Annotated in this window: 100 protein-coding genes, 1 tRNA gene and 1 other RNA gene (1 of these 102 running past the window's edge); 65 read left to right on the top strand and 37 right to left on the bottom strand. The window is 50.5% G+C overall.

Annotated features, from left to right (window positions below; translation table 11 throughout):
- The 8 genes from FIM25_RS09525 to FIM25_RS09490 form a co-directional block, all read right to left on the bottom strand.
- Positions 1-89, bottom strand: the 5' portion of a protein-coding gene (locus tag FIM25_RS09525; protein ID WP_179953287.1) for a F0F1 ATP synthase subunit B family protein. 340 nt of this gene lie to the left of the window's left edge; 89 of the gene's 429 nt are visible here — the first part of the coding sequence; its start codon is at positions 87-89; its stop codon lies beyond the left edge, outside the window.
- 275 nt (positions 90-364) lie between these two features.
- On the bottom strand, positions 365-1,468 hold the full coding sequence (rodA, locus tag FIM25_RS09520; RefSeq protein WP_139448640.1) for a rod shape-determining protein RodA: 1,104 nt from the start codon (positions 1,466-1,468) through the stop codon (positions 365-367).
- A gap of 109 nt (positions 1,469-1,577) precedes the next feature.
- Positions 1,578-3,407, bottom strand: coding sequence for a penicillin-binding protein 2 (gene mrdA, locus FIM25_RS09515; RefSeq protein WP_139448638.1), 1,830 nt, complete (start codon positions 3,405-3,407; stop codon positions 1,578-1,580).
- Between the two features lie 49 nt (positions 3,408-3,456).
- Positions 3,457-3,981 carry a rod shape-determining protein MreD gene (locus FIM25_RS09510; RefSeq protein WP_139448636.1) on the bottom strand — a complete coding sequence of 175 codons (525 nt, stop codon included), beginning with the start codon at positions 3,979-3,981 and terminating at the stop codon, positions 3,457-3,459.
- Positions 3,978-4,838 carry a rod shape-determining protein MreC gene (gene mreC, locus FIM25_RS09505; protein ID WP_139448634.1) on the bottom strand — a complete coding sequence of 287 codons (861 nt, stop codon included), beginning with the start codon at positions 4,836-4,838 and terminating at the stop codon, positions 3,978-3,980. Before mreC ends, FIM25_RS09510 begins: the two co-directional genes overlap by 4 nt.
- 4 nt (positions 4,839-4,842) lie before the next feature.
- On the bottom strand, positions 4,843-5,886 hold the full coding sequence (locus FIM25_RS09500) for a rod shape-determining protein (RefSeq protein ID WP_139448632.1): 1,044 nt from the start codon (positions 5,884-5,886) through the stop codon (positions 4,843-4,845).
- 277 nt (positions 5,887-6,163) lie between these two features.
- The gene (locus FIM25_RS09495) at positions 6,164-7,228 is read right to left on the bottom strand and encodes a serine hydrolase domain-containing protein (protein WP_139448630.1); all 1,065 of its coding nucleotides are present in this window, start codon (positions 7,226-7,228) and stop codon (positions 6,164-6,166) included.
- Positions 7,215-8,174, bottom strand: a complete 960-nt coding sequence (locus FIM25_RS09490) for a S66 peptidase family protein (protein ID WP_139448628.1) — start codon at positions 8,172-8,174, stop codon at positions 7,215-7,217. Before FIM25_RS09490 ends, FIM25_RS09495 begins: the two co-directional genes overlap by 14 nt.
- A 62-nt stretch (positions 8,175-8,236) precedes the next feature.
- On the opposite strand from FIM25_RS09490, the gene FIM25_RS09485 reads away from it, so the two are divergent.
- Positions 8,237-8,313: transfer RNA gene (locus FIM25_RS09485), tRNA-Pro, on the top strand.
- Positions 8,314-8,363: 50 nt separating this feature from the next.
- On the opposite strand, the gene FIM25_RS09480 is transcribed toward FIM25_RS09485, so the two are convergent.
- A complete protein-coding gene (locus FIM25_RS09480) occupies positions 8,364-9,122 on the bottom strand; it encodes an SDR family oxidoreductase (protein WP_139448626.1) in 759 nt (252 codons plus the stop codon).
- Between the two features lie 205 nt (positions 9,123-9,327).
- Here FIM25_RS09480 and FIM25_RS09475 point away from each other — a divergent pair, with 205 nt between their 5' ends.
- On the top strand, positions 9,328-9,651 hold the full coding sequence (locus FIM25_RS09475; protein WP_139448624.1) for a PilZ domain-containing protein: 324 nt from the start codon (positions 9,328-9,330) through the stop codon (positions 9,649-9,651).
- A gap of 43 nt (positions 9,652-9,694) precedes the next feature.
- On the opposite strand, the gene FIM25_RS09470 is transcribed toward FIM25_RS09475, so the two are convergent.
- Positions 9,695-11,401, bottom strand: coding sequence for an FAD-dependent oxidoreductase (locus tag FIM25_RS09470; RefSeq protein ID WP_139448621.1), 1,707 nt, complete (start codon positions 11,399-11,401; stop codon positions 9,695-9,697).
- Positions 11,402-11,834: 433 nt separating this feature from the next.
- Here FIM25_RS09470 and FIM25_RS09465 point away from each other — a divergent pair, with 433 nt between their 5' ends.
- A complete protein-coding gene (locus FIM25_RS09465; protein ID WP_139448619.1) occupies positions 11,835-12,494 on the top strand; it encodes a hypothetical protein in 660 nt (219 codons plus the stop codon).
- A 397-nt stretch (positions 12,495-12,891) separates the two neighbouring features.
- On the opposite strand, the gene FIM25_RS09460 is transcribed toward FIM25_RS09465, so the two are convergent.
- From FIM25_RS09460 to galU, 3 genes are all read right to left on the bottom strand, one after another.
- The gene (locus FIM25_RS09460) at positions 12,892-13,848 is read right to left on the bottom strand and encodes a hypothetical protein (protein WP_139448617.1); all 957 of its coding nucleotides are present in this window, start codon (positions 13,846-13,848) and stop codon (positions 12,892-12,894) included.
- A 215-nt stretch (positions 13,849-14,063) separates the two neighbouring features.
- Positions 14,064-16,046, bottom strand: a complete 1,983-nt coding sequence (locus FIM25_RS09455) for a peptidase U32 family protein (RefSeq protein ID WP_139448615.1) — start codon at positions 16,044-16,046, stop codon at positions 14,064-14,066.
- Between the two features lie 145 nt (positions 16,047-16,191).
- The gene (gene galU, locus FIM25_RS09450) at positions 16,192-17,019 is read right to left on the bottom strand and encodes a UTP--glucose-1-phosphate uridylyltransferase GalU (protein ID WP_139448612.1); all 828 of its coding nucleotides are present in this window, start codon (positions 17,017-17,019) and stop codon (positions 16,192-16,194) included.
- A gap of 235 nt (positions 17,020-17,254) precedes the next feature.
- On the opposite strand from galU, the gene FIM25_RS09445 reads away from it, so the two are divergent.
- The gene (locus tag FIM25_RS09445; protein ID WP_139448610.1) at positions 17,255-17,635 is read left to right on the top strand and encodes a PilZ domain-containing protein; all 381 of its coding nucleotides are present in this window, start codon (positions 17,255-17,257) and stop codon (positions 17,633-17,635) included.
- Positions 17,636-17,645: 10 nt separating this feature from the next.
- Here the strand turns inward: FIM25_RS09445 and tviB are convergent, their stop codons facing one another.
- From tviB to rfbB, 4 genes are all read right to left on the bottom strand, one after another.
- Positions 17,646-18,923, bottom strand: coding sequence for a Vi polysaccharide biosynthesis UDP-N-acetylglucosamine C-6 dehydrogenase TviB (tviB, locus tag FIM25_RS09440; RefSeq protein WP_139448608.1), 1,278 nt, complete (start codon positions 18,921-18,923; stop codon positions 17,646-17,648).
- A 121-nt stretch (positions 18,924-19,044) separates the two neighbouring features.
- Positions 19,045-20,067 carry an NAD-dependent epimerase/dehydratase family protein gene (locus tag FIM25_RS09435; protein ID WP_139448606.1) on the bottom strand — a complete coding sequence of 341 codons (1,023 nt, stop codon included), beginning with the start codon at positions 20,065-20,067 and terminating at the stop codon, positions 19,045-19,047.
- 16 nt (positions 20,068-20,083) lie between these two features.
- Entirely contained in the window at positions 20,084-20,218 is a 135-nt protein-coding gene (locus tag FIM25_RS17680) for a hypothetical protein (RefSeq protein WP_281279317.1), read from the bottom strand.
- Positions 20,219-20,297: 79 nt separating this feature from the next.
- Positions 20,298-21,368 carry a dTDP-glucose 4,6-dehydratase gene (gene rfbB, locus FIM25_RS09430; protein ID WP_139448604.1) on the bottom strand — a complete coding sequence of 357 codons (1,071 nt, stop codon included), beginning with the start codon at positions 21,366-21,368 and terminating at the stop codon, positions 20,298-20,300.
- Between the two features lie 291 nt (positions 21,369-21,659).
- Here rfbB and FIM25_RS09425 point away from each other — a divergent pair, with 291 nt between their 5' ends.
- Positions 21,660-22,058 (top strand): VanZ family protein, encoded by a 399-nt coding sequence (locus FIM25_RS09425; protein WP_139448602.1) that lies wholly within the window; start codon positions 21,660-21,662, stop codon positions 22,056-22,058.
- Positions 22,059-22,268: 210 nt separating this feature from the next.
- Here FIM25_RS09425 and FIM25_RS09420 read toward each other — a convergent pair whose 3' ends face one another.
- From FIM25_RS09420 to FIM25_RS09410, 3 genes are read right to left on the bottom strand one after another with little or no spacing between them, the layout of a single operon-like run.
- Positions 22,269-23,519, bottom strand: a complete 1,251-nt coding sequence (locus FIM25_RS09420; protein WP_139448600.1) for an IMP cyclohydrolase — start codon at positions 23,517-23,519, stop codon at positions 22,269-22,271.
- Positions 23,520-23,521: 2 nt separating this feature from the next.
- Positions 23,522-24,205, bottom strand: coding sequence for a hypothetical protein (locus tag FIM25_RS09415; RefSeq protein WP_139448598.1), 684 nt, complete (start codon positions 24,203-24,205; stop codon positions 23,522-23,524).
- 41 nt (positions 24,206-24,246) lie between these two features.
- A complete protein-coding gene (locus FIM25_RS09410; protein ID WP_139448596.1) occupies positions 24,247-24,945 on the bottom strand; it encodes a hydroxyacylglutathione hydrolase family protein in 699 nt (232 codons plus the stop codon).
- 263 nt (positions 24,946-25,208) lie between these two features.
- Here FIM25_RS09410 and mraZ point away from each other — a divergent pair, with 263 nt between their 5' ends.
- The 17 genes from mraZ to FIM25_RS09325 all read left to right on the top strand — a co-directional run bounded on the left by mraZ (position 25,209) and on the right by FIM25_RS09325 (position 45,966).
- A complete protein-coding gene (gene mraZ / locus FIM25_RS09405; RefSeq protein WP_139448594.1) occupies positions 25,209-25,658 on the top strand; it encodes a division/cell wall cluster transcriptional repressor MraZ in 450 nt (149 codons plus the stop codon).
- A 3-nt stretch (positions 25,659-25,661) separates the two neighbouring features.
- A complete protein-coding gene (rsmH, locus tag FIM25_RS09400) occupies positions 25,662-26,600 on the top strand; it encodes a 16S rRNA (cytosine(1402)-N(4))-methyltransferase RsmH (protein ID WP_139448592.1) in 939 nt (312 codons plus the stop codon).
- Positions 26,601-26,644: 44 nt separating this feature from the next.
- Complete coding sequence (locus tag FIM25_RS09395; RefSeq protein ID WP_179953286.1) at positions 26,645-26,902, top strand: FtsB/FtsL family cell division protein; 258 nt, start codon at positions 26,645-26,647, stop codon at positions 26,900-26,902.
- Entirely contained in the window at positions 26,886-28,649 is a 1,764-nt protein-coding gene (locus FIM25_RS09390; RefSeq protein WP_139448588.1) for a peptidoglycan D,D-transpeptidase FtsI family protein, read from the top strand. The genes FIM25_RS09395 and FIM25_RS09390 overlap by 17 nt, the downstream gene beginning before the upstream one ends.
- Positions 28,646-30,151 carry a UDP-N-acetylmuramoyl-L-alanyl-D-glutamate--2,6-diaminopimelate ligase gene (locus FIM25_RS09385; protein WP_139448587.1) on the top strand — a complete coding sequence of 502 codons (1,506 nt, stop codon included), beginning with the start codon at positions 28,646-28,648 and terminating at the stop codon, positions 30,149-30,151. Before FIM25_RS09390 ends, FIM25_RS09385 begins: the two co-directional genes overlap by 4 nt.
- Complete coding sequence (locus tag FIM25_RS09380; RefSeq protein ID WP_179953285.1) at positions 30,144-31,565, top strand: UDP-N-acetylmuramoyl-tripeptide--D-alanyl-D-alanine ligase; 1,422 nt, start codon at positions 30,144-30,146, stop codon at positions 31,563-31,565. Before FIM25_RS09385 ends, FIM25_RS09380 begins: the two co-directional genes overlap by 8 nt.
- Before the next feature lie 6 nt (positions 31,566-31,571).
- Positions 31,572-32,651: a phospho-N-acetylmuramoyl-pentapeptide-transferase gene (gene mraY, locus FIM25_RS09375; protein ID WP_139448583.1), complete on the top strand. Its 1,080-nt coding sequence runs from the start codon at positions 31,572-31,574 to the stop codon at positions 32,649-32,651.
- A gap of 9 nt (positions 32,652-32,660) precedes the next feature.
- Entirely contained in the window at positions 32,661-33,989 is a 1,329-nt protein-coding gene (gene murD, locus FIM25_RS09370; RefSeq protein ID WP_139448580.1) for a UDP-N-acetylmuramoyl-L-alanine--D-glutamate ligase, read from the top strand.
- Complete coding sequence (gene ftsW, locus FIM25_RS09365; protein ID WP_139448578.1) at positions 33,986-35,104, top strand: putative lipid II flippase FtsW; 1,119 nt, start codon at positions 33,986-33,988, stop codon at positions 35,102-35,104. The genes murD and ftsW overlap by 4 nt, the downstream gene beginning before the upstream one ends.
- A complete protein-coding gene (gene murG / locus FIM25_RS09360) occupies positions 35,101-36,198 on the top strand; it encodes an undecaprenyldiphospho-muramoylpentapeptide beta-N-acetylglucosaminyltransferase (RefSeq protein WP_139448576.1) in 1,098 nt (365 codons plus the stop codon). The genes ftsW and murG overlap by 4 nt, the downstream gene beginning before the upstream one ends.
- 4 nt (positions 36,199-36,202) lie before the next feature.
- Positions 36,203-37,588 (top strand): UDP-N-acetylmuramate--L-alanine ligase, encoded by a 1,386-nt coding sequence (gene murC, locus FIM25_RS09355; protein ID WP_139448574.1) that lies wholly within the window; start codon positions 36,203-36,205, stop codon positions 37,586-37,588.
- Complete coding sequence (gene murB / locus FIM25_RS09350) at positions 37,572-38,507, top strand: UDP-N-acetylmuramate dehydrogenase (RefSeq protein ID WP_179953284.1); 936 nt, start codon at positions 37,572-37,574, stop codon at positions 38,505-38,507. The genes murC and murB overlap by 17 nt, the downstream gene beginning before the upstream one ends.
- The gene (locus FIM25_RS09345; protein ID WP_246052119.1) at positions 38,488-39,342 is read left to right on the top strand and encodes a cell division protein FtsQ/DivIB; all 855 of its coding nucleotides are present in this window, start codon (positions 38,488-38,490) and stop codon (positions 39,340-39,342) included. Before murB ends, FIM25_RS09345 begins: the two co-directional genes overlap by 20 nt.
- A 30-nt stretch (positions 39,343-39,372) precedes the next feature.
- A complete protein-coding gene (ftsA, locus tag FIM25_RS09340) occupies positions 39,373-40,599 on the top strand; it encodes a cell division protein FtsA (protein WP_139448568.1) in 1,227 nt (408 codons plus the stop codon).
- A gap of 174 nt (positions 40,600-40,773) precedes the next feature.
- The gene (ftsZ, locus tag FIM25_RS09335; RefSeq protein ID WP_139448566.1) at positions 40,774-42,000 is read left to right on the top strand and encodes a cell division protein FtsZ; all 1,227 of its coding nucleotides are present in this window, start codon (positions 40,774-40,776) and stop codon (positions 41,998-42,000) included.
- 57 nt (positions 42,001-42,057) lie between these two features.
- Positions 42,058-43,854, top strand: coding sequence for a radical SAM protein (locus FIM25_RS09330; protein WP_246052116.1), 1,797 nt, complete (start codon positions 42,058-42,060; stop codon positions 43,852-43,854).
- A gap of 153 nt (positions 43,855-44,007) precedes the next feature.
- Positions 44,008-45,966: a sensor domain-containing diguanylate cyclase gene (locus tag FIM25_RS09325; protein WP_139448562.1), complete on the top strand. Its 1,959-nt coding sequence runs from the start codon at positions 44,008-44,010 to the stop codon at positions 45,964-45,966.
- A 6-nt stretch (positions 45,967-45,972) separates the two neighbouring features.
- Here FIM25_RS09325 and FIM25_RS09320 read toward each other — a convergent pair whose 3' ends face one another.
- Positions 45,973-47,355, bottom strand: a complete 1,383-nt coding sequence (locus tag FIM25_RS09320; RefSeq protein ID WP_218961370.1) for an NYN domain-containing protein — start codon at positions 47,353-47,355, stop codon at positions 45,973-45,975.
- 909 nt (positions 47,356-48,264) lie between these two features.
- On the opposite strand from FIM25_RS09320, the gene FIM25_RS09315 reads away from it, so the two are divergent.
- From FIM25_RS09315 to FIM25_RS09285, 7 genes are all read left to right on the top strand, one after another.
- On the top strand, positions 48,265-49,056 hold the full coding sequence (locus FIM25_RS09315; protein ID WP_246052114.1) for a metal ABC transporter ATP-binding protein: 792 nt from the start codon (positions 48,265-48,267) through the stop codon (positions 49,054-49,056).
- Positions 49,028-49,897 carry a metal ABC transporter permease gene (locus tag FIM25_RS09310; RefSeq protein ID WP_139448558.1) on the top strand — a complete coding sequence of 290 codons (870 nt, stop codon included), beginning with the start codon at positions 49,028-49,030 and terminating at the stop codon, positions 49,895-49,897. Before FIM25_RS09315 ends, FIM25_RS09310 begins: the two co-directional genes overlap by 29 nt.
- A gap of 71 nt (positions 49,898-49,968) precedes the next feature.
- The gene (gene speA / locus FIM25_RS09305; protein ID WP_139448556.1) at positions 49,969-51,888 is read left to right on the top strand and encodes a biosynthetic arginine decarboxylase; all 1,920 of its coding nucleotides are present in this window, start codon (positions 49,969-49,971) and stop codon (positions 51,886-51,888) included.
- 39 nt (positions 51,889-51,927) lie between these two features.
- The gene (locus FIM25_RS09300; protein ID WP_139448553.1) at positions 51,928-53,106 is read left to right on the top strand and encodes a saccharopine dehydrogenase family protein; all 1,179 of its coding nucleotides are present in this window, start codon (positions 51,928-51,930) and stop codon (positions 53,104-53,106) included.
- Positions 53,106-54,275, top strand: coding sequence for a carboxynorspermidine decarboxylase (gene nspC / locus FIM25_RS09295; protein WP_139448551.1), 1,170 nt, complete (start codon positions 53,106-53,108; stop codon positions 54,273-54,275). The genes FIM25_RS09300 and nspC overlap by 1 nt, the downstream gene beginning before the upstream one ends.
- Before the next feature lie 155 nt (positions 54,276-54,430).
- Positions 54,431-55,309 carry an agmatinase gene (gene speB, locus FIM25_RS09290; protein WP_139448549.1) on the top strand — a complete coding sequence of 293 codons (879 nt, stop codon included), beginning with the start codon at positions 54,431-54,433 and terminating at the stop codon, positions 55,307-55,309.
- Positions 55,310-55,993: 684 nt separating this feature from the next.
- Positions 55,994-57,061, top strand: a complete 1,068-nt coding sequence (locus FIM25_RS09285) for a sensor domain-containing diguanylate cyclase (protein ID WP_139448547.1) — start codon at positions 55,994-55,996, stop codon at positions 57,059-57,061.
- 44 nt (positions 57,062-57,105) lie between these two features.
- Here the strand turns inward: FIM25_RS09285 and ffs are convergent.
- An RNA gene (gene ffs / locus FIM25_RS09280) (signal recognition particle sRNA small type) lies at positions 57,106-57,204 on the bottom strand.
- 102 nt (positions 57,205-57,306) lie between these two features.
- Here ffs and tilS point away from each other — a divergent pair.
- From tilS to FIM25_RS09260, 4 genes are all read left to right on the top strand, one after another.
- On the top strand, positions 57,307-58,719 hold the full coding sequence (gene tilS, locus FIM25_RS09275) for a tRNA lysidine(34) synthetase TilS (RefSeq protein ID WP_179953282.1): 1,413 nt from the start codon (positions 57,307-57,309) through the stop codon (positions 58,717-58,719).
- A gap of 374 nt (positions 58,720-59,093) precedes the next feature.
- Entirely contained in the window at positions 59,094-61,118 is a 2,025-nt protein-coding gene (ftsH, locus tag FIM25_RS09270; RefSeq protein WP_139448543.1) for an ATP-dependent zinc metalloprotease FtsH, read from the top strand.
- A 95-nt stretch (positions 61,119-61,213) separates the two neighbouring features.
- A complete protein-coding gene (folP, locus tag FIM25_RS09265) occupies positions 61,214-62,095 on the top strand; it encodes a dihydropteroate synthase (RefSeq protein WP_218961366.1) in 882 nt (293 codons plus the stop codon).
- A gap of 94 nt (positions 62,096-62,189) precedes the next feature.
- A complete protein-coding gene (locus FIM25_RS09260; RefSeq protein ID WP_139448541.1) occupies positions 62,190-62,963 on the top strand; it encodes a type III pantothenate kinase in 774 nt (257 codons plus the stop codon).
- 69 nt (positions 62,964-63,032) lie between these two features.
- Here the strand turns inward: FIM25_RS09260 and FIM25_RS09255 are convergent, their stop codons facing one another.
- The 4 genes from FIM25_RS09255 to FIM25_RS09240 all read right to left on the bottom strand — a co-directional run bounded on the left by FIM25_RS09255 (position 63,033) and on the right by FIM25_RS09240 (position 66,382).
- On the bottom strand, positions 63,033-63,713 hold the full coding sequence (locus FIM25_RS09255; protein WP_139448539.1) for a zinc-ribbon domain-containing protein: 681 nt from the start codon (positions 63,711-63,713) through the stop codon (positions 63,033-63,035).
- A 2-nt stretch (positions 63,714-63,715) separates the two neighbouring features.
- Positions 63,716-64,891, bottom strand: a complete 1,176-nt coding sequence (locus FIM25_RS09250; RefSeq protein ID WP_139448537.1) for a type IV pilus twitching motility protein PilT — start codon at positions 64,889-64,891, stop codon at positions 63,716-63,718.
- Positions 64,892-64,930: 39 nt separating this feature from the next.
- Complete coding sequence (locus FIM25_RS09245; protein ID WP_139448535.1) at positions 64,931-66,013, bottom strand: type IV pilus twitching motility protein PilT; 1,083 nt, start codon at positions 66,011-66,013, stop codon at positions 64,931-64,933.
- A 66-nt stretch (positions 66,014-66,079) separates the two neighbouring features.
- Positions 66,080-66,382, bottom strand: a complete 303-nt coding sequence (locus FIM25_RS09240; RefSeq protein WP_139448533.1) for a YggT family protein — start codon at positions 66,380-66,382, stop codon at positions 66,080-66,082.
- Between the two features lie 369 nt (positions 66,383-66,751).
- On the opposite strand from FIM25_RS09240, the gene proC reads away from it, so the two are divergent.
- From proC to FIM25_RS09220, 4 genes are all read left to right on the top strand, one after another.
- Entirely contained in the window at positions 66,752-67,615 is an 864-nt protein-coding gene (proC, locus tag FIM25_RS09235) for a pyrroline-5-carboxylate reductase (RefSeq protein WP_139448531.1), read from the top strand.
- Positions 67,616-67,754: 139 nt separating this feature from the next.
- Positions 67,755-68,462 carry a cytochrome c biogenesis CcdA family protein gene (locus tag FIM25_RS09230; RefSeq protein WP_246052112.1) on the top strand — a complete coding sequence of 236 codons (708 nt, stop codon included), beginning with the start codon at positions 67,755-67,757 and terminating at the stop codon, positions 68,460-68,462.
- Between the two features lie 60 nt (positions 68,463-68,522).
- Entirely contained in the window at positions 68,523-68,942 is a 420-nt protein-coding gene (locus tag FIM25_RS09225; protein WP_139448529.1) for a thioredoxin family protein, read from the top strand.
- Positions 68,939-69,526: an NUDIX hydrolase gene (locus FIM25_RS09220; protein ID WP_139448527.1), complete on the top strand. Its 588-nt coding sequence runs from the start codon at positions 68,939-68,941 to the stop codon at positions 69,524-69,526. Before FIM25_RS09225 ends, FIM25_RS09220 begins: the two co-directional genes overlap by 4 nt.
- Here FIM25_RS09220 and FIM25_RS09215 read toward each other — a convergent pair.
- On the bottom strand, positions 69,492-69,749 hold the full coding sequence (locus FIM25_RS09215) for a hypothetical protein (RefSeq protein ID WP_139448525.1): 258 nt from the start codon (positions 69,747-69,749) through the stop codon (positions 69,492-69,494). The genes FIM25_RS09220 and FIM25_RS09215 overlap by 35 nt on opposite strands.
- 361 nt (positions 69,750-70,110) lie before the next feature.
- Between FIM25_RS09215 and FIM25_RS09210 the strand changes: the two genes are divergently transcribed.
- Complete coding sequence (locus FIM25_RS09210; protein ID WP_139448523.1) at positions 70,111-72,204, top strand: ribonucleoside triphosphate reductase; 2,094 nt, start codon at positions 70,111-70,113, stop codon at positions 72,202-72,204.
- A 201-nt stretch (positions 72,205-72,405) separates the two neighbouring features.
- Here FIM25_RS09210 and FIM25_RS17080 read toward each other — a convergent pair whose 3' ends face one another.
- Entirely contained in the window at positions 72,406-72,810 is a 405-nt protein-coding gene (locus FIM25_RS17080; RefSeq protein WP_179953281.1) for a polyribonucleotide nucleotidyltransferase, read from the bottom strand.
- 287 nt (positions 72,811-73,097) lie between these two features.
- Between FIM25_RS17080 and FIM25_RS09200 the strand changes: the two genes are divergently transcribed.
- The 7 genes from FIM25_RS09200 (at position 73,098) to minE (ending at position 80,525) form a co-directional block, all read left to right on the top strand.
- Positions 73,098-73,790, top strand: a complete 693-nt coding sequence (locus FIM25_RS09200; protein WP_139448521.1) for an anaerobic ribonucleoside-triphosphate reductase activating protein — start codon at positions 73,098-73,100, stop codon at positions 73,788-73,790.
- A 122-nt stretch (positions 73,791-73,912) separates the two neighbouring features.
- A complete protein-coding gene (locus tag FIM25_RS09195) occupies positions 73,913-75,118 on the top strand; it encodes a thiolase family protein (RefSeq protein WP_139448519.1) in 1,206 nt (401 codons plus the stop codon).
- A 597-nt stretch (positions 75,119-75,715) separates the two neighbouring features.
- Positions 75,716-76,849 (top strand): alanine racemase, encoded by a 1,134-nt coding sequence (gene alr / locus FIM25_RS09190; protein ID WP_139448516.1) that lies wholly within the window; start codon positions 75,716-75,718, stop codon positions 76,847-76,849.
- An 18-nt stretch (positions 76,850-76,867) separates the two neighbouring features.
- Complete coding sequence (locus FIM25_RS09185) at positions 76,868-78,466, top strand: hybrid sensor histidine kinase/response regulator (RefSeq protein ID WP_139448514.1); 1,599 nt, start codon at positions 76,868-76,870, stop codon at positions 78,464-78,466.
- Between the two features lie 167 nt (positions 78,467-78,633).
- The gene (locus FIM25_RS09180; protein WP_139448513.1) at positions 78,634-79,308 is read left to right on the top strand and encodes a septum site-determining protein MinC; all 675 of its coding nucleotides are present in this window, start codon (positions 78,634-78,636) and stop codon (positions 79,306-79,308) included.
- A gap of 83 nt (positions 79,309-79,391) precedes the next feature.
- Positions 79,392-80,198, top strand: a complete 807-nt coding sequence (gene minD, locus FIM25_RS09175) for a septum site-determining protein MinD (protein ID WP_139448511.1) — start codon at positions 79,392-79,394, stop codon at positions 80,196-80,198.
- 45 nt (positions 80,199-80,243) lie between these two features.
- A complete protein-coding gene (gene minE, locus FIM25_RS09170) occupies positions 80,244-80,525 on the top strand; it encodes a cell division topological specificity factor MinE (RefSeq protein WP_139448509.1) in 282 nt (93 codons plus the stop codon).
- A 15-nt stretch (positions 80,526-80,540) separates the two neighbouring features.
- Here the strand turns inward: minE and FIM25_RS09165 are convergent, their stop codons facing one another.
- On the bottom strand, positions 80,541-81,311 hold the full coding sequence (locus FIM25_RS09165) for an HD domain-containing protein (protein ID WP_139448507.1): 771 nt from the start codon (positions 81,309-81,311) through the stop codon (positions 80,541-80,543).
- Positions 81,312-81,911: 600 nt separating this feature from the next.
- On the opposite strand from FIM25_RS09165, the gene FIM25_RS09160 reads away from it, so the two are divergent.
- From FIM25_RS09160 to FIM25_RS09135, 6 genes are all read left to right on the top strand, one after another.
- A complete protein-coding gene (locus FIM25_RS09160; RefSeq protein WP_139448505.1) occupies positions 81,912-82,322 on the top strand; it encodes a DUF134 domain-containing protein in 411 nt (136 codons plus the stop codon).
- A 43-nt stretch (positions 82,323-82,365) separates the two neighbouring features.
- Positions 82,366-83,226, top strand: a complete 861-nt coding sequence (locus FIM25_RS09155) for a nucleotide-binding protein (protein ID WP_139448503.1) — start codon at positions 82,366-82,368, stop codon at positions 83,224-83,226.
- Positions 83,223-84,155, top strand: a complete 933-nt coding sequence (locus FIM25_RS09150) for an ATP-binding protein (protein WP_139448501.1) — start codon at positions 83,223-83,225, stop codon at positions 84,153-84,155. Before FIM25_RS09155 ends, FIM25_RS09150 begins: the two co-directional genes overlap by 4 nt.
- Entirely contained in the window at positions 84,152-84,514 is a 363-nt protein-coding gene (locus FIM25_RS09145) for a NifB/NifX family molybdenum-iron cluster-binding protein (RefSeq protein WP_139448499.1), read from the top strand. Before FIM25_RS09150 ends, FIM25_RS09145 begins: the two co-directional genes overlap by 4 nt.
- Positions 84,515-84,554: 40 nt before the next feature.
- On the top strand, positions 84,555-84,887 hold the full coding sequence (locus FIM25_RS09140) for a NifB/NifX family molybdenum-iron cluster-binding protein (protein ID WP_139448497.1): 333 nt from the start codon (positions 84,555-84,557) through the stop codon (positions 84,885-84,887).
- Positions 84,888-84,988: 101 nt separating this feature from the next.
- On the top strand, positions 84,989-85,825 hold the full coding sequence (locus FIM25_RS09135) for an MBL fold metallo-hydrolase (RefSeq protein WP_139448495.1): 837 nt from the start codon (positions 84,989-84,991) through the stop codon (positions 85,823-85,825).
- Between the two features lie 585 nt (positions 85,826-86,410).
- Here FIM25_RS09135 and yjgA read toward each other — a convergent pair.
- Entirely contained in the window at positions 86,411-86,989 is a 579-nt protein-coding gene (gene yjgA / locus FIM25_RS09130; protein ID WP_139448493.1) for a ribosome biogenesis factor YjgA, read from the bottom strand.
- A 10-nt stretch (positions 86,990-86,999) separates the two neighbouring features.
- The gene (gene metF / locus FIM25_RS09125; RefSeq protein WP_139448491.1) at positions 87,000-87,887 is read right to left on the bottom strand and encodes a methylenetetrahydrofolate reductase [NAD(P)H]; all 888 of its coding nucleotides are present in this window, start codon (positions 87,885-87,887) and stop codon (positions 87,000-87,002) included.
- Between the two features lie 118 nt (positions 87,888-88,005).
- Between metF and FIM25_RS09120 the strand changes: the two genes are divergently transcribed.
- The 3 genes from FIM25_RS09120 to dusB are packed head-to-tail and all read left to right on the top strand — an operon-like array spanning position 88,006 to position 90,230.
- The gene (locus FIM25_RS09120; protein ID WP_139448489.1) at positions 88,006-88,350 is read left to right on the top strand and encodes a hypothetical protein; all 345 of its coding nucleotides are present in this window, start codon (positions 88,006-88,008) and stop codon (positions 88,348-88,350) included.
- A 9-nt stretch (positions 88,351-88,359) separates the two neighbouring features.
- Positions 88,360-89,202 (top strand): DUF1848 family protein, encoded by an 843-nt coding sequence (locus FIM25_RS09115; protein WP_139448487.1) that lies wholly within the window; start codon positions 88,360-88,362, stop codon positions 89,200-89,202.
- Positions 89,203-89,246: 44 nt separating this feature from the next.
- Positions 89,247-90,230, top strand: coding sequence for a tRNA dihydrouridine synthase DusB (gene dusB, locus FIM25_RS09110; RefSeq protein WP_139448485.1), 984 nt, complete (start codon positions 89,247-89,249; stop codon positions 90,228-90,230).
- Between the two features lie 15 nt (positions 90,231-90,245).
- Here dusB and FIM25_RS09105 read toward each other — a convergent pair whose 3' ends face one another.
- Entirely contained in the window at positions 90,246-90,443 is a 198-nt protein-coding gene (locus FIM25_RS09105; RefSeq protein WP_139448483.1) for a hypothetical protein, read from the bottom strand.
- Between the two features lie 456 nt (positions 90,444-90,899).
- On the opposite strand from FIM25_RS09105, the gene FIM25_RS09100 reads away from it, so the two are divergent.
- On the top strand, positions 90,900-92,465 hold the full coding sequence (locus tag FIM25_RS09100) for an OmpP1/FadL family transporter (protein WP_139448481.1): 1,566 nt from the start codon (positions 90,900-90,902) through the stop codon (positions 92,463-92,465).
- A gap of 253 nt (positions 92,466-92,718) precedes the next feature.
- Here FIM25_RS09100 and FIM25_RS09095 read toward each other — a convergent pair whose 3' ends face one another.
- The 3 genes from FIM25_RS09095 to FIM25_RS09085 are packed head-to-tail and all read right to left on the bottom strand — an operon-like array spanning position 92,719 to position 98,429.
- On the bottom strand, positions 92,719-95,952 hold the full coding sequence (locus FIM25_RS09095) for an efflux RND transporter permease subunit (protein ID WP_139448479.1): 3,234 nt from the start codon (positions 95,950-95,952) through the stop codon (positions 92,719-92,721).
- Positions 95,949-97,154 carry an efflux RND transporter periplasmic adaptor subunit gene (locus FIM25_RS09090; RefSeq protein ID WP_139448477.1) on the bottom strand — a complete coding sequence of 402 codons (1,206 nt, stop codon included), beginning with the start codon at positions 97,152-97,154 and terminating at the stop codon, positions 95,949-95,951. Before FIM25_RS09090 ends, FIM25_RS09095 begins: the two co-directional genes overlap by 4 nt.
- Before the next feature lie 3 nt (positions 97,155-97,157).
- The gene (locus tag FIM25_RS09085; protein ID WP_179953280.1) at positions 97,158-98,429 is read right to left on the bottom strand and encodes a TolC family protein; all 1,272 of its coding nucleotides are present in this window, start codon (positions 98,427-98,429) and stop codon (positions 97,158-97,160) included.
- Positions 98,430-98,508: 79 nt separating this feature from the next.
- Here FIM25_RS09085 and FIM25_RS17075 point away from each other — a divergent pair, with 79 nt between their 5' ends.
- The 10 genes from FIM25_RS17075 (at position 98,509) to FIM25_RS09040 (ending at position 113,759) form a co-directional block, all read left to right on the top strand.
- On the top strand, positions 98,509-98,658 hold the full coding sequence (locus FIM25_RS17075) for a hypothetical protein (protein ID WP_179953279.1): 150 nt from the start codon (positions 98,509-98,511) through the stop codon (positions 98,656-98,658).
- A gap of 243 nt (positions 98,659-98,901) precedes the next feature.
- Positions 98,902-101,058: a DEAD/DEAH box helicase gene (locus FIM25_RS09080; RefSeq protein WP_246052110.1), complete on the top strand. Its 2,157-nt coding sequence runs from the start codon at positions 98,902-98,904 to the stop codon at positions 101,056-101,058.
- Between the two features lie 23 nt (positions 101,059-101,081).
- On the top strand, positions 101,082-102,875 hold the full coding sequence (locus FIM25_RS09075; protein WP_139448473.1) for an autotransporter assembly complex protein TamA: 1,794 nt from the start codon (positions 101,082-101,084) through the stop codon (positions 102,873-102,875).
- Positions 102,876-102,919: 44 nt separating this feature from the next.
- On the top strand, positions 102,920-107,260 hold the full coding sequence (locus FIM25_RS09070) for a translocation/assembly module TamB domain-containing protein (protein WP_179953278.1): 4,341 nt from the start codon (positions 102,920-102,922) through the stop codon (positions 107,258-107,260).
- Positions 107,261-107,318: 58 nt separating this feature from the next.
- Positions 107,319-107,903, top strand: a complete 585-nt coding sequence (locus tag FIM25_RS09065) for a peptidylprolyl isomerase (RefSeq protein ID WP_218961364.1) — start codon at positions 107,319-107,321, stop codon at positions 107,901-107,903.
- 204 nt (positions 107,904-108,107) lie between these two features.
- Positions 108,108-109,793 carry an energy-dependent translational throttle protein EttA gene (gene ettA, locus FIM25_RS09060; protein WP_139448469.1) on the top strand — a complete coding sequence of 562 codons (1,686 nt, stop codon included), beginning with the start codon at positions 108,108-108,110 and terminating at the stop codon, positions 109,791-109,793.
- A gap of 219 nt (positions 109,794-110,012) precedes the next feature.
- On the top strand, positions 110,013-111,608 hold the full coding sequence (locus FIM25_RS09055) for a peptide chain release factor 3 (RefSeq protein WP_139448467.1): 1,596 nt from the start codon (positions 110,013-110,015) through the stop codon (positions 111,606-111,608).
- Positions 111,609-111,679: 71 nt separating this feature from the next.
- On the top strand, positions 111,680-112,528 hold the full coding sequence (locus tag FIM25_RS09050) for a GNAT family N-acetyltransferase (RefSeq protein WP_179953277.1): 849 nt from the start codon (positions 111,680-111,682) through the stop codon (positions 112,526-112,528).
- Positions 112,529-112,569: 41 nt separating this feature from the next.
- Complete coding sequence (locus FIM25_RS09045) at positions 112,570-113,151, top strand: hypothetical protein (protein WP_139448462.1); 582 nt, start codon at positions 112,570-112,572, stop codon at positions 113,149-113,151.
- A complete protein-coding gene (locus tag FIM25_RS09040; protein ID WP_139448460.1) occupies positions 113,070-113,759 on the top strand; it encodes an aminotransferase class I/II-fold pyridoxal phosphate-dependent enzyme in 690 nt (229 codons plus the stop codon). The genes FIM25_RS09045 and FIM25_RS09040 overlap by 82 nt, the downstream gene beginning before the upstream one ends.
- Positions 113,760-113,795: 36 nt before the next feature.
- Here FIM25_RS09040 and FIM25_RS09035 read toward each other — a convergent pair whose 3' ends face one another.
- Together FIM25_RS09035 and FIM25_RS17315 are read right to left on the bottom strand one after the other, a co-directional pair.
- Positions 113,796-114,956 (bottom strand): hypothetical protein, encoded by a 1,161-nt coding sequence (locus FIM25_RS09035; RefSeq protein WP_139448458.1) that lies wholly within the window; start codon positions 114,954-114,956, stop codon positions 113,796-113,798.
- A gap of 160 nt (positions 114,957-115,116) precedes the next feature.
- The coding region (locus FIM25_RS17315) for a hypothetical protein (protein ID WP_218961362.1) at positions 115,117-115,343 on the bottom strand (227 nt) is incomplete at its 5' end.

Here is a 115,343-nt window from a genome sequence, read left to right as displayed (position 1 = left end):
GGTTTGTACAGCACTGCGTTCAGCACAACGATCAGCACAACAAAGTTGAGGATCTGGACTCCTAAGGATCCGTCCACGCTGATGTTCATAAATGCCCTCCAGAATTCGTGCGTTCCAGACCTTTTGCGTATCTGTGCCTTCACCGGACGGATATACGGATCACCGGACATCTGTCGAATCGCACAGCCATAAACTTAATCGAGGCTTCCTACCACTGAAAAGCCAAAAAAGTCAAAGATTTTTTCAAAAATTCCTGATATTTTAAGCATATTTTAGCATCAAACCTCCTTTTTCAATGTTTTTTAAAAAACTTGCACTTACTCTTCAAAAACATCCGTTTCATCTGCTTTGCAGAAAAAAAGCATCAATCCGAAAGAAACCTGCGCATGCTGATATTCAGCAGAATACCAATACCCAGCAATGTGGTTACAACAGAAGATCCTCCGTAACTCACCATGGGCAAAGGAACCCCCACAACGGGCAGAAGGCCCATAACCATGCCCATGTTTATAAATATATGCCAGAAATTCATGGCCGTAATTCCCACAGCCAGAAATGTTCCAAAGGAATCCCGACAGCGATAGGCAACATTAAGGCTCCATGCCAGAAAAAGCAGGTAGAGGAAAAGCAGCACGCTGCACCCCACAAAGCCCCACTCCTCCGCCAGTACAGATAGAATAAAGTCTGTATGCTGTTCCGGAAGAAAATCCAGGGCATTCTGAGTACCCCCCAGAAACCCCTTACCAAACAACTGACCTGATCCAATGGCAATTTTTGATTGAATAATGTGATACCCGGTACCCAGCGGATCCCTACCAGGATCAAGAAAAGTCAGAATTCTGTTTTTCTGATAATCCTTTAAAAAAAGCCAGACCATAGGAGCTGCTGCCATTGTAGCAGCCAGAAGACCCCAGAAAGTACTTCGCTTCAATCCCACAAAAAGCGTCAGGCTTCCGCCAATAACAAAAAGAAGCAGGGCTGTGCCCAGATCCGGTTGCTGAACAATAAGTAAAAAAGGAATAAGAATCAATAAAAATGGCTGAATCAGATCCTTAAAACCCAGGCCTCCATCCATAAAAATTTTTGCAAAATATCTTGCAAGAACGATACATATGGCGATTTTCATCAGCTCAGAAGGCTGAATACTGACCGGTCCCAGAATCAACCAGCGTCTGGCCCCCCCACCGTAACGACCAAAAACCATAACAGCAATCAGAAGAAGAATACAGCCTGCATAAATAACAAGGCCCCACTGGTCAAAACGCTTATAGTTCACCAACATGGAGACAACCATAAGCCCGCCACCGATGGCAAACCATAAAAGCTGCCTCAACAGAAGACCTTCCTGCGAGGTATTCCCTCCCGCATTCACGGCACTGTAAAGAATACCGATCCCCATGGCGCCCAGAATCAGGGTCAGGATCAGAAGCCCCCAGTCAAAATGAGTAATCAGTCTTCTGTCGAACATCACCCTTCCTTCAGCACTTTCAGCCCGTTCATTACCCCCATGAACATCAGTACATCCGCCAGAGGACAAAAAAACAGATCAGCTAAAATACACCCCGCATCATGCAAACTCATTTTTCTCCTGACCCAACAAGGTAACTCCGCATCACTTCCGCAGCAATGGGAGCCGCCACTCTGGCTCCCCCTTCACCATGCTCCACAATCACAGCCACAGCTATCCTGGGATCATCATAGGGTGCAAAGGCAACAAACCAGGCATGAGGCTCAAAACCCGGCCTTGAAGAAGTCTCCTCCTCTTCTGTTCTGCGGCTGAGAACCTGAGCCGTACCTGTTTTTCCACCCATATCAAACTCGGAGGTCCGGATACCCCGGGCTGTCCCCTGCGGGGCATGCACAACATCCCTCATGGATAGTCTCACCAGCTCCAGATTCTCAGGACTTACGGGCAGGCGGCCGGTCACCTCCGGTGTAAAAGGCCGCACAACCTCTCCCCCCGCCTTCCGGATTTCAAGGGCAACCTGAGGCCGGTACAAAATCCCTCCGTTACCCAGAGCAGCTGCCATCAAAGCTGCCTGCATGCAGGTAGCCAAATTGTAGCCCTGTCCGATGATGACAGAAAGGGTTTCGCCTGCCTGCCATGAAACGCCAGTTCTGCGTCGTTTCCAGGCAGCCGTCGGCACCAGTCCCGCCTCTTCATGGTCAAGATCCACGCCAGTTCTCCGGCCAAACCCCGCAGCCCTTGCATACCAGGCAAGCCTGTCAACCCCCAGACGCTGGGCAACATTATAAAAATATACGTCGCAGGAGCGCTCCAGGGCTTCCCGCAAATTCAAATTTCCATGACCGGTTCTCCTCCAGCAACGAAAATCCCGGTCTCCGAAACGTAAGGAACCGGAACAGAAAAAACGGGTTTCACTGTCCACAACTCCTTCTTCAAGGGCTGCAATGGCAGAAATCATCTTATAAGTTGATGCAGGCGGATATAAGCCCTGAATTGCTTTATTTTCCATGGGACGATGGGGATTTTGTGCAAGGGATCGCCATTCATCCGTGCGGATACCTCTGGCAAAAAGGTTCTGATCAAAGGAAGGGCTGGATACCATTGCAAGCACCTGACCATTGGTGGGATCCAGTGCAACAACAGCCCCGACCCGGTCTTTCATGAGATCTTCCGTACGGCCCTGCAGATCCCTGTCCAAAGCAAGATAGAGACTTCCACCAGGTTTCGCAGGTACGGTCTGCAGAATACGTATCACCTGCCCACGGGCATTCACTTCCACCTGACGCCCGCCCCGTTCCCCCCGGAGTACTGCATCATACACCCTTTCAGCCCCTGTTTTACCAATAAAGTCACCACCCCTGAGATCCTTGTTCTCAGGCCGCTGGAGTTCATTCGAACTGACCTCTCCAAGATAACCTATGAGGTGAGCTGCAAGGCCCGGATACATATACTGACGCCTGGGTTTGGCTTCTATGCGTACACCCGGCAGATCATAACGCCTGGCACTGATAAGCCCAACAGCATCCCTGTCCAGATCCTGACGAAGAAGAACAGCCCTGAAACCCGGCCCCCGCTGGCTTTCAAGGCGACTTTGAAAATCAGAAACGGCAATTCCGGTAAGATCAGAAAGCCGTTCCAGCACCTCGATGATATTTCCGGCGTCACCAGGAACAATCATAAGATCATAAGCGGGCCTGTTATCCACCAGAAGGGTCCCGTGGCGGTCATAGATAAGTCCCCTGTGGGGAGGAATACTCTGAAGGCGGATACAGTTATTTTCGGAAAGGCGGGCATACTCATGGCCCTGAAAAATCTGGAGATAAAAGAGGCGCATCAGCAGCAGCAGAAAAAACCCAGCTGCAATGGCAAATAAAATCATGAGCCTGCGACGGTATCCGTCCGTCTCCTTGCTTTTTAAATATTCAAGATCGGATACCATTTTCTTCCTTTTCCACCAAAACACCTGCCCTCATCCTAAAACCAGCCCCCTACAGGGGCCTGCCCGAGAAAAAATCCGACAGTGTAGAATTTTTTCCACGCTGCCGGAACAAAAATCCCTGCATTTTTCGAAATAAGGTCAGAAACAGAGGGCAAACAATAAAGGCTGTAATTATCTGTAAAGCAGTAAACCGGAAAGCATCGGCAAAAAGCCCCTCTCCATGGACTCTGAAGGCAAGGGAAAGTACCGTAAACAAATTTTCAAGGAGGATACCAGCCAAAACAGCAAGAAAAGGGAAAAAAGGGCTAGTAGTCCGCAGAAACCCCCCTAGCCATCGAACCATGCAGAAGATCCAGAGGAAAGAAAAAAGATAAATACCAAAAACCCCTCCGGACAAACCATCGAGAACAAAACCTGCTATAAAGATAAGAACAAGACCCGGAGCAAAATCCGCATCCAGCCCAAGATACACCACATACACCAGCATGGGACTGCAGATGGGATAGCCTGTAAAAAAAACCGTCATGCCAAGGGTAAAAAAAGAAAGAACAGCATAATGCAGGACCAGAGTCATGACAGAGGCTCTTCCTGAGACTCCATATCATCTGCCTCTTCTTCATCGGGGAGCAGAAGAATCATCACTTCCTCAATACGTTCAAAATCCACAAAAGGCTGTATCATCACATCCTGAAAAATCCCCTCATCACCACGGACAACACCATCAACCCATCCGATGCGCAAACCCTTGGGATAAATACCGTCCAGACCGGAACTTACCACCACATCCCCTTCTGCAATATCATAGCGCCGCAGGGCATAGGAAAAAGAACAGAATGAGGCTCCGGAACCTTTAACCACACCTCTGGCACGGGTTCGCTGCACCAGGGAATCCACACCACTCATACGGTCTGTAACCAGAAGAACCTTTGAATATTTTCCTGCAACCTCAATAACCTGTCCCACGATGCCATCGGGAACTACCACAGGAAGCCCTGTACGCACTCCATCCCTCCATCCCCTGTTAACAATGAAGGTCTTAAACCAGGGTGAAGGGTCCTTACCGACGATTTCTGCCACAAGTACTTCTCTGTCTTCACCTTCCCTGAAATTGAGAAAGCTGCGGAGGCGCTCATTGGCCATGGCCAGTTCAAGGTATTCATTTTCCTTTTCCCGTGCCAGAGCAAGCTCCTTTCGAAGCAGCTCATTTTCACGGGCCTGACGTACAGAGTCAAAATAAATACGCCACAGGGAACCAGCACCCTGAATCAGCTTTGTGGCCCCATACTGAAGGGGGCCCACCAGGGTCAGGGTAAGCGAACCCGCTCCCTGCGCCACCGGGCGGGGATGTTTCCCGCTCAACACCAGAGAAATAAGGGTGGCAGCCAGCAGGACAAAAAATACACTGAAGAAAACAAACCTGCGAGAGAACATAGTTTCAGGGAAGCATAACCTGCCGGAGGATTTCAATACTGTCCAGGGATAATCCTGCCCCCTGAGCAACGGTAGACAGGGGATCTTCGGTCACCGTAATGGGCAGACCGGTTTTTTCCCGAAGCAGTTTATCCAGATTTTTAAGAAGAGCCCCACCACCGGTCAGCACAATGCCCCTATCCACGATATCTGCGGCAAGCTCCGGGGGCGTCTGTTCCAGAGCAATCTTTACGGTTTCCACGATTGCCTCAATCTGCTCGGAAATGGCCACCCGAATTTCTTCCGAATCAATGGCAAGGATTTTCGGTATACCCGAAACAAGATCCCGACCCTTAACTTCTATGGTTTCCAGATTATCAGGGTCCGGATAGGCATTGCCAATGGTGGTTTTAATAATCTCTGAAGTCCGCTCACCAATCAGCAGATTATATTTACGTTTAATATACTGCATGATGGCATCATCCATCTTATCACCGGCCACACGCAAAGAACGGCTGTACACAATGCCAGCAAGGGAGATGACCGCTACTTCCGTTGTACCTCCGCCAATATCCACCACCATGTTACAGGTAGGTTCCGTGATGGGGAGGCCTGCTCCAATGGCTGCAGCCATGGGTTCTTCAATCAAAAAGACCTCTCTGGCACCGGCGGATTCCGCAGACTCCTTCACGGCACGCTTTTCCACAGGCGTAATTCCCGAAGGCACGGCAATAACAATTCTCGGACGCACAAAGGTTCTGCGGTTATGCACCTTGTGGATAAAATGGCGCAGCATGGCTTCGGTGACTTCAAAATCAGCAATCACCCCATCCCGCATAGGACGTATGGCCACAATATTACCGGGCGTACGACCCAGCATATTTTTAGCTTCCTGCCCTACGGCCAGCACCTTGTTCTTATGACGGTTATCAGTACGTACGGCAACCACGGAAGGCTCACTGAGAACAATCCCTTTGCCTTTTACATAAACCAAAGTATTGGCCGTTCCAAGATCAATGGCAAGATCGCTGGAAAAAACACCCAGAATGGAATCCAGAAAAAGATTCATTACTCCTCTTTTCTACAAAAATATGGCTTTTCATCCCCGGACAATGCTGGGAAAAGACCTTGACAGATAACTGATTGGATCTGAAAAACAGGATTTTCCGACACTCAGCCCCTCTAAATAAACAGCAAAGGGACACCCTGCATGAGGTAAAAAGCCGGAAATGACTAAATTGAAGGAACATTCATAAAACAAGAGTAAGGCACCTTAAAAAAACACCTTGGCCCCTGTCTTGATTCATGCTTTCGCTACCAAAAATAACGAATGTTTACAAGAAAAATTAAGCCAGCCCAAAGGTTCTCATCACGCAATCATGGAAACAGGGGCGGAAAGATCGTATCTTCCAGTTAAGCTCGCCATAATAAACACGGTTGCTTAAAAGTACCACAATAATTTTATTTTTCATATCCATCCACAAGGATGTACCGGTAAAACCCAGATGCCCTGCCGTACTTTTGGAAAAAAAACTGCCACAGGAAGACTTCATACCGGATGGACGGTCAAATCCCAAAGGACGCTTCCCGTCTTCCGGCCAGTAAATAAAGCGGTGCAAAACAGAAGCAGGCAGCCAGGAAGACAAGCCATACCAGGCTTCCATCAGAGCATGTCCCACCTCTCCCACACCGGCAGCGGTTCCGAAAAGTCCGGCCTGACCGTCCACGCCTCCCATAAAAGCAGCGTTTTCATCGTGTACTTCACCCGTAAGTAAACGTTTCCGTACCTGGCTCTCTCCGGTACATACACAATCCGGTCCGGCCCCACCCGTCAGGGCAGGGAAAAAGATTTTTTTCTCCGCTCCAGATGGAAGTGCGGCCATCACTCTGGGCCCGAAAGCCTCTCCCGTCACCTTTTCCACCACCTCTTTCAACAGCATAAATCCAAGATCACTATACAGGGTCTGCTCTCCCGGACAGAACTCAAGGGGAGTATTCCGTATCAGGCTAAGCCTTTCTTTCCTTCGCAGAGATTCAGGAACATCTTTCAGCTCCTGATAAAAGGCTCTGTGGGCAGGAAGCCCGGAGCTATGCTGCAAAAGATGATGGAGACGAATTCCTTCCCGCTCCTTACCATCCCGCCACTCCGGCAGGTAATACCACAAAAAGTCTTCCGGAGAGATGCTGCCCTCTGACACCAGATGCATCAAAACCGGAGTTGTGCCAAGAACCTTGGTCAGGGAGGCCAGATCAAAAATACTTCCCCCAGTTACCGGCACACCGGCTTCAGGATCAAGGGAACCGGCATTTCCCTCATAAACACACTGCCCATCCACGCCCACCCAGGCCGAAACGGCAGAAAAAACCTTTTCATCAACACCTTCCTTTAAAAGATTATCAAGGGACTCCATGGTTCCACTCCCAGCTAAGATGGGCTGCCCCGGTATCCAGACAGGCCCTGGTACCCAGCATCAGAGGCTGGTTTCTGTCACCATGCCCCAGGGGAAGGCCGTATACCACAGGCATTCCTTCGGGAAGAAAGGTAAGGATACGCTCATAAATCTGTGCTTCATTCCCGCAACCGGTAAAATTTCCCAGAAGCAGGCCGGAAACCGCCTTCAGCACACCTGCCATGGCAAGATGACAGAACATACGATCAATACGGTAAGGAGCCTCATTCACATCCTCAAGAAAAAGAAGGCTCCCGGTAAAATCAGGACACCATGGGGTTCCCATGAGATGGCAGATCATGGAAAGATTTCCGCCCATTAGTCTGCCCACAGCCCTTCCCGGCTGCAACACCCTTTTCCAGCCCATGAACATGGGCTGCCCCCCTTCCCATTCAAGGGCCCCAAAGGCAGCATCCCTGTCCATGGATGGGAGTTTTCCAAGCTGGGTAAGAACCGGGCCGTGAAGGGCAGCCATACCACATTGTCCCATCAGAAAAAAAAGAAGTGCCGTCCCGTCACTAAACCCCATCACCCTTTTGGGGAAAGATGCAATGATCCCTGCATCAAGCTTAGGAAAAAGCCGGGTACAGCCATACCCTCCACGGGCCATCCAGATGGCATGAATATCAGGGGCCTCAAAAAAATCCATCAGGGTCTGCGCCCGGAGAGTATCCGAACCCGCAAACCCCAGAGCGTCTTTAATATACACCTGATCCGCCACTTTAACGGCATAGCCTCTGGACCGTATTTCCGCCAGCCCGACCTCCAGAGCTTCGGGGTCCGGAGCTCCGGCAGGAGCAATCACACCGATACAGTCTCCGGGAAAAATGGGTGACGGAAGAATGCATGGCTCAGTAAAAACAGGACCTATGCCATCTTCTGTATTTTTTTTTACAGGGAGGGACATTTTTTATTCCTTATTGCTTGACAGTCTCAGAGGCCAGTGGTAGACATGCTCTCGTTTTGTGTCGGGGCGTAGCGCAGCCTGGTAGCGCACTAGCATGGGGTGCTAGGGGTCGGAGGTTCAAATCCTCTCGCCCCGACCAAACAATTTAAAATAAAAAGCCAATCCTTAAAAGGGTTGGCTTTTTTGTTTTCACAATCCTTCCCTTGCCACAGCAAAGGCAGACCATGCCTGCTGAGTGGGCATAACCTCCAGATGATTGATATTCACATGCTCAGGCTGCAATGTCACCCATCCCACAATATCTGCTATGTCAGCAGCGGTAAGGGCTTTCACCCCGTCATAGGTGGCTGAGGCTTTTTCCGATGCACCCTTGAAACGCACAAGGGAGAACTCCGTCTCTGCCATGCCCGGCGCAATATTGGTTACCCGCACACCTGTTCCCTGAACATCGCAGCGAAGATTCCTTGAAAACTGTTCCACAAAAGCCTTGGTGGCACCGTAGGCATTTCCTCCGGGATAGGGCCAGCTGCCTGCCACTGAACCCATATTAACAATATGCCCCCGTCTGCGTGCAGTCATCCCCGGAAGTATCTTCCTTGTCATGTATAAAAGACCTTTAATATTGGTATCCACCATAACTTCCCAGTCATCCATATCCGCTTCATGAGCCGGTAAAAGCCCCAGAGCCAGACCCGCATTGTTCACAAGGATATCCACAGAGGAAAAATCCTCGGGAATCCCGTCAAGGGCCTTTTCCACAGCCTTTCTGTCCCGGACATCCAGTTGCATGATATGAACAGGAACACCCAGCTCCTCCGCCAGCCTTTCCAGACGGTCCCGCCTGCGTGCAGACAGAATCAGGGAAAATCCCCTTACTGCATACCATCGGGCACAGGCTTCACCAAATCCAGATGAAGCACCTGTAATTAAAACCGTTTTCTTGTCCATCTTCTGCCTTCCTTTCCTCCATACTTCTGCTCCCGGGATTTTTTCCCGGACAAATGAATCAAATCACCCATTGCAGAACAAAACATGGTTTTGTATGGTTTATGAAAATTCTTTCTCTTCTTCTTTCTTCCCTCCCGTTGTGCGGGGCGATTTCATCAGCGGATCGCCCCTTTTTCTTTTCCCCCTTTATTATAAGGACTGAAAAATGGACGACTTCAGAGAAAAAAGAAAAGATGTACGTCAGAATTATTTCAGCCCTGTCGTGTACACAACCCAGGATCAGGAATACAGAGAATACATTCTGGATATCAGCGGTGGTGGCGTTTTTATCAAAACCCGCAACATTCTCCCCCCGGACACGGAAGTCAATCTCTTCCTGCCCTTTCCCGGCGGAAATTACATCAGCCTCCTCGGAGTCGTGGTCCGATCCGGAGAAAAGGGCATTGCGGTTCAGTTCCACAATGAGGATCTGGAACTTATCCACTCCCTGCAATCAATGGTGGAAAGCCTCCACCTCCTTGAGGGATAACAGCAGAGGGGGGCCATGCACCTGCACATAGCCCCCCCTTTTTTCAGATATCCATTCCCCAGTGCTTCAGCATAGCAACACCGCCAAACACCGTTACATTATCCTTATGTCCCTTGGCCCTCAAATTCAGCTGAGCTTCATAGGATCTCACACCCGTATTACAGATCAGCACAAGGGGCTTGCCTTCGGGGAGCTCATCCAGCCTTCCGAGAAGCTCATCCTGGGGAATTCCTTTCCAGATACCGGGATACTTTTCCTCATAGACCTTTGCATCAGCCTTTGCCCGACAGTCAATGAGACAAACATCCCCCCTTTTTATTTCTTCCCACCGTTCAGCAAATTCTTCACAGCCAATGGGATGCATACGATCGTCCAGAATATTATCCGCCACATTGGCAAGGGCATTTACAATATCCATTGCTGAAGAAAAAGGCGGTGAATAGGCAAATTCAAGGTTGGAAATATCCTCCACCTTTGGTTTCCGGGCGAGCAGGGCTGCAACGGCATTGATGCGCCCCACCGTAGCATCGCCCTTGCTTCCTGAACCCTGAATACCCAGAACCTGGCGGGTACTGCGATCCACCACCAGCTCCAGATACATCAATTCCTTTGTGGGATAAAAATGTGCCCTGTCCAGCTGGCACATCCGCACACTGATGGCGTCAAAACCTTCTTCCAAGGCCCTTTTGAGGGTCAGCCCCGCACCACAGAGGCAGGTTTCAAAAAGCTTGACCACAAAACTGCCCACCACAGGCGGAGAAACGGAATTCTTCCCGGCAAGATTGTCACCAATTACCCGACCCTGACGGTTGGAAAGGGAACCCAGCGGATAGTATCCCGGCTTACCCGTAATTGCATTGGGCACCAGCACACAGTCTCCGCCCGCATAGATGTCGGGGTCTGTGGTACGCATGTGATCATCCACCAGAATCCCGCCATTAAAGCCAACTTCCAGACCTGCCGCAGCAGCCAGTTCTCCATTGGGCAGAATACCCGCCGCAATAATAACAATATCCGCCTCAAGGGTTTCCTTATCCGTCACCACACGGGCAACCCGGCCATCCTCGCCCTCAAAACGGACAACGCTTTCCCCAAGACGAAAAACAACACCCTGTTTTTCCATATGGGACTGGGCCATTTTAGCCAGTTCCGGTCCCACAAAGCCGGGCATGATCTGATCGGAAATTTCCACCACCGTTGTATCAAGACCCCACATATCCGCGAGGGCCTCGGCCATTTCAAGCCCGATAAAACCCGCACCCACCACAACAGCGGTTCCTGCCTGCCCGGAAGCAATGGCAGATTTAATGGCGATGGCATCCCTCAGGGAACCCACGCTGTAAATACCACCAAGCTTTTGACCTTCAATCTTAAGATCCCTTACCCTTGAGCCCGTGCCGATGACCAGTTGATCATAGGGCAGAAGAGAACGGGTTCCATCCATTTTTTCAATTTCTATCTTTTTTTCATTCCTGTGAATGGCTGTTACACGGGTCCGGGTCATAACATCAATATCTTTACAGTCTTTGAAAAAACGCTCATCCCGCAGCATATGAAAACTTGTACTCTGCAACTCGGATGCATCCGCAACATCCCCCGACACATAATAAGGTATACCGCAGCCCCCGTAGGAAATATGTTCATCCTGATCAATGAGCAGCACTTCAGCATCAGGCTCCAGACGCTTCAGGCGGCAGGCCGCCTTGGATCCCAGAGCCACGGCACCAACAACAAGCACTTTTTTTCCCATGTCAAACTTTCCTTTCTTCAATCCTTATGAAAAGCGGACAGAAACCATAAGCCCTGCCAGCCTTTTTTATGCCCGGCAGATGCTGCCGGACCTTCAATTTATTATCTGATGACCAGGTTCTTTCAGCCATAGGAGCCTGAATAATAAAAACCCATTAAAAAATCCTGCGTCTTCCAGCATCCATATCTGAGATCCAATCATGGCCTGATGCACAGGAAAAATAAAGACCATGGCGGCATTTTTTTCCCATTGCCAAAGCATGCCATCCTGTTTTTCACAGGCTTTTAATCATCATAAAACTAAAATCCAGAAAAGAAACAAGCACTCTTCGCCCCAGCAAGGACATTGGCACCATACTTGCTTAAATAAAACACAGCAAACATAAAAAAAGAGCCCAAAGGGCTCTGAAGGATACAATATAAGGGGAGCTGCCATGATCTCAGGAATTCAAGCCTATCAGAAAAATGATCATCCACTGACAGAACGCAGTGAGGACCGCAGGGTTCAGGGGCTTGCTCCTGCAGCAGCTTCAGACAAAACAAAGGAATCCGCAGGCACAGACAGGCGTATGGATCGGGTGACACTTTCACCTGAAGTCGAAGCAGCAAAGCTCAGGGAGAGCCTTGGCCTGCCCATCCGTGGTAAAATAACCAAAGAAATCATGGAAAACAGCCGCAAAGCCATAGAAGAAACCGTTCACCAGCAGATTGCCCAGGCCCGCCAGAAAGCAGGAATCCCTGAAGATGCCGAAGTAATGGTCCGCCTTACGGCCAAAGGAGATATCCGTGTAAACTCAGGAGTAAAAGGTTCATGGGAGCTTGAAAAAGGGCTTCAGGAAGACAAGGATTTCAAAGCAACCCTGGCCTCCCTTGGCATGCATCAGGGCCTTAACTCTCTGGGACAGACAGGAAAACAGGAAGCCAGGCAGCAATTCAGCGCTTTTTTCGATGCCGGAGAAGAACGCTCCCTTTCCGTTATCAGTCGGGAATACAACAACCTGCGCCAGAACTCTGACCCTCTACAGGCCCTTGTTCATCAGGCACAAAAACAGCATCCTGAATTCACCTTCAGACACGAAAATGTCTATGCCTGAGACCTGTGACGGAAAAAAACATCAGATACGGATAAAATATTAATTGTTCAGCACAATTTTATAAGTTCCATATCTGCCAGAAAAATGCAAAGACCCCCAAGCTATTTGCCCGTGACGCAATCTTATTCGGTAGCTTCTTGACCTGTGCGGAAGCGGCAAAAACTCACCACCACAGGCAGAACAGGCTTTTGGTTACCATGGCAGACTCAAGTACGCTGCCTTTGTGGCGGTTCAGACAGTTTGCCGCTTCTTTCGCACAGGCCTGCAAAGCTCTGATCCGAAACGATTGCAACGTCACTTGCAAATAGCCAGGGGGCCTTGCAGTGATGCTGAGCCTATAAAATTGAGCATTCAACTTTCAGAATAACATGTGCTGAACAATTCCGTTAAATCCAACTTAAACCTTCAAATCCAGATGATGCACGGTCCCGGCCCGGCCTGTTTCAGTAAGAACAATACCGGAACTCTGGATGCGTCCACCCTTTTCTCCACCCACATCCATGGGTGTTGCCACCCGGAAAAGTCCTATGGCACCTATTCCCATGTCACTAAGAGATTTTCCCCTGCCATTGGTTCCATCTTCCGGATGCCAGATACGCAGCTTTGAGAAAACCGGATCTCCGGAATCTATCCAGCCATTACCATCACTGTCGTATGCGGCAAGGTCGGCAAAGCCATCACCGGAGCTGGTACCAAAAAGCTCACTGCCGTCATCAACCCGACCATTGTCGTTTTTATCCAGAAATAAAAATCCTGCCCCCTTAGAAGGCATGGCAAGGGATTCTTCCTTCCCGTCTCCGGTAAGATCAAAGGTGAAACGGGCATCACCCATAGTAACAGGCCCGCTCAGGGAAATAACCAGAGGGTCCACAAAGTTAACCTGCCTTGCCACAAAACTTTCTTCCTTACGGGACTGCATCTGCATCACAGAAAAACTTATCTTCCGGCCATCGGCGGTCATCACTTCACCTTCGGCCATAAAAATACTTTCCTGTTCCATGCGCGTATAAATGGTTTCTTCTATATGAAAGGCAGAACCCGGACCACCCGAAAGGACGTCTCTGGGAAATTCTGCCACAGGTTCAGGCCTGAAAAAGGGAATATCCGGTTTTTTCCCGGTAAGGGCGTTCAAAATCATCTGCACCAGACGTTTACTCATATCCAGATCCAGATGCTTCAAACCCGCTTCAGGCACAGGGGCAGACTTAAAAAAAAGCCCCCTGCCCTTCAAGCCTCTTTGGGAAGAATTTTCTTCCTCTACGGGTGCATGTACCACCATACGCATGGTACGCCTTGTCTGTACTTCCTGACGGGAAATACCCGCCATCTGAAGGGATGTAGATACTATATGCATGGCCGCCTCCTTTCGGGAATCCATGGTCCCATGTTTCCCTTATATCGGTCGGCTCCCTCAGAAGCTGAATCTTTTATCTGCTGCCTGCTTTTAGGGCTGCTTCCGTAAATAAATTTACCCGGAAGATGCCCCTTCTCACCCGGCTCCTCGCTTCAAGAACCTAAGCCACCTCCCCAAAGGAAAAGTGCTTAGGTGTCTGCACTTCAGAAACTGAACTAAAGCAGCCGAAGATTCCAGTTCCACAGGCCGGGGCGCTTTCGGAATTCCATCCCCTTTGGAAGAATTTCTTCCATATGTACAAAATATCTGTACCCTGCCCTTTCCAGCTCAACTTTTTTTTCACGGATATCATACTGCCAGTCCGGGAAAAGCCACTGATTCTCTCCATACTTTCTACCCCAGAGTTTTTCATCCATGGGGCTGATAAGGCTTTCACCGGGTTCCAGAACACTGATCCTCGAAATGGCAAGGGGCCAGCATCCGGATAAAACCGCTCCCACAGGCAGAGGACTCCCTGCTGCAAAGGCCAGAAAATCTTCCCCGCTCAGTTCGGGACTGGCAAAAACACCTGAAAAACCAAGATCACCCAGCACGCCGACCGCCAGAGGATTCGCCACATTGCAAAAAGGTCCGGCCCAGAGTTCAAGCCCCGCTTTTTTTCCAAAAAATCCCATCTGCCATGGTGCATTGAGAACAAAACGACGAGCCCCCCTGTGCAGCAGTCCATCAATGGCTTTTTTCCAGTTTTCAGACCCTTCCGGCCAGGTTGCAGGGTCCAGCCACCACCAGATATGGGCCACAGCCCCAGGTGCCACCTTTGCCGGTCTTTCCGGATCCACCCACAGGGCAGTTTCCTGCCCCCGTCCTCCGGTACTTCCGGGTTTTCTCTGCAAGAGCATATCCCTTGCAGCTCCACTTTTTTTAAAAGGACGGGGCAGCACCAAGTGACGGGTGCCGGGTCTCGGCTCCTGCGTCTCCACAGTCTCAAGTTCCTGTGAAAGCCTTTGAATCTGAGCCATCAGCTCCGGCTCCCTCCGGTCCACAAGAAATGCTGCGGCCCCTGCGACGGGCCGCTTTCCTCGATCGGCCTTCAGATGGAATTTCCCTCCTTTAGGAATGCTGCGCCGTACCCGGACAATAAGATGCCCACCCTCCCCCTCATACCCTATGCGGATCAAATCTCCGGCCAGAAGGGGAACCCTTGGGACAATGAACAGCTCCTTTGCCCCACCCTTCACCCGCCCCAGCAAAAACCCGGAGCCGGTTTCTCCTTCGGAAGAAACAGGATGCCAGGGCCTGTGGGGCAAAAAACGATAGTGCATGGAAGGCCTCCCCAGAGCCATATCCAGAAGGGCCAAAGCATCTTTTTTTCTACCGGGAATATCCCGCTCATCCCTCAGCATCCGGTAAGCCGTGGTGGTGTAATGCACATAATGGGGGCCTTTTTTACGGCCTTCTATTTTCCAGCATCCCACCTCGGGAATATCCCCCAGCACCTTGGTCAGCACATCCAGACTCAGATCCTGCATGGAAAAATAGCGGCCCGACTCTGCGGCTCCCTTTTTCTTTCTGTAAATACGGCGGCAGGGCTGAACACAACGGCCCCTTAAACCGGATTTCCCACCAAGGTAACTGCTCCAGTAACAGCGCCCGGACACAGCGTAACAAAGAGCTCCATGGACAAAAGCCTCCAGATTCATGCCTTCGGGGCAGGCTGCAGCCATCAGACGCAGGGCGTCCACATCCAGCTCTCTGGGCATCACAACCCTTGAAAAACCGAGCTTTCTGGCAACAGCCAGGCCTTCAGGAAAGCTTAAGTTGGCAAGGGTGGAAAGGTGCAGCTCCCCTGCATAGTCCACCTGCCGGGCCAGAGAAACAAAGGCCGGGTCCTGAACAATCAGAGCATCCGGCATCACATCTCTGGCAAGGCGCTCCACAAGGTGAAAAGCCTTTTCCACCTCATCGGGCTTGATTTCATTATTGAGGGCCACATAAACCCGGATATTGCGGTCATGGGCAAGGGATGTAAGCGCTGCAAGCTCTGTAATGGAAAAGTTGTCCGCCTCCATTCGTGCGGAAAAAGCCTTCAGGCCGCAGTAAATGGCATCCGCCTCTGCAGCAATGGCTGCAAGGAAGCTGTCACGATCCCCGGCAGGGGAAAGAATCATGGGTAAATCAGGGTTTTCTTCATGGGTCATTATACACATCTTTCAAATATGATGGTCTCGCAAAAGATCGAATTACGCCAGCACAGCACTCAATATATACTAAACAAGTGATGTTGCAATTCAATATAGGGTATTCTTAAAGGTAGTATTTGGATTTTTTGCGAACATATCAATACTAAAACTCTACATAAAAATTCTCATAACAATAATTTGTGGCCTGAATATAGCCATGCACAGAACCGCAGTCAAAACGTCTGCCCTTAAACCTGTAAGCAATGACACAGCCGGACTTTGCCTGCTGAAGCAAGGCATCGGTTATCTGGATTTCACCATTTTTACCCGGAGGTGTTTTCTCAAGTATGTCGAAAATATCCGGAGTAAGGATATAGCGACCAATGATGGCAAGATTACTGGGGGCTGTTCCCGGTTCCGGCTTCTCCACCATATCTTCCACAGACACCAAAGTATCTGTCAGGGCCTTTCCGGCAATCACTCCATATTTATGGATTTCACCTTCCGGCACCTCTTCCACTGCAACAATGGAACAGCGGAACTGTTTATAAAGTGCCACCATTTGGGCAAGAACGCCTTCTTCCGGGTGGATACAGAGATCATCAGCCAGCAGTACCGCAAAGGGGTTATCGCCCACCAAAGCACGCCCCGTAAGAATGGCATGCCCCAGCCCCTTCATCTCCCGCTGGCGAATATAGGTAAAGTTGGCTTTATCGAGGATCGCACGGATATCCGCCAACAGCTCTTCTTTTCTGGTGCCGGAAATCTGGTGTTCCAGTTCATAATTCATGTCAAAATGATCGAGGATAGCATTTTTCCCGCGACCGGTAACAATGCACATATCTGTCATACAAGCCTGAAGAGCCTCTTCCACACCATACTCAATCAGAGGCTTATTAACGATGGGCATCATCTCTTTGGGCATGGCCTTGGTTGCAGGCAAAAAACGGGTTCCGTAGCCTGCGGCCGGGAAAAGACATTTTTTAATCATGAAATCCTCTCCAAACAAAAGAATCTAAAAATCCAGGCTTTGTTACCATCCGCCACACTTAATTGATATTTACAAAACGCTTAAAACAACCTAGCATGGATATTGGCTATAACAATGAAATATCAACAAAATTTCATAGAAACAAGAACGCTGTCAAACATAATAAAATGAAACAATAAAAATCTATAACCACCATGAAACGGCTATGGTATTAAACGATAAACAGGATCTCCAAATGAAAACCCTTCCCCCCGCAGGCGCTGAAAGGCGCAAACACCCAAGATTCAGAGCCCTTCCCAATACGGTTGCCATTCTTAACTCAAATCCCATACGCATCGGGCAGGTTCTTGACATCAGCGATGATGGCCTTTCATTTTCCTATGTATCCAACCTGCATTGGCCAGCCAAATCTCCGGACACCAACGAAGCTCTAATACTGAGCTGTAAAAATCTCTACTTCCGGCTGCAGTCTCACCAGTACTCCATTGTTGCAGACCAGAGTTTTGAGCCAGCCATGTCCTTCTCTCATATTCCCATCCGCAGAATGTCTCTTATATTATCCAACCTGAATCCAAAAGAACAAGGGATGCTTAAAGAATACCGCAGGAATGGCTGAAGAACCAGTTTCATAACCTCAGATCTGCCTCTTCTGCCGTCAGGACATACTTCAGATCATAGAGAACATGATCCTTTCTGCCCAAAGACCGGATGGCTGTAGACCCCATCTCCCGGAACTGCTGATGGGCTACGGCAAGAATAACACCGTCATAGAGACCCTGTTCAGGGCTTGTCACGGTACTGATGCCGTATTCTTCAAAAGCCTCTTCCGGATTCACCCATGGATCATACACATCCACATTCACGCCGTAATCGGAAAGCTCCTGCATAATATCAACGATGCGGGTATTCCGCAGATCCGGGCAGTTTTCCTTGAAGGTCAGCCCCATTATCAGCACCCGTGACCCGGCCACATGGATACGCTTTTTCATCATGGCCTTTACAAGCTGGGAAGCCACGTATGGTCCCATGCCATCGTTGATGCGCCTGCCCGCCAGAATCATGGCAGGATGATAGCCTATGGCCTGAGCCTTATGGGTAAGGTAGTAGGGATCAACACCAATGCAGTGACCACCCACCAGACCGGGCCGAAAGGGAAGAAAATTCCATTTGGTGCCTGCGGCTTCCAGAACGGCCTCCGTGTCTATCCCCATTTTATTAAAAATGAGTGCCAGCTCATTAATAAGGGCAATGTTCACATCCCTCTGGGTATTTTCTATGACCTTGGCGGCTTCCGCCACCTTGATGCTGCTGGCCTTGTGGGTACCTGCGGTGATGATTTCCCGGTAAAGGGCATCCACCAGTTCCGCAACCTCCGGCGTGGAGCCTGCCGTCACCTTTTTGATGGTGCTGACCCTGTGTTCCTTGTCTCCGGGATTGATGCGCTCCGGGCTGTAACCTGCGTAAAAGTCTTTATTAAAGACAAGGCCTGAAAATTTTTCCAGAACAGGCACACAGACTTCTTCCGTGGCTCCGGGGTAAACGGTGGACTCATAAATGACAATGTCATCTTTTTTCAACACACGGCCTATGGTTTCACTGGCTTTGACCAGCGGGGTAAGGTCCGGATTTTTGTACTCATCTATGGGTGTTGGAACCGTCACAATAAAGACATTGCATGCATAAAGCTCCTTTGGATCTGCCGTGAAGGATAAAAGGCTGGCCTCAGCCATTTCATCTTCACTGACTTCAAGGGTATGATCTTTTCCGGTGCGCAGCTCTGCAATGCGCTTTTCATTGATGTCAAAACCCAGAACACTTCTTTTTTTGCCGAATTCCACGGCCAGGGGCAGGCCCACATATCCAAGGCCCACAATGGCCGGTTTAAAATTGTTAAAGGTCAGCATCATATCTCCTGCTCAAAAGTATTTTTATACGAAACATCTCAACGGCGATCTGTTATAGGGGTACCCTTTAAGGGGACCAGCAGCTAGATGCAAGGTCGAACCCTGTACTCTTCACCAATAACTACCCTTTCTTGCCCACATACCACGGCATGGCTTCCAAAATACCCTCCCGAATGGTAAAGGCAGGACCGTATCCCAGAAGTTTAGCAGCCTTTTCTATATCCGCCTGGGAATGGCGCACATCCCCTGCCCTGAAATCCCTATACACGGGCTTTTGATCATAATGAATGCCATTAGTCTTCAGGGCTTCTGCCAGATAAAGAAAAAGCTCATTAAGGGTGGTTCTACCACCTACGGCAACATTATAAACCTGATTTTTTACCCCATCCTCTGCCACAGCAGCCAGCAGATTGGCCTGCACCGCATTTTCAATGAAGCAGAAATCCCGGCTAGTTTCTCCATCCCCGTTAATATAAACCGCATCACCTGCTATCATGGCCGCCGTCCATTTGGGAATAACAGCGGCATAGGCTCCGGCAGGGTCCTGACGTTTTCCAAAGATATTAAAATACCGCAGACCAATGGAATGAAAACCATAGCAACGTGAAAAAACATCGGCGTAAAGCTCATTCACATATTTGGTGACAGCATAGGGAGACAAAGGCTTTCCAATGGTATCCTCCACCTTGGGAAGTCCCGGATGATCTCCGTATGTGGAGCTGGATGCGGCATAGGTAAAGCTTTTAACACCCGCATCCCGTGCAGCCACAAGCATGTTCAGAAAACCATCTATGTTGGCCCTGTTGGTTGTTATGGGGTCTTCAAGGGATCTTGGGACAGAACCAAGGGCTGCCTGATGAAGAACATAATCAACATCTGTACAGGCCCTTCTGCAGGTATCCGGATCACAGATATCCCCTTCAATGAATGAAAAGGCCTGCCACTGCTCTTTTGAAACAGATGCCTGCACCTCATCCAGATTATACCTGTGGCCCGTGGCAAAATTATCCAGACCAACAACCCTCTGATTGAGCTTTAAAAGGGTTTCAAGGAGGTTGGAGCCTATAAAACCCGCAACCCCTGTAATGAGCCAGGTGCGGGGTGAAGCAGCAAGTTTTTCCTTACAAGAAATATAAGATGACATAAATACCCTTTTAATTTTACCGTCCAATGGCCTCATAGATCCAGCCTGCAGAGTGCAGACGCTCCGGCTCATAGAGGTTGCGGCCATCCACAAGAATTCTGTTTTTCAGGCGGATTTCCATCTCATCAAAATCAGGCGCCCGCAGCACCATTCACAATTATTTTCATCGGAACATACCTTTCAAAAACCCATCCATTGTCTTAAAGGGAGGTCATTTTTCAGGACAATTTCTACCCCAGCCTCTCAAGCTTATAAGCGCCACTGAGTACGCGCTTCCACCATTTTTCATTTTCAAGATACCACTTCACAGTCTTTTTCAATCCGGTTTCAAAGCTTTCTTCGGGCTTCCACCCCAGTTCCGCAGCTATCTTCCCGGCATCAATGGCATACCTGAGATCATGGCCGGGTCTGTCCTTCACAAAGGTGATCAACCTCCTGAAGCCTTCCGAATTTGTGCTTTTCCGGCTGCGGGGGTTTTCCGGAGCCATTTCTTCCAGCAGATCACAGATTGTTTCCACAACTTCCAGATTTCTCTTTTCGTTATTTCCACCGATGTTATAAGTTTCACCAATCTGGCCCCGGCTCAAAACCAGATACAGGGCGCGGGCATGATCTTCAACATAAAGCCAGTCACGGATCTGCTGTCCGTTTCCGTAAACAGGCAGAGGCCTGCCGTGCAGGGCATTGAGGATCATGTGGGGAACAAGCTTTTCCGGAAAATGATAAGGGCCATAATTATTGGAGCAGTTTGTGATAAGAACTGGCAGACCATAGGTTCTGTTCCATGCCCGTACCAGATGATCGGAACTGGCTTTACTGGCCGAATAGGGAGAACTGGGAGCATAGGGGGTGTTTTCCGTAAAAAAAGCCTGAGGGTCTTCAAGATCGCCGTATACCTCATCCGTGGAGATATGATGGAAACGAAAGGCAGCCCCGCGCTCCGTCTCCAGCCCCGTCCAATAGGATCTGGCTGCCTCCAGAAGATTATAGGTTCCCACAATATTGGTTTCTATAAAGGCGGCCGGGCCATCTATGGATCTGTCCACATGGCTTTCTGCGGCAAGATGCATCACTGCATCGGGCCTGTGGGTTTCAAAAACCCGCACAAGCTCCACTTTGTCACAGATATCAACCTGTTCAAAAACATATCTGGAGCTCCGGGAAACTTCTGCCAGAGATTCCAGATTGGCAGCATAAGTCAGTTTATCCACATTGACTACACTGTCACTGGTATTGGCTATAATATAACGGATAAGTGCAGACCCGATAAATCCCGCACCACCTGTAACGAGAATTTTCATGTACAATATCCCTCTGCCGGTCAGAAAAAACCAATCCCGGCTGTTTTATAAAAAGACATCCCTGTTGCCAGCTTCCTATTGCTGACAAAAATAAAAAATGACATTCAATGGATCATTGGCATACAATCTGGTTTTGATAATAGCAAGAATTTTATCAGGATGATATATTGGTGCATTATTATATAAGGTATAGTAACAATTCGCTGGTCAGGAGCATCAGCACATTGTACAGAAGAAGCCTTATCGTACCAGACTCCATGTACCAGAAACCCATACCCGCAAGAGACAGATTTGAAAAGATTTTTTAAAATTTCAGCGGACATCCTTGCTGCAACAGGTATTCTTCTGATCATGGGTCTGATAGCAAGCAAGTACAGTCAGCAATATCAGAGCATTGCCATGCAGGCTGAAAACTTTGCGGGAGGATATCAGGTGCTGCATCGTATGGTCGGGGGTACCCTGGCGATCTGCCTTGCCTGGCTGCTGCGCATATACCGGAGATCCATAGCAAAACAGGGGCTGCTGTTTATTCTGATACTCTTCTGCTATGCCTTTGATGAATGGCTGCAAAGCCTTGTACCCCATCGGCATGCAAGCCTTGATGACTTTAAGAATTCGGCTGCAGGCTGGTCAGTAGCTCTGATATTATGGGCCTCCATTTTCTGGATCAGGAAAGTGCGGATAAAATAAAACCTGCCCACGGAAACTCCATGGACAGGCCCTATATCCTCAATAAGCTCAGATAAGACTGATTCCGGGATTGAATGTACCCGGAAACTGGCCCCTCTCCTCCGATCCACAGGTTTGGTAGCAAGCCCCTGGCTTCGAGAGCATCAGCCACCGGCCGGAGAGAGAGAGAGAGGGGTAAAAGCTCTCTTCATTTCATAAATCAGACTAAAATCAGTGTTTAAAGCTGCGCTGACCCGTAAAGACCATGGCGGCATCATATTCATTGCAGGCTTCAATGGACTGATAGTCATTCATGGAACCACCGGGCTGAATTACCGCAGAAACGCCCTCCTTCAGGCCAACGTCAATACCGTCCCTGAAGGGGAAAAAAGCATCGCTTACCATGGAAGAAGCGATAAGGCCGCCCTTTTCCGCAGCCACACGGGCATCAATCTCCGCCTTTTTATCTTCATCATCCATGAGGTTATAGCCCTTGCCACATGCTTCAAAACAATAGCGATCGGCAAGCTTTTTATAGGCCTTGTCCCTTGCTATTTCCGCAACCCCAACCCTGTCCTGCTCACCCGTACCAATTCCCACCGTAACTCCGTCCTTCACATAGATAACAGAGTTGGAGGTGATGCCGGACTCCACAAGCCAGCCAAAAAGAAGATCCTCATATTCGGCTTGGGTGGGTTCCCGCTTAACCCTATAGGTCTGCCCCTTGTAATCACAGACCGCTGGCAGGAGATCTTCTTTTTTCAGGGCGGTCGGAACAAAACTCCACTGGGCCACCAGACCGCCATCCATCAGGCTCTTAAAATCCACCACAGGCTGACCCACAAACTCATGCAGCCTTGCCATGTTAGCAATACGGATCACCCTGAGATTCTTTTTAGCTCCCAGAATATCCATAACACCGTCTTCAAAATCCGGGGCCACCACCACTTCGGCATACTGGGCAGCAATGGCCTCTGCAGTGGCTTTGTCCACAGAGCGGTTAAGGGCAATACATCCGCCAAAGGCAGCGATGCGGTCGGCCATATAGGCTTTGTGGTAGGCCTTTTCCAGGCTGGCATCCTTTGCCACACCACAGGGATTGTTGTGCTTGACAATGACCACCGTCGGCGTGTCAGTAAAATAGCGAAGGATGTTCAGGGCATTGTCCGCATCGGTTAAATTGGTCTTTCCGGGATGTTTGCCGCTCTGGAGCAGCTCTATATCCGAGACAAGGTATTTTCCCGGCTGAAGGGTCTGGGTCTGCCCTAAAATAAGATTGCCGTTAACAAGACGATAAAGGGCCGCCTCCTGACCGGGATTCTCCCCGTAACGCAGTCCCTTCAGCACATCATCAATGGCCCATGCCACCTTTTCATAATAAAGGGTCTGCCTCTGGGAGCCCTCCACAAAGCTGATTTCCATGGCAGAAGAAAAGGCATCATCCATTACGGTTTTATACATTTTTTTCAGATCCTGACTCATACTCACACGCTCCGGTAACAGGGATTGACATCCGTAGAAAATTCAAGGTTTCCAAGATAGGCGGCAATGGCTGTATCATAGGCCGCCGTATGGGCAAAGGCCTTTGCGGCCATACGGTACCTGAGGGCCAGTGTGGTCTGACCTTCATTTTTACGCAGCTCTTCCACCAGAGCGGCATAATCTTGAGGATCAACAACCGGCGTAACTCTGATAAAATTTTTGGCCGATGCCCGGATCATACAGGGTCCGCCTATATCAATGTTGGCTCTGGCATCCTCTGCCGTAACACCCGCCTTTGCAACGGTCTCCTTAAAGGGATAGAGATTGACCACCGTCATATCCAGAGGAACCGCCTGAGTACGTTCAAGGTCTGCTCCATGGCTTTCATTGTAGGTTTCCGTTAAAAGACCCAGATATATTTTAAAGTCCAGGGTTTTGACAAGCCCGCCCTGGGTTTCCGGCTGTCCCGTATAATCAGAAACCTGAACAAGGGAACCTTTGGCCTTATCCCCCAGAATACCGGCAATGTACTGAAAGGTACCTCCTGTCGAATAAAAAACCACTTCCGGATTCACATCCATAAGTCCCTTGACCAGTATATCCAGATTTGTTTTATCCGACACACTGACCAGCACCCGCCTTACCTTCACCTGTGAATCAATCTGATCCACCCTGTTAACCGTCATATACACTCCTGATATTTAAGCTTTAAAAAAAATTAAGTTTATCAATAAAGCTCCATGATACTGTGCCAGCGTGCCCGTGCCGTGTCTGCGGCAAGGCCCCGGCTGACAAGAAGCTTCGTCATCACAGGATCATTGTAGCGCAGATAGGGATTTACCCGCATCTCATCCTTAAGGAGCGAATAAACATGCTCCGGATCAATACCCGAAAGAAAAGAATCCAGAAAGGGATTTTCCGGCTCTATGCTCTTTGCAAAGGCCACCGCTTCCCTCACATAGTCATGGCCTGCGTACACCCTTGTGGTCATGGGAAGGGCCAGAATCTCCTCAATGCTTTTAAAAAATGCATCCAGATCACCGGAGAAACAATTGCCCACGGTTCCGTTAAAAAGGGTGTCCCCGGCAATCAGGCAGTCCTCTGCAAAAAAGCATACTGAATCAAGGGTATGGCCCGGCGTGGCAAAGACCCGGACAAAGGTCTCACCCAGATGAAAACCACCCTTTAGCGCCAGCTCCCCATGGTGAAGGAGAGGGGCTCCCGCCTGCCCGGCAAGACCTTTGTTGCCCTGCACATGATCCGGATGGCCATGGGTGGCCGTCACTCCCACAAGGTGCAGTCCCCGTTCGGACACCTTCTGTAAAATGGCATCCACAGCACCACCGTCTATGGCCAGCGCTTCTCCACCTTCTTCCAGAAGATAGGCAAAATTGTCTGAATTGTAACGAAACTGATGAACCAGCATAAAAACCTCCCCGCTTCAGGCCGCAGCCATTAATATTTTTCATGACCATACATTTTTTCATTATCCTTGGAAACAGACAGAAAGACAACAAGAAGATAAAGACTTAAAATAATTTAAATTTTTTCTTGAAACACCCCCTGTGATTACTAGCAGAAAACCATTCAGACTCCATAGACATCAAGATACATCCTTGACCTTTTTTGATTTTATTGTAGTCTTATGGCGCAAAGTGGGGGAAAGTGGAACACTAAAAAGGAGAAACAATGTTCCGGGGCAGTTCCACACACAAACTCGATCCAAAGGGTCGCATATCCATACCCACCCGTTTCCGGACGGTGATGGATAAGGAAGACTGCCCCGGCCTGATGCTTTCGCGCATGGATCAAAATATTGTCGCCTACACCTATTGTCAGTGGGAAAAAATCGAGCAGCGCATCCTTAGTCTTGCAGAAAAAAGTGACGCCATGCGCCGTTTCAGGAGAGTTTTTGTGGGCGGCGCCCACGATTGCCCCCTGGACAGTCAGAGCCGAATTCTTATTCCTCCATCTCTGCGCAGTTACGCCGGTCTTGAAAAAAATATTGTACTTGTCGGAGTGCTGGATCATTTTGAAATTCTTTCCGAAGAACAATGGGCCAGAGAAACCGAGCTACTGGAAACAGATATGGAAAATGATGACACCTTACGGGCTGAAATTGCCAGACTTGGACTCTGATTCATGGATTTTCACCATATCTCATGCATGCCCGATGAAGTACTTACCTTTCTGCAGGGAAAGGAAGACGGAATTTATGTGGATGCCACCCTGGGGGGCTGTGGCCATGCCAGACGAATTCTCACAGAAATACCCGGAAGCCAGCTGATCGGGATTGATCAGGACCCCCATGCAGTTGCCCATGGTAAAGAGGCCCTTGCGCCTTACGGCAGCAGGGCTTCCATAGTCCAGGGAAACTTTTCCGGTATAGGAACTTTTCTGGATGAGCTGGGCATTGATGCTGTGGACGGTATTCTGGCGGATCTGGGCCTGTCTCTGTATCAGCTGGAAGCCAGTGGCAGGGGTTTCAGCTTCAGGGGAAACGAACCTCTGGATATGCGCATGAACCCGGCATCTCCCCGCAGTGCTGCCGATATAGTAAACAATGAAAACGAACAGGCATTGAAAACCCTTTTCCGGGATCTTGGGGAAGAACGGTTTGCTGGTCCCATAGCCAGGCGCATTGTGCATATGCGGGAAGAAAATTCCATAGAAACAACAGGTCAGCTGACAGAAATTGTACGCATGAGCATACCGGCAAAGCATAGGGCAAAACAAAAAATAAACCCGGCCACCAGGGTATTCATGGCCTTAAGAATTGCCGTCAATGAGGAACTGGAAAAACTGGACTTATTTTTAAAAGAAGCCCCCTTAAGGCTCAAACCCGGTGGAAAAATGGTTGTATTAAGCTTTCATTCCCTGGAAGACCGCAGGGTAAAGCAGGCCTTTCGCAATCTGGCCTTTCCCTGCATCTGTCCACCGGATTTTCCCATATGCAACTGCGGCCATAAGGCAGACTTCCGTCTGCTGACATCAAAGGCCGTTAAGCCCGGAGAAAAGGAAGTTCTTGCAAACCCCATGGCCCGAAGTACCCGCCTGCGGGCTTTGCAGCGACTGCCATGAACCTTAAATCCTACACCCCGGGTGCAGCAGCCTGGATCTTTCTTTTGAGTATTTCTTTTATCATTTTCTTTGGTGCCACCTGGATCCGAACACAGTGTACCAATCTTAATTTTTCCATCAGCCAGATCCGGACAGAAAAAGCAAGGCTGGTGACACAAAAACGGAACCTTGAAATAGAACAGGCACGGCTGCGCTCACCGGAACGCATCCGGAACCTTGCTGAAAACCGGCTGGGGCTTTCCATACCCAAACCCGAAAACATCATTGATCTCAGCGGAACTGTCCATGAAAAAGGTCCATAAACCCACATTTGCGAAACAACGCTTCCAGCTGGTGGCCCTTATCTTTTCGCTTCTTTTTCTGTCCGTTGCAGGCAGAGCTTTCCAGGTTCAGGTGCTGCATAAGGACACCCTCGTCCAGAAGGCCGAACGGCACTTCAGAACCGCTTCGGTTTTTCATGGTAAGAGGGGAAGCATTCTGGACTCAAACGGCTCACCCCTGGCCGTCAGCATGGAGGCCGCCAGCATTGCCATACGACCGGACTTTTTTCCTGACAGAAATGCAGCTGCAGAAGGAATTGCCCGAATACTGGGAAAAACAACATCGGAAATTATCCCCCTCTTTGCCGAAGACCGCTTCACATGGCTGGCCAGAAGAATCCGTCCGGAAACCGCAGAGGAAATCCTTGAATTCGGAAAAACCCTGAACATGAATGCCAGCCAGAGGCGGATGGCCATTCAGGTCTTTACGGAAAACAGCCGTGCATATCCCAACCGTGAAATGGCAGCCCAGGTCATCGGTTTTACCGGAACCGACGGTGATGGTCTGGAAGGACTGGAACACAGGTACAATGATCTGCTCAAGGGCGGTGCACAGAACATGAGCATTATCCGGGACGGCAGAGGCCGGTGGTTCAGCGAAGAATCTTCCCTGCCACAGGTGGAACCCGGTAAGGATATTGTACTGACCCTGGATAAAACCCTCCAGCACATAACGGAATCCGCCCTCCACGAAGCAGCAGGACGATCCGATGCCGCCGCAGCCATAGCCGTTGTTCTCTGTCCTAAAACCGGGGATATCAGAGCCATGGCCCATTATCCATCCTTTAATCCCAATGATTTCGGACGCTATCCCAGAAATTTCTGGAGAAACCGTGCGGTGAGCGAACCCTTTGAACCCGGCTCAACCACCAAGGTTTTTCTTGTGGCCGGTGCCATAGAAAACAACTATATACGTCCGGACTCCATCTATTACTGCGGTAACGGCTCCTATCGCATCGGCCGCGTGACCATACGTGACACAAGGCCCCATGAGTGGCTTTCCGTCACCGAGATTCTGAAGTTTTCCAGCAATATCGGCTCCGTAAAAATTTCTGAAGTAATGGGAGAAAAAGCCCTGTACGACACCCTGAAAACCTTCGGCTTCGGAGAAAGAACAGAAATTGAGGCTCCCGGAGAGACCCGGGGACTTCTCCGGGACTGGCAAAGATGGAGAGCAGTGGATACAGGCAATATTGCCTTTGGTCAGGGCTTTTCTGCTTCTGCTGTTCAGCTGGCCGCTGCTGCGGGGGCCATAGCCAACAAGGGAGTCCTTATGCAGCCCAGGCTTGTCCGGGAAATCCGGGATTCCGTCACAGGAGAAGTCGAAGTCATTCCCCCCAGAGCCATACGCAGGGCCATTTCCCCTGAAACCGCTGCCATAGTAAAAGAGATGATGGCCACCGTGACCCAGACCGGCGGCACCGGTGTAGCAGCAGCCCCAAAGGGATACCGTGTGGCAGGCAAAACAGGAACTTCCCAAAAAATTGAACCCGATGGCAGCTATTCCAGAACCCGTTTCATGGCTTCCTTTTTAGGGTTTGCTCCACTGGACGACCCGGCCCTCGTAATTATGGTCATGCTGGACGAACCAAGACGCAGCTACTATGGCGGAGTCGCTGCTGGCCCTGTTTTCCGGACCATCGTATCCGAAGGCCTTGCCTACATGAACATTCCACCGGAACCGATGGGTCCCATCACCACAGCCATGGCACAGGGGGGACACCCATGAAGGTTTCTGATCTTTTCTCTCCCTGGGAGAAAAACGAAAATACCCCCTTCATCCTGAAAGAAAAGCCTCCGGAAAATCCGGACATCCGGGGGATTCACTATAGTTCAGACAAAATACAGCCCGGAGATCTCTTTGTCGCAGTTCCGGGTTTTACAGCAGACGGTCACAGCTTTGCCCGGCAGGCTGCCAAAAATGGAGCTGCTTTTCTGGTTGCAGAACGCCCGGTTCCCGAAGCCGGTCTTCCCACAGCCATTGTCAGCGACAGCCGCAAAGCCCTTGCCGCCCTCTCTGCTGCCTTTTATGGTTTTCCTGCAGAAAATCTCACCCTCATCGGCATTACAGGCACCAATGGCAAAAGCACCACTACCCATATTATTGAACAGATACTGACCCATGCAGGTCATGCCACAGGAGTGATGGGTACCATAGACTGGCACTATCCCGGTCACAGGGAAGCAGTATCCACCACCACACCGGAATCCAGAGATCTGCAGGCCAGACTGGCAGCCATGAGGGACGCCGGAGTGACCCACGTCATTATGGAGGTTTCCTCCCACGCCATAGACCTTGGCCGGATTGACCATAGCCCCTTTGATGTGGCCGTGTTCACCAACCTCAGTCAGGATCATCTGGATTACCACGGAAACATTGAAAACTACTGGAACTGTAAAAAAACCTTCCTTGAAAGTATTCTGGATGGCCGTTACGGTAAAAAGGATGCCAGTCTTATACTCAACGTTGATGATCCACGGGGAGAAAAACTCCTCAACCAGTGTATTGCCAGCACCGGAGGCAACCGTCTTCTTTCCACGGGTCAGCACCCCGATGCCCTGATACGCCCCGGCAATCCCCGCTTTTCTCTTTCAGGCATCCGCTGCACCATTTCAACACCGGAGGAAGCCATTCCCGTAAACTGTCCCCTGGTGGGTGCCTTCAATCTGGAAAATATCCTCGTAGCCACAGCAGCAGCCCTTGCCTTAAAAGTTCGGCCTGAAATCATTAAAAAAGCCCTTGAAAGCCCCTTAAGTGTACCGGGCCGCCTTGAACCGGTTTCTGACCCGAAGGGCCGCTTTATCTTTGTGGATTACGCCCACACGCCGGATGCCCTGAAAAAAGCACTTACAGCCCTTAAAAAATCTACCCCTGGCCGCCTCATTGTGGTATTCGGCTGCGGCGGTGACAGGGACAGAACCAAGCGTCCCCTCATGGCAGGCATTGCCGCAGACAATGCCGACTTCTGCGTCATTACCTCGGACAATCCCCGCAGCGAAAACCCTGAAGCCATTATACAGGATATTATTCAGGGTATTCCCGAAGGTACCCCGCTTCTTGTGGAAAAGGACCGGGAAAAAGCCATCCTGGAAGCCATTGCCATGGCAGGCCCCGGTGATACGATTCTCATTGCAGGCAAAGGCCATGAAAACTATCAGATTGTTGGAGATAAAGTTCTCTCCTTTGATGACAGAACCGTCGCCCGGAAAGGAGTACTCTTCCATGCCTGAAACCCGACCCTGGACATGTGAAGATATTCTGGATGCCACCGGGGCTGTCCTCCTTTCAGGCAAAGGGGACAGAATATTTTCCGCCATTGCAACTGATTCCCGTAAGAATCTGCAGAAGGCTCTTTTTATTGCATTAAGGGGAGAAAACCACGATGGTCATGATTTCCTTGAAAAAGCCCTGAGCGGAGGCTGCACAGGCATTCTCATGGAAAAGAGCCGCTGGCAGGAAGCGAGCCCATTTTTAAGAAATGCGGGTCTTTCTGTTTTCGGTGTGGATGATACTGTTAAGGCCCTGGGCCAGCTGGCCCGCCACCGCCTTTCCCTGTTCGGTTCAAAGGTGCTGGCTGTCACAGGCTCCAACGGAAAAACCAGCACCAAGGAAATGCTGGGCTGCATTTTCCGCAAGGCCGGTTCCTGTCTTGTAACGGAGGGTAATTTCAACAATGAAATCGGACTGCCCCTGACCCTCTTCCGGCTGGAACCCCATGATGACTGGGCCATTCTGGAGCTTGGCATGAACCATCCCGGAGAAATGGAAAGGCTTTCTGCCATCTGCCAGCCGGATATGGCCATCATCACCCGCATTGCTCCTGCCCACCTGGAGGGGCTTGGCTCCGTTGAAGGAGTTGCCAGAGCCAAGGGAGAAATCCTCAGCCATATGAAAAAGGGCGGCCTCATCCTGATTAACGGATCAGACCCCAATTCAAAGCTTATACCAATGAAAGAAGGCATTGATATCCTGCGCTTTGGCAGGCAAGAGCACTGTGATTTTTACATGAAAGACCTCCAGTGCCATGCCATGGGCAGCTCTTTTACGCTTCACAGAAAAGACAAGCCCCCCCTTGCCATTACCCTGATGGTGCCAGGTGCCATGATGGCGGAAAACGCACTGGCAGCCGCAGCGGCAGCTTTAAACGCCGGTATACCTGAAGATCTGGTTCAAAAAGGCCTTGCATCATTCAAAGGTTTCACAGGCCGGTTTCAGCCCATTGCAACCCCAGCAGGCTTTACCATTATCAATGACACCTACAATGCCAACCCAGACTCCATGGAAGCGGCCCTGAGCCAGGCAGTCCGCATGGCAGACCCGGGCAGGTGCTTTGCAATTCTGGGCAGCATGGGAGAGCTGGGAGATGATGCAGCATCCCTGCACCGCCATGTGGGAATTCTGGCTGCCCAAAAAGGTATACATGCCCTTTATACCTGCGGTCCCCACGGAAAAGACTTTGCCGAAGGAGCCCGCAGTGCCGGAATGAAAAAGGTTTTCTGCAATGATAAAGACCAGCTTGCAACAATGCTCTTTCCGGAACTGAAACCTTCAGACCGGGTTCTTGTAAAAGGTTCGCGTTCCATGACCATGGAAAGCGTTGTGGATCAACTGTTACAGGCTGCCCGTACAGCTCAGGGGAATTAAACATCCATGCTCTATCACCTGCTTTATCCTCTGCATACCTGGCTCTCTGCACTGAATGTATTCCGGTACATCAGCTTCAGAACCATCTATGCCACCATGACCGCACTGCTGATCTGCATTCTGCTGGGACACTGGGCCATAAAAAAACTGAAATCCATGCAGGTGGGCCAATATATACGGGAAGAGGGGCCAAAATCCCATCAGAGCAAGGCAGGCACCCCCACCATGGGCGGCCTTCTAATTCTGTTTGCCATCACAGTATCCACCCTGCTCTGGGTAGATCTCAAAAACCTGTACCTCTGGATTGCCCTGCTCACCACCCTGGGATTCGGACTCATCGGTTTTATTGATGACTGGCTTATGCAGGTGAAAAAGCACAACACAGGCCTTTCCTCCACCAACAAATTTCTGCTGCAGGTTCTGCTTGCCCTACTGTCATCCGTACTCATTTATCTAACACCGGATTTTGATACCCGTGTTACCTTTCCCTTCTTTAAAAATTTCAGCCCGGATCTTGGCATAGGCTATATTTTCTTTGCCACCTTCATTATTGTGGGTGCCTCCAATGCAGTAAACCTTACCGACGGCCTGGATGGACTGGCCATTGGTCCTGTGACCATAGCCGCCGTCACCTTCACCATTTTTGCCTATATTGCCGGACACTGGGGACTTGCCTCCTACCTTCAGGTACCCTTTGTCAACGGTGCAGGAGAACTGGCCATCCTCTGCGGAGCTGTAGCCGGAGCCGGCCTTGGCTTTCTCTGGTTCAACAGCCATCCTGCACAGGTCTTCATGGGGGATGTGGGTTCCCTGCCTCTGGGAGCCTTTTTAGGGGTGGTTGCAGTCATCACCAAACAGGAACTGCTCCTCGTGATTGTGGGCGGTATTTTTGTCATGGAAGCGGTCTCTGTAATTCTGCAGGTGGGATATTTTAAAATGACCGGGGGAAAGCGGATTTTTCGCATGGCCCCCCTGCACCACCATTTTGAACTGAAAGGGTGGAAGGAATCCAAAATCACCGTAAGATTCTGGATTATTGCCATTATTCTGGCCCTTGTGGCCGTCAGCACCCTCAAGATACGTTAAGGATCAAAAATGCCTTCTTCATCGTCCTTTAAACATGCCATCGTCGTAGGACTCGGTATTTCGGGTATGGCCGCAGTGCGCCTTCTCAAAAGCCAGGGCTACCGTGTTACGGGCATGGACGAAAGGGCCGGCGAAACAGGCGCTCCGGAACTCTTTGAGCGCTTCATACCCATGATTTGTCCCGACACTCTCCTGGAAGCGGATCTTATCATCCTCAGCCCCGGTTTTGATCCCAACCGGCCTGAACTTAAAAAGGCCAGGCTCAAAAAAATTCCCATTATCGGAGAGATGGCCCTTGGCCTGCGGCAACTAAAGACTCCCCTTGTGGCAATAACAGGAACCAACGGCAAAAGTACAGTCACCGAACTTATCGGTGCCATGCTGACAGCTTCGGGCAAAAAGGTTTTTACGGGTGGCAATCTGGGACTTCCCCTCTGCGATTTTGTTCTTCAGGGATGCCCTGCGGACATTGCCATACTGGAAGTTTCCAGTTTTCAACTGGATACACTGGAATCCTTTACACCCGATGTGGCCGTACTCCTGAATATCAGTCCGGATCACCTGGACCGCTACCCGGATATGGCAGCCTATACCGCATCCAAGGCAAGAATTTTTAAGGATATGAAAAAGGGTATTGCCGTTCTCAACCACGGAGATTCCCAAGTCCGGGCCATAGGAGAAAAACTGCCCCTTACCATACACTGGTATGACAGAGAAAATGCAGGAATTGCCATCCGGGAGAAAAATCTCATCCTTGAAAACGGCAAAGTTCTTGATTTAAGCAATTTTCCCCTGCCCGGTCGCCACAATCTTGAAAATCTGGCGGCAGCCATGCTGGCGGCAAAGGCCGCCGGTGCAACTGAAAAAGGTATGGAAAATGCCATTGAAAACTTCCAGGGCCTGGAACACCGCATGACACCGGCGGGCAGCATCCATGGAATTGCCTGTTACGATGACTCCAAAGCCACCAACATGGACGCCGTATGCAGAGCACTTTCCGCCTTCAACCGTGAAGTGGTGCTCATCATGGGCGGCAGGGACAAGGGCGGAGATTACAAAACCATGGAAGAAAGTGTGCGCAGCCATGCCAGAGCTCTTATTCTCATGGGCGAAGCCAGCGATACCATTGAACAGGCCCTCGGCCATATGGTTCCCTGCATACGGGCAAAGAATATGGATGATGCTGTAAAAAAAGCCGTTCAGAATGCGGATGCCCAAACTCCCATTCTTCTCTCACCTGCCTGTTCCAGCTTTGATATGTTCAGAAATTATAAAGAAAGGGGAATGCAGTTCCGCGAAGCTGTGGCCCGCCTTGCCACAGAGGAGGTGCTTCCATGAAAGAAGGTTTCGACCGCAGGGGAAAATTCAGGGAGGACCCCTGGCTCTGGACACCACTGCTCATACTCATGGCCACCGGCCTTGTCATGGTTTACAGTGCCAGTGCATCAAGGGCTGCTCTGACCTTTGGTTCAGAATACCATTTCCTCTTCCGCCAGGCCATTTATATGGTTGCAGGCCTTGCTGCCCTCTTTATTTTCCGAATATTTCCCTACCGTTTTCTGGCAGGACTGGCCTATCCCATTCTGGCCCTTTCTTTTCTTTTTCTTGCGGCAGTTCTTTTCAGCGATTATGGACATAGAGCAGGCGGTGCCCAGCGGTGGCTGATCCTTGGGGGCCTCAGTTTTCAACCTTCAGAGTTTGCCAAATATGCCCTCATTATTTACCTGGCCTACTCCCTTAACAAAAAACACGAACAGATTAAAAATTTTACCATTGGTTTTCTACCCCACTTTGTTGTATTTTCTTTCTTCGCTATCCTGCTGATACAGCAGCCGGATTTCGGGTCCATTCTGATTCTCATGGCCCTTGCCTGGATTCTCATGTTTCTGGCCGGTGTCCCCCTCCTCCATCTTGCCTGGCCCGTTATTCCTCTGGGAGCTTTCTTTGCCTGGATTGTGTACACAGCTCCCTACCGCATGCGCAGGATCTTAAGCTTCACAGACCCATGGGCCCATGCTCAGGATGAGGGATATCAGGTATCACGGGCTTTGATGGCCTTTGGCAACGGCGGGCCCTTTGGCCAGGGTCTTGGGAATGGGCGCATGAAAATGGATTATATCCCGGAATCCCATACGGATTTCATATTCGCCGTCATCGGGGAAGAAACGGGACTCTGGGGTGTCTGCATGGTCCTTGCACTGTTTGCCGTTCTTTTCTGGCGCAGTATGCAGGTGTCCATGGCCGCACCTGACCGTTTCGGTCTATATCTTGGCACAGGCATTGCCGTGGCCCTTGCCATGCAGGTTCTTATAAATACAGGCGTAACACTGGGGATGCTGCCCACAAAGGGACTTACCCTGCCCTTTCTAAGTTATGGCGGCACATCCCTTGTGGTCAATCTCGCTGCCATGGGCATTTTAATGAACATTGCCGCATCAAGGAGCAAGGCATGAAAGCAGAAAACAATACCCGACGCCTTCTCATTGCCGGTGGCGGAACCGGGGGGCATCTTTTTCCGGGCCTTGCCGTTGCCGAAGAATTCCTTGGCCGGTCTGAAAAAAACAGGGTTCTTTTTGTCAATGCGGGCAGACCTCTGGATCATAAAATCCTAAATTCACGGGGAATGCCCCACCGGACCATAGCCATTTCCGGTTTTAAGGGTATGGGATTTTTTCATAAAATCAAAGTGCTGGGCAGTTTTCCCCTGGCCGTGAAAAGAGCTGTGGATATTCTGCGTAGCTTCCGGCCCCAGGTACTGCTTTCCGTTGGCGGATACAGTGCAGCGCCTGCAGCTCTGGCTGCAAAAATGATGGGCATCCCCATACTCATCCATGAACAGAACAGGCTGCCCGGTCTCACCACACGGATGCTAAGCTCCATGGCTGCCGAAGTACACGTATCCTTTTCCGGTACACCTCTTCCGCTGGCGGACAATAAAATCCGCATAACAGGAAATCCTGTGCGTCGGGAACTGCTGTCATGCCGGAAAAAAAGAAGGAAAGCAGGAGACAGCCTTAATCTGCTGATCCTCGGTGGCAGTCAGGGGGCAAGGGGACTTAACCAGGCTGTCTGTAAAGCACTTCCCATGCTGAAAGACCTGCCCATAAAGGTAGTTCATCAGACGGGCACCGCCGACTTTGAAGAAGTCAGACAGCATTATAAGAAACTGGAGATAAGAGCTGATATTTTTCCCTTTATCGAAGACATGGTTTCCTGCTATGCAGGGGCAGATATTCTACTTTGCAGATCGGGAGCCACAACGGTTGCAGAACTTGCCGCCGCTGGACTGGGAGCCATTTTCATCCCCTTCCCCCATGCTGCGGACAATCATCAGTATTATAATGCAAAAGCCATGGCAGAAGCTGGTGCAGCCGTAATTTTTGAAGAAAACGAACTGACATCTCAGCACTTAGCCACAACTCTGACCCATTATGTAAAATACCCGGATATCACTGAAAAAATGGCCGGGGCGGCCCTTGGCCTTTCCCGGCCTGATGCTGCAAAACACCTAACCAGCGCCATTATGGCCCATATGTCAGGGATATAATTTCATGTATCAAAAAACCTATCATATCCACTTTGTGGGCATTGGCGGCATTGGCATGAGCGGAATTGCCGAACTGCTTCTCAACCTTGGTTACCGGGTGTCAGGCTCAGACCTTGTTTCTTCGGATATTACCCGCAGACTGACTTCTCTGGGCGGTCACATTTTCAAAGGACATGAAGCCAGCCAGGTGGACGAAGCCGATGTGGTGGTTATTTCTTCGGCCATAGGGAAAGACAATGCGGAAATTCTCCGGGCAAGGGAAAAATCCATACCCGTCATCCCCAGGGCAGAAATGCTGGCAGAACTCATGCGCCTGAAATACGGTGTTGCCATTGCAGGTGCCCACGGCAAAACCACCACCACCAATCTCATGGCTGCGGTTCTGACAGAAGGTGGCCTGGACCCCACCATTATTATCGGCGGTAAACTGAAAAGCTCCGGCACCAACGCCCGTCTGGGTGAAGGGGATTTTCTTGTGGCTGAAGCGGACGAATCCGACGGTTCCTTTCTCCGCATGAGTCCGGCCATCGCCGTTGTGACCAATATTGATCTGGAACATCTGGATCATTATAAAGATATTGAAGAAATTAAAGATGCCTTTACTGAATTCATCAACAAAATACCATTTTATGGTATGGGAGTTATCTGTCTGGATAATGAACATGTACAGAACATCATCCCCCGCATAGGAAAACGCTTTGTAACCTACGGTCTTTCCAGACAGGCGGATTACCGGGCAAAGGATATCCGCAATGAAGGCATGAAAAATCATTTTACAGTACTGCATCATGGCAGAATTCTGGGAGAAATCACCCTGAATCTTCCGGGTCGGCACAATGTTACCAACGCACTGGCAGCCATTGCCACAGGCTGCGAACTATCCATTGATTTTGATCAGATCCGCAGAGCCCTGGAACAGATTTCAGGCGTTGCCAGACGCATGGAAATCAAAGCTGAAATCAATGGCATCACCATTATGGATGATTACGGTCATCATCCCACGGAAATCCGGACAACCCTTGAAGCAGTTCGGGAAAGTTATCCGGACAGACGCCTCGTTGTTGTTTTTCAGCCCCACAGATACTCAAGAACAGCTGCTCTCTTTGATGATTTTACGAGGGCCTTTTATGAATCCGATGCCCTTTTCATGCTTCCCGTGTACGGAGCTGGTGAATCCCCCATCGAGGGAGTCACGGGCGTGCGGCTCTGTGAGGGTGTCAAGGCCCATGGGCACAGGCAGGTTGTCTGCGTGGCAGAAAACAGAGATCCGGTTCCCCTGATTCAGGACTTTGTGCAAAAAGGTGATGTGGTCCTGACCCTTGGTGCCGGTAATGTATACAGAACAGGTGAAATTCTGGCGGAGGTGCTTACCCGTGCAGCAGCAGCCTGACTATCATAAGCTTATATCAAGATTTCCCGGTATTTTTCGGGAAAACGAAGCCCTTGCTGCCCACAGTCGTTTCAAAGTGGGGGGACCTGCGGATCTTTTCTGCTGCCCGGAAGATATCCACACCCTGACAGCAATCATGGCCTCAGCAAAACAGGCTGATATCCCCGTATTCATCATGGGAGGAGGCACAAACCTCCTCATTCGGGACGGTGGTCTCCGGGGTCTTGTCTTGAGGCTGGGTAATGGATTCAAATATATCCGTACCGAAGGCCGACACCTCATTGCAGGATGTGCGTCCAAACTTCCAAGGGCCTGTCTCCATGCCGCAGGCCAGGGACTTACCGGGCTTGAAAGCCTTGCTGGCATCCCGGGAACCGTAGGAGGGGCCATTGCCATGAATGCAGGAACGGCGGAAGGAGCCGCCTGTGAGCGCCTGGAAAGCCTTACGGTCTGTGAAAAAAATGGTCATATACACACCCTGAAGCGGGAAGACTTTTCCTTCGGATACCGTAATTTCCATTGGAAGGACGGCACTCCTGTGGAAAACCGTATCCTTCTTGAAGCCAGCTGGATACTGGACACCGGTGATGCCGGACTTCTGAGGCACAAAATCCGGTCATCCCTGATACGGCGCAAGGCCAGCCAGCCTGTGGATGCAGCATCTGCCGGGTGCATTTTTAAAAACCCCCTGCCCGATCTTCCCGCAGGACGCCTCATTGATGAAGCAGGACTCAAAGGAGTGCAGCAGGGTGGGGCCATGGTTTCCAGAAGACATGCCAACTTCATTGTTAATAGGGGAAAAGCCCAGGCCGCAGATATTCTTTCCCTGATGACATGGATACAGCAGGAAATCATGGAAACCCATGGAATTGCCCTGGAAAGGGAGGTCCGCATTGTCGGTGAAAATACGCCATTCTGAAGGCTTTTCCGAAAGAAAAGGGCGAAAAAAAACAAAGCCCAACCGCAGAATCAAAGACCCTGTGACATCTCCACTGCGTCTGGGGACAAAAAAAATCTTTCCATGGGTATGGCGCAGCGCAGCCCTTATGGTGCTGAGCCTTGTGTTGATTTTTATCCATGATACAGCAACACAGTCGGCTTTTTTTGAAGTCAGGGATATCCGGATCAAAGGAAATGGACAAATCGACAGTAAAACCATACTGGAGCAGGCTGCCATTCCTGAAAACAGCAATATACTTAAGCTTAACCTTCGCCTTGTCAGGCTAAAGCTGGAAAGCCATCCCTGGATCCATCAGGCAGCCCTGAACCGGAAACTTCCCGGTTTACTTGAAATAGAAATAAAGGAAGAGAAACCCTTTGCCATACTCAGCCCCACCTCTGACCGGAATACAGCTTTCTGGGCAGACAGCACCGGAAGGATTTTCAAGGAAGTCACAGAAGAGGACCCCAAAGACTATGCGACCATCATGGGGCTGCCTCTTCTGGATAAAAAAGAAAATGCCCTGTGGTTTGGAAGGGCAAAAAATCTTCTCGCACTCCTGCAAAGTCCAGCCCATCCGCTGCTTGAAAAGGATACCGGTTTTTTGCTCTGGGTGGACCCTGACCTCGGCCTGGGACTGGCCGATACGGAAATGGCGGCACAAATTTTCTTCGGTTTTTCCGATTATGCGGAAAAAACCCGGAGACTTCGTATCCTGCTCCAGTACCGGAAGGCGCAGGATCAGACCGAATCCATGGATACCATCGATCTCGTCCGGCCTGACCGGGTGGTCGTTATACCAGCTTCAGCCTGAAGGCCTGCTGGCAGAAAAAAGGAGGGACGCGTGAACACAAACGGCGACATCATTGTAGGTCTGGACATCGGCACCACCAAAATCTGCGCCGTGGTGGGCGAGGTATCCGGCAATGAAATCCACATCATCGGCATTGGAACCCATCCCTCCACCGGATTGCGAAAAGGCGTGGTTGTTAATATTGACGCCACGGTTTCTTCCATACGCAAGGCCGTGGAAGAAGCCGAACTCATGGCTGGCTGCGAGATCAGCCGGGTTTATGCCGGCATTGCAGGGGGACACATCACCGGCTTCAATTCCCACGGCATCATTGCCATTAAAGGTCCGGAAGTCACAGAGGCGGATGTGGAAAGGGTTATAGAGGCTGCCAGAGCCGTTGCCATCCCCACGGACCGGGAAGTCATTCATGTTCTGCCCCAGGAGTTCATTGTGGATGACCATTTTGGCATCCAGAACCCCGTGGGCATGGCAGGGGTCCGCCTTGAAACCAAAATTCATATTGTCACCGGTGCGGTGGCATCTGCCCACAATATTGTCAAATGCTGCAACAAGGCAGGCCTTGAGGTCATTGATATTGTCCTTGAATCCCTTGCATCCGGCGAAACGGTTCTTTCTGCCGAAGAAAGGGAGCTGGGTACAGCCCTCATGGACCTCGGGGGCGGAACCACAGACCTTGCCGTCTTCTCGGGTAACAATATCCGCCATACCTTTATCCTTCCCTTAGGTGGCAACAACCTCACCAATGATATTGCCATCGGACTGCGGGCCCCCATTGCCGATGCCGAACGCATCAAAATTAAACACGGGACCTGTCTTTCCGAAGAAATAAGCCCCGATGAGGAGATTGAGGTTCCGGGCATGGCAGGCCGGGAATCCCGGAAACTGCCCCGTCAGATTTTAGGAGAAATCATAGAGCCCAGAGCAGAGGAAATTTTCAGCCTGATCAAACGGGAAATCTACCGGGCTGGCATGGAAAGCCATATTTCTTCCGGCATTGTACTCACCGGTGGGGGTGCCATGCTCCATGGTATCACAGAGCTTTGTGAGTCTTTTTTCAATCTGCCTGCACGTATCGGAAACCCCAAAGGTGTGGGCGGCCTTAAGGATGTGATTCAGGATCCCAATTTTTCCACCGCCGTAGGACTGGTTCTTTACGGAGCCAGACAGGATGAAAACTCTCAGGTGAAAGTAAAAGAAAAAGGTGCCTTTGCCGGGATTCTCGCAAAAATGAAAGAATGGTTTAAAAATGCCATCTGACTTCTGTCTAACTGAACTACCTTACAGGCAGTTGCACAGGCACCGGAACTAAACTGTTGAAATTTAGCCATCCTTATCCATTAAGCCAGACAGAAGGCAGAGGTAAGGCTACCAGCATAATTTATGTATACAGATCTTTTTGAAATCCAATTGGGACCGAAAAAAGGAGGGGATATGAGTTTTACCTACGTGGAAAATGAAAAAACTGCAAAAATCAAAGTAATCGGTGTCGGTGGTGCCGGTGGCAACGCCATCAACAACATGATTGACGCCAATCTCCAGGGGGTCAAATTCATTGCAGCCAACACCGATGCCCAGGCCCTGGACACTTCCAAGGCTCAGGTAAAAATCCAGCTGGGTACCACCCTGACAGAAGGCCTTGGTGCCGGAGCAAACCCCAGTGTGGGCCATGAAGCTGCCACGGAAAGCGAAGCGGAAATCCGGGAGGCTCTGAAGGACAGTCACATGGTCTTCATCACCGCAGGCCTTGGCGGAGGTACAGGTACAGGAGCCGCCCCCGTTATTGCCCGTATTGCCAAGGAACTGGGTGCCCTCACCGTTGCCGTGGCCTCCAGACCCTTCAGTTTTGAAGGGAAAAAACGCCTGCGTCAGGCGGAAGAAGGTCTTGAAGAGCTGAAAAATGTTGCAGACACCGTAATCACAATCCCCAATGACAGACTCCGGGGTATTGCCCACAAAAATGCCCGCATGGTAGATATGTTTAAAAAAGCCGATGAGATTCTCCACCACTCGGTCAAAGGAATCACCGACCTCATCATGGTACCCGGCCTTGTGAATCTGGACTTTGCCGATGTGCGCACCACCATGAGCAAGGCAGGAATGGCACTCATGGGCATAGGTATTGCCGAAGGAGAAAACCGGGCTGTGGAAGCTGCGGAAAGGGCCATCAGCCATCCCCTGCTGGAAGACATATCCATAGCCGGGGCCAAAGGCCTTCTCATGAACATCACCTCCACCAGTGAACTCACCATGGATGAAATGACAGAAGCCATGGACCGCATCTACGAAGAAGTGGGCGATGATGCGGAGATCATCTGGGGCCATGCCATTGATGAAACTCTGGGGGAAGAACTTCGCATCACCGTCATTGCCACGGGTATCGGCAGCAAAGAAGAAATGCAGGTCAGGGCTGCCAATGTCATCCCCCACCGCAGCCACAGCAGCCGGTCATCAAGCCCGTCCACCCGTGGAAAAATCCGGGATCTGACCCCCGATGATCTTGAAAATCCGGGACTTCACGATACAGGCATTATCCAGAGGAAAAAAGCTTCGGGAGATGACAGCTCCGCTTCCATGCAGGATATTTCTGAAATCAGAAAAGGCAGCATTGACAGGGATGATCTGGAAATTCCCACTTTTTTGCGCCGCAAGGCAGACTGAGCTTCCGGGATCTGCTACAGGATTTTTTTAAAAAAATAACAGGAGCTTCTTCATCCGATGAAAGAGAAAAAGCTCCATGAATCCAGGCCTGATACTGCTTTAAAAGGCCCTTCTTTCGGAAAAAACATGGCCAGAAAAAGCACCATATCCTCCCATTCCCCTGTGTCCGAAACCGGTATCATCCGCAAGGACAGCAGGGGACGGGTGCGGGTAGGGCTTGTTTTTCCCAACACCTATGCCGTGGCCATGGCAAATCTTGGTTTTCAGGCTGTCTACGCCCTTTTCAACACCAGAGAGGATGTGGTCTGTGAGCGTTTTCTGCTCCCTGCAACTCCGGGAAATATACAGAGCATGGAATCCGGCTGGTCACTGGATCACTGCGATATTGTGGCATTTTCCCTCTCCTTTGAAAATGACTACCCAAATATTCCTGCCATTCTTCATCAAAGCGGCATCCCTTTTCTCCGGAAAGAAAGAAAGGAACACCATCCCCTCATCATTGCAGGCGGTGTGGCCACCTTCCTGAATCCTGAACCCCTTGCGGACTTTTTTGACCTCTTCCTCATTGGTGAAGCTGAAATTCTTACGGATACATTTTTCAATCTTTTTACAAGCCTACGCCACCTTTCCCGAAAAGAAAGTCTGCTCTCCATGGCAAAGGCGATGGAAGGTATTTACACCCCCGAATTCTACACTTCCCTGCGCAATGAAAATGGAGGGATCTGCGGATACAAAACCGAAGCCGGACTTCCGGAAAAAATAAAGCGGGTCTTTGATCCCAATGCTAAAAATCAGGCTACCTGCAGTGTTATCACCTCTCCGGACAGTGCCTTTGCAGATACATTTCTGATAGAAGTCAGCCGGGGCTGCCCCCACGGATGCCGGTTCTGCTCAGCAGGCTTTGTGTACCGCCCCCCCCGGTTCCGGAATATGGATGTACTGGAAAGGGCCATGGCGGAGGGGAAAGCCAGAAACATGAAAATAGGCCTTATGGGAACCGCAGTATCGGACCTTAAGGAAATTGACCGGATATGCTCAGCTGCAAAGGACGGGAATCTGGTCTTAAGCTTCAGCTCCCTGCGGGCCGATGCCCTTACACCTGCCCTGCTGGACGCTCTGGTGGCAGGAGGCGTTAAAACAGCCACCATTGCCCCTGAAGCTGGCAGCCCCAGAATGAGGCAGGTTATCAATAAAGGACTGGACACTCCTACCATACTGGGGGCTGCAGAAAAACTGGTCTCTGCCGGTATTCCCAATATACGCCTGTATTTTATGGTAGGTCTGCCCGAAGAAGGACCGGAAGACATCACAGCCCTGAAAGATCTTGTACTGGAAATAAAAGCCGTCTTTCTGGAAGCCAGCCGTAAAAAAGGTTACATGGGCAGTATAACCGTAGGTGTATCCCCATTTGTGCCCAAACCCTTTACCCCTTTCCAGTGGGCTGCCATGGAAAGTGAAAATCATCTGAAAAAGATTCTGAAAAGCCTGCGAAAAAGTTTTGCCCCTGTTCCCAATGTCAGGTTCCACGATGAAAATCCAAAAAACAGTATTCTTCAAGCCATTCTGGCCAGGGGTGACAGGGACACATCCCGGCTGATTATTGCCCTGTGGAAGGAAAAGGGTCACCTTGCAAGGGCATGCCGCTCCATTGATTTTGACCCTGGCCCCTGCCTTGAAGCCCGAAGCTTAGGCGACTATCTTCCATGGGAAATCATAGATAACGGCATACGCAGAAGCTTTCTTGAAAAGGAATACATAAGGGCAAAAAAAGCTTTACCCACCCCGCCCTGCCCCATGAAAAACTGTGAAGACTGCGGGATATGCAGAGAAAAAGGCCCTTTTCCTCTTTCCTGAAATCACCTATATTTAAAAAGACAAAATCATAAACAACAGTCATATAAAATTCTGCTTAAAGTATTTTCACAGACGACTTTTACATTCCCTGTCCTGTCGCAGAAGCATGCATGCTGAGCCTTTACCCTTTTTCCATCCTTACAAGGACATACCATGTTTTCTTTTCTCTGCCAGCATAAGAACCTTTACCTTCTTCTCTTTGTTTTTACAGGTATTTTTTTTATGGGCAGTCAGGCAGACAAAAAAAATGAGCTGGCCAGCCTGACCCAGCTCCGCAGTTCTGCCAATGCGCAAATGGATATTCTAATTGATACGGCCATTCTCAACTACATCAAAGGCTTTGAAAATTCGCTTGAAATCATTGCCCTGGATGATGCTTTTCTCAGGTTGGCCAGAGAACCGGCAAACCATGGAGATTTCATAAGAAGACAGTTGAAGGATTTTTTGGGAATGAAACCTTCTGTTTACTATATTTATTTTGCCAGCCCGGACGGCACCCTTTTCTTTGAGCCTGCAGCCCCGCTTCCGGAAGGATACGATGCCAGGAGAAGACCCTGGTTCCGCCATGCCCTGCATCAACCCGGAGAAATCATATGGACCCCGCCCTACATTGAAGTCCCGACAAACAGGCGTGTCATCAGTGTTGTCACCACCATCCATGATCCTGAATCCAATGAAATGATCGGGGTGATGGGCATGGATCTGCTTACCGAAGATCTGGACAGCTTCCTTGCCACAGCACCTGCAGGAAAAGAGGGACTGCTTGCCATTTTCGCCTCAGACGGACAGCTTGTGGCATCCCCCAAGCCCGAAAAGGTAAAGCTTCTCCAGAAAAATCCATTGCACCTTGTTACCATTCTCAATGGTGAAAAAGATATTATAAAAACAGATGAAAATACTCCTGCAATGCTGTTCACTACCCGCAGCCTGGAACAACCTCCCTGGCGAATATTACAGGGAGTACCCCTTTCCGGGCAAAACAAAAAGGGCCTATCCACGCAGAAGACGGCCCTGATGGTCATAGCTGCCATCCTGATATTCTATATTATGATCCAGCTGTTTTCCCATGTAAAAACCCGACGCAGAATCAAAGCCTTTGAAAAAGACATCCAGCTGATACAGATACGGGGCCCCGAACTCCTGCCCCATTCCCGCAGAAAATACCATTCTCCCCTGGAAAAACTTTGCAGAAACCTTGCCATAGACCTATGGAGAAGCGAAGAAAAGAAAATATCTCTCAAAAAACAGATGGAAACCCTCATTGACAAAGCTCCCACCGGTATTTTTGTCTCCACTCCTGAAGGCCGTTTTATCCATGTAAACAAAGGCATGGCCCATATTCTTGAATATGAATCACCGGAAGAAATGGTTCTCCATATCCAGGATATTGCCCAGGAACTCTATCTTGACAGGCAGGATAGAAAAATCCTTAAAAACCGCCTTATGTCAGGCGGGGTAGAAGATTTTCCTACCCGCTTCAGGAGAAAAAACGGCACAGTAGGCCATGCTTCCATAACTGCCTATGCGGAAATGGGACCCGACGGCCATATTCTGACCATACGCGGATTTTTCACAGATATCAGCAGGCAGCGTCAACTGGAAAATCAGCTCCGCCATATGGCCCACACGGATCGCCTTACAGGGCTTCCCAACCGACGGAGCTTCATGGAACTCACCACCCGTGAAGCCGGACGTTTCTGCCGATACGGGACTCCCTTCGCCCTTCTTGTTCTGAATATGGACCATTTCCGGGACATCAACGCCCGCTATGGTCATGGTGCAGGAGATAAAATTCTCTGCTCTCTGGCCACAAAGCTTCTGCACTCTCTGCGCAGCTGCGACACACTTGCCCGCATTGACGGAGACACCTTTGCCATCCATCTGGCAGAGACTGACCTTGAAGAAGGACTGAAGGCAGCCATGCGTATACAAAAACAGATTCATGGGAAAAAAATGGCCGAAATGCCGGACATCTATACAACCTTAAGCATCGGTGTTGCAGTACCCACGGATACCCTGCGCTGTCCGGATCTGCTACTGCAGGCAGCGGAAGCCCGGATGTATCAGGCTAAAAAGAAGGGCGGAGAATGTATCCTCCCCGCCCACCCATGATACTTTTCAGGTATGGAACCATCTCCGTAGAAGAGCCATCTCCGTTTCCGTCAGGGAAAGCTGGGCATTTTCACAAAGGTTCAGGGTATTGGCCAGAAGGCGCTCTGCAAGCGTCCCTGCAGATTCCCGTCCCTCGCCAAAACGATGACCTGTAAAGGCAATCCCCCGCAGGACAAAGTTTACATGCTGCCTGGCCACAGGTACTTCCTTTTCCCTGCACCGGTCCCGGACAGCCTTGGATACCGTGGTCATGTTATAACCCGACTGGTTTATTTCCTGGGCAATGGCGGAAAAAAGAACCCCGTAATGGGTGGGTGAAAGATAGGGCGTATCCGTAAGATCATGAATTTTCCTTGCCAGTGCTGCCATTTCAGGTTCCGCAGCCTCAAAGATCTCATCCCTGATGCCCGTATCTCCTGCAGGGGCCATATGCTTCAGCGGATCATATACGTAGCCCGGAATCACAGGGGAAGTGGCAAGGGTTCCCAGATCCAGCTCCGCAAGAAAGAGCTTGAAACTCCCCTTGCCCTGCCAGTCAAGGCTTACTTCAGGAAAGGCCTGCCGGATACGGTAGGCAAGCTGAGCCATGGTAACGGCTTCCGGTGAAGACCGGACAAAGGTCTGCACCAGACGGGAGCACTGATCCCGCTGTTTCTCCGTACCGACGGAAACACAATTCGGACGGACATGGTGAATATATGCGGTTTTCTCCGGAGAAACAGAAGCAGCACCCTCCATATTCACTGTTCCCGTTATCTCGCTAATAAGGGCTGCGGTGCCGTTCGGTACCTGTGGCTCAGGTCTCCGGATAATACGCGCAGGTTCCGTATACCCCATATTGCCACCGCCAAGGGCTTCCTCGATAAAGACATCCTGATCAATGACAAGGTCGCTGGCTGCCCTGTAGGCAGGGGAAGTGGAACCCACTGCAAGTACCGCCGTTCTCCTGTCCCACTTCCTTAACTTTAAAAGAACGGGCGTAAAATCAGCATCCGCACTCATGATGATGAATTCATCATAATTTACCTTATGATCCAGAAGATCCAGAAGATCCACAACCATGTGTACGTCCGCACTGGTTTTTCCCTGGGTGGTAAGGCTGGGACAATCCACGGTCTCAAAGGCACCACGGATAAAATAAGGCCTGAAATTTCCGAAACTTTTGGGATTAAGATAGCAGCGCCGTACCAGAATATTACGCTTTGCCCCGGCATCAATACCCGCATAGGGCGGCAGGGAGTTTTCAAGCCATGAAATCCAGTCAAGAGGCCGTGTGGCAAAGGTTCTTGCGATATTTGCATCCAGTTCTGAAAGCCGGATGAAAATATTATCAAAATCCACAAATACCGCACTGCGCATGGACCGTGTATTACATTCCAGATATTGCATTTTTCCTCCTTTCCCGCCTTAAATTGCGGGAAAATGTCCAGTACAAAGAATCCTTTGCCGTTTACGGAAGGGATTCCTTTTTATTTTTACGGACAGAAAAAAATCTGTCCCCCTGCATGGCACAAGGGATGAAAAAGCCAACCCTTTATCCACAGCTTAACAGAATACCACTCCTGAATAAAAAAACCCATTGATTATACTGTCCCAAATCCTCCATCAAATTTATCCACACCCCTCCTGTGGTGTTTCGGGAGGCTTTTTTCAGCCCTCAACGGGGGGGTGAGGATTCAAAAATAATTATTTATGAGGAATAATTCTCAAATATGAGACGCAACACTCAGAAAAAATCAATACACAGAATTTTTTGGCGTAGCTATACCTTTTGAGTCAACAATCTAAAAACTATTCTTCTGCCTTGGTACTGAGTCAAGCTGGTCTAAACCTTTAAATGGCATGTATCAAATCCAGATAAATCGGAAGACCTCCCAGTGCTGTTAATCCTACGCCTCTTTTTTCTTCTTCGTACTTGAATGGAAGGATGCCTTGTGTCATAATTTTTAAAATCCCCGTTGGTGATAGTTTTTGTGCGTAACAAATACTCTATCATACTGTTTTTTACAGTAACAACGGGGATTTTTATTTTTTTGATGAAAGATCGGGGGAAACCCGTCACCATCTATGAGGTGACTCAGGAAAAAAACAGCCTTGTCCCGATGATTATCCCATGCAGCAGGGAAGATGTGATACGGTTAACAGAAAAATAGTTGAAAAACAGCCTGCAATGTGTCACATGCAGGACAGGTTTCAGGCCCGCTGTCTTTACCTTCACCACACCCGGCCTGTGCTGGGCTTATTTGAAAACACAGCCCTTCACCAAAGACCGGCAATCTCTCCTGCATGCGAGGCCCCATGAACAAAACCCCTGTCTCTTTTCAGCAGGTCAGTTTCTGCTATGAAAATGGTATCCCTGTCCTGGAAGATATCAGTTTTGACATCCATGCAAGGGAACTGGTTGCCATGGTAGGTCCCAATGGAGGAGGGAAAACCACCCTTTTAAAACTCATGACGGGCATGCTGACACCATCTTCAGGCTGTGTGAGCCTCTTTGGGAAAAATCCCCTGACTGCCCGCTCCAGAATCGGGTATATGCCCCAGTACCTCCACTTTGATCCTGACTTTCCCATCACTGTACGGGAAGTGGTACTCATGGGCCGTCTGGGCCGGGGCGGCCTTCGGGGTTTTCTGGGCTGGCCGGACAAAAAGGATCGCAGCATGGTCATGGAATGCCTTGGCCATGTGGAAATGGATGCCCTTGCGGATCGTCCTTTTTCCGATCTTTCCGGAGGGCAGAAACAAAGGGTTATGATTGCAAGGGCCCTTGCCTGCGAACCGGAACTTCTGCTTCTGGATGAACCCACAGCCAATGTGGATTCCCAGACTGAAAGCCGCTTCATGGCCCTGCTGGAAGATCTTTCAAAGGATATTACGGTGATCATGGTCTCCCATGACATGGGTTTTGTCAGCGCCCTTGTAAAAAGTGTTCTCTGCGTCAACAAAAAAGTGGTTGTGCATCCCACATCGGAACTCACGGGAACGGCCATTCAGGATATTTATAACTGCAGCATGCAGATGGTCCGCCACGACCACCGCTGCACAGAAAAAGGGCATACCCATGTCATCCCTGATCAGCGTTCTCTTTGACCCGGATATCGTTTTTCTGCGTTATGCCTTTGCTGCGGGCATCCTGTCCAGCATCAGCTTCGGCGTGGTTGGATCCTATGTGGTGGCCCGCCGTATAAGCACCATTGCCGGAGCCATTGCCCACTGTGTTCTGGGAGGCATCGGTTTTGCCCTTTTCATGCAGGAAAGAAGTACTTCCCTACTGTGGACTCCCCTTACGGGAGCCCTGATGGCGGCGCTGCTGGCGGCCTTCATCATAGGACTGGTAAGCCTTAAGGCAGGCCAGAGGGAAGATACGGTCATCAACGCCCTATGGGCTGTGGGCATGGCAATAGGCCTTCTTTTCATGGCCAGAACATCGGGGTACATTGATCCCATGAGTTTTCTCTTCGGGAACATCCTCATGATAGGCCCCGCAGACCTTAAATTAATGGGAATCATGGCCGCATTCATCATCCTCATGGTCATGCTTTTCTACAACAAGCTTGTGGCTGTATGCTTTGACGAGGAGTTTCTTGAACTGAGGGGAGTTCCCGCACATTTTTATTATTTCATGCTCCTTGTTCTCACGGCCTTGAGCATTGTTCTTCTGATCCGGGTAGTGGGCATTGTCCTGGTAATTGCCATGCTGACCCTGCCCGCTGCCATTGCAGGTCAGCTTTCCCGCAGCCTTGCGGGTATGATGGGGCTTGCTGTTCTTTTTTCCATGGGTTTTACCACAGGAGGCATTGCCTTAAGCTTTGAAATGGATCTGCCCACAGGTCCTGCCATTGTGGTTCTGGCTGCAGCCAGTTACCTTTTCCTGCTGGTCTACCGTATACTTTATGGTCATTTTAAGAAAACCAACATTCACTCCAAATGAAGCCAGGAGGGCCAGACTTTCAAATATCCGGCCCTTTTACACACAACATTAAAGAAAAAAAGGATCAGGAATTGCTCGAAAAAAACTCTCTTGACCGCTGGTCTCTGGAAAATGCGCTGGATCTTTACGGCGTACGCAACTGGGGTGCCGGTTATTTCGACATTTCCCAGGATGGCGAGGTTATCATCACCCCCATTCCTGACCGTAAGGATCTGAGCATCAGCATCCCCAGACTCATAGAAGGCATCCGGGCCAGAGGCAAGGAAATGCCGGTGCTGCTGCGCATAGAAAACATTCTGGATTCCCAGATCTCATGCCTGCACAATGCCTTTTCCCTTGCCATTGCAAACGCAGGCTATAAAGGAAATTTCAGGGGCGTATACCCCATCAAGGTCAACCAGCAGAAACAGGTGGTGGAAGAGGTGACCAGCTTCGGTGCCCGCTATCACCACGGCCTTGAAGCAGGTTCCAAGGCAGAACTCATTGCCGCCCTTTCCTTTCTTAAAGACCCCGAAGCCTGCATTATCTGCAACGGCTACAAGGACGAGGAATTCGTGGATCTGGCCCTCTGGGCCTGCAAGATGGGTTTTCCCTGCTTCCTTGTCGTAGAAATGCCCGGAGAGCTGGAACTGATACTCGAAAGGGCTGCCATCATTGATGTCAGGCCCCGTGTGGGGATCCGCATCAAGCTTGCTTCCAAGGCGGGAGGCCACTGGACAGAATCCGGAGGAGACCGCAGCATTTTCGGCCTTGATACCACCCAGGTTGTGGCCCTTGTGGACAGACTCAGGGAAGTTGAAATGCTGGACTGCCTCCAGCTCCTTCACTACCACCTTGGCTCCCAGATACCCAACATCCGGGATATCCGTAATGCCGTACTGGAAGCCTGCCGCATCTATGTGGGACTTATCAGTGAAGGTGCACCCATGGGCTATCTGGACCTTGGCGGCGGACTTGCCGTGGACTATGACGGCTCCCACACCAACTTCTCCAACTCCCGCAACTACAGCATTGATGAATACTGTGCGGATATCGTTGAAACCGTCATGGGTGTTATGGATGAGGAAGAACTGCCCCACCCCACCATTATTACGGAGTCCGGCAGGGCAACGGTAGCCTATTATTCCGTGCTTCTTTTCAATATTCTGGATGTCAGTCGTCTGGAGCCCCAGCCCTTTCTCAGTGATATACCCGAAGATGCACCGGATGTGATTGTAAATCTTGTTGATGTTCTTCATTCCCTGACCCTGCGCAATCTTCAGGAATGCTTCAACGATGCCATCTATTACAGGGATGAACTGCGTCAGCGTTTTCAGCATGGTGCCGTCACCCTGCGGGAACGCTCCCTCGGAGAAACTATTTTCTGGCACATCATCCATACCATTGCCCAGGATGTGAAAAAGCTAAAACGCATTCCACCGGAACTCAGCGAGCTGGATGATGCTCTGGCAGACATCTACTATGGCAACCTGAGTGTTTTCCAAAGCCTCCCCGATGCCTGGGCCATTGATCATATTTTTCCCATCATGCCCATACACAGGCTTCTGGAAAAACCCACACGCAATGCCGTGATTGCAGATATCACCTGCGATTGCGACGGCAAGCTGGACAGCTTCATCGATATCCAAGGCGTCAGAAGATCCCTGCCCCTGCACGAGCTACGGCCCGATGAGGAATATTACCTCGGAGCCTTTCTCGTGGGAGCCTATCAGGAAACCCTTGGGGATCTTCACAACCTTTTCGGGGATACCAATGTAGTCAGTGTACGTATCCGGGAAGACGGAACCCTTGATTATGTAAAGGAAATGGAAGGGGACTCCGTGGCTGATGTTCTGAGTTATGTGGAATACAATCCCAAAGCCATGGCCGAACGCTTCCGCCATACGGCGGAAATGGCCATCAAGGCAGGATTCATCAGCGTGGAAGACCGCTACAAGGTCATGAAAGCCTATGAAACGGGCTTACTGGGATACACCTACTATGAACGCTGAGACCTTAAAAACTACCAAAAAAAACAAGGGAGGTAATCAATGTCCAGGGTTTTAATTATCGGTGCCGGCGGTGTCGGTCAGGTGGTGGTCCACAAATGCGCCCAGCTTCCCGACATTTTTTCCGAAATCATGCTTGCAAGCCGCACAAAGGAAAAATGCGACCGCATTGCAGTCCAGCTTAATCGCCCCATACAGACAGCCGCACTGGATGCGGACAAGGTGGCTGACACCGTGGCCCTGATACGTCAGTTTCAGCCGAAAATGGTCATCAACGTGGCCCTGCCCTATCAGGATCTTGCCATCATGGACGCCTGCCTTGAAACCGGCGTGCATTATCTGGATACAGCCAACTACGAACCACCGGATGTGGCAAAATTTGAGTATAAATGGCAGTGGGCCTATCAGGAGCGTTTTAAGGAGAAAGGTCTCATGGCCCTTCTCGGCAGCGGCTTTGACCCCGGTGTCACCAATGTTTTCTGCGCCTATGCCCAGAAGCATCACTTTGACGAAATCCATACCCTTGATATCATTGACTGCAACGCAGGCGACCACGGCAAGCCCTTTGCCACCAATTTCAACCCGGAAATCAATATCAGGGAAATCACCCAGAGGGGCCGGTATTGGGAGCAGGGCGAATGGGTGGAAACCGATCCCCTCTCCTGGTCCATGACCTATGATTTTCCCGAAGGCATCGGCCCCAAAAAATGCTTTCTCCTCTACCATGAGGAGCTGGAGTCTCTGGTGAAAAACCTTAAAGGCCTGAAGCGAGCCCGCTTCTGGATGACCTTTTCCGATGCCTACCTCACCCACCTGAAGGTCCTTGAGAATGTGGGCATGACCCGCATTGATCCCGTGGAAATCAAGGGCCAGAAGATCGCACCCATCGAATTCCTGAAGGCCGTTCTCCCCGATCCCGGAAGCCTCGGCCCCCTTACCAAGGGCCGCACCTGCATCGGCTGCCTCATGAAGGGCGTGAAAGACGGAAAAGAAAAAACCGTCTATATCTATAATATCTGCAGCCACGAAGAGGCCTATGCTGAAGTGGGTTCACAGGCCATCTCCTACACCACAGGCGTTCCGGCCATGATCGGTGCCAAAATGATGCTCACGGGCAAATGGACGGGCAAGGGAGTCTTTAATATGGAAGAACTGGATCCCGACCCCTTCATGGAAGCCCTGAACCTTCACGGACTGCCCTGGAAGGAAGTGATTCTCTAATGCTGACGGACTTCCTTGGAAAAGCCCTGGGCTTTGACCCCCACACCATCTCCACACCCGCCTTTGTGGTGGATGAAAGGCGCATAGAAAAAAACCTTGCCCGCCTGCGGGAGGTAAAGGAGCGGACAGGATGTCACATCCTTCTGGCTTTGAAGGGTTTTTCCATGTTCTCCACCTTTCCCCTGATCCGAAAAAGCCTTGACGGCACCTGCGCCAGCTCCGTGCATGAGGCCATGCTTGGAAAGGAAACCTTTGGCGGCGAGGTACACGCCTTTGCCGCAGCCTTCAGCAAAGAGGACATGGAAAGCTTTCTTTCCATCACAGATCATCTGGTCTTCAACTCCTTTTCCCTGTGGGAGCGTTTTAAACCCATGGTGCTCTCAGCCCCCAGGAAAATCAGCTGCGGAATCCGGGTGAACCCGGAGCGCTCCGTGGGCAGGGTTGCCATCTACGATCCCTGTGCACCCGGCTCCCGGCTGGGAGTCAGGCATAAGGATTTCAGGCCGGATATGCTTGAGGGCATAGAGGGACTGCATTTTCATGCCCTCTGCGAGCAGAACAGCCACGAACTGGAAATCGTGCTGGAAGGCTTTGTTCAGCACTTCGGAGAATTCATCCCCTCCATGAAATGGGTGAACTTCGGCGGTGGCCACCATATTTCAAGGCAGGATTATGATCTGGAAAAGCTCTGCCGCCTGATCACGGACTTCAGAAAACGCTTCAACAATATCCCCGTGTATCTGGAACCGGGAGAAGCCATTGCCCTGGACACGGGCTTTCTTGTGGCCGAGGTGCTGGACATCGCAGGCTCAGGCCCGGATACCCACGCCATCCTGGACAGCTCCGCCACCTGCCACATGCCCGATGTGCTGGAAATGCCCTACAGGCCGCAGATCATCGGAGCCGGGGAAGAGGGGGAAAAGGCCCATGCCTATCAGCTGGGCGGACTCTCCTGCCTTGCCGGGGACAATATCGGCCGCTACAGTTTTGACGCCCCCCTTGCCGTGGGAGACCGGCTGGTCTTCACGGACATGGCCCACTACTCCATGGTGAAAACCAATACCTTCAACGGCATTCCCCTGCCTTCCATCTACCGCATTGACATGGAAGGGAAAATGCATCTGGAACGAAAATTCGGGTATCAGGACTTTAAAACAAGACTGGGCTGAGTATAAGAAAGTCGTATTTATTCAATATCTTTTTCATTTGCAAGGCCTAATGACGGAAAGGCAGCTGTATAGGCACCCAAACTGTAGTAATCCACTATAATTACAAAGCATGCATTTCAGAATAAAATGTGCTGAATAATTACAGAAAGGCTTTCATGGAAAATAACAACGATTATCCTTTTTTTCTGGCCAGTGAAAATCCGGGAAACAACCCGGACAAATGCCTCTTTCATGTCATTCCAGTACCCTGGGAGGCCAGCGTATCCTATGGCGGAGGCACGGCCAGGGGACCTTCGGCCATATTAAAAGCTTCGGACCAGCTGGAACGTTTTGACGGTGTGGATGAGCCTGCCAACCTTGGCATATGGACCCATCCACCCATAGCCTGTGAGTCTTCCCCCGCCAAAGTCCTTTCCCGTATTGCCGGAGCCTGTGACAGTGTTTTTTCCAGATATGGCATTCCCGTGCTTTTAGGGGGGGAACACACAGTGACCCTGGGCGGACTAATGGCAGCAAAGGAACGATTCGGAGAAATCGGCATAGTACAGATTGATGCCCATGCGGATCTCAGGGATTCCTACGAAGGAAACCCCTATAGCCATGCCTCGGTCATGCGCAGGGCACTGGATCTTGGTCATCGGGTTTTTCAGGTGGGAGTCCGTGCCCTCTGTTCAGAAGAAGCGGACTTCAGGGAAGCCTTTCCCGTGGCACATCTGGATGCATCGGCCATTGCCCTTTCAGGAATACCAAACAAGCTTCTGCCCCATGATTTTCCTGAGCGTATCTGGCTTACCATTGATGTGGACGGCATTGATCCTACGGTGATGCCATCCACTGGAACCCCTGTTCCCGGAGGACTGTCATGGTATCAGACCCTTGACGTTATTGCTAAATCCGTAACAGGACGCAGAATCATCGGCTTTGACTGCGTGGAACTGGCCCCCATTAACGGCCTGCACCATGCCGATTTTACAGCGGCTCACCTGATTTATCAGACCATGGGAATAATCCAGAGACAATCCAGACTTCCCTGAATCACCAAGTCCGGAAATGGTTTTTTATCTGGGCAACACAGCGTTCGACAATAGTGAACATCGGCTCTTTTGTATCCGCCACTCCGCCTGCTGCATCTTTTTTATCCAATCTTTTTTTCCTTTTCCGAAAAAAAGAACCTTATTCAGTACCAGAAAAAACATCAAATCATAGACCAGACCTTGCTTCAAAAAAATAAGAGTAATGTTTTCAAATACAAATACTATAAAAACATAAAACACCCAAAACATGGCACGCAAGATGCAATACAAAACTATGAGTCCAAGTGATTCAATGCCCTACCCCGGTCGGGTTATCCTTAACAAGGTAACCTAGCCCACTTAAAACCGGAGATCATTCCGGTCCCATCCATATAACTCGCCAAATACCTGCCAGGCTGGGTGTCCCTTCGACCAGGACACCCGGCGATAACCCTCCCCTCCATAATTTCTTAATATGATCTTAAAAATTTACAGCACCCATAAAATTTCATATCCATAAATCCAGAGATTTACCCTCGACATAAAACACCCGGATATCATAATGCACCTTTCAACCAGCTTGAAAATCTTTCCCTTTGCCTGTAATTTGAAATCTGATACTGATTTCCTGGTTTGCACGCAAAAAATCAACAAATTCCCAATAAAAAATCATAACTGGTAAAACAGAAAAGAAACGGAAAACACATGGGGCCTCTGGCAGAAGAAATGAATCAGCCACTTGAATCCAAGGCACTGCTGGCCTGCCTTGAGGTAGGAAAAACCCTGACATCCACCCTGGATCTCAACGAAATCCTACAGCTGATCATGGAAAAAATCAGCAGTTTTGTTGCAGCTGAGCACTGGTCTCTGCTGCTTCGAAACGAAGATAGCGGTGAGCTGAGCTTTAAAATTATTGTTGGTATTGATAAAGAATTCCTTTCGGATGTCACCATTGAAAAGGGCAGAGGGATTGCCGGGTATGTGGCTGAAAGCGGAGAGTCCCTCTTTGTACCATCCGTAAAGAATGACCCCCGCTTTTTTCCGGGCATTGATGCCGTCACCGGCTTTGAAACCCGGTCCGCCTTCTGTCTTCCACTGTGCATCCATGGTAAAGTTCTTGGCGTCATTGAAATTCTTAACCTTGAAGACGTAAAAATTTTTAAAGAACTGCATCTCCCCATTTTGATGCTGCTTGCGGATTACGCAGCCATTGCCATAAGAAATGCCCAGTTCCTGGACCACATTCGTCTTCTCAGCATTACAGATGAATATACAGGCCTGTACAATGCCAGATACATGCATGAACTTTTAGAAAAAATGCTCCATGCGCTACACACTGAAAATAAAAAAGCGGCTGTGGTTTTTATGGATATGGATCACTTCAAAACAGTTGTCGATACAAGGGGACACCTGATGGGCTCAGAGGTTCTCCGTGAAGTAGGACAAACCGTAAAAGCAGCTCTGAGTAAAAAAGATATTGTAATAAAATACGGGGGAGATGAGTATGTGATGATCTTTCCTGACTGCAACAGAATAAATGCGCATGAAAAATGTACGAAAATTCTCAACGCCATCCGCAGAACACCCTTCCTGCAATCTGATCCGCAGCCCCCTGTACATGTAACTGCCAGTCTCGGCTTTGCTATTTATCCTGATGATGCCGTCACCAGAAAGGAACTACTTCTCCTTGCGGACCAGGCCATGTACAAAGCAAAAAAAAGGGGGAAAAACAGTGTTGTTTCATGGGCAGAGGAAGGAAATGAAAAAGCTTAAGGTAAATTTGCAAAGGCAAAAATAAAACAAACCTCCAAGGGTATCCTGACCGGGATCGATCCACGACACATACCGTTTCACTTATCGCTGCTTCCTTCCGGATCTGACGAGGTTCATGATGGTATGTTACGCAGCGGCCGGTCAGGATACCCCTGGAGGCTCATTCACTGGGGGAATATACAGACCCATAAGCTTCTTGACAAGACATTCTTCACTTAGTTTTTAAAAGAAAGCATAAACCACCCTTGAATACGCAGTCTTTTTTCCTAAAAAAAATTATCACGGCCCTTACCATCCACAAAATGTGGCAGAAGGAAGACAGTATCCTGATCGCCGTGTCCGGTGGCGCCGACTCCATGGCCCTGCTCCATGGCCTTGCAGACCTCAAAAACCTGCATGGTGCTTTTATGGGAGTTGCCCATCTGAACCATAGTCTCAGACCCGAAGCGGATGAAGAAGAATCCTTTGTGGCTGATCAGGCTGCGCAACTTGGCATACCCTTCCACAGCCACAAAGTTTCCCTTCACAGGGAGTATCCCGGCCTCGGCTGCGAAGAGGCCGGTCGCATGGCCCGGTATAATTTCTTTAATTTTTTAATGAAAACGAAAAAATATACCCGGATTGCCACAGCCCACCATGCCGGTGACAGAACAGAACAGATCCTCATGAATCTTATACGGGGTTGCGGTCCTGACGGTCTTGGGGGAATTCCCGCCATTCGGGACGGATATGTTGTCAGGCCGCTGATCGACATGGAGAGAAAGGAAATAATCTCTTACCTTAAAGACAAGGGACTTTCCTGGAAAGAAGATCCGTCCAATACAGATACCCGTTTTCTGCGTAACCGCATCCGGCATCAGCTCATTCCCCTGCTGGAAAACAATTTCAATCCTGCCATCCGCAAAGGCCTTCTGCGCACAGGAAACATTGCCGCAGAAGAAAACAGGTGGATGAACTCCATGGCTGAAAAAACTTACAGCAGCCTGCTGCTGGAAGAGAAAAGCAATGCTGTTATCTTAGATGGCAGGAAACTCTCGCTGCTGTTTCCCGGACATCAGGCCCGTATCCTGCGCCATGCCATCTTCCAGATTCAGGGAAACCTGCAGTCCATCACCCTGCCCCATGTGGAAGCCATACAAAAAGCCCTTCAATCCACAGAGTCCAGCGAGCTTCATCTTCCAGGAAAAATTCTTGTCCGGCTTTCCCAAAACATCCTTGAAATCAAAAAAGCAGAACATTCCCTGAGAGAAAAAGAAAGCCCTCTGCCTTTTTTTTCAAAGGAACTGCCTCTGCCTGAAAAGCTGCCCGCAAGCATTCTCCTTCCCCATGGTTTCGGAAGACTTGAGATTTTAGGTCAGCAGCCATCCGATACTCCTTCGGATATGTATACATCGATTTCAGACCGGCTGTTTCCCCTGACCATCCGTGCCCCCCTGCCGGGTGATCGCATGCATCCATGGGGCCGGGGAGGAAGCAGAAAACTGATGCGACTGTTCTCAGAAAAAAAAATCCCAAAAGAGCTTCGCCGAAAAAGGCCTGTTATTGCAGTAAAAGAAGGTATCATCTGGGTACCGGGGCTGCCACCGGATGAAAAAAACAAGGCTGAAAACTCCAAAGACAGGCCTGTATGGCTTTTATGGTATGATGAAAAACTCTAAAAAAAACATGAAGAACCTTCACGAAATTCCACCGGGTGTGTTATAGGAATAGGGATATTCATTGTATTCAGTTTATCCTGAAGACAATGAAGGCCAGATATGCCCTGCACAAGGGAGCCAGCAGGCTATATACACCCGGGCTGACTTGCCTGATGCAGGATTGTGATTATTATGTGCAGGACGTTTTGTCATAAGGCAATTCCATATATGGTAAAAAATCCACTGTTTCATCCGTATCAGGTAAAAGGATTTTTTTTTGCGGCTTATCAAGGATATTATTAAAAGATTACAATTCATTCCTGATCAGATGGCCCGGAAATTTTTTCCATCCAACCTTTATTTACGGACAAACATCCACGCTCCGGGAGGGCGCTTTGAACCCATTTTATAAAAATCTTTCTCTGTGGCTCGTCATCATTCTCATGATGATCATGCTTTACAACATCTTTAACCAGCCCCAGTATGCCGAGGAAAGTATTGGATATTCCGAATTTCTAGCCATGGTGGACAGGGACCAGGTCTCCAATGTCACCATACAGGGTAATGATCTTCTGGTGGTCACCCCGACCAACCAGCGTTTCAAGGTTTATGCCCCTGATGATACGGAACTCATTCCCATGCTCCGTACCAAAGGTGTTGCCATTAAAGCCAGACCTCCTGCGGAATCTCCATGGTTTCTTACAGTACTGGTTTCCTGGCTTCCCATGCTTCTGCTGATAGGTGTCTGGATCTTTTTCATGCGCCAGATGCAGGGCGGTGGCGGCAAGGCCATGAGTTTTGGTAAGAGCAAGGCACGGCTAATGGATGAAAATACCACAAGGGTCACATTTGTGGATGTGGCCGGTGTGGAAGAAGCCAAGGAAGAGCTGGAAGAAATTGTAGACTTTCTTAAGGATCCGAAAAAGTTTACCCGCCTCGGCGGACGTATTCCAAAGGGTGTTCTGCTTACAGGATCTCCCGGAACAGGCAAAACCCTACTGGCCCGGGCCGTTGCCGGAGAGGCAGGCGTTCCTTTTTTCAGTATTTCCGGTTCCGATTTTGTGGAAATGTTTGTTGGTGTCGGTGCTTCCCGTGTCCGGGATCTTTTCAATCAGGGCAAGAAAAATGCGCCCTGCATAATCTTCATCGATGAAATTGACGCCGTAGGCCGCCAGAGGGGTGCCGGCCTTGGTGGTGGACACGATGAAAGGGAGCAGACCCTTAATCAGATGCTGGTGGAAATGGATGGCTTTGAATCCAATGAGGGAGTCATACTCATCGCCGCCACCAACAGACCCGATGTTCTCGATCCTGCCCTTCTGCGGCCCGGCCGTTTTGACCGGCAGGTTGTGGTTCCCCTGCCTGATATTGCAGGCAGAGAGGCCATTCTGCGCGTTCACATGAAAAAATCCCCCATAGGGAAAGATGTGAATATTAAGGTGCTGGCCAAAGGCACCCCCGGCTTTTCCGGTGCAGACTTAGAAAACATGGTCAATGAAGCCGCCCTGATAGCTGCCAAGCGGGACAAGGATTTCCTGGACATGAAGGACTTTGAAGATGCCAAGGATAAAGTCTATATGGGCCTTGAGCGTAAATCCAATGTCATGAGTGAAGAGGAAAAAAAGGTAACGGCCTACCATGAAGCTGGCCACGCCCTTGTTGCAAGGCTCCTGCCGTTTACGGATCCTGTGAACAAAATCACCATCATCCCCAGAGGACGGGCTGCAGGTATCACCTGGTTCCTTCCCGATGAAAGTGCATTCCGCTACAAGGACCAGCTGATCAGCGGACTGTCCGTGGCCTTTGGCGGACGGGCTGCCGAAGAAATCATCTTCAAGCGCATCAGCACGGGGGCCGCCAATGACATCAAACAGGCAACAGATGTGGCTCAGCGCATGGTCCGCTCCTGGGGCATGAGCGATGACCTTGGCCCCATTTCCTATGCCAAGGGAGATGAACAGATTTTTCTTGGCCGGGACATTGGACAGAACCGGGATTATTCCGATGAGACAGCGAGAAAAATTGATTATGAAATCTCCAGCCTTATCCATAATGCCTACGAGAAAGCACTGGAAGTACTTAAAGATAACCTTGAAATCCTGCACAAGCTTTCGGCCATGCTTCTCGACAAGGAAACGGTTTCCGGAAAAGAACTGGATGATCTGATTTTAACCATACGCCCGGATATTATCTTTCCCTCCCATCTACCGGAAATGGACGATGACGACAATCTTTACGACGCACCGGAACGCAAAGGGCCGGAAAACTATACAGGACAGGGAAAAGACGGAATCAGTCCGGATACAGGAGAGGAAAATCAGGATGACAGACAGGACGGAAATGACAGTCCTGAGCCTGAAGAACCCGGACAGCAGGAAGAAGACAGGGATAAAAAACAGGATGACGACACCCGGTCCTGATCTTTGAAAATCGTTTATCAAGCATATTCATACGGGCCTTTTTCCAGCCTTCTCAGGCAGAAAAAGGCCCGTATATTTTCATTAGAGGAGATTCCATGCCGGAACTCATGCTTCAGACAGCAAGAACAACCCTTTCCATAAAGGGGCGCTGTGCACTCATGGGCATTATCAACTGCACCCCGGACTCCTTTTCCGACGGAGGTCGTTTTATAGCTCTGGAAAAAGCACTGACCCACGCAAGGAACCTGATTGCCGAAGGAGCTGACATTCTGGATGTGGGCGGAGAATCCACACGTCCCTTTGCCACACAGGTCTCTGCAGAAGAAGAATGCCGGCGGGTCATCCCCCTGATCCGGGAACTGAGGCGGGAAACGAACCTGTCCATCTCCATCGATACCCGCAAAGCCAGCGTGGCTAAAGCAGCCATTGAAGCAGGCGCAGATATTATCAACGACATATCAGCGCTGGAAGACCCGGACATGCTGCCCCTTTGTACAGACACCGGCGCAGCCCTTGTTCTCATGCATATGCAGGGTACGCCGGCAACCATGCAGCTTCAACCCCGTTACAGCGATGTGGTCAGGGAAGTGTCAGACTATCTGCGTACAAAAAGCGAACAGGTCCTGAAAAGTGGGATTGCCGCCAATCGCATTGTTCTGGACCCCGGAATCGGTTTCGGAAAAAACCTGCAGGACAATCTTAAGCTGCTGGCCAACCTCAGCACACTTAATACCCTTGGCTTCCCCCTTTTGCTGGGTACTTCCCGTAAAAAATTCATCCGGGCCCTTTCTGCCAGTCATCATCAGGAGCCGGATGTACTTTCAATGGAGGTTCTGGCCGGAACGCTGGCCACCAGTATTGCAGGTTTTCAAAGCGGTGCATCCATACTCAGAATCCATGATGTGGCAGCCACCCGTGCTACGCTGCAAGTTTATACAGCCATATGCAATGCCGCACCTTCCGGAACATTCCCGTAAAAAACATTCTGAAACAGACAGATGCCGCTTGACAAAAAGTTCTGTTTGCTGGAATCTTGCCACGCAATTTTCCAAAACACCATGAGGAGGTTCCATGCTGCTGGTCATCGATGTTGGAAATACCAATACTGTCATTGGGGTTTTCGAGGAAACAATACTTCATAAAGACTGGCGCATCCCATCCAAACGGGATACCACTGCAGATGAATTTTATGTTCTGGTGAAAAACCTCTTTGAAGATGCCGCCATCCCCCTTAGAGAAATCCGGAAAACCATAATTTCATGCGTTGTCCCGCCTATGGTTCCGGTACTTGATGCCTTCTGTCGCCGTCATATACAGGCCCCCCCACCCCACTGGGTTGATGCGGATTCCGTCAAAGGATGGATGCCCATCCTCTACACCAATCCCTCAGAAGTAGGTGCCGACCGCATTGTAAACAGCGTTGCCGCTTACCATCGATATCACCAGGCACTTATAGTCATTGATTTTGGCACAGCAACGACCTTTGATGTTATTTCAGAAGCAGGAGAATATCTCGGAGGAGCCATCTCTCCAGGAATTGCAATTGCTGCGGATGCCCTTTTCCAGCGGGCCTCCAAACTGCCCAGGGTTGCCCTGTTCAACCCTCCTTCAAAGGTGATAGGCAAAGATACGGAAAGCAGCCTGAAATCGGGCATAATACATGGATACGCCGCTCTGGTGGACGGCATGGTGGAAAAAATCCGAGAAGAACTGCCAGCTCCTCTAAAAGTCATCGCCACCGGTGGCCTTGCTCCCCTTATGCAGGCAGTATCCCGCACCATTGAAGTGGTAGACAGCAACCTCACCCTGGAGGGCCTTCGTCTCCTGAGCGATAGAATTGAATAAAAAACAAAATACCCGCCGGGTCAGGGGCGGGTACAAAATAAGCTGTCCATAATCATAAAACAGATTCTGTCAGCCCCGCCCACTTTCCTTTAAAGCATCAAGAAAAACCTCATAGAAGCGCTGATGATCTGCCAGACCCTGGCGGAGAAGCCCCTCAAAGTCCGGCAAATGACGTACGTTCATCACCATATTGACACTCCGTATAAAAGCCACGAGAGAATCCAGGGTACTGTGACGCTCGGAAAGCATAAGCGCAAACATTTCCCTGCGCATGGACATGGGCAGGCGTTCCAGATAAAGCAGGACAGGATTACGTTCACTGCTTTCCCCTCCTCCGAAAGACTCATGCACCATGACCAGCTTACAGGTGTGCATACGCAGGTTTTTAAGGGCTTCGTGGGGTTCCTTAACCGCTATCACCTGATATTCCATCAGTTCAAGGGCTTTCTGAATCTGCCTTTGAAGTTCCGGATCTTCCACACAAACAAGGGCAAGATCCCCTTCCTCTTCGGCAAAAACCAGAGAAGAGAAGGATTTACGCTCCACATCCTTATCAGAAGTACTTTCCTGTACAGGCCCGGATGAATCTTCATGCCACCCGTTTCCAGCAGAAGGTGCCGTAAAGGAACTGCGATGTCCGCATTTCGGACAGGTCATTCCCACGGTTTTCCCCGGAGGCACCTTGCCATCTGGAATACGGAAGGATGCATCACAGCCATCACACACCAAAACCATGCCATCTTCACCCATAATCAGAAGCCCTCCCGCCGACCATAACCCCTGTCAATTTCAAGGTTGTCTATATCAGTTGTTTTCTCTCCTCTGGCAGACTTGACCCGGTCAATACCCCGGGCAACAGACTCCCTCTTGGAAGCATAGGCCAGAGCTGTGGCTTCAGTTACCAGGCCTTTTTCATAAAGTTCGATAATTGAATCATCAAAGGTACACAAGCCCCGGTGGCGTCCTGCCTGAATCATTTCATAGAAAGTTTTACCTTCAGACTCACCATGCATGATAACATCCTTCACCCTGAGACTGGTTCCAAGAATCTCAAAGGCAGCGACCCTTCCTCCCCCAACCTTGGGCAAAAGGCGCTGGCAGATAATCCACTTAACGGAATCAGAGAGTCGGATACGCATCTGCCTCTCCTCTTCGGTCTCAAACATACCAATGATACGATTGATGGTCTTACCCGCATCCACCGTATGCAGGGTAGTCAGCACCAGATGGCCGGTTTCTGACGCCCTGAGACCAATTTCCACGGATTCCTTATCCCGCATCTCCCCCACCAGAATTACCTTGGGCGCCTGACGGAGTGCCGCACGCAGCCCTGTAACATAATCGGGGAAATCCACACCGTATTCTCTCTGGTTAAAGGTGGATTTTTTCTGGGGATGCTGATATTCCACCGGATCCTCAAGGGTGACCACATGCACTTCCTGGGTATTGTTTATGGCATCCAGCATGGCCGCAAGGCTTGTGGACTTACCTGAACCCGTGGCACCTGTCACAAAAATCAGGCCGTTTTTTTCCGATGCAATTTTATGGAAAACTTCCGGAAGATTAAGGGTATCAATGGTCGGAATGCGGGCCTCCAGCTTTCGAAGAACCGTGGAATAATTTCCACCGGACTGGGAAAATACATTCACACGAAATCTGGCCTTACCGGGCAACCCATAGGAAAGATCACAGGAACCCTCCTGAACCAGCTGGCGTGCCATCCTGCGGTTCCTGCCCACAAGGGTCAGGGCCAGCATTTCCGTCTGGTAGGGAGTCAGGGATGGCAGAGGGGGCGTTATGGGAACCCCCAGCAGCCTGCCATCACTCTCCACCTGAGGAGGACGTCCTGCGGTAAAATTGAGGTCCGACACATTCTGCCTGTAATCGAGCATCTGCGTAAGAATATGATCAATTTCCTGCTTTTTCATGGTATTCCCCTTCCCATTTCAAACCCTTTAAGAATAATTTCAGACTTCCGTGAAATCCAGTGGTGGATTTTTGAGGAAATTGACAAAACGGGATTTTTCATTGGATTTGGAATAGGCATCATCGGCGGAAATGATCCCTTTAGTATAAAGATTCATGATGGCATCATCCAGAAGCTGCATACCGTATTTTTTACCCGTCTGAATCATGGAGGCTATCTGGAAGGTTTTGCCTTCCCGGATGAGGTTTCTCACTGCAGGATTGGCGATAAGAATCTCCATGGCAGCAACACGCCCCTTCTGATCCACCCTTTTAAAAAGGGTCTGGGAAATCACAGCCCGGATGCTGTCTGCCAGGGTGGAACGAACCTGGGCCTGCTGGTTGGCAGGAAACACTTCTATGATACGGTCAACGGTTTTTGCAGCGCTGTTGGTATGCAGGGTGGCCAGCACAAGGTGGCCGGTACTGGCTGCCTCCATAGCCAGAGAAATAGTTTCCAGATCCCGCATCTCGCCTACAAGAATAACATCCGGGTCTTCACGCAAAGCCCCGCGCAGGGCCGCAGAAAAGCTTTTGGTATGGCTGCCCACCTCCCGGTGATTGATGAGGGCACTCTGGCTGGTGTGCACAAATTCGATGGGATCTTCCACGGTGATGATATGGTCTTTGCGATGGCGGTTGGCCACATCCAGAATGGCTGCAAGGGTGGTGGACTTACCGGAACCTGTCGGGCCTGTCACCAGTACCAGCCCCCTGGGAAGCAGAGCCAGTTTGGAAATCACCGAGGGCAGTCCCAGCTGTTCCGCCGTAAGGATATTGGTGGGAATTTCCCTGAACACGGCACCCACTCCGTTACGCTGGAGAAAGAAATTGGCCCTGTAGCGGGCAAGTCCCTGGATTTCATATCCAAAATCCACATCCCCTGTTTCTTCAAAAGATTTGATCTTATCCTCGGGGCAGATCTCATACAGCATGGACCGGAGTTCATCATTGCCCAACACCTTGTATTTGACCCGCTCCATATCACCGTTAATCCGCAGGGCAGGCGGCTGGCCTGCCACAAGATGCAGATCCGAAGCACCCTGATCATGCATAAGCTTGAAAAAAGCGTCTATCCTTGCCATTGTTCTGTCTCCATAAGGAAGGCCATGCATGCCCCCTGAGTTCAGGGCACACCCTAAAAACAGTATTCAGCCCCCCATCATCATCGCCATCCTGTAGAGGGTCGATACCAGCATCTGCTGGAGAAAAACGATACCCAGAATGATAATTATGGGAGAAAAATCAATACCACCAAACTGCAGAGGAATCCACCTGCGCACCCTGTCCATGACAGGATCCGTTACCTGATGCAAAAAACGTACAATGGGATTGTAAGGATCGGGATTTACCCAGGACAATAAAGCCCGTGCTATAAGAATCCATACATAAATAGTCAGTACCATTTCCGTTATTTTAGCCAGCGCCATAAAAAAATTACCCAGTAAAAACATATAAAAAAAACCCTTTTCCTTTATGATTTACGGACCATTGCAGCCCTGATTCCCCTGAAAATAATCAACAGGGAACTAACTACCTTCCTTTAAAAAAAACTTATGTCAGAATCCATCAGCAAAACTTTCAAGAGGGCTCTTTAAACATATGATGCAGCATACGCCATGGCCCTGAAACCGTCAAGATTATGGACCAGTCACACATCCACGCACTGGATAAAGCCCTGTGAAACTGATATGGAAATATCTGCTTCCACTGTCAAGGGAGAGCTATGATCAGAAAAAAGCTGCCGTTTTTTGTCGAAAACAACCTCTTTTGCGCAAGCTCGTATATTTTCTCTTTCCCCATACCCTGAAAGGATATAATCCATGCCTTCTGTACTTACCGGAAAAACCATAGGCTTTATTGGTGCAGGCAATATGGCAGAGGCCATGATCCATGCCCTGCGTCATAACCTTGGACTTTATCCGGACAAAATCCTTGCATCGGATTCCAGCAAAACCCGCAGGCAAGAGATCAGCAAACTGTACGGCATTGAAACCTCTGATGACAACATGGAAGTATTTCTCAAATCCGACATGGTTATTCTTGCCGTAAAACCCCAGCAGCTGCCGGAACTTCTCTCTTCTATGACCACAGATAAGCGCTATGGCCTGATGGCTTCCAGAAAACTTGTGGTCTCCATTGCTGCGGGCATTGCCCTGCCAACACTGGAAAATCTGCTGACCACCAACCTGACACAGGAGCAGAAAGAAAATTTCATTCCCATCCGTATAATGCCCAACACACCAGGCCTTGTGGGATGCGGCATGTCAGGCATCAGCAGGAGTGCAAGGGCCAGTGATACGGACATGGAACTGGCCATGGCCCTTGCCGCTTCCATGGGCAAGGTATGCCTGCTGCCGGAATCCCTGATGGATGCCCTTACAGCCCTGTCCGGCTCAGGCCCCGCCTATGTTTTTCTTATGGCAGAATCCATGATACGGGCAGGAAGGGAAATGGGACTTTCCTCTGAAGACAGCCGGACCCTTACGGTACAGACCCTGAAAGGAGCCGTTGCCCTCCTTGAAAAGGGAGATGCCGATGCCGCCACCCTGAGGCAACGGGTAACATCACCGGGCGGAACAACGGCAGCAGCCATCTCCGTATTTCAGGACGCCGGATTTGAGGACCTTGTGGTAAAGGCCATTGCTGCGGCAAGGGATCGTTCCATTGAGCTTTCCGCACGGTGATAAAGATCTTTTTCCTTTGTAACCTCCATCCTGAAAAAGGATCTTTATCTTAAGATGTCCAAAGTACCAGAGACTTACTTGATCAATTAAAATATTGATATGACACTTTTTTTAATATTTTTCCACCGGGAATGATTCCATGATTATCCTAGAACCCGTATCCCTTATTGCAGCCTTTGGTGCAGGCCTGCTTTCCTTTCTGTCTCCCTGCATTCTTCCCCTGATACCGGCCTACTTTAGCTTTATCTCCGGCGTATCCATTGAAGAGCTGGCAGAAGGCCCTTCCAGCGAGGCCAGGCAAAGAATAAGGATCAGTACCTTCGGTTTTATCCTTGGGTTTTCATTGGTTTTCATTGCCCTTGGCGCATCGGCAAGCTTTCTGGGCCAGCTCTTTTCCGGTACCGGCTTCTGGCTTCGCATTACAGGAGGTGCTATGGTGCTGATTTTTGGCCTGCACCTCATGGGTATTCTACGCATTCCTATTCTGCAGTCGGAAAAAAGGATACACTTGAAATCAAGGCCCGTACACGGCCTGGCTGCCATTTTTATAGGCATGGCCTTTGCCGCTGGATGGAGTCCCTGTATCGGTCCCCTGCTCGGCTCCATCCTTGTCATTGCAGGTACAAAGGAGAGCGTGGAATATGGCATCCTTCTGCTCTCAGTCTATGCCGCAGGCCTTGCCCTGCCCTTTGCCCTTCTGGCCTTTGCGGCAACCCGGCTCATGGTCTTTGTCAAAAAAGCCAAGGGCTTTATCCGTGTGGCCAATGTCACCGCAGGCCTGCTTCTTGTTGCCACCGGCCTTATCCTGATGAGCGATCAGATGGGAAGACTGGTTTTTATTCCATAATAAAAAAACATATCAGCTGATTTTTTGAATATTCAAACCAAAAGCCAGGGAGATATACACATGATCCATGTTCGTCTTTTTCTTACAGCCACCCTGCTTCTCCTATTCACTGCAGGCAACCTCACAGCCCAGTCCCTCAGCTGGACACCCTATAAGCAGGCTCTGGAAACAGCCGCCTCTGAAAACAAACAGATCTATCTCTATTTCTACAGCCCCCAGTGCCCCTGGTGCCGGACCATGGAAAACAAAACCCATGGAGATGGGAAGGTGGCAGCCTATCTGAAAGAAAACTTCATCAGCGTCAATATCAACATGGACACCAACCCGGCCCTGACAAGAAAATACAGGGTCAGCGGCGTACCCGCCAACATTTTTCTCTCCTCAGAAGGAGAAACCCTTTTCAGCAGACCCGGCCATGTGCCGCCGCAAACCTTCATTCGGATTCTTGAAATTCTACACACAGGAAAACACGATAAATGAACAATTTTGACAAGATATACCGCAATATTGTACTGGACCATCCCCATCCAGGACCTCCAGGAAACCGCATACGTCCAGCTGCGGTATCCTTCCTTCTTACACCGGATGAAGCCCCCAGGCTGCTGGCCATACAAAAAGCAGCCCATCCGCACTACACCTGGGCCGGGCAGGTAGCCCTCCCCGGTGGTCATGTGGACCCTGAAGACCCGGACACGAAACATACAGCCCTGCGGGAACTGGAGGAGGAACTGGGGATCTCCTCCGACAAAGTTGATATGATCGGTTCTCTAGGCCATTTTATGACCCTTAACAATGTGTGCATCGAGGTTCTTGCCGGCTGGTGGCAAGGCTCAGGCCCCCTGCGCCATGATCCTTCAGAAATTGACAGGGTTCTGGACATACCATTGAATATACTGATGGAAAACCATCTGGCCTCAGGTTTTTCAGGCAGGGAGCCAGACTGGACCGAACTGCGCTATCCCATAGAAGACGCCGTCATCTGGGGAGCCACAGCACGCATTGTCCACCACTTCATGGAGTGTCTTCTTTCTACCGGAAACCATCCTCTTTCCTCCTGCGGATAACACGCAGCACCATGCGCAGCATAAGCCAGCCACTGATAAGGCTCATGGCCGCAGGGACCCAGACATTCTGCTGCCAGCGCTCTGTTTTCATCGCCTCAAAAAGACCCGCAATGCCCAGAAGCAGTATGGGAAAAAGCATCCAGAAGACAATCCGGCATGCTGCCTGATTATCATACCATGGTATGTGTTTCTGACGATGTACCGGTTTTTTCCCCCACCCCATTTTTATCTCCTTCTCCCTTCTTATCTGCCTTTTTTAATCGATAAAGAAAAAGCCTGTTTTTGCAATGCCAAATTACTTTCTGAACATATTTTACCCCCTGCCCAAGGGAGAAAAAATCTTTTTCCACAGGGAAGCTGTTTTTCCCCAAGAAACCAGATAGATCCCACAACAAACACAACATACAGTCACACAAAAACACAACAGCGCAATATACAGACTTGACATCCCAAACTCTCTTCCCTATCTTGACCCAGAAACAAAGATTGATTCTTTCTTCCAGACAGGCTCATTTCCGATCCTGCGACCATAAAGATCTCAGTCAGTAAAACAGCCGACAACCCCACTTCCCCAGAGAGATGCCATGCTCGAAAGCATTAAAAAACGAAACGGCCGTATTGTCGAATTCGACTCTTCCAAAATCACCGCAGCCATTACAAAGGCTGGAAAAGCCACCGGAGAATTCACGGAACGGGAAGCCCGCAAGCTTACCCTCCGGGTATTAACTCTGATAAAAGACATGCGCCTTGGGCCCTCTCCGGATGTGGAGTCCATACAGGATATTGTGGAACGCATACTTCTGGACTCCCCCTACCTGCAAACGGCCAAAGCCTATATCATCTACCGGGAACAGCGCAAACAGCTCCGCAACATTGTCTCCGGCGTCAATGGTGACCTTGTGGACAACTACCTCAGGCAGATGGACTGGAAGATCAAAGAAAACAGCAACATGAGTTATTCTCTCCAGGGCCTGAACAATTATATTTCCTCTGATATCACGGCGGAATACTGGCTGAACCGCATCTATCCCCCGGAAATCAGAAGGGCCCACAAGGAAGGGGACATCCATATACATGACTTAAGCCTGCTTTCCGTCTACTGCGTGGGCTGGGACCTGCAGGATCTGCTGCGACAGGGCTTTAAGGGCGTTGCAGGCAAGGTGGAAAGTGCTCCGCCCCGCCATTTCCGTACGGCCTTGGGCCAGCTGGTAAATTTCTTCTACACCCTTCAGGGCGAAGCAGCAGGTGCCCAGGCCGTGTCAAATTTTGACACCCTTCTGGCACCCTTTATCCGTTATGACGAACTGGATTATGCGGATATCAAACAGGCTCTGCAGGAGTTTGTGTTCAACATCAATATTCCCACACGGGTGGGTTTCCAGACCCCCTTTACCAACATAACCATGGACCTCAATGTACCTTCCATCCTTAAAGATGTACCCGTGGTAATCGGTGGCAGGGATATGGATATCTGCTACGGAGATTTCCAGACGGAAATGGACCTTATGAACCAGGCCTTTGCTGAGGTGATGATGGAAGGTGATGCCCGGGGAAGGGTCTTCACCTTTCCCATTCCCACATACAACATCACAAAGGATTTTGACTGGGACAACCCCCGCATGAACGCCATCTGGAAAATGACGGGCAAATACGGCATCCCCTACTTTTCCAATTTTGTAAACTCAGACATGAGTCCCGACGATGCAAGGTCCATGTGCTGCCGTCTGCGTCTGGACAACAGGGAGCTGCGGAAAAGGGGAGGTGGTCTTTTCGGAGCCAATCCCCTCACAGGCTCCATTGGCGTTGTCACCATCAACATGCCCCGCATCGCCTACCTTGCCGATACGGAAGAAGAATTCAAAAACCTGTTGGACAACAATATCGAGCTGGCCAGAGACTCCCTGCAGATCAAACGCAAGGTACTGGAGCGTTTCACCGAAGGCTGCCTTTACCCCTACTCCAAGTTCTATCTGCGCCAAATCAAGGAGCGCACCGGAGTCTTCTGGAAAAACCATTTTTCCACCATCGGCATCAACGGCATGAACGAGGCCTGCATCAACTTCATCGGTGAAGACATTTCCACGGAAGCAGGTAAAAACTTCGCCCTTTCCATCATGGACCATATCCGTGGAAAACTGGAAAGCATACAGAACGAGACCGGCAATATCTTCAATCTGGAAGCCACCCCTGCTGAAGGCACCTCCTATTCACTGGCCCTTAAAGATAAAAGAATGTATCCGGAAATTGTCTGCGCCAATGAGGAAGATTTCAAAAAGGGCGGAGATCCCTTTTACACCAATTCCACCCATCTGCCGGTGAACTACTCCGATGATCTCTTTGAGGTGCTGGATCATCAGGATGATCTTCAGGCAAAATATACAGGCGGTACAGTGCTGCATACCTTCCTCGGGGAAGAAATCCAGGATCCTGCGGTCACCCGAAACCTTGTCCGTAAAATAACAGACAATTACAAGTTACCCTATTTCACCCTGACCCCCACATTCAGTGTCTGTCCTTCACACGGCTATATCCGGGGAGAAAAAAGCGCCTGCACCACCTGCCAGGGCCCCACGGAAGTTTACTCCAGAGTGGTTGGATACCTGAGACCGGTAAACCAGTGGAATAACGGCAAACAAACGGAATTCCGTATGCGAAAAACCTTCAGTGATGCCATGTGATTTTTTAAGGGGGACCCGTCCCTGATTCTTCCCCCGCAAAGGAAAGCGTTCTCCGGCACCCAAATCCAGTAACCGCTTACTGCTTCTTAAGGCTGGGTTTGGATGCCGGATTCCGGTTACTCTTCTACTGTGCATCTTTTATCGAATCAACACCTTTGAAAAAACAAGACCTCCAAAGTCAGCAGACCCTGAAAATTCATTTCAAAAAGAATTACCTTTGTCCAGTACAAAGGCTTCCATACGAGGATCATCCATATCAAAAGAGATCCCGGCAAGCTCTCTGACTTTATCTTCTATTTCTCTTTTATCTGCAGGAAGGCTTGCCATGGCAGGCTCTTTTTCACTGTCCAGTGACGCACTGCCCCCTGGCAGGTAGATGGCGCCTGTTGCAAAATCAACGGCAAAAGCAACAATGCCTGGGATAATAAAAAAGATCAGACAAGCTGCGTCCATTACTGCCACGGCCGGATCAATACGACGTCCCCCAGGGTCCAGCTGCAACTGCTGATGCCTGCGCTCCGGATACAAAAGGGTACCGCACCCCGTCAGGGGAACCAGACATAAAAAAAGAACCATCCAGACAAGCACTCTTTGAAAAGATTTCATCTTTCCTCCCACACCCTCACTAAAAACGGCTTTGGTCCCCACAGCTCTCTTACACACATAAGTTCCATGCCGTTTCTGTAATCATTGTGGATACAATCCATACCAGTCTCTTTCTAAAATACAGATGAAGAAAAAGATATTCGTATCCCGAAAAAACAACAAAAACAGCCCCATGCAAAACACTTAAAACCAGACAAAAGACAGGATACCTTAAACAGAAAGACACAATACCAACAGACTGCGCCTGCATATAATAACAACCTACCCCCTTCCAGGAAAAATTAACAATGATTTTCGGTGGTCTGCAAAAAAACTCCCTTATTGATTTCCCCGGAAAAATTGCTGCACTTGTATTTACCCAAGGATGCAATTTCCATTGTCCCTACTGCCATAATCTAGGCCTGATTCCCATGAAAGGAAAAGACATCTTCCATGAAGAAGATATTCTTCTTTTCCTTGAAAAACGAAGAGGGCTGCTTGAAGGACTTGCCATTACTGGCGGAGAACCAACCCTGCAGAAGGATCTGGCCAATTTCTGCGAAAAAGTAAAAAAATTGGGATACCCTGTAAAGCTGGATACCAACGGCTCCAGACCTGAAGTTCTGAAGGAAGTGATATCAGCAAAACTGGTTGATTATATTGCCATGGATATCAAAACCCATCCCTTGGAATACTCCCCGGGCCTTTGCACTGCTCCGATGGAGCAGGTCCTTGAAAGCAGTATCCGCCTGATCCTTGAAAGTGGAATCGATCATGAGTTTCGGACCACCTGCGTATATCCTTTTATTACAGAAGAAAAAATACGGCGTATTATCCCGATAATTAAAGGAGCCAGAACCTACGCCCTGCAGACATTTTCCTCCCAGTCCCTTTACAAACCGGATTTTTTTACTCAAGGTGGCCGGGGACTCACTCCGGAAGAAACAGAAATAATTCAGAAACTCCTTGCCCCCCATGTAGGGCAGTGCGTCATCCGCTAACCCCTTGACATTCGCCCCCTGTTCCGATTATTGTTTGCCACACAAAAATCCGGTTCAGATAAAAAAACAGGAGAGATGACCATACAGCCCCTTATATCAAACCCTGATGGAGGACAGAGCGAATGGAAATCCAGGAAGTTGTTGCTGTAAGTGCCTGCCGCACGGCCATTGCAAAATTTATGGGTGGCCTCAAGGATGTTTCTGCCAGAGAGCTGGCCATGACCGCAGGCCGCCACGCCATTGAGAGGGCAGGCCTTGCTGCGGATCAGATTGATGAAATCTGCATGGGACAGGTTTTCCCCGGTATGCAGGGTTCCCTTCCCGCCCGGCAGGTGGCCATGCGCATCGGCCTTTCCCATGAAAGCAGTGCCGTATCCGTCAATCAAAACTGCGCCTCAGGCATGCGCGCCCTTGAAGTGGCCGCCCACAACATCATGCTGGGCAAAACCCGGTCAGCCCTTGTGGTGGGAACGGAAAGCATGACCAATGCCCCCTACATGCTTCCCAAGGGTCGTATGGGCTACCGCATGGGACCGGGTCAGATTGAAGATCAGATGCTCCATGATGGCCTTGTGGATGAGATGGTCCCCGGCCATATGGGAATCACCGCCGAAAACATAGCAGAAAAATATGGTATCACCCGCAGGGAATGCGATGAACTGGCCCTCATGAGCCATCAACGGGCCAAGGCTGCCATTGAAAAGGGCGTCTTCAAAGAAGAAGTGGTACCTGTGGAGATCGTTTCCCGCAAAAAGACCCGTATCTTTGAGACGGATGAACATCCCATTCTCGATGCCAGCATGGAATCCATGGCCGCACTGCCTTCTGCCTTTAAAAAGGATGGCGTGGTCACAGCAGCCAATGCCTCCGGTCTGAACGACGGTGCTGCCGCCATGATACTCATGTCCAAAAAAGCAGCACTGGATATGGGGCTGAAACCCCTCATGAAGCTTGTGAATGTCTGTGATATGGGAGTAGACCCCAAAGTTATGGGTCTTGGCCCTGCGGTCTGCATCCCCAAATGCCTGCAGCAGGCTGACCTTTCCTTTGACGCCATTGATTACTGGGAAATCAACGAAGCCTTTGCAGCCCAGTGGCTGGGTGTAGGCCGCATGATGGAAAAGGACTTTGGCATGAAGCTTGATATGAACAAAGTCAATGCCAATGGTTCCGGTATAGCCCTGGGGCATCCCGTGGGCTGCACGGGCCTGCGCATTGTGGTTTCCCTCTATTATGAAATGAAGCGGCGGGGAGCCACGCTGGGGGGAGCCTCCCTCTGCGTGGGGGGTGGGCCCGCCGTCAGCTCCCTGTGGACGCTGGATATCTGATGAACACATATTTGTCCTGTGCAGCCTGACCTTGTAAGACATTTGGTAATTATTCAGCACAGTTTATTCCAAACTACCAATGCTGTAATTGCAGCAGCTTCATACTATTGCAAGGCTCCGAGGCTATTTGAAAGTGACATTGCAATCGTTTCGGATCAGAGCTTTGCAGGCCTGTGCGAAAGAAGCGGCAAACTGTCTGAGCCGCCACAAAGGCAGCGTGCTTAAGCCTGCTATGACAATCAAAAAGCTTATCCTGCCTGTGGCGGGGAGTTTTTGCCGCTTCCGCACAGGGCAAGAAGCTCCAGAATAAGATTGCGTCACGGGCAAATAGCCTGGAGCCTGTGCATCTGTCTTGCAGGTATGATATGGAAAACTGTGCTGAACAGTTACGACATCTGTTTCTTTTGCAGACCTTAAGCAATCCCGACGGAACCCTCCGCCGGGATTGCTTTTTACACCATGATCCCAAACAGACCGACATACAAAGACTTGCCCCTGCAGCTTTCTCTGCCATGCTTCTTGACAGCCCTTCATCCAGACCATAAGGAAAGAAGTCGATTATAAAGGATTCAATGGGATAAGGGAGACCAAGAACAAATGCATGAACATCTCATATGGGCTGAAATCAGGCTGGATGCCATTGCAGAAAATATCCGCAACCTTCGCAGGGCAGGCTCTTCAGCAGCCTCCATGATGGCTGTGGTTAAAGCCAATGCCTACGGTCATGGCGCCATCGAAGTTGCCCGCACAGCCCTTGCCAATGGTGCAGCCAGCCTCGGCGTAGCCCGTATGGAAGAAGGGATTGCCCTGCGTACCGCAGGATTTGCCGCCCCCATTCTGGTTTTCGGCCCTTCCCTTTCCAGTGATATCAAGGAAATGATCCGTTACCGCCTGACACCTTCCGTGTACAGCATGGATGATGCCCTGCGCATCTCAGAGGTCGCCATCACTACGGGTAAAAAACTGCCAGTACATTTAAAATTTGATACGGGCATGGGCAGACTGGGTTTTACGGGACAGGCCCTAAGTGACCCTGTGACAACGGTAAGAAAAATAAGTGCCCTTCCCGGCCTGCGCATCCAGGGAGTCTACACCCATTTAGCCACGGCAGATCACCCGGAAAAAGAATTTACCCGGCATCAGATTCAGACCTTTTCCCGGCTGCTGACAAGCCTTGAAGGTGCAGGCCTCCGTCCGCCCATTGCCCATGCCGCAAACAGTGCAGGCCTGATCTCATTTCCCGAATGCCATTTTGACATGGTCAGGCCCGGCATTGCCATCTATGGCATCCAGCCTTCCGTCACCATGGATAAAGAAGCCTTCCCCCTTAAGCCTGCCCTCAGTCTGAAAACAAAAATTGTTCAGATCAAAACCGTTCCAGCAGGTTTTTCCATCAGTTACGGACGCAGCTGGACAGCCAGCAAACCCACGGCCATCGCCACCCTTGCCTGCGGTTACGGAGACGGATTCCCCCGTCTTCTTTCCAACAATGCGGAAGTGCTGGTCCGGGGACGCAGGGCCCCTTTAAGGGGAAGAATCTGCATGGATCTCTGCATGATTGATATCAGCGGTATTCCAGATGTCTGCACAGGAGACACAGCTACCCTTATCGGCAAAGATGGCAGTGATGAAATTCTGGCGGAAACCCTTGCGGAAACCATTGGCACCATTGGCTATGAACTGGTCACTGGCCTGATGCCAAGGGTTCCCAGGGTCATCATGCAGCACTAAAAATACAGGAAGACGATTATGTCCGGAAATACAGAAACAGAAAATCTGCGCCGTGAAAATGAAAGGCTCCGCAGTCGCCTGCAGAAAATGGAAGAGCGTTACACCATGACGCTGGACAGTATTTCTGAAATTTACTTTGAAACGGATACCAGCGGCCGCCTTACCTTTTTCAATCAGAGCCTCTGTAACATCACAGGTTTTTCCAAAAATGTCCTCCATGGAAAAGTGGCAAGGGATCTCTGTCCCCGGGAATCAGCCACACGGCTGGAACAGATATTCCGGCACACTCTGGAAAAAAAGGAAAGCCATGCACTGAGCCATCTGGAAGTATTCCATAAAAAGGGACACACCATACCATTAGAAATATCCGTTTCTCTGATCCAGAGCCCGGGACTCAGACTGCAGGGATTCCGGGGAGTGGCCAGGGATATTTCCAGCAAAATTGCCGCTGAAAAAGAAAAAGCCCTTTTTGAAGAGCAGCTGCAGCAGGCCCAGAAGCTGGAAGCCATAGGAACGCTGGCCGCAGGCATTGCCCATGATTTCAACAATCTTCTCATGGGAATTCAGGGCAACACTTCACTGCTTATGCTCCATACGGAACCGGAAACACCGGCATGGAAACGCCTTATAAAAATTGAAGCGCAGGTACGCCATGGAGCCAACCTCACACGCCAGCTTCTCGGCTTTTCAAAGGACCAGGAAGGCAAACGGACCATCTGCGACATCAATACCCTCGTACAGGAGACGGGCCTGATCTTTTCCCGCACCCATAAAAATATCCAGATGCACCAGGAACTTTCCGGAAATATCTGCCCTGTGATGGCTGATTCTTCCCAGATCAGCGAGGTTCTCCTTTATATTTTCATCAATGCGGCCACCCACGGAATGCCCGATGGCGGCGACCTTTATGTGGAAACGGACAGGGTTTTTCTCAAAGAAACCTTTACCAGTCCCCACAAGCTTCCTGCCGGAGACTACCTTCGTATTCTGATCCGGGACACGGGCAAAGGCATGGATGAAAAAACCAGAAAACGGGCCTTTGATCCCTTCTTCTCCACCCTTGAGAAGGGACAGGGAACAGGCATGGGCCTGGCATCGGCCTTCAGTATTATCAAAAATCACCACGGTATCATTTCCATAAACAGCTCTGCAGGCCAGGGATGCACCTTCATTATTCACCTGCCCTGTTCCAGTCATCAGGCAAGGGGAATTGTTCCTGCTTCTGCCATAAAAACCATTCTTCTTGTGGATGATGAAGAAATGATTCTGGATGTGGCTGGGGATCTGCTTAAAGAACTGGGGCATCAGGTCATCTGTGCCTCCGGTGGTCAGGAAGCCCTTGATCTCTTTGACAGACATTCCGACACCATTGATCTTGTGATTCTTGACATGGTGATGCCCAGAATGGATGGAAAAAAAACCATACAGGCTCTCAGGAAACGGAATCCAGCCCTGCCAGTCCTCATTTCCAGCGGTTATGAGAAGATGCACCTGGAACCAGAAGATATCCTGCTTCCCGAAATAACCGCATTCATACAGAAACCCTTTACACTGAAAGGTCTTAAGGAAGCCATCATGGGATTTGGCAGAATACAGGCACAGCTTGACACACCCTGACCCTTTCTTTATATTTTCTGACAATTTTAAGAATTGTCTTAATCTGCCCATTCAAACAGGCTTCCATCAAATTCAGGGCAGGATACAGATCGGTTTTTTTATGTTTAGACTCCTGAATAAAACCCGTTCCCTGTCCCACTTACTTGCGGAAAGCGACAAAATCAGCTATGGACCAGACGGTATCCTTAAAAGGCGTAGGCGATGGTCTACGCCTGCACATCGGCGTTCCCATGGCCCGGGAAAAACTGCTGGCGGAAATCAGCCCCCTCTTTGACCGTATCCGCCAGCTGGCCTCAGGGGCCAGAATTACTGTGGATGCCAGCGGTGAAGACCCTGACCTTCTGCCCTTTCTCAGGGATTTTCTTATCCGGGAATACGCAGTGGCAGAGGTCATTCCAGTGGAAACTGTGCAGCCCCGGCAACAGGAGTCAAGAAAGCGCCAGCGTGATGTGGACAAATCCTGGGAAAACCGGAAAAGTGATGTACTCATGATGTGCGGTCGTGTCCGTTCAGGCCAGCGGATTCAGGCAAAAGGGCACCTTGTACTCATGGGGGATGTCAATCCGGGCGGAGAGGTCATCGCGGGCGGCGACCTTATTATTCTGGGCAGCCTCTGCGGTATGGCCATGGCCGGTCAGACACAGAAAAAAGATGCTATTATAGTGGCTCTGGATTTCCGGCCCACCCTTCTGCATATAGGCCAGCAGGTGAGCAGTGGCCCATTCGGATCCGGCAATAAAAATCCGGAATATGCCTTTCTCCGGGAAGACACCATTATCGTGGAGGATTACCTCGGCAACCCTCCCTTCGGACGTCTGCCATGGCCGGAATTCCGCGCTTAAACAAAAAAAGGCCATTGAATACCCATAGCGGACAGGCTTATACTCTTAATCAGATCGCCATGACAACCCATAAGAGGTGAACATTGGAAGGAAAAATTATTGTCATCACATCCGGCAAAGGGGGCGTTGGCAAAACTACGGCAACGGCTGCCCTTGGTGCTGCCATTGCCCTAGAAGGCAAACGAGTTGCCGTAGTGGATATGGACATAGGCCTGCGCAATCTGGATGTAGTAATGGGCCTTGAAAACCGCATTGTCTTCAATGTGGTGGATCTGGCCAAGGGCCGCTGCAAGGTTCGCCAGGCTGCCATCAAAGACAGACGCATAGAAAACCTTTTTCTCATACCCGCATCCCAGAGCGATAATAAAACCGCCCTGAGTACCGATGATATGATACGGCTCTGCAAAAAGCTCCGTCAGGAATTTGATGTGGTTCTCATAGACTGTCCTGCAGGGATAGAACAGGGATTTGAAAACTCTGTCATCGGAGCGGATGAGGCTGTGGTGGTATGCACGCCGGAGGTTTCTGCGGTGCGGGATGCGGACCGTATCATAGGCCTTCTTTATGCCAGATCCATCACCCCCAAACTCATTGTCAACCGTATTGTCCCAAGGCTGGTAGCTTCGGGGGACATGCTCAGCCACAAGGATGTTGTGGATGTTCTGTCCATTGAACTCATCGGTCTTGTCTGTATGGATGATTTTGTCATCACATCCACCAACACAGGTACACCCGTTGTTCTGGACAGGGATTCAAGGGCAGGCCAGGCATTCCGGCGCATTGCCGCCCGCCTCCTCGGAAACACCGAAATTCCCATTGTTGATCCCCTTGAGGATCTCAAAGGATTCTGGAACCGCATCAGCTCTAAGATGGGATTGCGGAAAACCTGAATCAGGCACTGGACCTAAAAAACCTGTCAGAAAGGGGAATTAAACATGCTTAACAACTTTTTTTCCAAGATGTTCAAGGAAAAAGAGGCACCTCCGGGGGAGGTCGCCAAAAAGCGGCTGCAGTTTGCCCTGGTCTATGACAAACTGGAAGTTTCCGATGATATGCTTGAAAATCTCCAGAAAGATATTGTCGATGTCCTCTCCAAATATTTTGAGATAGACAAAGCCTCCCTCAGGCTTGACATTACCCGTCAGGAAGATCTTTCAGCCCTTGTACTGAACACACCCATCATAGCCGCAAAAAAACGGGGGCAAACTCCGAAATAAAATACACCCTTCATTTCACTCAGCGTCCCTGCCGTAACGCTCCAGAATAGCCACATAGACACGGGCGGCAATACCCATGCCGATGTCAATGAATTCCGGACCAAAACGGCGGCCGGAATGGCTCCTGAAGGTTTCTCTGATTCGGGCAATACCAGCAATCCCCTGGGGGTAGCCTTTCAGAAACGCAGATACAGGCACCCTTGCCGATGCCAGCATATCCCAGACCGTATGGGTGAAATTATCCGGTCCCCAGCGGAATTTATCCGCATCATAGAGGCAGTTCACCAGAAGATCCGTGTTCAGGCTGAGGGCTTCAGCTTCAGGATAATGCCTGAAGGCCTCATGTCTGCGTATGGCCTCGCATACAGCCTCCACATCCTTTGAAGAAAATCCTTCCTCTTCAAGGATGAACCCCGCAACTACGGCTCCCTTTTCCGCATGATTTTTTTCCTTACGGCAGATATCATGCAGAAGTCCTGCACATTGAGCCAGGCGCATAAGATGATCCAGACAGGCCTCTTCCCTGAACCCTGCGGCCATACCTTCCATGAAAATCAGAGCCCCTGCCTCCACCGCCACTTTCCGGCTGTGCCCCATCCCATGCCCCCAGTCTTCGGCCAGAAGAAGCATGACCTTATCCCTTATACCCGCAACCTTTGCATCCTTTTCAAAAAAAATGCAGGATTTTTCCAGAAAAAAGGCACACTCGCTGTAAAAAGCCGGGGTTGGGGCACCATGGACAATGGCCCGCGCCATCTCCCTGATATCATAATATATAGCCTGCATGGAGCATCTCCATAAGGGAATTCCACCATAAACATCAAAAAACGTAATTGTTCAACACGCTTTTCCAAGTGCCATACCTGTCAGACAGATACACAGACACCCAAGCTATTTGCCAGTGACGCAATCTTATTCTGGAGCTTATTGCCCTGTGCGGAAGCGGCAAAAACTCCCCGCCACAGGCAGGGTAAGCTTTTTGATTACCATAGCAGGCTTAAGCACGCTGCCTTTGTGGCGGCTCAGACAGTTTGCCGCTTCTTTCGCACAGGCCTTCAAAGCTCTAATCCGAAACGATTGCAACATCACTGGCAAATAGCCAGGGTGCCCTGCCACAGCCCGAAGCTTCTGCAATTACAGAGGTAGAATTCCGGAATAAATTATGCTGAACAGTCACTCCCCTGTTCACATATTGACCCCTTCTCTGTACCATGAAAAAGAAAAAGCCTCCACTCACAATGGTGGAGACGGGCAGCCCGCTTTTTTATGTCCATAAAAACATCGGGTTTTTCATCCCTGCATAACAATTCTTTTTTTCCCTTGACTTGTCAGACTGGATCTGACTAACACACCACTATTGAGCATATGCTCATATCTGGAGGACAGATGGTTCGACCTAAAAAAAACCGCATCGTATCCGCCCACCCCGAGGTCAGCTACTTCAAACCCCGAGGCATTCCCCTCAGAGATCTGGATGAAGTTATTCTGACGGTGGATGAACGGGAAGCCCTGAGGCTTGCGGATCTGGAAGACCTGAGCCACGCCGATGCAGGCGAACGCATGGAAGTCTCCAGGGCCACCTTTGGCCGCATCCTGCAGAAAGCAAGGAACACGGTAGCCGATGCCATGATTCACGGCAAAGCCATCCGGGTGGAAGGCGGGGTCTATACCCTGCGCAAGGCCAGCCATTTTCTCTGCCTCGGATGCCAGCGGGCTTTTGAGCATCCTCTGGAAGAAGAGCATCCGGAACATTGCCCCCGGTGTACACACCCGGAAGTCAAACCGGCGGAATCATAAAGCCGGATATCTACCTTCAAGCACAGATAAAAAAGGAGGCAGCATGAAAATAGCCATAGCCAGCGGAAAAGGCGGCACAGGCAAAACCACCCTTGCGGTGAACCTTGCGGCTTCCGCCCCTATGCCCATCTGCCTCCTGGACTGCGATGTGGAAGAACCCAATGCCCACCTCTTTATACGGGCAGAAAACATACAGCGGCATCCCGAAGGGGTTTTTGTCCCGGTCATAGATACTGACCGCTGCACCCTCTGCGGAAAATGCGAAGCCATCTGCCGTTTTTCAGCGCTGGTGATCATAGGAAAACGGCTGCTGGCCTATCCTGAAATGTGCCATGCCTGCCTCGGTTGCATGCGCATCTGCCCGGAAGAAGCCATCTCCCCCGGAGAAAGAATTCTGGGGGATGTGCTTTCCGGCTCCTTTGGCCCCCATCAGCTCATATGGGGAGAAATGAGGGTGGGCGAGGCCATGAGCCCTCCCCTCATTGAAGCGGTACAGCGCATGGCTCCGGAAGACCGCCCTCTTCTGCTGGACTCACCCCCCGGCACCTCCTGCCCCATGATTGCAGCCATAAGGGACTGTGATTTTGTGGTACTGGTTACAGAACCCACCTCCTTCGGGCTCCATGACCTTACTCTGGCTGTGGAAACAGCCAGACATCTGAAAATACCCTGCGGTATTGTGGTGAACCGGGCAGAAAAGGGCAATACACAGATACAGGATTATGCAGCCCTGGAAGATATTCCCGTACTCCTTGAAATTCCCTTCAGACGATCCTACGCAGAAAGCTATTCCAGGGGAGAAAAGCTCATTGATACCGACCCTGCACTCAGAAAAGCTTTCACCGGGCTATGGGATATCATCATAAAAAAAGCAGAAGATCAGAAAACAAGGAGGGCGTCATGAAGGAACTTGTCATCCTCAGCGGTAAGGGCGGAACTGGTAAAACCAGCATTTCCGCAGCCTTTGCCCATCTGGCACCTTCCCGCATTCTGGTGGATGCCGATGTGGATGCGGCCAACCTTCATCTGGTGGTACCCCATAAGGTCTTTTCTTCCGAAGCCTTTTCCGGCGGTATTCTTCCGGAGCTGGACCTGACCCTGTGCACGGACTGCGGTACCTGCGTGGGAATCTGCGCCTTCCATGCCATCAAAGACACCCATCCGCCGGAAATCGATCCTGTTTACTGCGAAGGCTGCGGCATCTGTCATGACTTCTGCCCCGCCGGGGCCATAGGCCTCAAACCAAGGATCTCGGGAACATGGTTTCATTCCAGCACGGCAGAAGGCCCCATGCTCCATGCACGTTTGGGCATCGCCGAAGAAAACTCCGGCAAACTGGTTTCCATGCTGCGCAAACGTGCAGGGGAGCTTGGCAGACAGGGCGAGTATCCCATCATCCTTGTGGATGGTCCTCCCGGCATCGGCTGCCCTGTCATTGCCTCCCTTACCGGTGCGGATCTTGTTCTCATGGTAACGGAACCAACACTCTCCGGTCGCCATGACATGCTGCGCCTTGCAAAGCTCTGCGCCCGGATGCGCATTCCCGTATGCCTCACCCTCAACAAGTGGGATCTTAATCCGGAGATGGCCCATGCCATGGAAGAAGAAGCCCGAAGCAGAGGCATGGAAATCCTCAGCTCCATTCCCTTTGACACCGAAATGACAAAGGCCATGGCCGCAGGCAGGAGCCTTACAGAAGTCTCCAGCGGCCCGGCAAGTCAGGCCCTGATGCAGCTCTGGCAGGAAGTACTCAGCCTTTTGGAAAAACAGCAGAAGTCCTCCGATGGCGGCCTTCTGATTATGGAATCCCTGAAACAGGAGACAATACCATGAAAATACTTGTTTCATCCCAGGGGCATACTCTGGACGCCGCTCTGGACCCCCGTTTTGGCCGTGCCGCCTGTTTTCTTCTGGTGGATACGGAATCTCTGGAATACTCCGTCGTGGAAAATTCCCAGAACCTGAACCTGCCCCAGGGGGCCGGAATACAGGCGGGCAAAACCGCAGCTGCGACCGGTGCCGCAGCCGTTCTTACAGGGCACTGTGGACCCAAAGCCTTTGACGTACTGCAAGCTGCGGGTATTGAGGTGGTAGTGGGTGCTTCGGGCAGGGTAATTGATGCGATACAGCACTATAAAAACGGAAAACTTGAAACAGCCATGGCACCCGACGTGGAAGGGCACTGGGTATAGTGGCTGCATAGACATCCAAACCTGTTTGAAAGGAATTACCATGAAAGTTGCCATTCCCGTTGCAGAAGGAAAACTTGCCGTACATTTCGGCCATGTGCAGGAATTTGCTCTGGTCCATGTGAATGACGGAAAAATTGAAAAAACCGAAAGCCTCACCCCGCCTCCCCATGAACCGGGTGTACTGCCCCGCTGGGTGGAATCCATTGGCGCAACCCTTGTCATTGCCGGTGGCATGGGACACAAGGCCCAGCAGCTCTTTGCGGAAAAAAATATCAAAGTACTCACCGGTGCCCCCAGCGAAGCACCGGAAGTGCTGGTCCGACAGTATCTTGAAAACTGCCTGCAGACGGGTGTCAATCTCTGCGACCATTAAAGGGCATCCGGTTCCGAAAGCAGGAGTCCCCATGTCAGGATTCCTGCTTTCCGGAAACCGGATCTCCCGGATAAGGCTTTTATGATATTCAAGGAGTTTATATGATCCGCATCACCCTTCTTGCCGAAAACACCACCGCCACGGGCATGGCCCTCATGGGCGAACACGGTCTTTCCTTTCTCGTGGAAACAGCCTCTGAAAAAATTCTTTTTGATACGGGACAGGGTTTAGTGCTGGCATCCAACGCAAAAGCCCTTGGAAAGAATCTGGAGGAAGTGGACACCGTGGTGCTCAGCCACGGGCATTACGATCATACGGGCGGGCTGCATTGTTTCGGTGATAATGGGAAAAAAAGAAAACTCGTGACTCATCCGGAAGCCTTTGAACCCAAATGGGCAGGCAGGCAGCCGGATCAGGTGATAGGCATCGGCTGCCCTTTAACGCCGGAGGCACTTGAAAAAAAAGGATTTGAGATACAAAGGACAAAAGATTCCCTTACACTGACCCAAGGCATTCGGACAACGGGAGAAATTCCCATGGTCACGCCATGGGAAAGGGTGGAATCCTATTTTTTTGCCGGAAATCAGATAGAGCAGGACAGTATGCCCGATGACATGGGCCTGATTCTGGATACGGACAAAGGAACGGTTCTGCTGCTGGGATGCACCCACAGGGGGCTGATCAATACCCTTACCCATGTGGCCAGCCTCACAGGCTCAAACCATTTTCACGCCATCATGGGCGGCCTGCACCTTGGCGAGGCAGACCCGGACCGGCTGAACCATGTCAGTGAAGGCCTTAAGGCTTTTTCCTTTGACCATATGACGGTGGGCCACTGCACGGGTATCCATGCCTACTGCCACCTGCGCCGCATCTTCGGGGAAAAGGTCCGTGCCCTTTCCGTGGGCAGTAACTGGCTTTTTTCCGGGACCCAATAAGTCCGGAAATTGCAGGGGCAGACCTTGTTCCTGCCCCATGGAGAAAAAAGCAAAAAACGATAAGCAATGTAACTTTTTAGGTAATTGTTAAGCACAATTTCCCAAGTACCATAGCTGCCAGACAGATGCACAGGCACCCAGACTATTTGCCTGTGACGCAATCTTTTTCGGGAGCTTCTTGCCCTGTGCGGAAGCGGCAAGAACTCCCCGCCACAGGCAGGATGCACTTTTTTATTACCATAGCAAGCCTTAGTACGCTGCCTTTGTGGCGGCTCAGACAGTTTGCCGCTTCTTTCGCACAGGCCTGCGAAGCTCTGATCCGAAACGATTACAATGTCACTTGCAAACAGCCAGGGTACCTTGCAACAATACGAAGCTGCTGCAATTGCAGCATTGGAATTTCAGAATAAACTGTGCTGAACAATTACCTTTTTAGCACAATTTTTCTTTAGTAAATTGAATACCTTCAATCAGGTACATAGACAATCAGGCCATTTGTTCATGACGAAACGATTGCAAGATCACTCACAAACAGTCCGACTGTCTCATATCGAAAACAAGCTTCTGAAATCAAACAATAAATCTTCATTCATCAGAAAGAAAGCCATCCACCAGATCCAGACCTTCTCCATCCAGCCTTTCATTCAGATACCTGAAAAGAGTGCGTCTGCTGCCCTTAGGTTTACCCGTTGTCTTTTCCCTGACGGCCTGATCCACAAGAAAAAGAAAGTGGTTTTTTTCCAGCCCCGGATGCCGGGCAAGCTTTTCAGCCAGTCCTTCATTTCCTGCAGCAAGCCGGTCCCGCAGGGATTCAAGGTACTGCGTCCGTGAATGTTCCCGCCGTTTCCTTGATTCTCCGTCTTCCAGAAAACGGGCAATGGCTGCAATAGTCTCCGTTTCTTCATGGCGCATCAGGGTGCCGATTCTTTTTTCCTGCCTCTTTCTTGCACCATGGCTGCGGATTTCCTTTAAATCAACCAAAGCCCTGTACAGTTCAGGTGAAAGGGGCAGCTCCTGCCAGACATCCTCACCCATGGTTGCCAGTATCACGCCCATGGCTTCCAGAGCTTTGGCTTCCTGCTTTTTCCGGGACCGGCTCCGGGGAACATCCTCATCCCAGTCTTCTTCAAAATTCCGGCCTTCATCAAAATTAATCTCTTCCATACCATCTCCCTCAGCGGCTCAGATTCCGGGAATTTTTTACTCCCAGAGCCTCATAAATTCGCAATGTGGCAGGGGAGCGGTTCAGGGTATAAAAATGAATTCCCCTTACCCCATGATCAATAAGATCCCTCACCTGTTCCGTAGCCCAGTGCACACCCACATTTTCCACCATGGCATCGGACTCGGCCCTGTATACAGCCCGCAGCAGAGGAGCCGGGATGCGGGCCCCTGCGGCAAGTTCCGCCATGCGCTCCATGCCTTTGCGGGTGGTTACGGGCATAATGCCCGCCAGAATGGGAACATCAATACCTGCCAGCTGGCAGCGATCCTGGAAATCATAAAAATCCCGGTTATCGAAAAAAAGCTGGGTAACAATATAATCGGCTCCTGCATCCACCTTGGCTTTAAGATAATCAATTTCCAGAAGACGGTTAGGCGTTGCAGGATGTCCTTCCGGAAAACCAGCCACGCCTACGCACATACCCGGAAAATGCTTTTTGATATAGGCCACAAGATCTGCGGCATATAAAAAACCGTCCGGGTGGGGCGTAAAGGGCTCTCCTGCGGGTGGATCTCCCCGCAGGGCCAGAATATTATGCACACCCAGAGCATCATAGGCACTTAAAATTTCATGAATTTCATCCTTGGAAGCCCCCACACAGGTGAGGTGGGAAACGGCGGTCAGCGGAGTTTCCCTGTGGATACGGGCCAGAAGCTTGTGGGTTCTGTCACGGGTGGAGCCACCGGCTCCGTAAGTGACACTTACATAGGCAGGCTCTAAGGGCATGAGATCGGCAATGGTATGGAAAAGACTCTCCCACCCCTTTTCCGTTGCCGGCGGAAAAAACTCAAAACTGAAGGTCATGGGATTTTTTTCAAAAATATCACTCAGCAGCATATGCTTCTCCTCTTTGACAAAAAAGCCGTTCCTGTGCCATAGATGGCCCGGCATGGAAAGCAGTCTGAATCCTTAAGCCGGAAAAAAGATATTATAACAACAAAAAAAGGCAGAAACCATGACGGATATCGGAGACATCGTTCTCATTTATTTTGAAGACCAGCCCACCACCTATGCCCGGGTCGATGACATTGAAGCCGATGTGAAAAGGGACTGGTACCAGCTCACCATGACCCTTCTGCAGGTGCCGCCTCCGCCGGAACGCATCACCTGGATCCTGCGGGATACTTACATCAATGGTGACGAATTTACCATGCAGGGCAAACGCATCAGGCTGGAAAAACTGGAACCTTCAGCAGCCTTCAAAGAAAGGCAGGAAGAAATCCTGAATGCCGGCAAGGGGAAAAAAGAAAGCAGTACGCCCGGTCAGGTGATTTCCCTTTCCGATTTCAAAAAAAGCTGAAAACCTTCCATGGGCCTGCGCCGCATTCTTTCCGCATCCCGGAGAACGGATCTTCCAGCCTTTCACCTCCCATGGTTCCACCGGGGGCTGGAAAAAGGCTTTTTTGAGGTGGAAAATCCCGTATCCGGCAGAAAGTTTTCCGTCTCTGCCAGAGCAGAAGATGTGGCAGCTTTTGTTTTCTGGTCTAAAAATTACGGCCCTTTTTTAGAAAATAAAACCGGAGAAAAGCTCCGGGATATGGGAATGGGAGCCTGCTTTCAGTTCACGATCAATACAGAGATGCCCCTGCTGGAACCCGGCCTGCCGCCCCTTGAAGAACGGATGAAACAGATGCAGGAGCTGGCCTTACGCTTCGGTCCTCACTCTGTTTTCTGGCGATGGGACCCCATATGCCACTGGCGGGATGCCCATGGAGGTATCCGGCACAACCTGCAAGACTTTTCTTCCATCGCCAAAGCAGCTGCCAAAGCCGGTATTTCTTCCTGCACAACAAGCTTTCTGGACCTTTATCCGAAGGTCATCCGGCAGGGCAAAAGCAGCGGCGTCTTTTTCTTTGATCCTGAGCCGGACCATAAAAGAAAAATCATTGAGCGCATGGCAGAGCTGCTGGGGCAGATGGATATCCGGCTTTTTCTCTGCTGCGAGCCTGAGCTGCTGACATCCTGCAAGCCTGATAATATTTTTCAGGCCCACTGCATTCCGGGTACTGAGCTGAAAAAAGCCTTTGGCAGGCTATCCCTCAGAAAAGAAAAGGGACAGAGAAAAAACTGCGGCTGCACCCATTCCACGGACATCGGCTCCTACCGCAGCCAGCCCTGCTCCCATAACTGTCTCTATTGCTATGCCCGCTGAACACACACTAAAAACCATTATCTAGCCAAGGCAGCTCTTTTATTATGAACCCCAAAAAACACACTTTTTCCATTGGCGGCATATCTTTTTCCCACCCCACCGTGCTGGCTCCCCTTGCAGGGGTCACGGATCAGCCCTTCCGTCGCATGATCAAAGGGTTCGGCTGCGGTCTGGTGTGTTCCGAAATGGTCAGTGCCAACGGTCTGGTTTATGGCTCAGAAAAAACCCGACAGCTCATGGCATCCCATCCGGAAGAAAGACCTCTTTCCATACAGATCTTCGGCTCCGATCCTGCCATCATGGCCGAAGCCGCCCTTATGGTGCAGGATGCGGGTGCGGACATTGTGGATATCAATTTCGGCTGTTCCGTACGCAAGGTCTTAAAATCCGGTTCCGGGTCCGCCCTCATGGCAGAGCCTGAAAAATCAAAGGAAATCATTACAAAGGTCCGCAGGGTACTTTCGGTCCCCCTGACCATCAAGATCCGTTCCGGATGGCAGCCCCATGGGGAAGATGCCTTTCGTTTAAGCCGGATAGCCGAAGACTGCGGTGTGGATGCCATAACCATCCATCCGAGAACCGCCCGTCAGGGCTTCGGGGGAAAGGCGGACTGGTCACTTATCCGCAAAATAAAAAGTCTTGTAAAAATTCCCGTCATTGGCAACGGAGACATCATAAGACCCGAAGATGCCCTTTCCATGTTCAGCAAGACAAATTGTGATGCCGTCATGATCGGCAGAACCGCCATGCACAGCCCCCATATTTTTAAGGATATCCACGATCTCATGGAAGAAATATCCCCTAAGGGACAAAACCTTGCAGAACACTTTGCCTCCATGGAAAACTACATAGAAAACCTCACCCTTTTTTACGGAGAAGAAACCGCCTGCAGCATGTTCAGAAGCCGCCTTGGCTGGTTTGTCAAAGGCCTTCCCGGAAGTACGGTTTTCAGATCTGAAGCCTCTTCCATTTCCAGCAAAAGCAAGGCTCTGGAACTTCTGCACACTTTTCAGGCAGGCCTGATATAAAAAACACCACAGCAGCTAACCCCAGAAAAACCAGACAACAGCCGGAATAAGAACCGCAAGGATCACCAACACGCCGGGTACTGTCATATAGGCCTTATAAAGGGGTTGATTCTGAGCCTTTATCCGTTTTACCTCGGCCAGAAACCAGTGCCCCAGCAGCATGGCCGAGCCCAGAGCAGCGCCCATCTTTACAATCTCAAGCAACCATTCCACAGAGTTTTCCTTTTCAAGTCTGTTTTTCGAACCCTATTTTTTAAAAACCGTATTTTCAAACACCTCTTCAGCACCATGCCTATTACTTCAAAGTCCCTTTGATGTCAAAACCTCACCAATAAAGCCCCCAATGTTCCTCATCCCTTCCCTTTATTTTTACAGCGCCCACCAATACAAACCAAAAAAGCATTATTTTTAAAGGTTCACACAAAAAATACATTTTCCCTGTTGACAAAGACGTACAGGCCCATATAGAGAGAATCCACACAATGAACATCGGTTCAACTTTCAAACTAAGAGTCAAACGCTGGTCTTACAATCAAACTCCGTAGGGAGATATCAGCAAAAACCGGATTGGGGATCCGGTCTCTGGGGGCAAACAAACATTATGCGGCCTTCAGGCAGCTTCCGAACGGGCATTATGGACTTAAGGGAAAAGAAGGTGGGAGAAAAACCATGAAAAAAGTATTTTGTATGTGTGCTGGCCTCTTTATGCTGGCAGCGACAGCTCAGGCAGGGCTGGTTCAGCCCTTTGGCATCGGCGCAAGAAATGCGGCCCTGGGAGAAGCGGTCTCCGCCCATGCCACGGATGCCTTTGCCGTCTATTACAACCCTGCAGGACTCAGCAACATAAAAACACCGACCCTGTCCGCAGGCACAGCCATTTATGATGCCCAAGCCTATTACAGGGACTATAAAATTGTGGATTCAAAGGGAGAAGACCGCACCCGGGAACTTGGTATTCAGAACACTTACTGGAAAACGGATAAGGATCCCATAATAAACCCCCATATGGGCTTTGCAATGCCCGTCAATGAAAGAATCAGCTTTGGCATTGCAGCCTATGCACCCTATGGGTTTCGTATGAAAACGGAAAAAGACCCCTTCCACAGACCCACGGGTTTTAACGCCTGGGAATCCTATTATACCCGCGTGGCTGTTACCCCTGCCATATCTTATAAGGTAAATGAGCGTCTGTCCCTTGGCTTTGGCGTTAGCATGGGCCGCTCCGAGGCTGGAGGTGGAAAAACCAGCCTCTATGACCCCATCCAGCTTGGCATCCTGAAAGAAATTGAAAAGACTCAGGGTATTCCAGTAAACAAAGAGTCCCTCAAGCAGATTGGCATTTATGAACACATTGACAAAAGTGAGCAGGGGGGAAAATTTATTACCTCCGAAATGGAAATGGATGACAGCATCAACTGGTCCTGGAATGCGGGCATTCAGTATCAGCCCACAGACAAACTCAGCCTCGGTCTCACCTACCGTTCCCGCACACCCGGTAATTTCAAGGGAGACTTCATCCACAACGGCCAGGCCATAGGTAAAGTCGTCATGGATTATGACCACCCTGAAGCCATTCAGGCAGGTATGCGCTATGCCTTTACGGAAAATTTTGCCATGTCCTTTGACATGGTATGGGCCAACTGGAGCATAGGCAAGCATCAGGCTGAGTACGTTACCATCCACACCATTCCCGATGAAACCATGGCGTTTATTAACAAGGTTGCATTTGGTGCAGTTTCCATAGATAGGGGTATGACTGCTGAGCAAATTGCTGCAAGCCCCGGAGCTATGGCAGATGTCGAGGCAACAAAAAACCAAATGATCGATGGTATTAAAAAGACAAAGGATATGGGATACAGAAGAGACTGGGACAATAAAATTCAGTACAAGCTGGCCATGGAGTATGTCTTAAATAACAACTTCACCTTCCTTGCCGGCTATGTTTACGACCCTACCCCCGTTCCGGCTGATACCTTTGACAACATCTGGCCCGACAATGACCGCCATGTCATGACCGCAGGCTTTTCTGCAAATGTAACAACAAACTGGACCATCGACTTTGCCTTCCAGCACATCCGTACCTTTGACTGGGGTTACAGGGATGACATCAATGGCACATCCGAACACCTCAACAAGGTTGCATCTGATCTTCTTCTGGAAAAAGATGCAAAAATGTATATAAAAAATAAAGGTTATCTCTGGGGATACAACCTCACGGCCAACTACAGATTCTGATTTTTCAGTCTTAAAGAAATGCAGCATAAAACCCCTTCCGGGCATAGGCCGGAAGGGGTTTTATTTTCAAAAAAGTTATACCATTCTATAACCCGCCAAAACATAAACCGGATCCGAAACTGCCCTTTCAAAGCGGCAGGTATCATCGACCGGCCGGGGATAAGCGGAAAAGGTGAAAATTTCCAGGTCTCGAAGCATACCCAGCCGCCCAAAAGAAAGGGAGCAGATCACAGCCCCAAAGCTATTCTCCTACTCAAGCCTGCTGCCCGGACCTGCTGAAAAGGGCATAATAAGTCACGGGCACCACCAGCAAGGTAAAAAGGGTTGAGGCAAAAAGCCCGAAAATCAAAGCCCAGGCCAGACCGGAAAAGACCGGATCAAAGGTAATGGGCGTAGCACCGATGGCTGTGGTCAGAGCTGTCAGCACAATGGGCCGCAGGCGGATGGCCCCGCTCTGGAGAATCGCCTCAGAAAGGACCATCCCCTTTGCCACGGCCTCCTGAATAAACTCCACCAGCACCAGCGAATTCCGGATCACAATGCCTCCAAGGGCAATCATACCGATCATGGAAGTGGCCGTGAAAAAAACGGGATGCTGGTAGGGTCCTATGGAAGGTGCCGCCACCAGATTCAGAAGCCAGAAGCCCGGCAGAATACCCAACAGGGTCAGGGGAATGGCCATCATGATCAGCAGCGGCAAACCAAAGCTTCCGGACTGTATCACCAGCAGAAGATAAATCCCCATTAGGGCAAAGGCAAAGGCAAGGCCCATATCCCTGAATACCCTGAGGGTGATCTTCCATTCCCCTTCCCCGGCCCACTGCACACGGATACCTTCAGGCGCAGGATTATCCCGGAGACGGGCCATGAGATCTATCACCCCCTCGGCAGGTGATTTTCCTGCCATCTCTCCCACAACATAAACCACCCTTTCGAGATTCTTATGGTGAATGCTTCCCTGTTCCGGCATAAGCTGCACATCCACAAGCTCCGCTAAAGGAACCATGGCACCCGAGGCAGTCCGCAGAGGAATAGCCCCAAGTCCGCTGACGGAGCTTCTGGCTTCTCTGGGCATAATCACCCGGATGGGCAGGGCAAAACGCTCGTCCTCCCTGTGCAGGGTGGCGGGAATGCTTCCACCCACGGCCGTGGCAAGGGTATTCAGCAGAATCTCAACGGATACCCCGTGCAGAGCCGCCTTTTCCCGGTTCACCACAAAGGCAATGCGTTCATGCTCGGCTTCCGCCATGATATCCACATCGGTGACAAAGGGCTCCGCCTTCATTACATCCCGCACATGGGCCGCTCCCTGGAGCAGCTCGCCATAGGACATATCCTCTTTTCCATAAACTTCCGCCACCAGTGTTGCCAGTACCGGCGGCCCGGGGGGAACCTCCACAACCTGCATGGCCACCCCGTGGCGGGAAGCCAAGGCCTCCAGTTCCGGTCTCAGCCGCAGTACAAGACCGTGACTCTGAATATCCCTTTTACTTCCATGCACCAGATTTACACGGATATCCGCCAGATGGGGCCCCTGACGCAGATAGTATTTTCTCACCATACCGTTAAAATCCATGGGAGATGCCGTACCCGTGAAAGAAAGCACTTCCGTCACCTCGGGCACTGAACGCAGAAAATGTTCAAAATCCCTCACAACGGCATCGGTGGCCTCAAGGGGACTACCTTCGGGCAGATCCAGCATCACCTGAAACTCAGCCTTGTTGTCAAAGGGAAGAAGCTTTAAGGGGACCTGGCGGAAAAAAACAAGGGAAAGACAAAAGGCAAAAAGCAGAAGAATCCCCCCTAAAAGCCCCCACCTGTATCCTGCGGAAGCAAGAAAGGGGCTGATGAGCTTTCTGTAAAGGGATTCAATCAGGGGATGCACTCCTGCATCCGCTTTTTTTTCTCCATCCCTGCGCATACCAAAGCGTTTACGCAGGAGAAGCCAGGCCAGCCATGGAACAATGGTAAGGGCCCAGAGGGTGGAAAATATTACCGTAAGGGGCACATTCACCGCCATGGGAGCCATATAGGGTCCCATCATGCCTGTAATGAAAAAAAGGGGCACAAAACAGAGGATTATGGCCACGGTGGACATCAGAACCGGAGACAGAACCTCCTTCACCCCCATAAGGGTGGCATCTTTAGGGTCAAGCTCGCCCTTACGGATATTGCGCTGTATATTGTCCACATTGGTGATGGGATCATCCACCACAAGCCCCAGGGACAGAATCAAGGCAAAAAGGGTCACCCGGTTGATGGTGTAACCGGCAATGAAATTCACAAAAAGGGCCAGGGAAAAGCTCAAAGGCACGGCCACAGCCACCACAAGGGCTTCCCTCCATCCCAGGGTCAGGGCCAGAAGCAGCACAACGGAACATACGGCAAAGCCTAAGGAAATCAAAAGACCTGAAACCTTTTCACTGGCCGTTTCCCCGTAATTGCGGGTCACGGAAACGTATACCCCATGGGGAAGCACCTCGGCTTCAAGCTCCGCCATTCTTTTAACCACAGCTTCGGCCACAGAAACAGCATTGGTACCCCTTTTTTTAGCAACACCTATGGTAACGGCATGGCGGGGATCTCCACCGATCTCCTCCCCCCCATACCCCGCACCAAAACTCAGCCTTGAGTAGGAAAGGGCCTCTTCCGGGCCTTCTTCTATCTTCGCCACATCTTTGAGGTATACGGGTCTGCCCCCATGCACCCCCACCACCAGAGAAGCCACATCCTCCACGGTTTTAAGAAAGGCATCACTGGCCACCATAAAGCTGCGGTTAGCCTGACTCACCCGACCAGCGCTCACGGAAACATCGGAAGTGGCAAGGGCTGCCAGCACCCTCTCCACATCCACACCAAAACCCATCATACCTTCGGCGGAAAGACTGACCCGGACCTCACGTTTTCTGCCCCCCACCAGCTCCGTGCGGGATACATCCTTGACCGCAGAAATCCGCACCAGCATCTCTTCGGCCATGCGCCGCAGGGCATGATCATCATAAAGATCCGAATGCAGGGTAAGGTTCACAATGGGTACATCATCTATCTCAACGGGCTTGATAAGCCAGCCCCGGACAATGGGAGGCACCAGATCCTGATTCATCATGATCCGGTTGTGCAGCTTTACCAAGGCAGCTTCCCTGTCTTCTCCCACATAAAAACGCACCGTCACCACGGCCGAATCCTGACTTGACATGGAATAGACATATTCCACACCGTCAATCTGCCAGAGCAGACGCTCCAGAGGGGTTGCCACCAGCTGCTCCACCTCCTTTGCCGAAGCACCGGGGGCATCCACAAAAATATCCGCAAGGGGCACCACAATCTGGGGCTCCTCCTCCTTGGGCGTAAGCCATACGGAAAAAATACCCAGAGACAGAGCCGCCACAATCACAATGGGAGAAAGTTTAGAGGAAAGAAACTGACGTACCAGTGTCATGAGCACGCCCGCAGGCGGCCCTCCTGCAAAGGATGGGGGAGAAGTCATGATGCCTCCTTTGCCAAACGCTGCAGGGCAACCCTTTCACCCCCGTCCAGACCGGAAAGGATTTCCACCATGCCGTCATCCATCCTTTCACCCGTGGTTACATAGCGTTTCTCCCAGCGGTCTTCCACTGCCACCTTTACCTGATCCAGCTGTCCTACCCTGCGAATGGCAGACGATGGCAGCCAGACCGCAGGACGGCTTCCCAAAGGAATCCTGAGGGTACCGAACATGCCGGGATACAGGCCCTCCTTTTCAGGCAGGGAAGCCTTCACAAGAAAGGTCCTTGTCTCAGGGTCAGCATAGGGCACCAGCTCTTCCACCTCTGCGGGCAGCAAAGTATTCAGACTGCGTATGCGCACACTCAGGCTTTCCCCCGGCCGCACACGGGTAAACAATCCTTCCGGCACATAGGCTTCCAGACGCAGAAACCCGCTGGTCTGAAGCAAAAGAAGGGACCTGCCGGGAACCGCCATATCCCCTGGTTCCACAAGCCTCTTAAGAACCTCTCCCGACTCCGGCGCACGGATACGGGTGTAATCATGGGCGATTTCCGCTTCCTTCAGCACTTCTTCGGCCTGACGGATGGAGGCATCTGCTCCGGCAAGCCCTTCTCTGGCCCTGCTGGCTGCGGCTCTGGCCTGATGAAAAACGGAAGTTGCCTGTTCCACCTGCCGCCGGGTAGCAGCGCCCTCACTGAAAAAACCCTGAATCCGCTCATAATCCAGACGGGCAGCCTCCAGAGATGCCTCGGCCCCCTCAATGGCCTGAAGCACCTCATTGCGTGCGGAACGGGCTGCACCCAGCCCTTCTCTGGCCTGCTCCATGCGAGCCCTCACCTGACGGTCATCCAGCAGAATAAGAAGCTCACCCTTCTCCACCCGGCTCCCGGATCTCACCCGTATTTCTTTAACCTGCCCGGCAATACGGGCCTCAATACTGGACTCCGTTCTGGGCCGCACCGTTCCCACGGCCTCATGCCATTCCTGTCTCTCTCCGGCAAGGGCCAGCACCGTAGCTTCGGGCTGCCATGATGAAGACTGAACTTTCCGGTCATGGGGGCTGTCACCGCTGCCGCAGGCTCCAAGCAAAAAAATAAGGGCAAAGATCCCTGGAAAAACCGCCAGCCCCGCTGTCCGGCAACTGAGGAAAAATTTTCCGGAAAAAATTCCCTTATCTAAAAAAAACTGTCTTTGATTCATCATCTTTCACACCTCCCCGGCAAGAAGTCCCAGAGCCCTGGCAAGATCCGCCCTGGCCCCTTCCTGATCATAAAAGGCTGCAGTTCTTCTCACTCTGGCCCGGTTATAATCCAGTTCCGCCTGAAGATAGCGGGTCACATCCACAGCCCCCCCTTCGTACTGCCTGCGCACCAGATCAAGAGATTCTCCGGCAAGGGCCACTGCCCTTTGGGCCACCCTGTGTCGGGCTTTCGCTCCGCTGACAGCAGAAAGCCCTTCCTCAACTTCCTGACGAACGACCAGTATCAGCTTCCTTGCCCTTGCCTCTTCCCCTGCTTTTCGGGCAAGGGCACCTTCCTTACCCGCCTTTCTTGAAAAACCGTCAAATATTTCCCAACTGGCCTTGAGGGACACCTCCCAGTTTTCCCTGTTCTTATCAAAAGCCGCATCCGGATCATCATGCCAGTAACGGCCCTGAAGCGTCACTCCGGGCAGCATCCGTCTGCCCTCGGCATCCACAGCCTTCCTGTAACGCTGCATGGAAATCTTCATGGCTTTAAGATCCGCCCTGTGTTCAAGGGCAAGGGCCATGGCCGCATCACCTTCAAGGGGCATATCCGGCAGCACAAGATCCGCCCTGCCCGGCCTTATACCCTGCCCCGGACAGAATCCCAGCAGTCCGGAAAGGGCTGAGGATGCCATTTTAAGCCTGTTTTCACTGCGAACCTTTTCTTCCATGACCTCTGCAAGGCGGACTTCCAGGGAAAGCAGGTCGGATTTTAAAACTCCGCCCCCCCTGTACTGCACCTCCATCACTTCCAGCTGGCGGGAAACTGCTGCTATGGATTCTTCGGCTATGCCAAGGAACTCTTCTGCTGCCTTCACATGAAAAAAAGTCTGAATCACTGCGGCCCCGAGGCGATTGCCCCTGTGCTCAAGCCCCAAAGCAGCCTCCTTTCTCCCCATATCCGCCATCTGCCTGAAAATCCCGGTTCTGCCCCCGTCATAAAGCTGCATACGTCCCCAGAGGACAGCCTCCGCATTATGAAAGGATCCGGGATCATTGAAATTAACATCCTGGGGCAGGCGACGCTGATCAATGGTTTTGAAAAGATAGGAACTGGGCGCATCCCCTTGGGTCCATGCAAGGGAAACGCCAAAAACCGGCCAGAATCCTGAACCTGCTTCCCGGAAAAGGGCATCGGCTTCAAGAATCCTGGCCCTGGCCTCTTCCATATCAGGATTGCCTTCTCTGGAAAGGGTCAGCATTTCCTTTAGGGAGAGTATTTCACCGGGCACAGGCTCCGGTCTTATCTGCGCTTGAGAAAAAGCTCCGGCAGCCAGGACTGACGGCCAGAAAAAAAACGCAGGAAACAGGATGAACAGCACCCGCCATATTTTCATCAAAACGCCTCCTTATACTGATAATGGGGATACAGTGCATGGCCTTGCCGGGCGTATTTCACAGCACCCCGGCTCCATGGAGGGACGAAAACAAAGAAACAGCAGCAATGAAAAGGTTACATGACATTCTAACCCGAGAGCGGAGAAAGGGGCAAGGAATTCATCCACATTTTCAGACCTGTGGCAACCTGAACCATGACTTCTATTTTTCAATTCCCTTGCCCGACACAGCAGGCAATGGTATACAGCCCTAATGTTTTTTGTTGCTTTTTCGATGCTTGCAACTTTTCCACAATCATAAATACGAATATAAGCGACCTTCTTTTTTTACCCTTTCCCGGCTTCGGCCCAACGAATGTGATATCCGATGAATCCATCCCACAAAATACCAGGCAGAACCGGCAACAAGCCCCAGTTCCGTAAAAGAAGAAACCCGGACCGCAAACCCGAAAGCCGCAGCATGAAGCCCGGTGCGGATCCCAGATTAAAAGCCGTTTTTGCAAAGATCGGCGTGCCCGAAGCCAGACCTTTCATAGCCGATCCTTTTCAGGAAAAAGCCATTGAAGCCGTAGGCAAGGGCGACTGCCTTGTCATGGCTCCAACTGGCTCCGGGAAAACCTATATTGCGGAACAGGCCATAGAAAAGGTCTTCAGGGAAGGCAAAAGGGCCTGGTATGCCTCACCCCTAAAAGCCCTGACCAACGCCATCCATACTGCCTTCAGCCGGAAATTCGGTGAGGCCAATGTGGGTATTCTCACAGGGGACCGCAAAGAAAACCCGGATGCCCCCATCATCATCGGCACAACGGAAATCTTAAGAAACCAGCTCTATGATGCCATGCACACCTGTGAAGACATCCGTTGTGATCTGGTGATTCTGGATGAGGCCCACTATCTGGGCGACCCGGACAGGGGTGTGGTGTGGGAAGAAACCATCATTTATATGCCTCCCCGTGTACCGCTCCTCATGCTTTCCGCCACCATAGGCAATGCCGATGAGATTGCAGGATGGCTTGAATCCATCCGCCAGCAGACCTGCACCATCATCCGGGCCAAGCGGAGAATGGTGCCCCTGCAGCCCCTCTTTTTCCATCCCGGCGGCACCCTCTTCCCCTTTCTCATGGAACACGATGAAAAACGTCCCGGCAGCAAAAAAGGCCTCCACAAAAAGGTCATCCAGTACCTTTCTGCGGACAGACCTCCCCAACTGGCACCGCCCCGCCGTCTGCCCAATATGGCGGATATTCTGGCCGTACTGCGCCACTACAACCTCCTGCCTGCCATTTTCTTTCTGAAATCCAGATCCGACTGCGATGCCGCCATCACCCTGTGTGATGAAGTCGGTCTCCTTGCGGATCCGGAAAGGGGCGAACTCCTTAGCAAACGCATGGATGAGCTGACCCGATACTGGCCCCATGCGGCCCGCCATCCCCAGCGTATGCACATAGAAAAAAGGGCCGTTGCAGCCCACCATTCAGGCCATCTTCCTGCCTGGAAAATGGTGGTGGAAACCCTCATGTCCGAAGGTCTTCTGGATGCGGTTTTTGCCACTTCCACCGTGGCCGCCGGAGTTAATTTCCCAGCCAGAACCGTACTGATCGCCAACTCAGACCGTTTTAACGGTACCGAGTTCATGCCCCTTTCATCCACGGAATTTCACCAGATGACAGGCCGGGCAGGCCGCCGGGGTATGGACCGCATCGGCTTTGCCGTGGCCCTTCCCGGTAAATTCATGGATCTCCGCCACTTCGGAAAAATGATCAATGCCCCACCAACGGAAGTCGAAAGCCAGATCCGCATTGATTTTTCCATGGCCCTTAATCTGCTGCTCTCCCACACCCCTGCCATGATTCGGGAAATTATGGAACGCAGCTTTGCCGCCTTCCGCATTGCCAGCAAGCTCACCGGGAAAGGTTCAAAAAAAGCCAGCAAAGGTGCCGCAGAACTGCTCTTTGCCGACTTCATCCGTCATCTGAATTTTTTAAAGGATAAAAACTTTGTCAATGCAGATGACCGCCTCAGCGAAGACGGCATGTGGGCATCCCAGCTGCGCATTGACCAGCCCGTTCTGGTGGCTGAAGGCTTCCGGCTCAGGCTTTTTTCGGAAAACAACCCTGCTGTCATGGCCGGGCTCATGGCTTCCTTTGTCAATGAAAGGGAAGCCGATGATCAGGAAATTCCTTCGGATCTCATTGATGAAAAACTGCTCAAGGCTTTTTTGCACTTAAGAAAAAACCTGCAGCCCTTTGCCAAAGACATGGTTTCCAGAGGATTTCCAGTATTCCCCCTCTACCTGACGCCTGCGGTGACCGTGTACCACTGGGCCTCGGGCATGCCCTGGGAAGAAGTACATAAAAACAGCCCCCTTGCCGAAGGCGATCTGGTCCGGCTTCTGCTGCGCACCTCGGAAAATCTTCGTCATGTGGGCAATCTGGGGGGAGTCTTTCCCGAGGCATCCAAAAATGCCATGGCGGCTGTCAACGCAATTATGAGGGAACCGGTAACGGATGCCTATACCCTTTAATATGACATCACCCGGAACACGCCATGCTTTTTTTAAATTTTTTTCTTAAATTTTCATTATTTTTTCTGCTGATCTGCCTTAGCTCTGAAGCCGAAGCCAGACTGCTGCCCTTTTTATCCCAGGATACCTACAGGGTCAGAATAGAGGGAGAAATGGCTCCGGATATAAAAAACCTGCTGCTGGCTGTTTCCGAGACCTATGCCCTGAAAGACCGTCCCATTGCCACACCTGAAATGCTGAGAAGGCGTGCGGCCAATGACATTGCCCCCATGACCCGTGCCCTGCGCTCCGAAGGGTTTTACAAAAGTGAAATTTCAAGTGAAATGAGAACAAGGGGCGAAATACCTGAAATCATTTTCCACGTAAAAACAGGCCCTGCCTATCTTATCAATGAAATTCTAATAATCTCAGAAGACACTGAGCCTTCGGTACAGCACCTTCCTAAACCAAAGGACCTGAATCTTGTGCCCGGAACAAGGGCAAGGGCCCCTGAAATTCTTAAGGGTGTTGATCTTTTGAAAAATTTTTTCAGGGAAAGGGGAACGGCGACACCGGAAGTTACCTTAAAAACACCGGTGGTCAGGCACAGCCAAAAAACCGTGGACCTGCATTATACCTACAAATCCGAACCTATTTCCCTTTTCGGGGATCTTTCCGTGGAAGGGACAAGGCGGGTTAAGCCCCTTTATGTGGAAAACCGCATTCCATGGCGTAAGGGAGAACTGTTCAGGGCATCCCACCTCAACCGCTTCCGCAGCCAGCTGATGCAGGATGGTCTTTTTGCCATTGTGGATATTCATCACCCTCCCCTGCCCGATGAGGACCTCTTCCTTCCCGTCCATGTCAACCTCATTGAACGCAGCCCCCGAACCATTAAAGCCGGGGTCTTCCATGAGCCGGACACGGGTACAGGCATAAAAGTTGACTGGGAACACCGAAACCTCAGGGGCATGGGAGAACGCCTTAACCAGAGTTTTACCTTTGCGGAAAGAAAAAAAGAATCCAAAACAGAATACCGGATTCCCGACTTCATGGATAAACGCCAGTCCCTGCGTCTTTCCGGCTGGGTGGGAGAAGAAGAATCCCAGGCCTATAAGAGTGAGGAAGGGGCCTTTGGCGCAAGGATTTTCCGTCAGCTCTGTCCCCTCTGGTCCGCATCCACGGGCGTACAGTACCGCCTAAGCCGCACCACCCAGCAGGATGAAACCAAAACCTTCGGCCTCATATCCTTTCCCCAGGAACTGATCCGGGATCAGCGCAACAGCATCCTGAACCCCACAAAGGGTATGCGTGTTTTCTGGCGGGTAGAACCCCTCAGGGATACCCTTGATACGGATGTCTGGTTTCTTAAGCTTGCCACGGGCATGTCCGTACACTTTCCCCTCATTGCAGAGGAAAAACTTATTTTTTCCATGAGGGGCAGCCTTGGCTCCATCATTGGTGAATCCAACCTCAGTGTACCAGCGGACGAACGCTTCTATGCCGGAGGCGGCGGTTCCATCCGGGGCTACAGCTATAAGTCCATAGGGCCTGAAGAAAAGGGAACCGTGGTCGGAGGCCGCAGCATGGTGGAAACCGGAGGGGAGCTGCGCTGGCGTATGGAAAACAATTTCGGCCTTGTGGCCTTTCTGGACGGCGGCCAGGTATTCACATCCTCGGAACTGCAGCTGGAAGACGAATTCTACTGGGGTGCAGGACTGGGTCTGCGCTATTACACAGACTTTGCCCCTTTCCGTCTGGATGTGGCCTTTCCCCTGAACCGAAGATCCCAGGATGATTCCTTTCAGATTTACATCAGCATAGGGCAGGCATTCTAATGGTCCAAAACGATCACAGCCAGCAAAAGGCAATAAAAAGCAGGATGAAAAAGCTCCTGATACTGATGCTGTGGGCTTTTCTTGTTCTGATCATAGGCATCTCTGCCCTAAGCCTGTTTTTTTTACGTACGGAACCAGGCCACCGTATGCTGGAAAGTGGCCTCAACCGTCTGCTGGAGAATCCCAAAGGTCTCTCTGTCCGAATACAGGGTCTGAAAGGAGAGCTACCCTTTGATCTGCAGATGGAAAGCCTTGCCCTCCATGATAAGGAAGGGCTTTTCTTTCAAGTCAGACACCCTGAAATCAGGCTGTCTGCGGGTGAACTCCTGTCCGGCCGTATCCACATCCAAAAACTCCATGCATCCTACCTTGGCCTTTACCGGCTTCCTGTCACAGATGAAAAGAGTTCAGAAAAAAAACAAAAGGAAGAAAAAACGTCTTCCTTCCCTCCAGCACTTCCGGCCATTCATCTGGAAGACCTGCTGGCAGAAGAAATTTTCATTGCAGCATCCGTGGCAGGTGAAGACATTCGATTGCGATTACAGGCCTTTCTGCACACGGACAGGGAACTCTGGCAGACAGGTCTTCATCTGAACCAGACCCATGGACCAGCAGCCTCCCTTACCCTTGAAGCAGGTTTTTTTCCGGAAACAGGCCTTTTCAACATCCATACCCGCCTTGATGAACCCGATGGCAGGCTGGCCCTGCTTCTGGGTCTTGACAGAAAACTTCCCCTCCACCTCAGTCTGGGGGGGGAATCCATGGAAGAAAAATCCTGGTACGGAAACCTTGATATCCGGGCCGGAGAAAATAATGAGCTGAAAAGCGATATCAGCCTGAGCTGGAAAACCCTGCCCACCCTGATACTGGATGGCGGATTTGATCTGGACCCCCAACTGCTTCCAAAACCCCTTGCAGCCCTTCTATCCTCGGGCCGTTTTAAGGCAGGTATATCCAGGGCGGATTCCGGCCATATTCTTATATCCGACCTCATACTGGAAAACAGCGGGCTTAAGCTTGAAGGAGAAGGACACCTTCTTCCCGAAACAAAACAGATGGACAGCCATCTTTACCTTCATCTTTTTGACACAGAACCACTGGCAGACTGGCTGGGCTTCAATCCGGGAACTGACATGGTACTGGATGTCCACGCCAAAGGCCCTTTTACTGCACCGGAAACCCGGATACAGCTTTCCCTGAAAGAACCTGAGGTTACTGGCCTTTCCTTTTCTCTGCTTAAACTGGACGGCCAGCTTGTTATTGAAGAAAAAAAGTCCGGCCTCCCTGATCTGCTGGCAAGGGGAAAAATCCATGGAGAAAACTTCTCCTATACCTATGCTCCCCTGCCGGACCTGCTGGAAGCGGATTTTGACCTTGCCTTTGCCCTTTCTTCGGGCAGACTCTTCTTAAACAGCCTTACCATTCAGGGTGAGGATGTGGATTTTAACGGCGAGGGGGAAATCAACACGAAGAACCTTGAAACGGATATCAGCGCCAGCCTGCATCTGGGTGAGCTCCACCCCTGGGTTTCCCGCTACCTGCCCTGGGATGCCCATGGCAAAGGTACCCTTAAAACCCGTATGACGGGAAGATTTTATCCTCTGCATCTGCACTTTGAGGTCCTGACAGAGCTTGAAAATGTCCGGGATCTGCCCCACCCCTTAGGACCCCTGACCGGTGGCAGGGCAAGGCTTGAGGGAGAGCTGATACTGGATTATCTGAATCCGGAAAATGAAGGCATGGGCATCCATATCTCAAAACTCTTACTGGATACTCCCAACGCCCTGCTCAAAGGAGAGATGAATTTATTTACGGGCAGCGGTCGTTTTGAAACAGATGCCCACATACATCTGCGCCAGACATCCGCCCTGCTGCCGGAAGTCACCGGCAATATGGATCTTTTTGCCCAAACCAGCGGAAGCTTCAGTGATCTTTCCCTGAACTCTACCCTTGAAAGCCGGGATTTGACCATAGCAGGCACCTCCACACCCCTTAAGATAAATCTCGACGCCAAAGATCTTTTCGGCATGCCTTCGGGAATGCTCCGCCTTAAAACCGGACCTGAAGATTTTCTGATTTCCGGCGACAGCACTTTTCAGATGAGAGAAGATGAATTTTCCCTGTCCGGATTGATTCTTAATGTTCCAGGCGGTGAAATCACAGGGCAGGCCGCCTTTGACTTTGAAAAAAAGGTCATACTAGGCGAAATTAAGGCCGATCTTAAAGATGCATCCCCCTACAGCGCCCTTGCAGGTATGGATATGGAAGGCAGGGGCCAGCTTCTCGTTCATATGTTTGAACAAAATAAGCGTCAGGACGCATCCTTTCATCTGGAACTTAAACCATGGGAGACAAAACCCCTCTCTATGGAAAGTCTTCTTGCAGATGGAAATATCCAAAACCTCTTTGAAAAACCTGAAGTGAATGCCAGCATCCGTATAGAAAAACTGTCTTTGGCGGATCTGCAGATAGACAGGGCAGAAGCAGAAATAAAGGGTTCTCCGGAACGCCTTAGGCTGGATCTCCATACCAAAGGCGACATTCAGGCCCCCTTTGAGCTGAATCTGGCAGCCCTTTATCAAGAAACACAACAGGAGAGCCGAAGCCTCACCCTGAAGGATCTCAGCGGCAGCTGGGACAGCCATGTGTTCAGCCTTGTCTCTCCCATGGTGATGCAGCAGAAAAAAGACGGTTTCTTCCTTGAATCTATGGATATTATACTTGATTCCGGCAGTCTTCAGGCCCAGGGTTCATGGCAGAAGGATTATGTGCACATGCAGATGGATCTGACCGCTTTACCCGTGCCCCTCTTTGCCCCTTTCATGGAGGGAGAGCTGGATGCTGCAATTATGATGGAAGGTCATCCGGCAAATCCTGAGATTCGGACAGAACTTAAGGGCCGCAACCTTGTCCCCCGTGGGGGAATCAATCTTCCCGTCATGGCTCTGGATGCAGATGCCACCCTCAAAGATGCCCTGCTTAGCCTAACCCTCCGGGCCGGAGAAATGAATGCACCGCAACCCCTGCTGCAGGGGCATGGCCATATACCCATGATGCTTTCCCTTGCCCCCTTTAATCTGGATATATCCAAAAACAACACCGTGGAAGCCTCCCTTACTGGAGCTCTGGATCTTGGAAGGCTGGGACTTCTTTTTATGCCTCACGATCAGGCCCTTACAGGCCTTGCCCTTGTGGACCTCAGCCTCAGCGGCAGTGTAGGCAATCCCCGGCCCTCGGGTACGATTCTTTTTCAGGAAGTCGCCTATCAGCACCTTGAGCAGGGGGTACTCATCCGTGATCTGGCCGCAGCACTGAAAATCAGCGAAGACAGGATTGAACTGGAAAACTTCTCCGCCAGCGACGGTGCCAGCGGCCTGCTTCAGGGAAGCGGCAAAGTACTCCTCTCAGCTAAAGAACATTTTCCTTTTCATTTTTCCGTGGATGCTGAACGTTTCAAAGCCGTGGACAATCCTGTCATCATGGCTGTCCTGGCCAGGGGAAACAGCACCGTCAGCGGTAATATCCTGAAGCAGGAAGTAAAGAGCAATCTGAGATTTGAACGTGTGCTGATTCAGCTAAAGGACACCGGCGGCCCTGAAGTGGCCGAACTAAATGTTTTTGAAATAAACGGGAAGGGAGAACCTGAACCAGTTCAGACCGACCCGGAAAAAAATACAGACCTTGCCCTGGATATCAACCTGCATTTCCCCTCCCGTATCTTTGTCCGGGGCCGGGGGCTTGATTCTGAATGGGCCGGCAGAATTTCCGTTCAGGGACAGGCCGCAGACCCAGTCATCCGGGGAGACATCCGCCTGCTCCGGGGGCGCATGGATTTCCTCGGCAAACGCCTGACCCTTACGGAAGGCAATATCATGCTGGACGGCAGCCAGCCGCCTAATCCCTTTGTGACCTTTGAAGCAAGACAGGAAGGTAAAGAAATAGTTTCCATTCTCAGAGTGGAAGGCAACCCGCCAGAGCTGGATTTTACCCTTTCCTCCAACCCGGCCCTGCCCCAGGATGAGGTACTGGCCCATATGCTTTTCGGCAGATCCCTTGCCACCATCACACCGGTACAGGCCGCCCAGCTGGCCCTTGCCGCAAGGCAGCTGACAGGACACGGCGGTCCCGGAGCCATAGATACCGCAAGAAACATCCTGCAGCTGGATGATCTTGACATTGTATCCGACGGAGACGATAACGAGGATATTCGCCTGAGGGCAGGGAAATATGTCCACGAGCGGGTATACCTTCGGGTAGAAAAGGATCTTAAAACCGATGATGATCTTATTTCTGCGGATGTGGAGCTGACCCGCCGCATCACCCTTGAAAGCAAACTCAGTCCAAAGGGCGGAGAAATGGGCCTTTACTGGAAAAAAGATTACTAAGGAAAATAGCGCCTGTCAGATCAGGCACAATGAAAAAAAATAGAGGAAAGGATAAAAAATGCTGAAGTTGATGATCTCCCTTCTCTGCGCAGGCCTTGTGCTTGCAGGCCCCGTAATGGCAGAGTCAGAAGAAAAAACAGAAAAAGTCATGATTGAAATTGTAACCAGCATGGGCGCCATGACCCTTGAGCTCTATCCGGACAAAGCACCTGAAACCGTAAAAAACTTTCTTTCCTATGCATCGGAAGGCTTTTATGACGACACCATCTTCCACCGGGTCATCCATGGTTTTATGGTGCAGGGCGGCGGATTTACAGAAAATATGCAGCAGAAGCCCACAAAGGATCCCATTGCCAATGAAGCGGCCAATGGCCTGAAAAACCTTAAAGGCACCATTGCCATGGCCCGCACCAATGCTCCCCATTCCGCCACCAGCCAGTTTTTCATCAATACGGTGGACAATGATTTTCTCAATTACAAAGCTTCCACGGCCCAGGGTTTTGGCTACTGCGTATTCGGTCAGGTGGTGGAAGGCATGGATGTGCTGAGTAAACTTGAACGTGTACCCACAGGCTTTAAAAGGGGGCATCAGAATGTACCCAAAGAAACCCTGAAAATTCTGTCCGTAAAAAAACTCCCTTGAAATGCCGGGAGCATGTGAGGCCTGTCAAAACCTGAAAAGACTTTCCGAAAAACCAGGTCTTGCCATTCCGCTCATCTTCATTTAGATACGGATTGAAATTATAGCCTGATTAAGCCTTCAGGCCCACTGACATATGTACAAAAAAGCGCACCCCATGGTGCGCTTCCCTTTTATGCAAACCCATGAACCAGGGAGTCTGATCAAATGAGTGTTGATACCAAAAAGATCATCTATACAATGATGCAGGTAAGCAAGCGTCACGGCACCAAAACCGTGCTGAAGGATATTTCCCTTTCCTATTATTATGGTGCCAAAATCGGCGTACTGGGTTTAAACGGCTCAGGTAAAACCACACTGCTGCGCATCATGGCCGGTGTTGACAATGAATTTGCCGGAGAAACCATCCTTTCCGACGGTTATTCCATCGGCTACCTTCCCCAGGAACCCCTGCTGGACGAAAACCGCACCGTACTGGAACTGGTGGAGGAAGGTGCCGGTCAGGTGGCTGCCCTGATGAAGGAATACAATGCCATCAACGAAAAATTTGCAGAGCCCATGGATGATGACGCCATGAACAAACTGATTGAGCGTCAAGGCGAGGTACAGGATCTTCTGGACCGCATGGACGGCTGGGACATTGATGCCCGGCTGGAAATGGCCATGGATGCACTGCGCTGTCCGCCGCCGGATGCCAAAGTAGCTATTCTCTCCGGTGGTGAGCGCCGCAGGGTGGCACTTTGTAAGCTGCTTCTGCAGAAACCCGATATCCTGCTTCTGGACGAACCCACCAACCATCTGGATGCGGAATCCGTGGCATGGCTGGAACAGCACCTGAAACAATATGCGGGAACCATCATTGCCGTTACCCATGACCGCTACTTCCTCGACAATGTGGCCGGCTGGATTCTGGAACTGGACAGGGGCGAAGGCATTCCCTGGAAGGGCAATTACTCATCCTGGCTGGAGCAGAAGCAAAAACGCCTTGCGGATGAGGAAAAACAGGAATCCCAGCGCCAGAAAACCCTGGAAAAGGAGCTTGAATGGATACGCATGAGTCCCAAGGGACGCCATGCCAAATCCAAGGCCCGCATCAGTTCTTATGAAGAAATGCTGGGCCGCAGCAACGAACAGATGGACCGGGATCTTCAGATTTTTATCCCCTCAGGTCCCCGCCTCGGTAATCTCGTCATTGAAACCGATGGTGTCAGCAAAGCCTTTGAAGATAAACTCCTTGTGGAAAACATGAGCTTCAATCTGCAGCCCGGCAGTATTGTGGGCATCATCGGACCCAACGGCGCAGGTAAAACCACCCTTTTCCGCATGATTTCAGGGGAAGAAGCTCCGGACAAAGGAGAAATCCGGGTCGGTGAAACCGTGAAGCTTGGCTATGCGGACCAGCACAGGGGCTCCCTTGAATCCGGCAAGAGTATCTGGGAAGTTATTTCCGGAGGGCAGGATATCGTTATGGTGGGTGGCCGGGAAGTAAACTCCCGTGCCTATGTGGCCCGCTTCAACTTTTCAGGGGCAGATCAGCAGAAAAAGGTGGAAGTCCTTTCCGGGGGAGAACGCAACCGTGTGCATCTGGCCCAGATGCTCAAATCCGAAGCCAACGTCCTGCTCCTTGACGAACCCACCAACGATCTGGACGTGAACACCATCCGGGCTTTGGAAGAAGGCCTTGCCAACTTTGCAGGCTGCGCCCTCATCATCAGCCATGACCGCTGGTTTCTGGACAGAACCTGCACCCACATCCTCGCCTTTGAGGGAGATGCGGAAGTGGTATTCTTTGACGGCAACTTCAGCGAATACGAGGAAGACAAAAAACGCCGCCTTGGAGCCGATGCCCTCATTCCCAAGCGCATGAAATACAGAAGGCTGACCCGGCAGTAAGGCAGCCTCTGCTGCTTCAGATCAAAATGATTTTCTTTCTTATAAGGATATGCTAAAAGCAGCTCCGTAAAAAGAATGACAGGCCGGAACTGCGGAAAGATTCTTTACGCAGTTCCGGCTTTCTTGCTGGACTTCAGCTTTGTCTCTACAGGCAGCAGACTCCGAAACCCTCTGTGCCGCCCCTTATCCCTGCGGCCCAAACCCCACAGGAATAAAACCATGACCCGACCCAACAGCAAAATAGCCCAGGAAGTGGCCATGCGCCGCACCTTCGGCATCATCAGCCATCCCGATGCCGGTAAAACCACTTTGACGGAAAAGCTCCTGCTCTTTGGTGGTGCCATACAGACGGCTGGTGCGGTGAAAGCCAAGAAAGCCCAGCGCCATGCCACCTCAGACTGGATGGCCATAGAACAGGAACGCGGTATTTCCGTTACCACCTCTGTCATGAAGTTCAATTACAGGGATTATGAAGTAAACCTGCTGGATACCCCCGGCCATCAGGACTTTTCAGAAGACACCTACCGGGTACTCACCGCCGTGGATTCCGCCCTCATGGTCATTGATTCCGCAAGGGGTGTTGAAACCCAGACGGAAAAGCTTATGGCCGTCTGCCGCATGCGCAACACCCCCATCATCACCTTCATCAACAAGCTGGACAGGGAAGGCATGTTCCCCCTTGATATTCTCTCGGATATCGAGGACAAGCTGCAGATTGAATGCATACCCATGTCCTGGCCCATCGGCATGGGCAAGCGCTTTAAAGGTGTTTACAACCTTTATAAAAAAGAAATTTCCCTTTTTAATCCGGGAGAAGACAATAAGCCCAAGGAAGTGGTAACCATCAAAGATCTCAATGATCCAGTGCTGGATGAAATCTTAGGCTCCCAGGCCGATGAGCTGAGGGAAGACATAGAGCTGCTGGAAGGTGCTGCCAGCCCCTTTGAGATGCGCCACTATCTTTCCGGCTCCCAGACACCGGTTTTCTTCGGTTCCGCCATCAACAACTTCGGTGTGCGCGAACTGCTGGACGCCTTTGTGGAAATGGCCCCTGCCCCCTCCCCCAGGGCCACCAGCACACGCATGGTCTCTCCCGAGGAAGAAAGTTTTTCAGGCTTTGCCTTTAAAATTCAGGCCAACATGGACCCGGCCCACAGGGACCGCATTGCCTTTGTTCGCATCTGCTCCGGAAAATTCACCCGTGGCATGAAGGTCATGCACCACCGCCTTGGCAAGGAAATCACCATCAGCAATGCCACCATCTTCATGGCCCAGGACAGAAGCCATGTGGACGAAGCCTGGCCCGGAGACATCATTGGTGTGCACAACCACGGCACCGTTAAAATCGGGGATACCTTTTCTGCCAAGGAACCTCTGAAATTTACGGGCATTCCCAACTTTGCTCCGGAAATCTTCCGAAGGGTCATCCTGAAAAATCCCTTGAAACTGAAACAGCTGCAAAAGGGCCTTACCCAGCTGGCCGAAGAAGGAGCAGTCCAGTTCTTCCGGCCCGTCAATGCTCCGGATTATATTCTGGGGGCTGTGGGTTCCCTTCAGTTTGAAGTAACCATGCACAGACTTAAAGCGGAATACAGCGTGGATGCCATTTACGAGAATGCCAACTTTGGCGTGGCCCGCTGGATACACTGCGAAGATCCCAAAAAATTTGCGGAATTTGAAAAAAAACACAGCCACAACCTTGCAAGGGATGCCGAAGGCCACCTCACCTTCCTCACCACAACGGAATGGCAGCTGGGATTTGTGGAGGAACAATGGCCGGATGTGGTTTTCCTGAAAACAAGAGAGGCGGATTAGGACCCACTGAGACGGAAACCAGGGCCTTGCGGCCATACTCCTGCTCAATTGGGACTTTGACGGATGCACCCATGTCAGCGATGACATGCAGTCATGGTAACGAAGGTCAAAAAAAGATCGGAATCCTTATCATGGAAGTAGAAATACGAAGGCTGTCCACACAGGAAGAAATGGATGCATGCATTGCCTTGCAGAAAACCATATGGGGACTTGAAGATCAGGGAGTTACGTCTCCCATCAGCCTCAAGGCCTGGACCATGGAGGATGTACGTACAGGATTTGTTCTGGGGGCTTTTGCAGACAAAGGTATGGTGGGCATGGCCATTGCCATGGCCACCATGGAACCGGGTCTGGCCTATGGACACATGCTGGGGGTACTGGACGAATACCGTGACCGCAGCGTGGGAGGGCTGCTCCATCAGGTGCTGGTGCAGGAGCTTCTTTCCCGGAATATCCGGGAGATGGCCTGGACCTATGATCCCATGGAAAGCCGCAATGGCTATCTCTATCTGACCCTGCAGGGGGGCAAGGGCATCCGTTACATGGAAGACTGCTACCATGTTCCCTGCTCCATGCATGCGGGCATACCCATGGACAGACTTCTGGTGCGCTGCAGCCTTGATGGCAAGCCAGAGCATAAGGATGATATGACCACGGCCGGGGCGCTGGCCCTTTATCCTCTGGCAGGCCCGGAACATATGCCCCATGACAATGCGGTGCTTCTTGAAATACCGGGGGATCTCAAGACCCTGAAAATGAATGACATGGACAGGGCGCTGCGCTGGCAGCAGGATATCCGCTGCGTTTTTACGGAATACCTGAACCGCCGATCCTACCATGCCACAAGACTTTTTTCGGAGACAAGCGATACAGGACGCAGAAGTTTTTATCTTCTTTCCCGTAACAGGACCATTTCCTGAAAATACCTTTTGTTCCGGTCTTTTGATCAAAGGAGATATCCATGAACACGGAGACCTGCCTTTCCCGTCTCACCCGCATGGCCCTTGCCAGAGAATCCAGCGACTACCTGCACAAGTATGTGGATGAACTTACCATCGTGGAGGCTTTGAAAAATAAATATGCCCTCGAAAAAGTGTACCGCTTTGATGTTGGAAAAAATATCGACGGCTTTTCTCCACTGATTCAGGATGTTCTTGAAACACCGGAGCTTCTCGGTCTTATCACGGGAAGCCTGACCGAATACCCCGAGAACAGCTATCAGCGTCTCAGAAAGCAGCTTTCCCTTCACCATGACATTCCTCCGGAATGGTTTGTCTTTGGAGCCGGTCTGGAATCCGTCATCGATCACATTGCCCGGTCTGTGCTGGACCCGGGGGATCCTGTACTGATTCCGGTTCCCAATTTTGATGTTTTTGAAAGCGCTTCCTTCAGAATGGGGGCTTCCCTTACTTTCATGGAAGTTCCGGGCCTCTGCTGGGATGGGGAATTCATTGAAAGGCTTTGCCGGGAGATAAAGGAAAAAAATACAGACTTTTATGGATCAGCAATCCTGTCAATCCCACAGGACAGTTCATTGCCTTAGATGATATCCATGCCCTCCTTTCCCATGCCTCGGCAACCGGCACCTTTGTGGTGATAGACGAAGCATACGGAGAATATACGGACAGGCCCGATGCCATACGCAGTGCCAGTGCATTCCTTAAATCATACCCGAACCTGATGGTACTCCGCACCTTTTCAAAGGTTCACTGCCTGCCCAGTGCAAGGGTCGGATATATGATTGCTTCTTCAGAAAGTCTCAGGCAGGCCGTCAATACCTACCGACCCATGTTTCCCTTTTCCTGGTTTTCCCTTTATATGGCCCAGCTTGCAGTTCTGGATACGGACTATGTCAATGAGATCAGAAAGCGCAATCTGGAGCGTAAAACCCACTTTTTTGAGCTTATCAGAGAAAAAAATTCAGAGCTTGGGGCTTTCAGCTTTCTTAACTCCGATACCAATACGCTCATGTTCCGTCACCGGAATCTTGGAGCGGATGCACTCCATGAGCTTCTGGCAAAACAGGGCTTTCTGACTGCCAACCTGAATCGTCTTACCGGTATTCAGAATCAGGGATTTCTCCGCATGACCCTGCATGGGGACGGGGTGAATGAAAAGTTTATTGACGCCATAAAAAATCACTTCGCTTGATTTCATAGGGTTTTTAGAAAAAATGACAAACTTGGGTTAACAAATCTCCTTTAAAAAAGATAAAGCATTATAATTCTTAACTATAGGAATATTTTCTTCGTTAAATCCTTCAAGGTATGTGACAATTACTTCATCCAGCTTAACACCTTTGACCCTAAGAAGTCTTACTGCCTCTAGCAAATGCTCCTTGCCGGGCCTGTAATGCCCGCTCATATTGTCGATGGAAGTAAGCTGGCCTTCCGCAACTGCAATACCACCCGCAAAGAGTACTGCCACCCCGCACACAACGGAAGAATGGTGAAAAACCTGACCATCAGGGTGACAGTCCAATCCCCTGCTCCAGTATAAATTTTTATCCCTGTCAATGATAAAAATCGCACCGGCTGTATTCAAAGGTTCAAAGGCACCCGGCATTCCTGAAGATACTGTGGTTTTCGGAACCTGCATCAGGCCATTTTTGATATGAATCCTGTAATTCGGGCGTTCATCCTCTCTAACATACTTAACGGAAGGGCCTCCCTTTTCCATATGCTTTCTACTGAAATTAAAAGCAAAGCGTTCACTGCTGCCTTTAAAGCCTTCACCAAACTTCAACCCCTGTATGTGTCTCGGGTTTGCCCCGCCAATATTGGTTTCCATCCAATAATCTTTTTCAAGAACCTTACACCCTTTAGCCACACCGATTTGTTTCATCGCTTCACGCGCCATCTTCCAGCGAATTTTGGCAGCATTCGAAGCAACAATCTCGCTTGCTGTAACCGGCCTCGGTTGGGCTGCACCTTTATTTTTACCAACCAACTGAGGCGGACCTGTAAAATCAATATCCGGGACCAAAGAGCTTGCAATTTCCTGAGCATTCATAGCCAGATTGGCAACAAATTTGCGTCTGTTACTCGAATCCACCTGGGCCTTTTTCTCCATCCATATCATACAGATCTTGGCTATATTCAACAGAAGCAGTGCCGCAATTCGGTCCCTTGTCTTCTTTGCTGCCAAGGTTTCCTCAATGGGATTAAAAGGTGTTGCCTCAGAACTCCCAAACTCTTCCAGTGCAGAGTCTATTGCAAGAAGGGCTGGATTTTTACGGGAATGCTTAAAACCTAAAGTGGTAATGGTTGTAAGGCTTTTCCACTCTGCGGGGGTTGGGATACCCTCAAAATAATTATTTAGTTTACGGTATGGAAACCTGCCCGGCATAAACACCTCCTTAAAAAAAATCTCAAGCCAATGCAGTTTATCAGCCTTCTTAAGACGAGATTCAAAAAATCAAAAACTTAAACACCACAAACAAAAAAACACCTGTACAGGGCGCATCCTGTATTTTTTACTGTAGAGATTGATGCACTCGCAAAAAGTCTCAAGCCATATTTTGTGAGGAAAAGTTGAAAAGATTGTTCCGGGACAAAAATATCCTTACAAATTGATGAATCGAGTCTGGTAGATGTAAAATGCGCTCTTTGACAACCTTATGAAGGGCAAATTTAAGGGTGTTTGCCCCCTCACCTCCCCTTTTTACCCTTTTGAGGCGATTTCTGAACGCAGTTGCCCTCAGGATGTTTAATCCTGTCACTTTGAGTACCGCTG

It is taken from the genome of Desulfobotulus mexicanus, assembly GCF_006175995.1.
GTDB lineage: Bacteria > Desulfobacterota > Desulfobacteria > Desulfobacterales > ASO4-4 > Desulfobotulus > Desulfobotulus mexicanus.
This window is presented reverse-complemented; position numbering and strand designations above follow the sequence as displayed.

Coding starts and splice junctions, on each gene's coding strand:
- FIM25_RS09065 (WP_218961364.1), top strand. CDS start 107,319: ATGCTGAAGTTGATGATCTCCCTTCTCTGCGCAGGCCTTGTGCTTGCA.
- folP (WP_218961366.1), top strand. CDS start 61,214: ATGCCGGAACTCATGCTTCAGACAGCAAGAACAACCCTTTCCATAAAG.
- FIM25_RS09250 (WP_139448537.1), bottom strand. CDS start 64,891: ATGAAAAAGCAGGAAATTGATCATATTCTTACGCAGATGCTCGATTAC.
- murC (WP_139448574.1), top strand. CDS start 36,203: ATGTATCAAAAAACCTATCATATCCACTTTGTGGGCATTGGCGGCATT.
- rsmH (WP_139448592.1), top strand. CDS start 25,662: ATGGATTTTCACCATATCTCATGCATGCCCGATGAAGTACTTACCTTT.
- murG (WP_139448576.1), top strand. CDS start 35,101: ATGAAAGCAGAAAACAATACCCGACGCCTTCTCATTGCCGGTGGCGGA.
- FIM25_RS09095 (WP_139448479.1), bottom strand. CDS start 95,952: ATGACTTCTCCCCCATCCTTTGCAGGAGGGCCGCCTGCGGGCGTGCTC.
- dusB (WP_139448485.1), top strand. CDS start 89,247: ATGAACCCCAAAAAACACACTTTTTCCATTGGCGGCATATCTTTTTCC.
- FIM25_RS09220 (WP_139448527.1), top strand. CDS start 68,939: ATGAACAATTTTGACAAGATATACCGCAATATTGTACTGGACCATCCC.
- FIM25_RS09435 (WP_139448606.1), bottom strand. CDS start 20,067: ATGTCATCTTATATTTCTTGTAAGGAAAAACTTGCTGCTTCACCCCGC.
- FIM25_RS09145 (WP_139448499.1), top strand. CDS start 84,152: ATGAAAATACTTGTTTCATCCCAGGGGCATACTCTGGACGCCGCTCTG.
- FIM25_RS09260 (WP_139448541.1), top strand. CDS start 62,190: ATGCTGCTGGTCATCGATGTTGGAAATACCAATACTGTCATTGGGGTT.
- FIM25_RS09210 (WP_139448523.1), top strand. CDS start 70,111: ATGCTCGAAAGCATTAAAAAACGAAACGGCCGTATTGTCGAATTCGAC.
- FIM25_RS09390 (WP_139448588.1), top strand. CDS start 26,886: ATGAAAAAGGTCCATAAACCCACATTTGCGAAACAACGCTTCCAGCTG.
- FIM25_RS09315 (WP_246052114.1), top strand. CDS start 48,265: ATGAACAAAACCCCTGTCTCTTTTCAGCAGGTCAGTTTCTGCTATGAA.
- FIM25_RS09050 (WP_179953277.1), top strand. CDS start 111,680: ATGTCAGCGATGACATGCAGTCATGGTAACGAAGGTCAAAAAAAGATC.
- FIM25_RS09510 (WP_139448636.1), bottom strand. CDS start 3,981: ATGACTCTGGTCCTGCATTATGCTGTTCTTTCTTTTTTTACCCTTGGC.
- speB (WP_139448549.1), top strand. CDS start 54,431: ATGGAAAATAACAACGATTATCCTTTTTTTCTGGCCAGTGAAAATCCG.
- FIM25_RS09100 (WP_139448481.1), top strand. CDS start 90,900: ATGAAAAAAGTATTTTGTATGTGTGCTGGCCTCTTTATGCTGGCAGCG.
- mraZ (WP_139448594.1), top strand. CDS start 25,209: ATGTTCCGGGGCAGTTCCACACACAAACTCGATCCAAAGGGTCGCATA.
- FIM25_RS09160 (WP_139448505.1), top strand. CDS start 81,912: ATGGTTCGACCTAAAAAAAACCGCATCGTATCCGCCCACCCCGAGGTC.
- proC (WP_139448531.1), top strand. CDS start 66,752: ATGCCTTCTGTACTTACCGGAAAAACCATAGGCTTTATTGGTGCAGGC.
- FIM25_RS09180 (WP_139448513.1), top strand. CDS start 78,634: ATGGACCAGACGGTATCCTTAAAAGGCGTAGGCGATGGTCTACGCCTG.
- FIM25_RS09320 (WP_218961370.1), bottom strand. CDS start 47,355: ATGCAATATCTGGAATGTAATACACGGTCCATGCGCAGTGCGGTATTT.
- FIM25_RS09135 (WP_139448495.1), top strand. CDS start 84,989: ATGATCCGCATCACCCTTCTTGCCGAAAACACCACCGCCACGGGCATG.
- ftsW (WP_139448578.1), top strand. CDS start 33,986: ATGAAAGAAGGTTTCGACCGCAGGGGAAAATTCAGGGAGGACCCCTGG.
- FIM25_RS09495 (WP_139448630.1), bottom strand. CDS start 7,228: ATGGAGTCCCTTGATAATCTTTTAAAGGAAGGTGTTGATGAAAAGGTT.
- FIM25_RS09455 (WP_139448615.1), bottom strand. CDS start 16,046: ATGACCCATGAAGAAAACCCTGATTTACCCATGATTCTTTCCCCTGCC.
- alr (WP_139448516.1), top strand. CDS start 75,716: ATGCATGAACATCTCATATGGGCTGAAATCAGGCTGGATGCCATTGCA.
- FIM25_RS17075 (WP_179953279.1), top strand. CDS start 98,509: ATGAACAGCACCCGCCATATTTTCATCAAAACGCCTCCTTATACTGAT.
- minE (WP_139448509.1), top strand. CDS start 80,244: ATGCTTAACAACTTTTTTTCCAAGATGTTCAAGGAAAAAGAGGCACCT.
- FIM25_RS17080 (WP_179953281.1), bottom strand. CDS start 72,810: ATGAAATCTTTTCAAAGAGTGCTTGTCTGGATGGTTCTTTTTTTATGT.
- mraY (WP_139448583.1), top strand. CDS start 31,572: ATGCTCTATCACCTGCTTTATCCTCTGCATACCTGGCTCTCTGCACTG.
- FIM25_RS09480 (WP_139448626.1), bottom strand. CDS start 9,122: ATGGACAAGAAAACGGTTTTAATTACAGGTGCTTCATCTGGATTTGGT.
- tviB (WP_139448608.1), bottom strand. CDS start 18,923: ATGCTGACCTTTAACAATTTTAAACCGGCCATTGTGGGCCTTGGATAT.
- FIM25_RS09310 (WP_139448558.1), top strand. CDS start 49,028: ATGTCATCCCTGATCAGCGTTCTCTTTGACCCGGATATCGTTTTTCTG.
- FIM25_RS09230 (WP_246052112.1), top strand. CDS start 67,755: ATGATTATCCTAGAACCCGTATCCCTTATTGCAGCCTTTGGTGCAGGC.
- FIM25_RS09410 (WP_139448596.1), bottom strand. CDS start 24,945: ATGCTGGTTCATCAGTTTCGTTACAATTCAGACAATTTTGCCTATCTT.
- FIM25_RS09150 (WP_139448501.1), top strand. CDS start 83,223: ATGAAGGAACTTGTCATCCTCAGCGGTAAGGGCGGAACTGGTAAAACC.
- FIM25_RS09120 (WP_139448489.1), top strand. CDS start 88,006: ATGACGGATATCGGAGACATCGTTCTCATTTATTTTGAAGACCAGCCC.
- FIM25_RS09490 (WP_139448628.1), bottom strand. CDS start 8,174: ATGTCCCTCCCTGTAAAAAAAAATACAGAAGATGGCATAGGTCCTGTT.
- FIM25_RS17680 (WP_281279317.1), bottom strand. CDS start 20,218: ATGGTGCTGCGGGCGCCTGATTTTGATGAGATGGAAATCCGCCTGAAA.
- nspC (WP_139448551.1), top strand. CDS start 53,106: ATGCTGACGGACTTCCTTGGAAAAGCCCTGGGCTTTGACCCCCACACC.
- ftsZ (WP_139448566.1), top strand. CDS start 40,774: ATGAGTTTTACCTACGTGGAAAATGAAAAAACTGCAAAAATCAAAGTA.
- FIM25_RS09075 (WP_139448473.1), top strand. CDS start 101,082: ATGCTTTTTTTAAATTTTTTTCTTAAATTTTCATTATTTTTTCTGCTG.
- FIM25_RS09215 (WP_139448525.1), bottom strand. CDS start 69,749: ATGGGGTGGGGGAAAAAACCGGTACATCGTCAGAAACACATACCATGG.
- FIM25_RS09195 (WP_139448519.1), top strand. CDS start 73,913: ATGGAAATCCAGGAAGTTGTTGCTGTAAGTGCCTGCCGCACGGCCATT.
- FIM25_RS09445 (WP_139448610.1), top strand. CDS start 17,255: ATGAAAACCCTTCCCCCCGCAGGCGCTGAAAGGCGCAAACACCCAAGA.
- metF (WP_139448491.1), bottom strand. CDS start 87,887: ATGCTGCTGAGTGATATTTTTGAAAAAAATCCCATGACCTTCAGTTTT.
- FIM25_RS09185 (WP_139448514.1), top strand. CDS start 76,868: ATGTCCGGAAATACAGAAACAGAAAATCTGCGCCGTGAAAATGAAAGG.
- FIM25_RS09325 (WP_139448562.1), top strand. CDS start 44,008: ATGTTTTCTTTTCTCTGCCAGCATAAGAACCTTTACCTTCTTCTCTTT.
- FIM25_RS09380 (WP_179953285.1), top strand. CDS start 30,144: ATGCCTGAAACCCGACCCTGGACATGTGAAGATATTCTGGATGCCACC.
- FIM25_RS09045 (WP_139448462.1), top strand. CDS start 112,570: ATGAACACGGAGACCTGCCTTTCCCGTCTCACCCGCATGGCCCTTGCC.
- rfbB (WP_139448604.1), bottom strand. CDS start 21,368: ATGAAAATTCTCGTTACAGGTGGTGCGGGATTTATCGGGTCTGCACTT.
- FIM25_RS09245 (WP_139448535.1), bottom strand. CDS start 66,013: ATGGCAAGGATAGACGCTTTTTTCAAGCTTATGCATGATCAGGGTGCT.
- FIM25_RS09055 (WP_139448467.1), top strand. CDS start 110,013: ATGACCCGACCCAACAGCAAAATAGCCCAGGAAGTGGCCATGCGCCGC.
- rodA (WP_139448640.1), bottom strand. CDS start 1,468: ATGTTCGACAGAAGACTGATTACTCATTTTGACTGGGGGCTTCTGATC.
- FIM25_RS09255 (WP_139448539.1), bottom strand. CDS start 63,713: ATGGGTGAAGATGGCATGGTTTTGGTGTGTGATGGCTGTGATGCATCC.
- FIM25_RS09200 (WP_139448521.1), top strand. CDS start 73,098: ATGATTTTCGGTGGTCTGCAAAAAAACTCCCTTATTGATTTCCCCGGA.
- FIM25_RS09155 (WP_139448503.1), top strand. CDS start 82,366: ATGAAAATAGCCATAGCCAGCGGAAAAGGCGGCACAGGCAAAACCACC.
- FIM25_RS09140 (WP_139448497.1), top strand. CDS start 84,555: ATGAAAGTTGCCATTCCCGTTGCAGAAGGAAAACTTGCCGTACATTTC.
- FIM25_RS09415 (WP_139448598.1), bottom strand. CDS start 24,205: ATGACGGTTAACAGGGTGGATCAGATTGATTCACAGGTGAAGGTAAGG.
- murD (WP_139448580.1), top strand. CDS start 32,661: ATGCCTTCTTCATCGTCCTTTAAACATGCCATCGTCGTAGGACTCGGT.
- FIM25_RS09300 (WP_139448553.1), top strand. CDS start 51,928: ATGTCCAGGGTTTTAATTATCGGTGCCGGCGGTGTCGGTCAGGTGGTG.
- galU (WP_139448612.1), bottom strand. CDS start 17,019: ATGATTAAAAAATGTCTTTTCCCGGCCGCAGGCTACGGAACCCGTTTT.
- ettA (WP_139448469.1), top strand. CDS start 108,108: ATGAGTGTTGATACCAAAAAGATCATCTATACAATGATGCAGGTAAGC.
- FIM25_RS09080 (WP_246052110.1), top strand. CDS start 98,902: ATGAATCCATCCCACAAAATACCAGGCAGAACCGGCAACAAGCCCCAG.
- FIM25_RS09090 (WP_139448477.1), bottom strand. CDS start 97,154: ATGATGAATCAAAGACAGTTTTTTTTAGATAAGGGAATTTTTTCCGGA.
- FIM25_RS09115 (WP_139448487.1), top strand. CDS start 88,360: ATGGGCCTGCGCCGCATTCTTTCCGCATCCCGGAGAACGGATCTTCCA.
- FIM25_RS09285 (WP_139448547.1), top strand. CDS start 55,994: ATGGGGCCTCTGGCAGAAGAAATGAATCAGCCACTTGAATCCAAGGCA.
- mreC (WP_139448634.1), bottom strand. CDS start 4,838: ATGTTCTCTCGCAGGTTTGTTTTCTTCAGTGTATTTTTTGTCCTGCTG.
- FIM25_RS09070 (WP_179953278.1), top strand. CDS start 102,920: ATGAAAAAGCTCCTGATACTGATGCTGTGGGCTTTTCTTGTTCTGATC.
- mrdA (WP_139448638.1), bottom strand. CDS start 3,407: ATGGTATCCGATCTTGAATATTTAAAAAGCAAGGAGACGGACGGATAC.
- yjgA (WP_139448493.1), bottom strand. CDS start 86,989: ATGGAAGAGATTAATTTTGATGAAGGCCGGAATTTTGAAGAAGACTGG.
- FIM25_RS09330 (WP_246052116.1), top strand. CDS start 42,058: ATGAAAGAGAAAAAGCTCCATGAATCCAGGCCTGATACTGCTTTAAAA.
- FIM25_RS09460 (WP_139448617.1), bottom strand. CDS start 13,848: ATGCATATAGTATCTACATCCCTTCAGATGGCGGGTATTTCCCGTCAG.
- FIM25_RS09470 (WP_139448621.1), bottom strand. CDS start 11,401: ATGGGAAAAAAAGTGCTTGTTGTTGGTGCCGTGGCTCTGGGATCCAAG.
- FIM25_RS09420 (WP_139448600.1), bottom strand. CDS start 23,519: ATGAGTCAGGATCTGAAAAAAATGTATAAAACCGTAATGGATGATGCC.
- FIM25_RS09385 (WP_139448587.1), top strand. CDS start 28,646: ATGAAGGTTTCTGATCTTTTCTCTCCCTGGGAGAAAAACGAAAATACC.
- FIM25_RS09475 (WP_139448624.1), top strand. CDS start 9,328: ATGGACGACTTCAGAGAAAAAAGAAAAGATGTACGTCAGAATTATTTC.
- FIM25_RS09165 (WP_139448507.1), bottom strand. CDS start 81,311: ATGCAGGCTATATATTATGATATCAGGGAGATGGCGCGGGCCATTGTC.
- FIM25_RS09240 (WP_139448533.1), bottom strand. CDS start 66,382: ATGTTTTTACTGGGTAATTTTTTTATGGCGCTGGCTAAAATAACGGAA.
- FIM25_RS09500 (WP_139448632.1), bottom strand. CDS start 5,886: ATGAATCTTTTTCTGGATTCCATTCTGGGTGTTTTTTCCAGCGATCTT.
- FIM25_RS09225 (WP_139448529.1), top strand. CDS start 68,523: ATGATCCATGTTCGTCTTTTTCTTACAGCCACCCTGCTTCTCCTATTC.
- FIM25_RS09035 (WP_139448458.1), bottom strand. CDS start 114,956: ATGCCGGGCAGGTTTCCATACCGTAAACTAAATAATTATTTTGAGGGT.
- FIM25_RS09465 (WP_139448619.1), top strand. CDS start 11,835: ATGATCTCAGGAATTCAAGCCTATCAGAAAAATGATCATCCACTGACA.